The 115,343-nt window shown below is 70.2% G+C and carries 81 protein-coding genes and 1 riboswitch (1 of these 82 running past the window's edge); of the genes, 48 read left to right on the plus strand and 33 right to left on the minus strand.

The genetic code is table 11. The features are described 5' to 3' along the window. Positions 1-17 precede the first annotated feature (17 nt). The 4 genes from cysW to BP05_RS03860 are packed head-to-tail and all read right to left on the minus strand — an operon-like array spanning position 18 to position 4,248. Positions 18-878, minus strand: coding sequence for a sulfate ABC transporter permease subunit CysW (gene cysW, locus BP05_RS03845; protein ID WP_496360665.1), 861 nt, complete (start codon positions 876-878; stop codon positions 18-20). After that, on the minus strand, positions 871-1,737 hold the full coding sequence (cysT, locus tag BP05_RS03850; protein ID WP_496360667.1) for a sulfate ABC transporter permease subunit CysT: 867 nt from the start codon (positions 1,735-1,737) through the stop codon (positions 871-873). Before cysT ends, cysW begins: the two co-directional genes overlap by 8 nt. Positions 1,738-1,773: 36 nt before the next feature. Next, complete coding sequence (locus BP05_RS03855; protein ID WP_496360669.1) at positions 1,774-2,793, minus strand: sulfate ABC transporter substrate-binding protein; 1,020 nt, start codon at positions 2,791-2,793, stop codon at positions 1,774-1,776. Between the two features lie 15 nt (positions 2,794-2,808). Next, positions 2,809-4,248 carry an OprO/OprP family phosphate-selective porin gene (locus tag BP05_RS03860; RefSeq protein ID WP_496360671.1) on the minus strand — a complete coding sequence of 480 codons (1,440 nt, stop codon included), beginning with the start codon at positions 4,246-4,248 and terminating at the stop codon, positions 2,809-2,811. Positions 4,249-4,409: 161 nt separating this feature from the next. On the opposite strand from BP05_RS03860, the gene BP05_RS03865 reads away from it, so the two are divergent. Next, positions 4,410-5,264: an ABC transporter permease gene (locus BP05_RS03865; protein WP_496360673.1), complete on the plus strand. Its 855-nt coding sequence runs from the start codon at positions 4,410-4,412 to the stop codon at positions 5,262-5,264. Further along, complete coding sequence (locus BP05_RS03870; RefSeq protein ID WP_496360675.1) at positions 5,261-6,805, plus strand: dipeptide ABC transporter ATP-binding protein; 1,545 nt, start codon at positions 5,261-5,263, stop codon at positions 6,803-6,805. The genes BP05_RS03865 and BP05_RS03870 overlap by 4 nt, the downstream gene beginning before the upstream one ends. Before the next feature lie 164 nt (positions 6,806-6,969). Here the strand turns inward: BP05_RS03870 and BP05_RS03875 are convergent, their stop codons facing one another. The 3 genes from BP05_RS03875 to BP05_RS03885 form a co-directional block, all read right to left on the minus strand. Next, the gene (locus BP05_RS03875) at positions 6,970-7,218 is read right to left on the minus strand and encodes a hypothetical protein (RefSeq protein ID WP_496360677.1); all 249 of its coding nucleotides are present in this window, start codon (positions 7,216-7,218) and stop codon (positions 6,970-6,972) included. A 100-nt stretch (positions 7,219-7,318) separates the two neighbouring features. After that, the gene (locus BP05_RS03880) at positions 7,319-8,311 is read right to left on the minus strand and encodes a chorismate transformation FkbO/Hyg5 family protein (protein ID WP_496360679.1); all 993 of its coding nucleotides are present in this window, start codon (positions 8,309-8,311) and stop codon (positions 7,319-7,321) included. Further along, on the minus strand, positions 8,308-9,705 hold the full coding sequence (locus tag BP05_RS03885; RefSeq protein WP_496360681.1) for an NAD(P)/FAD-dependent oxidoreductase: 1,398 nt from the start codon (positions 9,703-9,705) through the stop codon (positions 8,308-8,310). Before BP05_RS03885 ends, BP05_RS03880 begins: the two co-directional genes overlap by 4 nt. 100 nt (positions 9,706-9,805) lie before the next feature. Here BP05_RS03885 and BP05_RS03890 point away from each other — a divergent pair, with 100 nt between their 5' ends. The 9 genes from BP05_RS03890 (at position 9,806) to BP05_RS03930 (ending at position 16,791) form a co-directional block, all read left to right on the plus strand. Continuing rightward, positions 9,806-10,090: a phosphopantetheine-binding protein gene (locus BP05_RS03890; protein WP_496360683.1), complete on the plus strand. Its 285-nt coding sequence runs from the start codon at positions 9,806-9,808 to the stop codon at positions 10,088-10,090. A gap of 35 nt (positions 10,091-10,125) precedes the next feature. Then, entirely contained in the window at positions 10,126-10,821 is a 696-nt protein-coding gene (locus tag BP05_RS03895; RefSeq protein ID WP_496360685.1) for a COG4648 family protein, read from the plus strand. A gap of 50 nt (positions 10,822-10,871) precedes the next feature. Continuing rightward, complete coding sequence (locus BP05_RS03900; RefSeq protein ID WP_496360687.1) at positions 10,872-11,153, plus strand: ApeI family dehydratase; 282 nt, start codon at positions 10,872-10,874, stop codon at positions 11,151-11,153. Beyond that, entirely contained in the window at positions 11,150-12,148 is a 999-nt protein-coding gene (locus BP05_RS03905) for a lysophospholipid acyltransferase family protein (RefSeq protein ID WP_496360689.1), read from the plus strand. The genes BP05_RS03900 and BP05_RS03905 overlap by 4 nt, the downstream gene beginning before the upstream one ends. Continuing rightward, on the plus strand, positions 12,099-12,731 hold the full coding sequence (locus BP05_RS03910) for a LolA-related protein (protein WP_496360691.1): 633 nt from the start codon (positions 12,099-12,101) through the stop codon (positions 12,729-12,731). Before BP05_RS03905 ends, BP05_RS03910 begins: the two co-directional genes overlap by 50 nt. After that, positions 12,728-15,085, plus strand: coding sequence for an MMPL family transporter (locus tag BP05_RS03915; RefSeq protein ID WP_496360693.1), 2,358 nt, complete (start codon positions 12,728-12,730; stop codon positions 15,083-15,085). Before BP05_RS03910 ends, BP05_RS03915 begins: the two co-directional genes overlap by 4 nt. After that, entirely contained in the window at positions 15,082-15,519 is a 438-nt protein-coding gene (locus tag BP05_RS03920; RefSeq protein WP_496360695.1) for a hotdog family protein, read from the plus strand. Before BP05_RS03915 ends, BP05_RS03920 begins: the two co-directional genes overlap by 4 nt. Continuing rightward, positions 15,516-16,247 carry a 3-oxoacyl-ACP reductase FabG gene (gene fabG, locus BP05_RS03925; protein ID WP_496360697.1) on the plus strand — a complete coding sequence of 244 codons (732 nt, stop codon included), beginning with the start codon at positions 15,516-15,518 and terminating at the stop codon, positions 16,245-16,247. The genes BP05_RS03920 and fabG overlap by 4 nt, the downstream gene beginning before the upstream one ends. An 88-nt stretch (positions 16,248-16,335) precedes the next feature. Further along, positions 16,336-16,791: a hypothetical protein gene (locus BP05_RS03930; protein ID WP_496360699.1), complete on the plus strand. Its 456-nt coding sequence runs from the start codon at positions 16,336-16,338 to the stop codon at positions 16,789-16,791. A gap of 13 nt (positions 16,792-16,804) precedes the next feature. Here BP05_RS03930 and BP05_RS03935 read toward each other — a convergent pair whose 3' ends face one another. From BP05_RS03935 to BP05_RS03950, 4 genes are all read right to left on the minus strand, one after another. After that, the gene (locus tag BP05_RS03935; RefSeq protein WP_496360701.1) at positions 16,805-18,475 is read right to left on the minus strand and encodes an NAD(P)/FAD-dependent oxidoreductase; all 1,671 of its coding nucleotides are present in this window, start codon (positions 18,473-18,475) and stop codon (positions 16,805-16,807) included. A 1-nt stretch (position 18,476) separates the two neighbouring features. Further along, complete coding sequence (locus BP05_RS03940) at positions 18,477-19,283, minus strand: glycosyltransferase family 2 protein (RefSeq protein ID WP_496360703.1); 807 nt, start codon at positions 19,281-19,283, stop codon at positions 18,477-18,479. Positions 19,284-19,366: 83 nt separating this feature from the next. After that, the gene (locus BP05_RS03945) at positions 19,367-20,173 is read right to left on the minus strand and encodes a beta-ketoacyl synthase chain length factor (protein WP_496360705.1); all 807 of its coding nucleotides are present in this window, start codon (positions 20,171-20,173) and stop codon (positions 19,367-19,369) included. Continuing rightward, on the minus strand, positions 20,170-21,369 hold the full coding sequence (locus BP05_RS03950) for a beta-ketoacyl-[acyl-carrier-protein] synthase family protein (protein WP_496361500.1): 1,200 nt from the start codon (positions 21,367-21,369) through the stop codon (positions 20,170-20,172). The genes BP05_RS03945 and BP05_RS03950 overlap by 4 nt, the downstream gene beginning before the upstream one ends. Positions 21,370-21,522: 153 nt before the next feature. On the opposite strand from BP05_RS03950, the gene BP05_RS03955 reads away from it, so the two are divergent. After that, complete coding sequence (locus BP05_RS03955) at positions 21,523-22,206, plus strand: YdcF family protein (protein WP_496360707.1); 684 nt, start codon at positions 21,523-21,525, stop codon at positions 22,204-22,206. A gap of 66 nt (positions 22,207-22,272) precedes the next feature. Here BP05_RS03955 and BP05_RS03960 read toward each other — a convergent pair whose 3' ends face one another. From BP05_RS03960 to BP05_RS03980, 5 genes are all read right to left on the minus strand, one after another. Next, complete coding sequence (locus BP05_RS03960) at positions 22,273-24,090, minus strand: DUF885 domain-containing protein (RefSeq protein WP_496360709.1); 1,818 nt, start codon at positions 24,088-24,090, stop codon at positions 22,273-22,275. 105 nt (positions 24,091-24,195) lie between these two features. Beyond that, on the minus strand, positions 24,196-26,799 hold the full coding sequence (locus BP05_RS03965; RefSeq protein WP_496360711.1) for a sensor domain-containing protein: 2,604 nt from the start codon (positions 26,797-26,799) through the stop codon (positions 24,196-24,198). Beyond that, positions 26,796-27,242 carry a response regulator gene (locus tag BP05_RS03970; RefSeq protein WP_496360713.1) on the minus strand — a complete coding sequence of 149 codons (447 nt, stop codon included), beginning with the start codon at positions 27,240-27,242 and terminating at the stop codon, positions 26,796-26,798. Before BP05_RS03970 ends, BP05_RS03965 begins: the two co-directional genes overlap by 4 nt. Continuing rightward, positions 27,239-29,455, minus strand: a complete 2,217-nt coding sequence (locus BP05_RS03975; protein WP_496360715.1) for a CHASE3 domain-containing sensor histidine kinase — start codon at positions 29,453-29,455, stop codon at positions 27,239-27,241. The genes BP05_RS03970 and BP05_RS03975 overlap by 4 nt, the downstream gene beginning before the upstream one ends. A gap of 126 nt (positions 29,456-29,581) precedes the next feature. Further along, on the minus strand, positions 29,582-31,816 hold the full coding sequence (locus tag BP05_RS03980) for a S9 family peptidase (protein ID WP_496360717.1): 2,235 nt from the start codon (positions 31,814-31,816) through the stop codon (positions 29,582-29,584). Between the two features lie 129 nt (positions 31,817-31,945). On the opposite strand from BP05_RS03980, the gene BP05_RS03985 reads away from it, so the two are divergent. Both BP05_RS03985 and BP05_RS03990 read left to right on the plus strand, forming a co-directional pair. Further along, positions 31,946-32,998, plus strand: a complete 1,053-nt coding sequence (locus BP05_RS03985) for a saccharopine dehydrogenase family protein (protein ID WP_496360719.1) — start codon at positions 31,946-31,948, stop codon at positions 32,996-32,998. A gap of 142 nt (positions 32,999-33,140) precedes the next feature. Further along, the gene (locus BP05_RS03990; RefSeq protein ID WP_496360721.1) at positions 33,141-33,779 is read left to right on the plus strand and encodes a TIGR00645 family protein; all 639 of its coding nucleotides are present in this window, start codon (positions 33,141-33,143) and stop codon (positions 33,777-33,779) included. A gap of 18 nt (positions 33,780-33,797) precedes the next feature. Here BP05_RS03990 and BP05_RS03995 read toward each other — a convergent pair whose 3' ends face one another. Beyond that, entirely contained in the window at positions 33,798-34,751 is a 954-nt protein-coding gene (locus tag BP05_RS03995; RefSeq protein WP_496360723.1) for a M61 family metallopeptidase, read from the minus strand. A 97-nt stretch (positions 34,752-34,848) separates the two neighbouring features. Here BP05_RS03995 and uvrD point away from each other — a divergent pair, with 97 nt between their 5' ends. Further along, the gene (uvrD, locus tag BP05_RS04000) at positions 34,849-37,035 is read left to right on the plus strand and encodes a DNA helicase II (protein WP_496360725.1); all 2,187 of its coding nucleotides are present in this window, start codon (positions 34,849-34,851) and stop codon (positions 37,033-37,035) included. A 171-nt stretch (positions 37,036-37,206) separates the two neighbouring features. Beyond that, positions 37,207-37,575: an HU family DNA-binding protein gene (locus BP05_RS04005; RefSeq protein WP_496360727.1), complete on the plus strand. Its 369-nt coding sequence runs from the start codon at positions 37,207-37,209 to the stop codon at positions 37,573-37,575. Positions 37,576-37,703: 128 nt separating this feature from the next. Here the strand turns inward: BP05_RS04005 and BP05_RS04010 are convergent, their stop codons facing one another. Continuing rightward, entirely contained in the window at positions 37,704-38,000 is a 297-nt protein-coding gene (locus BP05_RS04010; RefSeq protein ID WP_496360729.1) for a DUF2782 domain-containing protein, read from the minus strand. A gap of 124 nt (positions 38,001-38,124) precedes the next feature. On the opposite strand from BP05_RS04010, the gene polA reads away from it, so the two are divergent. Next, a complete protein-coding gene (polA, locus tag BP05_RS04015; protein ID WP_496360731.1) occupies positions 38,125-40,884 on the plus strand; it encodes a DNA polymerase I in 2,760 nt (919 codons plus the stop codon). Between the two features lie 504 nt (positions 40,885-41,388). Next, entirely contained in the window at positions 41,389-41,892 is a 504-nt protein-coding gene (locus BP05_RS04020) for a DUF421 domain-containing protein (protein WP_496360733.1), read from the plus strand. Between the two features lie 7 nt (positions 41,893-41,899). Here BP05_RS04020 and hemF read toward each other — a convergent pair whose 3' ends face one another. The 3 genes from hemF to BP05_RS04035 all read right to left on the minus strand — a co-directional run bounded on the left by hemF (position 41,900) and on the right by BP05_RS04035 (position 46,985). Then, complete coding sequence (hemF, locus tag BP05_RS04025; protein WP_496360735.1) at positions 41,900-42,835, minus strand: oxygen-dependent coproporphyrinogen oxidase; 936 nt, start codon at positions 42,833-42,835, stop codon at positions 41,900-41,902. 87 nt (positions 42,836-42,922) lie between these two features. Next, positions 42,923-45,283 carry a prolyl oligopeptidase family serine peptidase gene (locus BP05_RS04030; protein ID WP_496360737.1) on the minus strand — a complete coding sequence of 787 codons (2,361 nt, stop codon included), beginning with the start codon at positions 45,281-45,283 and terminating at the stop codon, positions 42,923-42,925. Positions 45,284-45,395: 112 nt separating this feature from the next. After that, positions 45,396-46,985, minus strand: a complete 1,590-nt coding sequence (locus tag BP05_RS04035) for an FAD-dependent oxidoreductase (protein ID WP_496360739.1) — start codon at positions 46,983-46,985, stop codon at positions 45,396-45,398. A 208-nt stretch (positions 46,986-47,193) separates the two neighbouring features. Between BP05_RS04035 and BP05_RS04040 the strand changes: the two genes are divergently transcribed. The 4 genes from BP05_RS04040 to BP05_RS04055 all read left to right on the plus strand — a co-directional run bounded on the left by BP05_RS04040 (position 47,194) and on the right by BP05_RS04055 (position 53,365). Further along, a complete protein-coding gene (locus BP05_RS04040) occupies positions 47,194-48,615 on the plus strand; it encodes a cytochrome ubiquinol oxidase subunit I (protein WP_496360741.1) in 1,422 nt (473 codons plus the stop codon). Beyond that, positions 48,612-49,625, plus strand: coding sequence for a cytochrome d ubiquinol oxidase subunit II (gene cydB, locus BP05_RS04045; protein ID WP_496360743.1), 1,014 nt, complete (start codon positions 48,612-48,614; stop codon positions 49,623-49,625). Before BP05_RS04040 ends, cydB begins: the two co-directional genes overlap by 4 nt. Before the next feature lie 112 nt (positions 49,626-49,737). Next, complete coding sequence (locus BP05_RS04050) at positions 49,738-50,007, plus strand: YcgL domain-containing protein (protein WP_496360745.1); 270 nt, start codon at positions 49,738-49,740, stop codon at positions 50,005-50,007. Positions 50,008-50,101: 94 nt separating this feature from the next. After that, a complete protein-coding gene (locus BP05_RS04055; RefSeq protein ID WP_496361502.1) occupies positions 50,102-53,365 on the plus strand; it encodes an ankyrin repeat domain-containing protein in 3,264 nt (1,087 codons plus the stop codon). 15 nt (positions 53,366-53,380) lie between these two features. Here BP05_RS04055 and BP05_RS04060 read toward each other — a convergent pair whose 3' ends face one another. Further along, positions 53,381-55,246, minus strand: coding sequence for a monovalent cation:proton antiporter-2 (CPA2) family protein (locus BP05_RS04060; RefSeq protein WP_496360747.1), 1,866 nt, complete (start codon positions 55,244-55,246; stop codon positions 53,381-53,383). Between the two features lie 247 nt (positions 55,247-55,493). Between BP05_RS04060 and BP05_RS04065 the strand changes: the two genes are divergently transcribed. The 6 genes from BP05_RS04065 (at position 55,494) to BP05_RS04090 (ending at position 62,911) form a co-directional block, all read left to right on the plus strand. Beyond that, entirely contained in the window at positions 55,494-57,104 is a 1,611-nt protein-coding gene (locus tag BP05_RS04065) for an MFS transporter (protein WP_496360749.1), read from the plus strand. Positions 57,105-57,194: 90 nt separating this feature from the next. Then, complete coding sequence (zwf, locus tag BP05_RS04070; RefSeq protein ID WP_496360751.1) at positions 57,195-58,679, plus strand: glucose-6-phosphate dehydrogenase; 1,485 nt, start codon at positions 57,195-57,197, stop codon at positions 58,677-58,679. A 35-nt stretch (positions 58,680-58,714) separates the two neighbouring features. Continuing rightward, a complete protein-coding gene (pgl, locus tag BP05_RS04075; protein WP_496360753.1) occupies positions 58,715-59,431 on the plus strand; it encodes a 6-phosphogluconolactonase in 717 nt (238 codons plus the stop codon). Further along, positions 59,431-61,266 (plus strand): phosphogluconate dehydratase, encoded by a 1,836-nt coding sequence (gene edd / locus BP05_RS04080; RefSeq protein ID WP_496360755.1) that lies wholly within the window; start codon positions 59,431-59,433, stop codon positions 61,264-61,266. The genes pgl and edd overlap by 1 nt, the downstream gene beginning before the upstream one ends. Next, complete coding sequence (glk, locus tag BP05_RS04085) at positions 61,263-62,261, plus strand: glucokinase (RefSeq protein ID WP_496360757.1); 999 nt, start codon at positions 61,263-61,265, stop codon at positions 62,259-62,261. Before edd ends, glk begins: the two co-directional genes overlap by 4 nt. Further along, the gene (locus BP05_RS04090) at positions 62,258-62,911 is read left to right on the plus strand and encodes a bifunctional 4-hydroxy-2-oxoglutarate aldolase/2-dehydro-3-deoxy-phosphogluconate aldolase (protein WP_496360759.1); all 654 of its coding nucleotides are present in this window, start codon (positions 62,258-62,260) and stop codon (positions 62,909-62,911) included. Before glk ends, BP05_RS04090 begins: the two co-directional genes overlap by 4 nt. A 421-nt stretch (positions 62,912-63,332) precedes the next feature. Here BP05_RS04090 and BP05_RS04095 read toward each other — a convergent pair whose 3' ends face one another. Continuing rightward, entirely contained in the window at positions 63,333-66,029 is a 2,697-nt protein-coding gene (locus tag BP05_RS04095) for a TonB-dependent receptor (RefSeq protein ID WP_496360761.1), read from the minus strand. A gap of 394 nt (positions 66,030-66,423) precedes the next feature. On the opposite strand from BP05_RS04095, the gene BP05_RS04100 reads away from it, so the two are divergent. Beyond that, entirely contained in the window at positions 66,424-67,848 is a 1,425-nt protein-coding gene (locus tag BP05_RS04100; protein ID WP_496360763.1) for a sugar porter family MFS transporter, read from the plus strand. A gap of 53 nt (positions 67,849-67,901) precedes the next feature. Here the strand turns inward: BP05_RS04100 and BP05_RS04105 are convergent, their stop codons facing one another. Genes BP05_RS04105 through BP05_RS04120 form a run of 4 tightly spaced genes read right to left on the minus strand, consistent with a single transcriptional unit; the run spans position 67,902 to position 75,240 of the window. After that, entirely contained in the window at positions 67,902-69,740 is a 1,839-nt protein-coding gene (locus tag BP05_RS04105; protein WP_496360765.1) for an alpha/beta hydrolase-fold protein, read from the minus strand. After that, positions 69,737-70,444: a DUF6445 family protein gene (locus BP05_RS04110; protein ID WP_496360767.1), complete on the minus strand. Its 708-nt coding sequence runs from the start codon at positions 70,442-70,444 to the stop codon at positions 69,737-69,739. The genes BP05_RS04105 and BP05_RS04110 overlap by 4 nt, the downstream gene beginning before the upstream one ends. A 4-nt stretch (positions 70,445-70,448) precedes the next feature. After that, entirely contained in the window at positions 70,449-72,473 is a 2,025-nt protein-coding gene (locus BP05_RS04115) for a glycoside hydrolase family 97 protein (protein ID WP_496360769.1), read from the minus strand. 31 nt (positions 72,474-72,504) lie between these two features. Beyond that, positions 72,505-75,240, minus strand: a complete 2,736-nt coding sequence (locus tag BP05_RS04120) for an alpha-1,6-glucosidase domain-containing protein (protein WP_496360771.1) — start codon at positions 75,238-75,240, stop codon at positions 72,505-72,507. Positions 75,241-75,364: 124 nt separating this feature from the next. Between BP05_RS04120 and BP05_RS04125 the strand changes: the two genes are divergently transcribed. Continuing rightward, positions 75,365-76,900, plus strand: coding sequence for a tryptophan halogenase family protein (locus BP05_RS04125; RefSeq protein ID WP_496360773.1), 1,536 nt, complete (start codon positions 75,365-75,367; stop codon positions 76,898-76,900). A gap of 34 nt (positions 76,901-76,934) precedes the next feature. On the opposite strand, the gene BP05_RS04130 is transcribed toward BP05_RS04125, so the two are convergent. Next, entirely contained in the window at positions 76,935-78,551 is a 1,617-nt protein-coding gene (locus tag BP05_RS04130) for an alpha-glucosidase family protein (protein ID WP_496360775.1), read from the minus strand. A 158-nt stretch (positions 78,552-78,709) separates the two neighbouring features. On the opposite strand from BP05_RS04130, the gene BP05_RS04135 reads away from it, so the two are divergent. Together BP05_RS04135 and BP05_RS04140 are read left to right on the plus strand one after the other, a co-directional pair. Further along, positions 78,710-80,230: an MFS transporter gene (locus BP05_RS04135; protein ID WP_496360777.1), complete on the plus strand. Its 1,521-nt coding sequence runs from the start codon at positions 78,710-78,712 to the stop codon at positions 80,228-80,230. Positions 80,231-80,238: 8 nt separating this feature from the next. Then, positions 80,239-81,945 carry an alpha-amylase family glycosyl hydrolase gene (locus BP05_RS04140; RefSeq protein WP_496360779.1) on the plus strand — a complete coding sequence of 569 codons (1,707 nt, stop codon included), beginning with the start codon at positions 80,239-80,241 and terminating at the stop codon, positions 81,943-81,945. 16 nt (positions 81,946-81,961) lie between these two features. Here BP05_RS04140 and BP05_RS04145 read toward each other — a convergent pair whose 3' ends face one another. Further along, the gene (locus BP05_RS04145; RefSeq protein ID WP_496360781.1) at positions 81,962-82,996 is read right to left on the minus strand and encodes a LacI family DNA-binding transcriptional regulator; all 1,035 of its coding nucleotides are present in this window, start codon (positions 82,994-82,996) and stop codon (positions 81,962-81,964) included. A 624-nt stretch (positions 82,997-83,620) separates the two neighbouring features. Here BP05_RS04145 and BP05_RS04150 point away from each other — a divergent pair. The 11 genes from BP05_RS04150 to BP05_RS04200 all read left to right on the plus strand — a co-directional run bounded on the left by BP05_RS04150 (position 83,621) and on the right by BP05_RS04200 (position 106,564). Further along, complete coding sequence (locus BP05_RS04150; RefSeq protein WP_496360783.1) at positions 83,621-84,133, plus strand: hypothetical protein; 513 nt, start codon at positions 83,621-83,623, stop codon at positions 84,131-84,133. A gap of 6 nt (positions 84,134-84,139) precedes the next feature. Further along, a complete protein-coding gene (locus BP05_RS04155; protein WP_496360785.1) occupies positions 84,140-86,179 on the plus strand; it encodes a tetratricopeptide repeat protein in 2,040 nt (679 codons plus the stop codon). After that, entirely contained in the window at positions 86,176-89,349 is a 3,174-nt protein-coding gene (locus BP05_RS04160) for a tetratricopeptide repeat protein (RefSeq protein ID WP_496360787.1), read from the plus strand. The genes BP05_RS04155 and BP05_RS04160 overlap by 4 nt, the downstream gene beginning before the upstream one ends. After that, on the plus strand, positions 89,333-89,980 hold the full coding sequence (locus tag BP05_RS04165) for a tetratricopeptide repeat protein (protein WP_496360789.1): 648 nt from the start codon (positions 89,333-89,335) through the stop codon (positions 89,978-89,980). The genes BP05_RS04160 and BP05_RS04165 overlap by 17 nt, the downstream gene beginning before the upstream one ends. Beyond that, on the plus strand, positions 89,980-90,357 hold the full coding sequence (locus BP05_RS04170) for a hypothetical protein (protein ID WP_496360791.1): 378 nt from the start codon (positions 89,980-89,982) through the stop codon (positions 90,355-90,357). The genes BP05_RS04165 and BP05_RS04170 overlap by 1 nt, the downstream gene beginning before the upstream one ends. Positions 90,358-90,432: 75 nt before the next feature. Further along, positions 90,433-91,101 carry a MotA/TolQ/ExbB proton channel family protein gene (locus tag BP05_RS04175; protein WP_496360793.1) on the plus strand — a complete coding sequence of 223 codons (669 nt, stop codon included), beginning with the start codon at positions 90,433-90,435 and terminating at the stop codon, positions 91,099-91,101. Between the two features lie 22 nt (positions 91,102-91,123). Further along, entirely contained in the window at positions 91,124-91,630 is a 507-nt protein-coding gene (locus BP05_RS04180; RefSeq protein ID WP_496360795.1) for an ExbD/TolR family protein, read from the plus strand. Beyond that, complete coding sequence (locus tag BP05_RS04185) at positions 91,627-92,133, plus strand: ExbD/TolR family protein (RefSeq protein WP_496360797.1); 507 nt, start codon at positions 91,627-91,629, stop codon at positions 92,131-92,133. The genes BP05_RS04180 and BP05_RS04185 overlap by 4 nt, the downstream gene beginning before the upstream one ends. Positions 92,134-92,143: 10 nt before the next feature. After that, positions 92,144-93,541, plus strand: a complete 1,398-nt coding sequence (locus BP05_RS04190) for an AgmX/PglI C-terminal domain-containing protein (RefSeq protein WP_496360799.1) — start codon at positions 92,144-92,146, stop codon at positions 93,539-93,541. Between the two features lie 68 nt (positions 93,542-93,609). Next, positions 93,610-93,698, plus strand: a riboswitch (cyclic di-GMP riboswitch). A 105-nt stretch (positions 93,699-93,803) separates the two neighbouring features. Beyond that, positions 93,804-101,288, plus strand: a complete 7,485-nt coding sequence (locus BP05_RS04195) for an isopeptide-forming domain-containing fimbrial protein (RefSeq protein ID WP_496360801.1) — start codon at positions 93,804-93,806, stop codon at positions 101,286-101,288. Further along, complete coding sequence (locus BP05_RS04200) at positions 101,285-106,564, plus strand: OmpA family protein (protein ID WP_496360803.1); 5,280 nt, start codon at positions 101,285-101,287, stop codon at positions 106,562-106,564. Before BP05_RS04195 ends, BP05_RS04200 begins: the two co-directional genes overlap by 4 nt. 149 nt (positions 106,565-106,713) lie before the next feature. On the opposite strand, the gene rho is transcribed toward BP05_RS04200, so the two are convergent. Both rho and trxA read right to left on the minus strand, forming a co-directional pair. Beyond that, positions 106,714-108,378, minus strand: a complete 1,665-nt coding sequence (rho, locus tag BP05_RS04205; RefSeq protein WP_496360805.1) for a transcription termination factor Rho — start codon at positions 108,376-108,378, stop codon at positions 106,714-106,716. 249 nt (positions 108,379-108,627) lie between these two features. Continuing rightward, positions 108,628-108,954 carry a thioredoxin gene (gene trxA / locus BP05_RS04210; RefSeq protein WP_496360807.1) on the minus strand — a complete coding sequence of 109 codons (327 nt, stop codon included), beginning with the start codon at positions 108,952-108,954 and terminating at the stop codon, positions 108,628-108,630. A 245-nt stretch (positions 108,955-109,199) separates the two neighbouring features. Here trxA and rhlB point away from each other — a divergent pair, with 245 nt between their 5' ends. The 5 genes from rhlB to ung all read left to right on the plus strand — a co-directional run bounded on the left by rhlB (position 109,200) and on the right by ung (position 114,275). Beyond that, positions 109,200-110,885: an ATP-dependent RNA helicase RhlB gene (rhlB, locus tag BP05_RS04215; protein WP_496360809.1), complete on the plus strand. Its 1,686-nt coding sequence runs from the start codon at positions 109,200-109,202 to the stop codon at positions 110,883-110,885. A 96-nt stretch (positions 110,886-110,981) separates the two neighbouring features. Further along, positions 110,982-111,668 carry a cell division ATP-binding protein FtsE gene (ftsE, locus tag BP05_RS04220; RefSeq protein WP_496360811.1) on the plus strand — a complete coding sequence of 229 codons (687 nt, stop codon included), beginning with the start codon at positions 110,982-110,984 and terminating at the stop codon, positions 111,666-111,668. Further along, a complete protein-coding gene (ftsX, locus tag BP05_RS04225) occupies positions 111,665-112,603 on the plus strand; it encodes a permease-like cell division protein FtsX (protein WP_496360813.1) in 939 nt (312 codons plus the stop codon). The genes ftsE and ftsX overlap by 4 nt, the downstream gene beginning before the upstream one ends. A 91-nt stretch (positions 112,604-112,694) precedes the next feature. Beyond that, on the plus strand, positions 112,695-113,537 hold the full coding sequence (locus BP05_RS04230; protein WP_496360815.1) for a response regulator: 843 nt from the start codon (positions 112,695-112,697) through the stop codon (positions 113,535-113,537). A 30-nt stretch (positions 113,538-113,567) separates the two neighbouring features. Further along, positions 113,568-114,275, plus strand: coding sequence for a uracil-DNA glycosylase (gene ung, locus BP05_RS04235; RefSeq protein WP_496360817.1), 708 nt, complete (start codon positions 113,568-113,570; stop codon positions 114,273-114,275). Positions 114,276-114,334: 59 nt separating this feature from the next. On the opposite strand, the gene BP05_RS04240 is transcribed toward ung, so the two are convergent. Both BP05_RS04240 and BP05_RS04245 read right to left on the minus strand, forming a co-directional pair. Further along, on the minus strand, positions 114,335-115,252 hold the full coding sequence (locus BP05_RS04240) for a DUF4097 family beta strand repeat-containing protein (RefSeq protein WP_496360819.1): 918 nt from the start codon (positions 115,250-115,252) through the stop codon (positions 114,335-114,337). Positions 115,253-115,316: 64 nt separating this feature from the next. After that, on the minus strand, positions 115,317-115,343 hold the final stretch of the coding sequence (locus BP05_RS04245) for a hypothetical protein (protein WP_496360821.1). It continues 459 nt past the right edge of the window; the window shows 27 of its 486 coding nt (coding positions 460-486); the start codon falls outside the window, past its right edge; its stop codon occupies positions 115,317-115,319.

Genomic DNA, 115,343 nt, shown 5'->3' on the forward strand with positions numbered 1-115,343 from the left:
ATTTCACACGCGCCCACTCAATGCCTCCGATGTGTCCTGGCCAGCGCGTCGCCATGCCGCGCCTCGAGCCAGAACTTGATGATCAAGGTCACCAGCGCCAACCCGCTCAACAGCGACGCGGCCGCGAACGCCGCGGTGCTGTCGAACTCGTTGTAGAGGATCTCGATGTGCAACGGCAGCGTGTTGGTAAGGCCGCGGATGTGGCCGGACACCACCGACACCGCGCCGAACTCGCCCATTGCGCGCGCGCCGCACAGCAGCACCCCATACAGCAGGCCCCACTTGATGTTGGGCAGGGTCACGCGCCGGAACATGGTCCAGGCGCCGGCGCCGAGCGAACGCGCGGCCAGTTCCTCGTCGCTGCCCTGCTGCTGCATCAGCGGGATCAGCTCGCGCACCACGAACGGGAACGTGATGAACAGCGTCGCCAGCACGATGCCCGGGCGCGCGAACAGGATCCTGATGTCCCATTGCTCGAGCAGGCCGGCGAACCAGCCGTGGGTGGTGCTGAACAGCAGCACCAGGCACAGGCCGGCGACCACCGGCGAGACCGCGAAGGGCAGGTCGATCAGCGCCAGCAGCAGCTGCTTGAAGCGGAACTCGAAGCGCGTCAGCGCCCAGGCCATCAGCGCGCCGAACACGGCATTGACCGGAATCACGATCGCCGCGGTGAACAGGGTCAGCCTGAGCGCGGAGCGCGCATCGGCTTCGTTCAGCGCCTGCCACCAGGCCTTGAAGCCGTCGCCGAACGCCGCGCCGAGCACCATCAGCAGCGGCAGCACCACCAGGCCGAGCATCACCAGCACGGCCAGCCCGATCAGCACCACGCGCAGCCACGCCGGCCCGTGCAGCACGTCGTCGGCGGGGCGCTCAGCCATGGCGCCGCTCCCGGCGCTCGTGCGCGAACAGCGAGGGAATCGCGTTGATCGCCAGCAGGCACACGAATGACGCCGCCAGCAGCAGCGCGGCGATCGCGATCGCGCCGTTGTAGTCGTACTCCTCCAGGCGGATGGTGATCAGCAGCGGCGCGATCTCGGTTGCGTAGGGCTTGTTGCCGGCGATGAAGATCACCGAGCCGTACTCGCCCAGCGCGCGCGCGAACGCCAGCGAGAAGCCGGTGAGCAGCGCCGGCAGCAGCTCCGGCAGGATCACCCGGCGCAGGGCGGTGAAGCGCGAGGCGCCGAGCGAGGCCGCGGCTTCCTCCTGCTCGCGGCCCAGCGCTTCCAGCACCGGCTGCACCGTGCGCACCGCGAACGGCAGGCCAATGAACACCAGCGCGATGACGATGCCGATCGGGGTGTAGGCGATCTTGATGCCCGCGGCCTCGGCGTAGCGTCCCACCCAGCCGTTGCCGGAATAGATCGCGGTCAGCGCGATCCCGGCCACCGCGGTCGGCAGCGCGAACGGCAGGTCGACCAGCGCATCGAGCACGCGCCGGCCCGGGAAGCGGTAGCGCACCAGCACCCACGCCACCAGCGCGCCGGCGACCAGTGCGACCAATGCGGCGACCAGAGCCGCGCCGAAGCTGAGCTTCAATGCCGCCTGCACGCGCTCGTCGTGGATCGCGCGCAACCAGCCCGCGCTGCCCAGGCCTGCGGCGCGCACGGCGAGCGCGAGCAAGGGCAGCAGCACCACCACGCCCAGCCAGGCCATGCCCAGGCCGAGGCTGAGGCCGAAGCCGGGCAACGGGCGGCGGCCGCGCAGTGCAGGCAAGCGGGGCAGGATGGCGGCGTTCATGGCGTGCGCGATGCGTCGTGGACGAACGCGCGGGGCTCAGCGCGGCCGGTAGATCTGGTCGAAGAAGCCGCCGTCGGCGAAGTGCTCGGCCTGCGCCTTCTTCCAGCCGCCGAAGGCCTGGTCGATGGTCACCTGGGTGACCTTGGGAAAGCGGGCGAGTTCCGCCGCCGGCACGGCCGCGGGTTCGGCCGGGCGATAGAAGTGCCGCGCGGCCAGGCGCTGGCCGGCGGACGAATACAGGAAGCGCAGGTAGGCCTCGGCCTGCCGGCGCGTGCCGTGCTTGGCCACGTTCTTGTCGACCCAGGCCACCGGCGGCTCCGCGCGGATGCTCAGCGACGGCACCACGACCTCGAACTTGTTGCGGGTGTCGGGCTGGTCCAGCGTGAGCAGCGCTTCGTTTTCCCATGCAATGAGCACGTCGCCGATGCCGCGCTCGACGAAGGTGGTGGTCGCGCCGCGCGCGCCGGTGTCGAGCACCGGCACGTTCTTGAACAATCGCGTCAGGTAGTCGATCACCTTGTCGCCGTCGCGGTATTGCTTCGAGGCCCAGGCCCACGCGGCGAGGTAGTTCCAGCGCGCGCCGCCGGAGGTCTTCGGATTCGGCGTGATCACGCCGACGCCCGCGCGGGTGAGGTCGGTCCAATCCTTGATGCCCTTGGGATTGCCCTTGCGCACCAGGAACACGATGGTCGAGGTGTACGGCGCGCTGTTGTGCGGCAGGCGCGATTGCCAGTTGGCCGGCAGCAGCTTGCCGTTGCTGGCGATCGCATCGATGTCGGCGGCGAGCGCGAGGGTGACGACGTCGGCTTCGAGCCCGTCGATCACCGCCCGCGCCTGCTTGCCGGAACCCCCGTGCGAGGCGCGCACCTTGACCGTCTCCCCGGTGTCCTGCTTCCACTGCGCCGCGAAGGCCTGGTCGACGTCGGCATAGAGCTCGCGCGTCGGGTCGTACGACACGTTGAGCAGTTCGACATCCCTGGCGTGCGCGGCGCCGCCGAGCAGCGCCAGCGCCAGCAGCGCCGTGCGGAAGGTGGGACCAAGGCGGGGAGGGGTCATGGGGGACTCATCGGGTCAGAAGGAAATCTGCGCGCGGGTGAACAGTGTCTTCTCGTCTTCGCGATCGCCCGCCGCGGCACCGCCCTCGAAGCTCGCCTGGGTGTAATTGGCGACCAGCTTCAGGTTCTGGGTGAGGTACCAGTTGAGGCCGATGCTCCACGCATCGACGCGGCTCGCCGAGGTGGCCGGGTTGGCGAACAGCGGGAAGGCGTCGTCGTCGATGTCCAGTTCGCCATAGCGCGCGACCAGTTCGAAGGCCCCCCAGCCTGGGGCACCGACCGTAAAGGGATGTGTAGGCCGCGCGACGCCGCGATACGACGCGTCTTCGCCGGTGAGCACCCAGCTGCCGACTGCCTGCCACGCCTCGTTGCGCAGGTGCTCGACGCGGCCCGCGTTGGCGCCGCTGACCAGGCGCACTTCCTGTTCGGAGGTGACGTACTCGCCGAGCAGGCCGAGCGGCCCGTTGTAGTAATACGCCTGCGGCGACCAGCGCCGGTGCAGGCCGTCGGCCGCGGCTTCCGTGCGGTAGCCGAAGAACTGCGCCTGGCCGGGCGTGCGGTAACGCGGCAGGGCGTTGTTGCCCTGGCCGAACACGTCACCGACGGTGGTGGCGATGCCCAGGCCCAGGCCGGACCACGCGTTGGCGGAGTTCTTGAAGGGCTCCCAGAACACGCGCGCGGCGGCTTCGAACTCGTTGTCGGGATTGGTGCTGGTGGCGGCGTCGCGGCCGTCGACCACGCCATTGAACGCGCCGACTGCGTAGCTGAGCGTGCCCTTGGCGAATTCGCCCTGCAGCTGCACGCCGAGGTCGCGACCGGGGGTGAGTTCGGTGGGCAGGCCGCGCTCGATCAGCGGCAGGGTGCCGGCCGGCTGCAGCTGCTCCAGGCCAAAGGGCTGCTTGTACTTGCCCACGCGCAACGTGGCGCGCGGATCGAACTTCAGGTCGAGGTAGGCGTCGTTGAGGGTGGCGGTGTCGCCGGCCAGCTGCGCCTGCACCTTGAACGCGAGCAGCGGGCCCCAGGTGCCTTCGATCGACGGCTCGACCCGGCGCAGCAGGAAGGTGTCGTTCTGCGGCAGCGTGTCGTCGCCGAGGAAGAAGCGGCCGTCGCCCTGCACCAGCGCCTTGAACTTGACCTCGATGCCGTCGCTGGCCGGTGACTTGATCGACAGGCCCTTGGCGCTGAGGCTCACGACCGGCTCCTTGGCGGCCTTCGCCGTGGATTCCTCCGCCTGCAGTTCGAGCTTGCGTTCGATCACGCGCAGGCGCTGGTCGAGGTCGGCCAGGCCGGCACTGCCGGCGTCGGCGGTCGGCGCCACGCCCAGGCGCTGCTCGAGTGCCTGCAGGCGCTGGGCGAGTTCTTCCACGGTGACCTCGCCGGCGTAGGCGGGGAGCACGGCGAGCGCGAGCGCGGCGAAGAGGGCGGTGCGGCGGGGAAAGCGGGCGAATGCGGACATGGAAGTCACCGGTTGGGAGGGAAACAGTGGCGATGCGCGTACCCGGACGGAAACGGCCATGCATCATCTGCATATGCCGTCGGCGCATCTGGCCGGCGCAGGGTGCTCCTGCCGCGCGCGCTCGGCAATGACCCGGATCAACCCACCGTAAGATGCCGCCGATGCCTGTCCGCCTCGCCTCCCTGCCATCGCTGGCGCGTACCTGCCTGCTCGCCCTGGCCGTGCTGGCGCTGCTGTGCTGGCTCGGCCCGCTGGCGAGCCGCTTCGAACCGCATGCGCCCGACTGGGACGCGCTCTCGGTGCGGCCCGGCGTGGGCGGGCACTGGTTCGGCACCGACGCGATCGGGCGCGACGTGTTCGCGCGCACGCTGGCGGGCGGGCGCCTGTCGCTGACCATCGGGCTGCTCGCGAGCGTGGTCGCCCTGGTGATCGGCCTGGGGTACGGCGCGATCGCCGGCCTCGCCGGCGGCCGGATCGAGCGCGCCATGCTGCGCGTGCTCGACGTCTTCAGCGCGCTGCCGTTCCTGCTGGTGGTGATCCTGCTGCTGACTTTGTTCGAGCGCTCGCTCGGCCTGCTGCTAGCCGCGATCGGCGGCTACGTGTGGATCGACCTCGCCCGGGTGATGCGCGCCGAGGCGGCGCGCCTGCGCGAGGCGCCGTTCGTGCTCGCGGCGCAGGCGGCCGGGGCCGACTTCGGCCAGCGCCTGCGCTGGCACGTGCTGCCGAACCTGTTGCCGCTCGCCTTCGTGTACCTGGGCCTGATCCTGCCGCAGGCGATCCTGGTCGAGAGCTTCCTCGGTTTCCTCGGCCTGTCGGTGGACGAGCCGTCGGCGAGTTGGGGCACGCTGCTGAGCGAAGGCGTGCAGGAACTCGACAGTGCGCCGTGGACGCTGCTGTTCCCGGCGGGGTTCCTGGTGGCGACGCTGGCGGCGTTCCAGTTCCTCGGCGACGGCCTGCGCGATTGGCTCGACGTGCGCGGCGCGGATCGCGGCGCGCACGAGGAAGCGGCGGCGTGAGCGTGCTCGCGCTGGACGCGCTGGAAGTCGCGGCCGGATCCCGGCGCCTGCTCGGTCCGCTGTCGCTGGAACTCGCGCGCGGCGAATGCGTCGGCCTGGTCGGCGAGAGCGGCAGCGGCAAGAGCCTCACCGCGCTGGGCCTGCTCGGGTTGCTGCCGGATGCGCTGCACGCGCAAGGACGGTTACGCCACGAAGGCCGCGCGCCGGCGCTGAATTCACGCGACCACGCCGCGCTACGGGGGCGCGTGCTCGGCTGGGTGCCGCAGGATCCGCTGGCCAGCCTGCACCCGCTGCGCAGCGTGGGCGCGCAACTGGTCGAGACCCTGCGTGCATTGCGCGGGCTCCCGCGCGCCGCCGCGCGGCGCGAAGCCGAAGCCCTGCTTGCGCGCGTGCGGTTGCCCGAACCGGCGGCCGCGCTGCAGCGCCATCCGCATCAGTTCAGCGGCGGCCAGCGCCAGCGCATCGCGATCGCGCTCGCCCTGGCCGCGCAACCGCAGGTGCTGATCGCCGACGAACCGACGTCCGCCCTGGATGCGCGCATCGCCCGCGACATCCTCGACCTGCTCGATGCGCTGCGGCGCGAGGAAGGCCTGTCGTTGCTGCTGATCAGCCACGACCTGCCGCTGGTGGGCGCGTACGCGCAGCGCCTGCTGGTGCTGCGCCGGGGCGAGGTGGTCGAGCAGGGCGCCACGCGCGCGGTGTTCGCCGCGCCGGCCCATGCCTACACGCGCGAACTGCTCGCCGCCGACCGGCTGGAACCGTTGCCGGCGCGCGGCGGCGACGCCCCGGTGCTGCTGCAGGGCGAGGCGCTGCGCGTGCGCTATCCGCGCGCGCGGCATGACGCGCTCGCTGGCGTCTCGCTCGAACTGCGACGTGGCGAAGGTCTCGCCCTGGTCGGCGAAAGCGGCAGCGGCAAGAGCACGCTCGGGCGCGCACTGCTGCGCCTGCTGCGCGGCGTGCACGGACGCATCCGCTTCGACGGCGTCGACCTGGATGCGCTCGATCGCAGGCAACTGCGTTCGTTGCGCGCGCGCATGGGCGTGGTGTTCCAAGATCCGTACGCCTCGCTCGATCCGCGCCTGCGCGTGGCCGACATCGTGGCCGAGCCCTTGCGCATCCACGGCCGCGGCGATGCGGCCGAACGGCGCGCGACGGCGGCCCGGCTGCTGCAGGCGGTCGGGCTGGAGGCGTCGATGCTCGACCGCTACCCGCACCAGTTCAGCGGCGGCCAGCGCCAGCGCATTGCGATCGCGCGCGCACTGGCCACGGACCCGGAGTTGCTGGTCTGCGACGAAGCGGTGTCGGCGCTGGACGCGCACCATCGCGCGGCGATCTTGGCCCTGCTCGCGCAGCTCAAGCGCGAGCGCGGACTGGCGCTGCTGTTCGTCACCCACGACCTCGCCGCGGCGGCGGCGGTGGCCGAGCGCATCGCGGTGCTGGAAGCGGGACGTATCGTGGAAACGGGCGCGACGCGGGAAGTGCTGCGCGATCCGCAGCATGCGCATACGCGTGCGTTGCTGGCGGCGCGGCCGGCGGCCTGAACGGCGCGGGCCGGCGCCCCTCGCTCTGCGCTGCTTCGCCACGCTGTTCCCGCTGTGCCTTCCTTCTCGCCGCTTGCGGGGAGACGTTCGAAACCTACGAGCGATAGCCCGTTGAGGTAGGGACGGATGCGGGACGCCGCGAAGCGGCGTTCAAGCGACAGCCGTCAGATCAACCCGCCACCCATGCTCAGCCGGATCGCCGCGACCACGATCACGACGCCGTTGAGGATCAGGCCCGCCTTGGCGCGGCCGCGCTTCTCGCTGCGGGTGAAGAGGATGCCGATCGCGGCGATCACCGCGCCCACCGCGGCGAAGGGAATCAGCAGCCAGTTGGTGATGCCGATCACCGGGATCAGCGCCAGCACCATCCAGCACAGGGCGACGATGCCCCACAGCAGGCTGATCAGTCCCATCGCAACGTCTCCACGCCAGGCCGCGGTGCGGCCGATGCGCACAAGATGGCGGCGCGCGCGGTCCGCTTCAAGTAAACCGGTGGGCAGGGGCAGGCGCGGCTCAGGGCGCGCCATGCACCCCGTCGATCTCCACGTGCAGTTCGCGCCGGCAGACCGCGGCGTGCACGACGATGAAGCGCACGCCCGGATCCAGCCGCGCACGCAGCCGCGCCGCCACCGCTTCGAGTTCGTCGTGGTCGCGCACGTACGCCTTCAGCCGCGTGCCGGCGCCCATCCGCGCCGGCAGCTCGGGGCGGCGCTGGCGCGCGGCCTCGATCAGGCTGTCGAGGTTGGCCAGGGTTTCGTCGACCTGGGCCGTGACGTCGCCGGCATGCTGCGATTCGTGGCCGACGATCGCGGCGGTGCCCGAAATCAGCAACGGCATCGCGGCGCCCGGCGGCAACATCGCGCGGGCGAAGCTCGGCGGCTGCGGGCCGTAGCGGCGGGGGTAGCGGTAGGCGCTGACCTGGCGCGGGTTCTCCAGCGGCAGACCGGGCATGCGCGCCGCCAGCCAGTACACCTGCAGGCGCCGCGCGCCGCTGGCGTGGCCGATCGCGGTGGCCGCCGGCAGCGCGTGCGGATCGAATTCGCCCAGGCCGCGGGCGCGACCCACGCAGAAGATGCGGTAGCGCTCGGCATCGCCGTCGCCGTGGGTGATGCCGTCGAGGTAGTTCCACACGCGCAGCAGGTGCGGATAGCCGCGGTCGCGGGTGAAGGCGCTGAGCCGGGTGTAGATGGTGGCGGCCAGGGCTTCGATGCCGCCTGCGTCCTCGTCGAGTTCGATCGCGCCGAACTGCAGCGCGCCGTCCTCGGCCCAGGCGATGCCGTCGCTGCGGCCGCGCCGCACCGGGCCGGTCGCGCGCCAGTGCTCGAACGGCGCCGCGCCGTGCGGCTGCAGCGCGACGCGCAGGTAGCGCGGATCGTCGAGCGCGGGCGCGCCAGCGCCGAAGCCGATCACGGCCAGGGTGTCGTCGGCGGCGAGCAGGGTCTCGGCGGCGGCGTCGCTGTAGTCGACGTGCAGGCGGGGCAGGGCGTGGGACTGCAACGCGCTCATGGAGTGTCCTGCTGCAGGGTGTCGCCGCTGAACGATTCACGTGCGGCGCGCCGCCGCTGCAGCCAGCCGCGCAGCGCGCTGGGCGCCTGCTGCAGCACCGTAAGGGCATAGATCACGCGGAACAGGCGCAGCCGGCGCAGCACCGCCGGATTGTCGAACACGTCGCCGGCGAGCATCGAGATCACCGCCTGCTCCACCTGCCAGGCATTGCGCGGGTTGTTGAACAGGTGCTTCATCACCGGCGTGTTGAAGCGGTAGATGAACCATTGGAACCAGCGCAGTCCGCGCTCCATGCGCCGCGCCATCGCGGCCTGCAGCGCGGCTTCGCGCGCCGGTTCGCGCAGCGCGCCGTCGACCACGTCCGCCGCCCGCTCGGCGCTGTCCATGGCCAGGAACACGCCCGAGGAAAAGATCGGATCGACGAACGCGTACGCGTCGCCGGCCATCACCCAGCCCGGGCCGGCCATGCGGCTGCAGCTGTAGGCGTAGTTGCCGGTCACGTGCACCGGGGCGACGCGCGTGGCGCCGCGCATGCGCGCGGCGATCTGCGGCTCATCGAGCAGGGTCTTCATCAGGAAGGCCTCGCTCTCCCCGCGCCGCTGCTTGAGGTAGGACGGGAAGCACACCGCGCCGATGCTCATCACCCCGCGCGGCAGCGGAATCAGCCACATCCAGCCGTGCGCGAAGCGCTGCACGGTGATGTTGCCGTCGTCGCCGCCGGGTCGGCGCTGCACGCCGCTGAAATGGCTGAAGATCGCCGCGGACTGGTGTTTCTCGTTCTTGCGCTTGAGCTTGAGCTGGTTGCCCAGCAGGGTGTCGCGGCCGCTGGCGTCGACCACGTAGCGCGGCGCGATCGCCAGCGCGGCGCCATCGGCCGCGCGGGCGAGCACGCGCGCCGGCCGGCCGTCGTCGCCGAATTCGATGCGCTCGACCTTGACGCCTTCGCGCGCGTCCACGCCGTTGTCGCGGGCATGCCGGAACAGCAACTGGTCGAAGTCCGCGCGATGCACCTGGTAGGCGTGCGGGAACACCGGATTGAGCGCGCGCTCGAAGCGGAAGGTGTTGTAGTCCGCGCCGTCGCCACTGCCCGCGGCGGGGAAGTCGGCGCCGGCCTTGAACTGGCCGATCGCGTGCACCTGCTCGAGCACGCCCAGCCGCTGCAGGATCGGCAGGTTCATCGGCAGCAGCGATTCGCCGATGTGGAAGCGCGGATGCGCGCCCTTCTCCAGCAGCAGCACGCGCCAGCCCTTGCGGGCGAGGAAAGTCGCGGCGGTCGCGCCGGCCGGGCCGCCGCCGATCACCAGCACGTCCACCGCCATCGGCACCTCCGGCGACGCGGTTACGGGCGGGGCGGAGGCTGCGGCGCTGGGGCCGGACGGGTGCGCTGGGGTCATCCGGGCATGATAGTCGGTGCCGCATCAGGCAGACGCTTGCACGATGCGGCGTGATGCAGGATCGTGGCGCCCCCGAACCTGCATTACCGCGGAATTCCCGATGTCTGAATCGAATGTCGCCACCCAGACCGCCGCCGAGGCCGAACTGGCCCAGCTGCTGGTGGAAAGCCTGAACCTGGAGGGTGTCGACCCCGCGGGCATCGATCCGGAGGCGCGCCTGTTCGGCGAGGGCCTGGGCCTGGATTCGATCGACGCGCTCGAGCTGGCGCTGGCGGTGTCGAAGAAGTACGGCTTCCAGCTGCGTTCGGACAGCGACGAGAACCGTCGCATCTTCGGTTCGCTGCGCGCGCTGTCGTCGCACATCGAGCAGCACAAGACGGCCTGACGGCCGATGTCCTCCGGTTTCGCAAGGCCCGCGGCATGAGCCGCGCGGTTGTGGCGCGGCTCGCGTGCGCGCTCGCCTATCCGCCGCTGGCGTACTGGGCCGTGCATACGGGCTCGGGTGGCGCCGCGGCGCTGGCGCTGGGCGACCTCGCCCTGGTGTTCCTGGCCGAACCGCTGCTGCGCCCGCGCGCGTGGGCGTGGGCGGTGGCCGCGCTGCTGGCCGCGGGCCTGGGGGCCCTGGCCGCCGGCAGCGAGATTCCGCAGATGCTGCTGCTGGCGCCGCCGGTGCTGTTCCTGGCCCTGCTCTCGTGGGTGTTCGGGCGCAGCCTGCGCGCGCCGCGGGTGCCGCTGATCGAGCGCATCGTCACCGCGGTGTACGCGCAGGCCAACGCGCCGCTGCCGCCCGAGCTGCCGCGCTACGCGCGCCGCCTGACCGCGGCCTGGGCGCTGCTGCTGGCGACGCTCGCGCTGGTCAACGGCGCGCTGGCGTTCGCCGAAGTGCCCGGCGGCGTGCTCGCGCGGCTCGGCCACGCGCCGGGCTGGGCGATCCCGCGCGACCAGGGCGCGCTCATCGCCAACCTGGTCAATTACGGCGTGGTCGGCGCGTTCTTCGTCGGCGAGTACCTGCTGCGCAAGCGCTGGTTTCCGCACCGGCCGTACCGGCACTTCTTCGATTTCGTGCACCGGATGGCCCGGCTCGGGCCGGACTTCTGGAAGGGCCTGCTGCGCTAGCCGCGCGACCACGCGGCCGAGCCCGGCCGCCGCGCCCGCATAATCCGACCATGGAATTCGAGATCGCTCCCGACCATCCCAGCCTGCCGGGCCATTTTCCCGGCCGCCCGCTCGTGCCCGGCGTGGTCCTGCTGGAGCGCGTGCTCGCGGCGATCCAGGCCACCCACGGCCCCTTGGGCCCGCTGCGGCTGCCGCTGGTGAAATTCGTGCAGCCGCTGCTGCCGGGCGAGCGGGCGCGCGTGCAGCTCGAGGGTCAGGCGCCGCGCTGGCGCTTCCGCGTGCTGCGCGGCGAGGCACTGCTCGCCAGCGGCGAGGTGGTCGCGGGCGAATGAACGCAGGCAACTGGAAGCGCCGCCCCGAAGGCGGCGGTTTTTTCGCCCTCTGGCTGATCCGCACCATCGCCCGCCGCGGCGGTCGCGCGGTCGCGCGCAGCCTGTTGTGGCCGATCACTGGCTATTTTCTGCTGCTGCGCGGCCCCGAGCGTCGCGCGTCGCGTGCCTACCTGCAGCGCGTGCTGCCGGTGCGGCCGACGCTGTGGCATGTCGCGCGCCACATCCACACGTTCGCCTCGACCATCCTCGACCGGGTGTTCCTGCTCAGCGGCCAGCTCGACCGCTTCGAGTTCCGGGTCGAGGGCCTGCCGGCCCTCGATGCCCAACTCGACCGCGGCCTGGGCGCGGTGGTGGTGGGCTCGCACCTGGGCAGCTTCGATGCCCTGCGCGTGCTGGCCACGCGGCGGCCGGAGGTGCGCGTGCGGGTGCTGCTCGACAAAGCCCACAACCCGGCGATGCAGACGCTGCTGGACGCGCTCAACCCGCGCCTCGCCGCGGACATCATCGACGCCGGCCAGCCCGGCACCTCGATCGTGCTGGCGATCCGCGAGGCCCTGGCCGAGGGCGCGCTGGTCGCCCTGCTCGCCGATCGCGCGCTGCCCGGCGACGTGGCGGTGGAGGTGCCGTTCTTCGGCGACCCCGCGCGCTTCCCGCTCGCGCCCTGGCAGATCGCCGGGGTGCTGCAGGTGCCGGTTTGCCTGGCGTTCGGCCTGTACCGGGGCGGCAACCGCTACGAACTGGTGTTCGAGCCGGTCAGCGACGGTCTTTCCCTGCCGCGCCATGAACGCAGGCAGGCCCTGGCCGGCCTCGTGCAGACTTATGCGGCGCGCCTGCAGCATCATGCGCGGCGCGCACCGTACAACTGGTTCAACTTCTACGATTTCTGGCAGACCGATGACGCAACCGTCGCCAAAGACGAAAGCCGCCCTGAGCCTGGCCGCAACGATGCTCGCGCTGGCGTCGGCGGCCCCGACGCTGCGCGCCGCCTCCGCTGAGCCGGCGCGCGTCGACAGCGAGTGGATCCTGACCCGGCTGGTGCAGCCGATGCCCGCGCGCACGGATTTCGTCGAGCTGCGCGGCTCGCGCCTGCTGAAGCGGCCACTGCGCCTGCAGGGCGAGTACCGCCGCCCCGACGCGGACACGCTGGTGCGCGAGGTCAGCGTGCCGTATGCGGAAACCACCACGATCCGCGCCGGTGAAGTCGAGATCGCCCGCGCCGGCAAGCCCGCGCGCAGGTTCTCGCTGGCACGCGCGCCGGAACTGGCCGGCCTGCAATCCAGCTTCGGCGCGCTGTTGACCGGCGACCGCCGCCAGCTCGAACAGCATTACCGGATCGACACGCAGGGCACGCACCAGCGCTGGACCATGACGCTGACGCCGAAGGACGCACCGATGCAGCAGAAGCTGCAGACCATCACCCTGTACGGCCGCGGCGCTGAACTGCGCTGCATCGAAACACAGCCGGTCGGCGCCGAGGCGCAACGCACCCTGCTGGCCGGCGCGGCGCGCGCGGCCGCGGGCGTCACCGGCGCGGGCGCGCTGGCGACCCTGTGCTACGGCGGCGCCAAGGCGCAATGATCTCCGCGCAGGCGACACCCCTGGCGGCGCGCTCGCGCGTCGCGCTGGCGCTGCTGTGGCTGGCGTTGCTGCTGCTCGCGGGCTGGCTGATCGGCAGCCGGGTGGAACTCACTGGCGACCTGCGCAAGTTCATGCCGGCCGCCCAGACCCCGGCGCAGAAGCTCCTGATCGACGAACTCGGCGAAGGTCCTGGCTCACGCCTGCTGCTGGTCGCGTTGTCGGGCGGCGATGCCCCGACGCTGGCGGCGCAGTCGCTGGCGCTGCGCACGGCGCTGGCGGCGCAGCCGCAGTTCAAGCTCATCGCCAACGGCAGCGAGAACGGCCTGGAGGCGGTGCCCGAGCGCCTGCGTCCGTACCGCTACCTGCTGTCGGCCACCCTGGATACGCAGGTGTTCGATCGCGCCTACTTCGCCGACGAACTGGCCCAGCGCGTGCAGGACCTGGGGTCGCCGGCCGCGGGCCTGGTCGAGCCCCTGCTCGCGCGCGACCCGACCCTGGAAACGCTCAAGCTCGCCGAAACCTGGCAGCCGGCGAACGCGCCGCAGCGCCTGCACGGCGTGTGGTTCGACCGCCGCGGACGCGAGGCGCTGCTCGCGATCGAGACCCAGGCGGCCGGCTTCGATCCCAAGGGCCAGCAGGCCGCGGTCGATGCGATCCGCGCCGCCTTCGCCCAGGTCAGCGGCAGCAGCGGCACGCGGCTCACGCTGAGCGGGCCCGGTGCGTTCTCGGTCGAGATCGGCGGGCGCACCGCGCGCGAGGCCAGCTGGATCGGCACGATCGACAGCCTGATCTTCGCGCTGCTGCTGTGGCTGGCGTACCGCAGCTGGAAGGCGCCGCTGCTGGGCGGCCTGCCGCTGGCGAGCGGTGGCCTGGCCGGGCTGGCGCTGGTGACGCTGCTGTTCGATGGCGTGCACGGCATCACCATCGCGTTCGGGTTCACCCTGATCGGCGTCGCCCAGGACTATCCGATCCATCTGTTCTCGCACCAGCGCGCCGGCGTGTCGCCGTGGGCGAGCGCGCGCGCGCTCTGGCCGACGCTGGGCACGGGCGTGGCCTCGACCTGCATCGCCTACTTCACCTTCCTGGTTTCGGGCGTCGACGGGCTGGAACAACTCGCCGTGTTCACCGTCGCCGGCCTCGCGGTCGCCGCGCTCACCACGCGCTTCCTGCTGCCGGCGCTGATCGATCCGTCGCCGCGCGACCCGGCCGATTCGGCGCGCCTGGCGCGGGTGTGGACGCACCTGGCGCGCTGGCCGCGCCTGAACGCCGGCGCTTACCTGGCCCTGTGCGTGCTCGCCTTGGCGATCGCGTGGTGGGCGCCGGGCGCGTTCTGGCAGAACGACCTGTCGCGCTTGACCCCGGTGCCCGCGGCTGCCCTCGCACGCGATGCGCAACTGCGCACGGAACTGGGCGCACCGGACGTGCGCTACGTGATCGCGGCGGAAGCGCCGGATGCGGAACGCGCGCTGCAGGCGGTGGAGAAGCTGCAGCCGGCGCTCGCGGCGCTGCGCGCGCGCGGCACCATCGACGCCTACGATTCGGCCGCGCGCTACCTGCCCAGCCGGGCCGTGCAGCGTGCGCGCCAGGCCCGGCTGCCCGAGCCGAAGGCGCTGCAACGCGACTTCGCCGCCGCGGTCGGCGCCAGCGCGTTCGACCCGGCTGCCTTCGCCGGCTTCATCGCCGATGTCGAAACCGCGCGCACCGCGCCGCCGTTATCGCCACGCGACCTCGAGGGCACCCCGCTCGCCGCCACCGTCGGCGGCCTGCTGTTGCAACGCGGCGGCCACGCCACCGCACTGGTGTCGCTGAGCGGACTCAAGGATCCCGCCGCCGTCGCCCGCGTTGCCCGCGCGCATGGTGCGCAGCTGCTCGACCTCAAGCAGGCCTCCGAATCGCTGGTGGTCGCGTACCGCCAGCGCGTGCTGTGGGCGCTCGCGCTCGCGGCGCTGCTGCTGGTGGCCACCGTATGGGTCGCGCTGCGCGCGCCGCGCCGCGTGCTACGCGTGCTCGCGCCGATGGCGCTGACCACGCTGCTGATCCTGGCCACGCTGCGCGGCTTCGGCATCGAGCTCAACCTGTTCCACCTGGTCGCGCTGATCCTCGCGGCCGGCCTCGGCCTGGATTACGCCCTCTTCTTCGACCACGCCGGCGACGACCGCGCCGAACAGCTGCGCACCCTGCACGCGATCATCGTCTGCAGCCTGACCACGCTGCTGGTGTTCTCGCTGCTGGCGCTGTCGTCGATCCCGGTGTTGCGCGCGATCGGCCTGACCGTGGCGCTGGGGGTGTTCTGCAATTTCGTGCTGGCGCTGCTGCTGACCCGGCATGCGGTGCCGGTGGGCGCGGCCGCATGATCGGGCGCGATGCGATCCAGCAGCTGATCCCGCACCAGGGCGCGATGTGCCTGTGGGACGAGGTGATCGCGTGGGACGCAGGCCACATCCGCCTGCGCGCGGCCAACCATCGCGACCCGGCGCATCCGTTGCGCAGCGACGGCCGCCTGCATGCGGTGCACCTGTGCGAGTACGGCGCGCAGGCGATGGCCGTGCACGGCGGCCTGCGCGCCGCGGCCCTGGGCGGCAGCGCGCGGCCGGGCGTGCTGGTCGCGCTGCGCGGCATCACCCTGCGGGTGGAACGCCTCGACGACCTCGCCGGCGACCTCGAAGGCGAGGCGCAGCCGCTCGCCGAGGACGCCAACAGCCAGCAATACGCATTCCGCATCACCCACGCCGGCATCGCGATCGCCGAAGGCCGGGCGGCGGTCATGCTGCAGGGAGATCCGCCATGAACGACAACCGCAGGCGCGCGCTGGTCACTGGCGGCAGTGGCGACCTCGGCGCCGCCATCTGCGCGCAACTGGGCGCGGCCGGGCTGCACGTGATCGTGCACGCCAACGCCAACCGCGCGCGCGCCGACGCGGTCGCGGCCGCGATCCGCGACGCCGGCGGCTCGGCCGAAGCGGTGGCCTTCGACGTCGCCGACGGCGAGAGCAGCGGCGCCGCGATCGCGGCCCTGCTCGAGCCCGGCCCGATCCAGGTCGTGGTCAACAACGCGGGCATCCACGACGACGCCCCGCTCGCCGGCATGAGCGAGACGCAGTGGAAGCGGGTGATCGACGTGTCGCTGCACGGCTTCTTCCACGTGACCCAGCCGCTGCTGCTGCCGATGGCGCGCACGCGCTGGGGCCGCATCGTCAGCGTGTCGAGCGTGGCCGCGGTGCTCGGCAACCGCGGCCAGGCCAACTACGCCGCGGCCAAGGCGGCACTGCACGGCGCGACCCGCTCGCTTGCACGCGAGATGGCCTCGCGCGGCATCACCGCCAACGTGGTCGCGCCGGGCGTGATCGCCGGGCGCATGGCCGCTGAAACGTTCAGCGAGGACGCGATCCGCCAGCTGGTGCCGGCGGCACGCGCGGGCCGCCCGGAGGAGGTCGCGGCGCTGGTCGGGTTCCTGTGTTCGGACGCGGCCGGCTACATCAACGGCCAGGTGATCGGGATCAACGGCGGCATGGGCTGAGCCGCGGGGCGCATGCTGGGCGGCGTCCGCGCCTAGACGAAGAATTCAGCGCCACGGGCGCACAATCACCGCACTTCGGGAGAACGCCATGAAGCGCCCACGCCTGCTCCAAGTCCACCTGACCCAGGTGCGCCTGCCCCGGTGCCTCGCCCCGGTCCTGATCGCGCTCGCCCTCACCGGTTGCGCCAGCACGCAGCACGTCATGCTGGGGCAGGCCCGTCCGGCGATCGCGCCGGACCAGGTCAAGGTCTACCAGGTCCCGCCCAAGCGCTACGAAGAGATCGCCCGGCTCGATGCGCGCAGTGCGGTCGGCTTCGGCACCCAGGGCCAGACCAACGCGGCGATCGATCGCCTCGCGCGCGAGGCGGCCAAGCTCGGCGCCAATGGCGTGATCCTGCTCGGCGTGGATACCGTGGGTTCGCCGGTGAGCATGGGCGTCGGCGGTGGGCACTACAGCCGCCACACCGGCGTTTCGGTTGGCATGGGCATTCCGACGGCGCAGCGCAGCGCCGCGGGCATCGCGATCTACGTGATCGAGGAATAAGCCGCGCGACGCCTCAGGCGCCGGCGGTCGCCGCGACCGGATCTGCGGCGTGCACCACGCCGTACCACGCCGATTGCAGCAGCGCCGGCGCGTCGGCGTGCGCATCCTCCGGCGTCAGCAGTCCGGCGAGGCCGTGATCGTCGAGCTGCGGATGCACGGCGCGCGCGTGCTGCAGGATCTCCGCCGCCAGCCAGCGCATACGCGCGACGTTGGCGCGGATGCGCGCCGCGAACGCCTCGTCGTCGAGCGTGTCGTTCAAAGCGCGGTTCATCTCGTGGAACCAGTCGATCGAGAACTGGTCGAGGAAGCGGCGGTCGCCGCGCGGGGCGCCGCTGCCGGCGTTGGCGCGGTGCCAGTCGCGCAGCAGCGGCTGCATGGCCAGGTTGAGCGCGCGCGCGGCGGCGGTCTCCTCGCGCAGGCGCCCGAGCATGGCGATGTCGGCGATGCGCCCGGCGAAGAACAGCGGCGCCAGCAGCGCCCAGTAGAAGGTGTAGTCCCAGATCACCTTGACCGGCATGACCTGGGCGTCGCCGAACAGCGGGTACTGGTCCTGGTACAGGCTCAGGGTGTTCTCGTAGAACGACAGGTACAGCTGCTGGTAGATGTCGGCGTAGGGCGCGAACGGCTTGTCGCGCAGGTCGCGCTCGACCAGTTCGCAGATGTAGGTGTTGGCGATCGCGATGAAGTCGCTGCCCGGCGAATAGAACGGGTCCAGGAACAGCCCCGATTCGCCGGTCAGCGCCCAGCGGTCGGCGGAGAACACCTGGCTGCAGCCGTAGGAGAAATCGCGCAGGAACAGGAAGTCCTGCAGCGCGTGCCCGGGCCGCTCGAGCGCCGCGGCGACGCCGGGCTGGTGCGTGCGCAGCCAGGCCATCGCCTTGGCGTGCGTGTTCATGGTCTCCAGCGGATGCATCGCCGCGTCGCAGACGATGCCTAGCGAGTGCGCGTCCGAGGCCAGCGGGATCAGCCAGAACCAGTAGCCGGGCCCGCACATGTGGTTGGTCGATCGCCAGCGCGCCGGCGGATCGCAGCGCTGCAGCCAGCTGTCGTCGTCGGACCAGTGCTGCGGCTCGATGTGGCCGTCGATGCGCCACCACACCGCGTTGGCGGCGTGGGCGTTGTCCTGGGCCAGCCCGAGCTTGCGCTTGAGCAGGCCGGCGCGGCCGGCGGCGTCGACCAGCCAGCGCGCGCCCAGCGCGTGCGCATCACCGGCGCGCTCGTAGCGCACCACGTGCGCGGCGCCGTCATGGCCGACGTCGAAGCCGCGCACGCTGGCGCCGTCGCGGAAATCCACGCCCAGCGCACGCGCGCGTTCGCCGAGGAAGTTCTCGAAGCGGCCGCGGTCGAGCTGCCAGGACGGCGTGGGCAGCAGCCGGCTGACGCCGAGTTCGCAGCAGCGGTCGAGGTCGCTGCGGCCTTCGCTGAAGAAGAAGCGGAAGCCGAACTTGCGCAGCTGCTGCGTCTCCAGGTGCTCGCGCAGGCCAAGCACGTCGGCGAAGTAATGCGCGCCGATCTCCACCGTGGATTCGCCGACCTTGAAGGCCGCCTCGCGCACCGGGTGGGTGTTGCGCTCGAGCACCACCACGCGCAGCGCCGGGGTGCGCTGTTTCAGCTGGATGGCGAGGCTGAGCCCGGCCAGGCCGCCGCCGAGGATGAGGACATCGCAGTCGGCGGCGGTGGGCATGTCAGGCCGGCAGGTCGTGCGGCGATGAAGTGGCCAGCTCGCCGTGCGGGTCGTGGATCACCGGCGGGTTGGCGCGGGTGCGCCGGTATTCGGCGAGCACGTTGCCGTAGCCCCAGACCTGCGCGACCACGTGCGAGGTGATGCGGTACAGGTCCTGCAGCGGGCGGAAATGGCTCTTGCGGAACTGCGGGGACTCCGCGGCCGCGTCCTGGTAGCGCGATTCGATCGGCACCGACACGCAGCGTACGCCCAGCGTGCGCGCCGCGGTGATCAGGATCTGCGCCTCGTACACGAAGTCCTCGCCGGGGACGTCGCCGAGCGCGGCCACGCTGGCCGGGTAGAAGCGCTGGCCGCTCTGGGTGTCGGCGATGCGGAAGCCGCAGCCCCAGCTGATGCCCCAGTCGCCGAACTCGTTGGCGATGCGCCGGTACAGCGGCTGCGACGCGCGCTTGCGCAGGCGCGCGCCGACCACGATGTGCTCCGGATAGCGGTTGGCCGCGTCGAGCAGGCGCGGGATGTCGGCGGCGTCGTGCTGGCCGTCGCCGTCCATGGTGATCACGCCGCGCGCGCCGCGGCGCAGGGCTTCGGCGAAGCCGTCGCGCAGGCCCGCGCCCTTGCCCATGCGGCGTTCGTGCCGCAGCACCACCACCGGCAGGTCGGCGATGCGCTCGGCGGTGCCGTCGTCGGAGCCATCGTCGACCACGATCACGTTCGGGCATTCGCGCAATGCGCCCTGCACCACGTCGCGGATGCGCAGCGCTTCGTTGAGCGCGGGGATGACGATGTGGACGTTGTTGCGGTCGATCACGTGCGCTCTCGATGACGGGTAAGGACGGCCGGGGTGATGGCGCGGGCCCGACGGTGGCCCATTCTGCCCCGATTGCGGCGTGGTCAGGCGATGGCCACCGTCAGCACGCGTCCGGGACCGGCATGGAGCATGGCTCCGCCGGCGTTACGGGCGAGTGCATCGAACAACGGCAGCATCGGGGCCATGGCGTTGCCGCGCGCATGCCGCGCGAGCGCGCCGTCGCCGGGCGCTGCCGTGCCGGCGTCCAACCGGACCTCGATCCGGGTTGCGCCCTCGCGCGGTTGTCGCGACAGCACCAGCGCCGCGCCGAGCAGGCCCTCGCTGTGCGACACCACACTCAACGGCCCGGTCGCGGCGCTGTCGTAGGCGACCAGCAGCACCGCCTCGTCGCCGGCGTGCAGCTGCACCAGGGCCTCGAGCAGGCCCTGCGCGAAACTGGCGTCGTAGGCGCTGATCGCCGTGGCCGGCTGCATCGCGCCGACGCCGATCGTCCAGTAGCCGGCCGCGGCGTTGTGCACGGAGTTGTGGAAGCGCGTCGGTGACACGCTGCGCGGATCGGTCGCCAGCGTCGCGCACATGTAGTCGGTGATGGCGAGGTCGCCGTGGGTGGAGGCGAACACCGAGGGCAGCGCCGCCGGTTCGCGATCCGCCGCCGCGCAGGCGGCCTGGGCGACCTCGAGCGCCACCGCGACCGTCTCCGGCGCGCGCCGGCGCTCGTTCGGCGCCAGCACCTGCGGCGACGGCCGCGCCGGCGCATCCGCGGGCAGCACGCCCTCGGCGCAGAACGCGCGCGCCGCCTCCCACGTCGGCAGCCCCGGGGCCCAGAAGCCGATGCCTTCGATCGTCGCGGCGAGGACGCCGGCGCGGGTGTCTGCGGAGGACGTATTCATGCCTTGCCGAACACCAGCGAGCAGTTGTTGCCGCCGAACCCGAACGAGTTGTTCATGGCGTAGGCGATGTCCTGCCGCGCGTTGGCGAAGCGGATCTGCGGCCCGCACATCGGATCGGGGGTGCTGCTGTTGAGGATGCCCGGCAGCTCGCCATGCTCCAGCGCGAGCAGGGCGATGACCGATTCGACGATGCCGGCCGCGCCGAGCGTGTGCCCGGTCCAGCCCTTGGTCGAGCTGGCGTGCAGCGAGTCGGGAAACAGCGCCGACACCGCCAGCGCTTCGACCGAATCGTTGGCGGGCGTGGCGGTGCCGTGCAGGTTCAGGTAGCCGACCGCGTCCGGGTCGAGTTCGGCGCGCGCCAGCGCATCGCGCATCGCCAGCTGCGCGCCCAGGCCCTGCGGGTGCGGCGCGGACATGTGGTGGGCGTCGCTGGATTCGCCGTAGCCGCGCAGTTGCAGGCCGCCCTCGCCGGGCGCGGCGCGCTCGACCAGCGCATAGCCGCCGGCTTCGCCCAGCGACAGGCCGACCCGCGTCGCATCGAAAGGCCGGCACGGCTCGGGCGCGACCAGCTGCAGCGAGTTGAAGCCGAACAGCACGCTGCCGCACAAGGTGTCCACGCCGCCGACCAGGGCGGCGTCGCACACGCCGGCTGCGATCAGCCGCGCCGCCTGCGCGAACACCTTGGCGCTCGACGAACACGCGGTAGCCACGGTGACACACGGACCGCGCAGGCCGGTGGCGGCCTGGACGAAGCCACCCAGCGAATGCGGCGTGTGCACCATCGGCCGCTGCAGGTCTTCAGGAAAAGCGTTGCTGGCCGGGTCCAGGCGCGCGTAGGCCTCCTCGGTCGCGGCGATGCTGGAGGTCGAGGTGCCCACGACCACGGCGACGCGGTCGGCGCCGTGGCGCGCGGTGGCGGCGGCGATGGCCTCGCGCAGGCCATCCTGCTGCAGGGCGAGCCAGGCGAGGCGGTTGTTGCGGCACTCCCATTCAGCCAGTGCGTCGGGCAGCGCGAGTTGCTCGAGGCCGTCGACGCGGCCGATCCAGCAGTCGAGCGGCGCCTGGTCGGGAGCGAGCACCGGCAGGTCGTTGCGGCGCAGCCCGCCTTGGCGTTCGCGCAGGGCCTGGCGCTGGGCCTCGCGGCCGCGCCCGAGGGCGGTGGTGGCGGTGTACGCGCGGATCGCCAGCGGCGCCATCGGCGGCGGGCGGACATGCGACGACATCGGCGACACGCGGAACTCCTGCAGGACTGGCGCGGGAGTATAGCCAGCGCGCCGCCGCGGCCGCCGGAAAACCGCCGCCGCGATTTATCCTGTGTGGGGGGCGCATGGCCCCGGAATCCGCGCCTCATGACCAGCCGCATCGCCCATCGTTTCTCGCTCGCCGTCGACCGCGACGTACTGCATGCCGGCGCGGTCGCGTTCTCGGCCTGCGTGCTCAGCGCGGGGCTGGTGTACGTCGGGTATCTCGTCCATGTCTGGCGCGTGGCGCGCACCGCGCCGTGCGAGCCCGAGCGCGGCGACTGTGTGCTGTTGTTCGGCAAGAACGCGCCGCGCGGCCATATCGATCGCGACTTCGCCGCGCGCCTGGATCGCACGGTGTCGCTGTGGCGGCAGGCGCCGCGTCGCGGCCTGCTGCTGCTCGGCGGCGGCGCCCATGGTGAACGCAGCGAGGCCGAAGTCGCGCGCGACGCGCTGTATGCCCGCGGCCTCGGGCGCGACGTGCCGCTGCGGATGGAGTCGCAATCGCGCGACACCCTGCAGAACCTGCGCAACGCCCGCGCCCTGCTCGGCGGCGCCATCGGCGCGCGGGTGACGCTGCTCAGCAACCGTTACCACCTCGCGCGCTGCGCCCTGTTCGCGCGCCAACTGGGCTTCGACTGGGAGCTGTGCGCGGCCGAAGCACGGCTGCGGCTGGGACCGGGCACGCTGTGGCGCTTGGCCGGTGAAGCGGCGTACGTGTGCTGGATCGACCTGGGCGCGCGCTGGGCGCGCCTGATCGGCCATCGGCGGATGCTGGAGCGGATCACCTAGGCGCCGAAAAAGAAAACGGGATGGCGACGCGTGGCCGCCATCCCGCACAGGGTTCGAGCGCGCCGCTTACCTGGCCTTCTGCGCCGGCACGAATTCCTCGCGCACCGCCTTGGCCAGCAGTGCCGGCGGCAGCAGGCCCTGGTCGAGCAGGAAGTCGTTGAAGGCCTTGCGCTCGAACTTGTGGCCCAGCGCCACTTCGGTCTCCGCGCGCAGCTGCATGATCCGCGAGTAGCCGTAGAAATAGCTGCCGGCCTGGCCCGGCGACTGCACCGAGTAGCGGTCCACTTCCTGCCGCGCCATCGCCTTGGAATAGCCGACCTGTTCGGTCAGCACGCGGAACACGGTGTCGCGGTCGGTGAGGCCGAGGTTGATCATCGGGTCGAGCATCGCGCGCGCCGCGCGCAGCAAGCGGAACTGCAGCGCGATCAGCTGGCCCTCGAGCGGCTCGTACGGAACCATCTCGGCCTCGGCGTACAGCGCCCAACCCTCGACGTTGACCGAGTTGAACGCGTACAGCGTGCGCGCCAGCGACACGCCGCGCTCGACCATCGCGGTGAACTGCAGCTCGTGGCCCGGGCGGCCTTCGTGCGCGGTCAGGGTCCACGCGCCGGCCGGGTAGTTGAAGTCGTCGTACTGGCCATCGGCGCCGGCGTTCGGGTTGCCCAGCGGCAGCACGAAGGTGCCTTGCTGGCCGGTGTTGCCGACCAGCGGCGCCGGCAGGAAATGCGGCGCCGGCTGCGCGGCATTCTCGGCGGCCGATCCCAGCCGCATCTGCATGGGCCGCTGGGGCAGCGAGACGACCTTGTTGGCGGCGATCAGGCGGTCCAGTTCGGGCATCACCACGTTGCGGTAGTGCGGTTCGACCTCGCTGTCCTTGAACTGCGGGTACTTCAGCTCCTTGATCACGCCGATGTAGTCGGTCGACTTCAGGCCCTTGGCCTTGGCCACCAGTGGCGCCAGCTGCTGCATGGCGTTGCGGGTTTCCATGAACTCCAGCTGCGCGCGTTCGATCAGCACGCGCGGGTCGATGTCGATGCCGTAGCCCTTCAGCTGCAAGGCGTACAGCTCGGCGGGCAGCTTGTAGTCGGTGCGCGCGGTCGGCAGCACGCTCGCCTTCGACCACGCGGCGTAGTCGGTGAGCTGCTGGTCGAGCGCATCGAGTGCGGCGGCCGCTTCGCCGTCGAGCTTGTACTTGGCGAACAGGTCGCGGATGCCCTGCTGATAGGTCTTCACGTTGTCGAGCGACTGCTGCACCTCGATCTGCGTCGGCTGCAGCAGGCCCTTGGCGTTGCGTTCCTCGTAACGCTGGCGCGCCAGCGTGGTCAGCGCGGTGGAGCCCGGCGCGAGGCCCGCGTAGCGCTGCAGGCGCAGCACCGCCTTGGCGCGGCGGTCGGCCGGGGTCTGGTCGGACAGCAGCGACTGGATGCCCTGGAACACGATCTGGCCCGCATCGAGCCACGGCCGCACCAGGCGCTCGTTGACCTCGCTGCCCTTGATCTGGTCGTCGGCGGCCTGCAGCAGGATCGAGATGTCCTGCTTCACGTTCGGATCGGTTTCCTTCGCCGAGCGCGCGACCAGTTCGGCCCTGGCCTTCGCGGTCGCGTCGCGGAAGCGCTTGGCGTAACCCGGGCCGTAATCGAAGACCTGGTCGTCGAAGCCCGGCACGCCGAAGAACGACACCTGCTCCGGCTGGAACGGTGCCTGCGCCAGGATCAGGATCTGGGTGTATTCGTTGCTCTTCGCCACCCACGACGGGGCCGGCTTGGCCGAGGGCTGGGCGGTCGCGGGCTTGGCCGCCGGCGCCTTCTGCGCAAGCGCGGCGGACGGCGCCAGCACCAGGGACACGGCGAGAAACAGTGGCGCAAGGACGAGGGGCTTGGTCATGGGGCGGTCCGCGGAAAAGGGGTGGCGCAGCATCGCCTGCCGATGGAAGGAGAGCCATGCCCCGAAGGTCATGACCGCCCCGGGCGCGGCACGCCCACGGCGCGCTCAGTCCAGGATGGCCTGGTTGCGTTCCAGGAAACGACTGGCGAACTCCTCGGCCGACAGCGGGCGGCCGAGGAGATAGCCCTGCAGCATGTCGCAGCGCAGCAGGCGCAGCAGCTTGGCCTGCTCCTGCTCCTCGACGCCCTCGGCGACGACCTTGAGCGTGAGCGAATGCGCGAGGCCGATGACGTTGGTCACCAGCGCCAGGGTCTCCGGGCTCTCGGTGATCAGCGCGATGAAGGAGCGGTCGATCTTGATCTCGTCCGAAGGCAGGCGCGCGAGGTAGTTGAGCGACGAATAGCCGGTGCCGAAGTCGTCGATCGAGACATGGCAGCCCAGGTCGCGCAGCGCATCGAGCACATGCATGCTGTGCTCGATGTCGTCCACCAGCACGCTCTCGGTGATCTCGATGTCCAGCGGCTGCTCGCCCGCGTGCGGCAGCAGCAGCTCGCGGCAGCCGTCCAGGAAGGCGCTGTGGTGCAGCTCCTGCGCCGAGACATTGACCGCGATGCGGAAGCCGGGATGAAGCTCGCGCCACAGCAATGCGGTGCGCAGCGCCTCGCGCATCGCCCAGCGCCCGGTCTGCACGATCAGCGTGCTTTCCTCCAGCACGGCGATGAACTCCGCCGGCGCGAGCAGGCCACGCTCGGGATGGCGCCAGCGCAGCAGCGCTTCGGCGCCGATCAGCGACTGCGTGGCGGCGTTGAACTTGGGCTGGTAGAACAGCACGAACTGGTCCTGCTCGATCGCCGCGCGCAGCTCGTGTTCCAGTTCCAGCCGGCGCGTGGCGCGCCCGCGCAGCTCGTCGCCGAAGGCATAGATGCGCAGCTTGCGCCGTTCGCCCTCCAGCAGCGCCGCCGCGGCGTGGTGCTCGAGCGCCTCCGGATCCGCGCCCGCCGGCGCGATCACGAATCCCGCGCGCAGGTCGATGCGCACCTCGCGCCCATCGAAGGCGAAGGGGTGGCGGTGCATCGCCTGCAGCAGCGCGTCCAGGCGCGCGGCCTCGTGGTCGGAACTGCCGGTCGCGCTGCAGGCGATGGCGAAGGTGTCCGCCTCCAGGTGGGCCACGAGGGCGTCGTGGCCCATGTGCGCGCGCAGGCGCTGGCCGAGCTCGTGCAGCAGCATGTCGCCGAAGGCGCGCCCGTGCGATTCGTTGATCGCCGCGAAGCGGTCGATGTCGGTCAGGGCGACCATCATCGGGCCGTGCTTCAGCCGCGCGCGCAGGCGCTTCTGGAACGACGCGCGATTGGGCAGGCCGCTGACCGGGTTGTGGTAGGCCAGGTACTCGAGCTGCTCGCCCTTGGAAATGAATTCCACCGCGAAGTCGATCTCGTCCGCGAGCCGCTCGAACAGCGCGATCTCTTCCTGGCCGAACAACTGCGGCTCGCCGGCGTACAGCCCGACCGCGGCCCACGGCGGCGAGCCGATCGGCAGCACCGCCTGCGCCTGGATCCCGCCCGCGCGCCAGTCGTCGCGGGCCCACTCGGGCACGCTGGCATCGGTGCCCAGGTTGGAAATGATGGTGGCGGTGTTGTGCTGCAGCGCGCGCAGCGCGGGCGCCCAGTTCACGGCATCGGCGCTGGCGCGGGCCCGGCGGCTCACCGCCACCACGGCGTCGAGCGCGCGCGCGTCGCCGTAGGAACTGACCACGCTGGCCTCCGCATCGCCGAGCTGGCGGATGCACGCGGCGAGGAAGCCACCTTGTTCCACCGCGACCCGGCACGCGGCCTCGAGCACGCCCTGGCGCGTGCCCGCGCGCAGCACCGCGTTGCCGAGCGCGCTCAGCACCGCGTGCAGGCGCGCCAGGTGCTGGATGCGGCTCTCCTGGGCCAGGTGCGCGGTGACGTCGTGGTTGAGGCCGCGGAAGCCGACCGTGCGGCCGTCCGCGTCGCGCAGCGGCGCGCCGGTGCTCTCCAGCACGCGCACGCTGCCGTCGCGGTGCAGGAAGCGCAGGCGCAGGTTCTGCCACGGGGTCGCGGCGTCGACGTCGCGCATGATCGCCTCGGCGATGGCCTGCTCGTCGGGGTGCAGCAGGGTCGACCACAGGCGCCCGCCGATCTCGGCGGCGTCGCGGCCGAGGATCCGCGCGACCGCGGGATTGCTGTAGCCCAGGCGGCCGTCGCGATCGGTCTCCCAGATCCAGTCCTGGCTGCTCTCGACGATGCTGCGGAAGCGTTCCTCGCTCTCGCGCAGCGCGCGTTCCATGCGCTCGCGCTCGTTGCGTTCCTGGGCGGTGCGCAGCGCGCGTTCGACCGCCGGCGGCAGCCGCCGCAGGTTGTCCTTGAGCACGTAGTCGGCCGCGCCGCGCTGCATCGCCTCGATCGCCACGTCCTCGCCGATCGTGTTGGAGACGAACACGAAGGGCACCTCGGGCGCCACTTCGCCCACCAGCGTCAGCGCGTCGTGGCCGTTGAAACCGGGCATGGTGAAATCGCTGAGGATGACGTGCGGGGCGAACTCCGCGAGGGTGGCGCGCAGCTTGAAGGCGCTGTCCACCCGCCGGTACTCAACGTCCGTGCCCAGCCGCCGCAGCACGTGCGCGATGAGTTCGGCATCGGCGGCCGAATCCTCGACGAGCAGTACCTTGAGCGGGCTGGGCAGGTTCATGGAGTGGTGGGGGTCTGGTTCGCGATCATCCAGTACATGCCGATCTGGGCGATGCGTTCGGAGAATGCGTCGAAGTCGACCGGCTTGACGACGTAGCTGTTCACCCCAAGGCCGTAGCTCGCCAGCAGGTCTCCCTCTTCCCGCGACGAGGTCATCATGACCACGGGTATGGAGCGCGTGAAGGCATCGGCCTTCATCGCTTCGAGCAACTGCAGGCCGTCCATCCGCGGCATCTTCAGGTCGAGCAGGACGAGCTTGGGATGGCCTTCGGGCCGATCGGCGTAGCCGTTGCGGCAGTGGATCCAGTCCAGCGCCTCGACGCCGTCGCGCACCCATTCCACGCTGTTGGCGATGCCGCGCTTCTTCAGCGTGCGCAGCGTCATCTCGGCATCGGCCGTGGAATCCTCCACCAGCAGGATGTCGACCTGTTGATATCCGTTCATGCGCCGGCCTCCTCGGGCAACGTGACGGGAAGTTCGAAGACGAATTCGGCGCCCTCGCCCGGCGCCGAATGCGCGCTGACCTGGCCGCGGTGGCGGGCGACGATGCGGTGGACGATGGCCAGGCCGACCCCGGTGCCCTCGAATTCGTCCTGCGCATGCAGGCGCTGGAACACGCCGAACAGCTTGTCGGCGTAGCGCGGGTCGAAACCGACGCCGTTGTCGCGCACGCGATAGCGCACCTTGTCGTCGTCGCGCTCGCCTTCGACCTGGATCCGCGCCTGCGCGCCGCGCGGCGCGCTGTACTTCACCGCGTTGGACAACAGGTTGGTCCACACCTGGCGCAGCAGCACCGGGTCGCCGTGCGCCTGCGGCAAGCGGGCGACGTCGACCTGCACCGCGGGGTTCTGGCCGATGCCGGCATCGCGCATCGCGTCGGCGACCACGGCATTCATGTCGATCGGCAGCGGCGTCAGGGCCTGGCGGCTGAGCCGGGAGAACGCCAGCAGGTCATCGATCAGCGTGCCCATGCGCCGTGCGCTGGCGGAGATTTCGTCGATGTAGCGCAGCAGCGACGGATCCAGCTGGTCGCCGGCGTCCTCGCGCAGGATCTGCGCGTAGCCGCTCATGTGCCGCAACGGCGCGCGCAGGTCGTGCGACACGCTGTAGCTGAAACCTTCCAGCTCGCGGTTGGTGTCCGCCAGCTGGCGGGCCTGCTCGGTCAGTTCGGCATTGAGCTTGCGGATCGCATCCTGCGCCGCCTTGCGTTCGGTGATGTCCTGGATGAAGGCATTGAAGCTGGCGCGCGTCGCGGTGCGCATCGGCCAGATCGTCAGCTCGATCGGGAACTCGCGCCCGTCGCGGTCCAGGGCGCTGATCTCGATGCGCCGGTTCAACACCGGTCCATGCCCGCCGGCCAGGTAGCGCGCCAGGCCGGCCTGGTGTGCCTCGCGGTAGCGCGCGGGGATCACCAGTTCGGACAGCAGTTGCCCCAGCACCTCCTCGCGGCTCCAGCCGAAAGTGCGTTCCGCCTGCGCATTCCAGTCCTCGATGCGGCCGCTGGGGTCGATGGCGATGAAGGCATCGGAGGCGGTCTCGATGATCGTGCGCACGCGCTGCTCGCTGAGCAGCAGCCGCTCGTGCGCCTGCTCGGCGGCGGTGACGTCCTGGGCGATGCCGACGAAGCCCAGCAGGGTGCCATCCGCCGCGCGCACCGCGGACACCGCCAGCTGTACGCGGAAGGTGCTGCCGTCGCGACGGACGTAAGTCCAGCGGCCGACGTCGGTGACGCCGCGGCGGGCCTTGGCCACGAAGGCTTCGAAGCCCGGCTCGACCGGCGTGCCCAGTTCGGCCGACAGCGCCTCGGCGCGGGCGCGCACTTCCGATTCCAGGTGGAACACACCCGGGTCGCTGCGTCCCACCAGTTCGCCCGGCCCGTAGCCCAGGGCCTCGCGCGCGGCCTGGTTGAACAGCGTGATCGTGCCGTCGGGGTCCGCCGCGATCACCATCAGGCCGGCGCTGTCCAGCACCGCGCGTTGCAGTGCATTCGAGCGCGCGAGTGCATCGCGCAGGACTTCGCCCTGGCGCATCTGCCGCCACAAGGCGTGGCCGCAGGCCAGCAGCAGCACCAGCGCCAGCAGCGAGCCCCACGCGATCATGTCGTTGAAACGGCGCGCGCTGGAGCCGGCGGCGGCGGTATATCCGGCCAGGCGCTGCTGCTCCGACGCGCGCAAGTCGGCCAGCTTGCGGCGTACCGGTTCGAAGCCGCGCTCGGCGAACGGATCGAAGATCGCGCGCGCCGCCGCCGCGCCCTGCGTCCTGGCGATGGCCGAGGTCGACAGCATGCGTTCGTGGCGGCGCCGCAGCGCTTCCCCGGCGGCCGCGACGCGACGCGATTGCGCGGGATCCGGCTGCACGAGGGTGCGCAGCTCGGCCAGCACCCGGCGCACTTCTCGGTATTCGGCCTCGCGGGCGCGTTCCAGCTCGGCGGTGCCCGCGATCAGGAAGCCGCGCTGGTCTGCTTCCATGCGCGCCGCCAGGGTCTCCAGCTGCTGCACGCCGCTGAGGACCTGGCTGGTATGGCTGAGGAATTCGCGCAGGGCATCGGCGCGCCGCGCCGTGCGGTAGGCCTGCACGAGCAGCAGCGAAACGGCCGCGAGCGTCAGGACGAACCCGGCGCTCCAGATCCATTGCCGCCACCGGCTGTGGCTTGTCACGACTCCCTGCATCGTGCCCCTTCCTGGGTTACACGGCATTCCGGACAGGACCTGCGGACACCCGCAGACTAAGCCCGTCCGGCGCCGGTACGCCAGTGCGGCCGGATGGTCCGGCGCAGGCGGACCTTACGTGGACGGCTTCAGGCAGCGCGTGAAGAAGGCCTCGCTCAGGCGCAGGCGGTGCAGCAGGTCCGCGCCCTTGAGCCCGTGCTTGGCGCCCGGGTAGGTCATCAGTTCGAACGGCTGGCCACGCTTCTGCAGTGCGCTCATCAGCGCGGTGGAATTGGAGAACAGCACGTTGTCGTCGGCCATGCCGTGCACCAGCAGCAGCTTCGACTTCAAGCCGTCGATGTGCTCGAGCACGCGCGCCGCGCGATAGCCGTCGACGTTCGCGGCCGGCAGGTTCATGTAACGCTCGGTGTAGTGCGTGTCGTACAGGCCCCAGTCGGTGACCGGCGCGCCGGCGATGCCGCAGGCGTACTGGTTCGAGGCCTGCGCCAGCAGCATCAGCGTCATGTAGCCGCCGTTGGACCAGCCGTGCACGCCGATGCGCGCCGGATCGACCCAGGGCTGCGCCTTCAGCCACCGCATCCCCGCGAGCTGGTCGGCGACCTCGACCGTACCCTGTTTGCCGTACAGCGCGCCGCCGAAGGCCGCGCCACGCCGCGGCGTGCCGCGGTTGTCGAGCGAGAACACCACGAAGCCCTGCTGCGCGAGGTACTGGTTGAACCAGTGGTCGCCCCGGCCCGGCCAGCTGCGCGTCACCGTCTGCGTGGCGGGGCCGCCGTAGACGTAGACGACGACCGGATACTGCTTCGAAGGATCGAAGCCTTCCGGGGTGATCAGGCTGTAGTGCAGCGGGGTGCTGCCGTCCGCCGCGACGAGCGTGCCGAACCGCAGCGGCCGTTGCGCCGCGCGGTAGGGCGCAAACGGATGTCCCGGATCGTCCAGGTCGTTGCGCAGCAGGGTGGCGACCAGCGTGCCGTCGTTGCGGAACAGCTGCAGCTGCGGCGGCACCGTCGGCGTCGACCAGTTGTCGACGTAGACGCTGGCATTGCGGGCGAAGGTCGCCTTGTGCGTGCCGTCGGGCTGCGACAGGCGCTGGACATGGCCGGTCGACGCGGCGCCGCCGGCGAGCGGGACGCGATAGACCTGCACGTCCAGCGGCGAATCCTTGCCGGCGGCGAAGTACACGAAGCCGGCCGCCTCGTCGACCGCGAGCACGCCGTCCACCGGCCAGTCGCCGGCGGTCAGCGCGCTGGCGTGGCCCTTGGCGTCGACCACGTACAGGTGCTGGAAGCCGCTGCGTTCCGAACTCCACACGAAGCGTCCGTCCTTGAGGAAGCGCAGGTCGTTGTGCAGCGGTACCCAGGTCTGGCTGGTTTCGCTGACGAGGGTGCGCTGCTTGCCGGAGTCGAGGTCGGCCTCGATCAGTTCGAGCCTCTTCTGGTCGCGCGACTGGCGCTGGAAGGCGAGGTGCCGCGGATCGCGCCAGTCGACCCGGGCCAGGTAGATGTCGGCGTTGTCGCCCAGGTCGATCCAGCGCGGCTGCGCGCCCGGCTGCGGCGCGATCGTGCCCAGGCGCACCAGCACGTTGCGGTCGCCAGCGGCGGGATAGCGCTGCTCGACCACGTCGGTGCGGTCTGGGTACACCTCGTAGCGCTTCTGCACCGGCACCGGCGATTCGTCGATGCGCGCGAAGGCGATCGCCGAGTCGTCCGGTGCCCACCAGTAGCCGGTGTGGCGGTCCATTTCCTCGTCGGCGACGAACTCGGGCACGCCGTTGCCGATCGTGGCGCTGCCATCGGTAGTGAGCTGGACCTGGCGGCCGCTGGCGAGGTCGATCACCCACAGGTTGCGCTCGCGGATGAAGCTGACGAAGCCGCCCTTGGGCGAGATCTTCGGATCCATGGCGAAGCCTTCGCCGTGGGTGAGTTGGCGCACCGCATCCTTGCCGGAGCGCGCGAGGTCGTACAGGTAGAGTTCGCCGCCGAGCGGGAACAGCAGCGACTTGGCGTCGGGCGCCCACTGGTACTCGATGATGCCGCTGAGCGCGGCGGTGCGCGCGCGCTCGCGGCGCGCCTTCTCGGCATCGCTGAGCACTTCCGCGCCGGGCAGGACGACGTTGCTGTCGACCAGCAGCTGGGTCTTGCCGCTGGCGACGTCGTACGCCCACAGGTCCAGGCGGTTCTTGTTGTCGGCCTTGCCGCGCAGGAACGTCACCCGGCTGCCGTCGGGCGCGACCTGCGGCTTCTCCAGGCTCGGTCCCGACAGCGGCGCATCGCCGGCGATCGCCTCGAGCGTGAGCTTGCGTGGCGCGAGGTCGGGCGGGCTGGGCGAGGTTTGGGCGTGGGCGCTCATGGCGAGTGTGATGGCGGCGAGGAAAGCGGACCAGCGCATGCGATGCGGTTCCGGTGGATGGGTAGGATGGCGATTCTAGGGGCGGCGGCGTGCCGTCGCCGCCATCGTGTTGCCGCAGGAGACGTGCCCATGCAATGGATGATCTACGGCGCCAATGGCTACACCGGCCGCCTGATCGCCGCCGAAGCGGTCAAGCGCGGGCTGCAGCCGGTGCTGGCCGGGCGCAGCGAGGCCCCCGTGCGCGCGCTGGCCGAGGAACTCGGCCTGCGCTGGCGCGCATTCACGCTCGACCTGCCGGGCGCCGTCAGCGAAGGCCTGCGCGGCATCGGCCTGGTGCTGCACTGCGCGGGGCCCTTCTCCGCGACCAGTGCGCCGATGCTGGAAGGCTGCCTGGCCACGCGCACGCATTACCTCGACATCACCGGCGAGATCGACGTGTTCGCGCATTGCCATGCGCAGCACGCGCGCGCGCAGGAGGCCGGGATCGTGGTCACGCCCGGCGTCGGCTTCGACGTGGTGCCCAGCGACTGCCTCGCCGCGCAGTTGCACCGCGACTGCCCGTGGGCGACGTCGCTGGTGCTCGGCTTCGATGCCGGTGGCGGCTTCAGCCCCGGCACCGCCAAGACCAGCGTGGAAGGCCTCGGGGCAGGCGGGCGCGTGCGCGAAGGCGGCGCACTCAAGCGCGTGCCCCTGGCGTGGAAGACGCGGACGTTCACCCGCGATGGCAACGACCGCCTGGCGATGACCATCCCCTGGGGTGACGTGTACACCGCGCACGTCAGCACCGGCATTCCCGACATCGAGGTCTACACCACTGCGTCGCCGAAGACGATCGCGCGCCTGCGCCGGCTGCGCCTCCTCGGGCCGCTGCTGCGCACCCAGACCGTGCAGCGCTGGCTCAAGCGCCGGATCGAACGCAGCGTGCACGGCCCGGACGAAAAGACCCGCGCGGACACCCAGGCCTACTTCTGGGGCGAGGCGCGCGGTCACGGTCGTGCGCAGGTGCGGCGCATGGTCACGCCGAACGGTTATGCGCTGACAGTGACCGCATCGCTGGGCATCGTGCAGTGCTTCCTCGACAACCCGGCGCCCGCGGGCGGCTACTACACGCCGTCGCAGCTGATGGGTGCGGATTACGTACTGGAATTGCCGGGTGTTGCGATCGACGAGCCGCGCCGCTGACCCACCGCGGTGATGGGCAACGCGTCGCAACGCGCAGGCAAACCTGCTTGCGGGCTTTGCCCATCCTGTCGCCAGCACCGCGACTTGGCAGCGCCATGCACGGCCGCTACCCTGCGGCCTCCCCGATTCCCGCCACCCGCCGATGTCCGACGTCCGTTCCGATGCCCGCCTCAATCCGCTGCCCGCGCTGATCTTCTCCTCGCGCTGGCTGCAGCTGCCGCTGTACCTGGGCCTGATCGTCGCGCAGGGCGTGTACGTGTTCCTGTTCGGCAAGGAGCTGTGGCACCTCATCCACGAGACGCCCAAGCTCAGCGAACAGGACATCATGTTGATCGTGCTCGGCCTGATCGACGTGGTGATGATTTCCAACCTGCTGATGATGGTGATCGTCGGCGGTTACGAGACCTTCGTGTCGCGGCTGCGCCTGGAAGGCCATCCCGACCAGCCCGAGTGGCTCAGCCACGTCAACGCCAGCGTGCTCAAGGTGAAGCTGGCGATGGCGATCATCGGCATCTCCTCGATCCACCTGCTCAAGAGCTTCATCGAAGTAGGCATGGTCGGTGGCCTGCCGCTGTGCAGTTCGCCCGACGGCATCGCCGCCGCGCAGGCGATGGCGGCCGCGGCGAAGAACCTCAAGGCCTGCACCACCATCACCGCCGACGGCGTGATGTGGCAGGTGATCATCCACGGGCTGTTCATCCTCTCGGCGATCGGCATTGCCTACACCGACAAGCTCATGACCGGCACCACCAGCCGGCGCGAGCACGCCCACGCGCACTGAACCGGGGCGGCACGCGCGTCAGCGCCGGCCCATCACCGCATTGCGCAGCCGCACCGCAGCGGCGCGTTCGGAAAAGCGCAAGCCGTCGGCGCTCGCGCTGAGTCCGAGTTGCGCGTATGCCGGCGCCAGATCGGGGAATGCGCGCGCGGCCGCATAGCGCTGGAAGCGTTGCGTGAACGCGTCGCCGCCGGCGATGCGGTCCAACTGCGCGACGAATCCGGCCGGCGCGACCTCGCCGGTACCGCGCAGGCAGCAGTCGGCATAGCGCGCGAGTACGGCGTCGAGGCTGCTGCCGCGTGCGCGCAGCGCCAGGTCCATTTCCAGCCAGTAGGCCGCGCCGGCCCAGTACACGCGCATGGTGCCGTGGCGCGTGCCGGCGAGCTCGTCCAGGCGCATGCCGCTGGCTTCGCGGCGGCCGCGTCCGAACCCGGCATCCAGGCGTCGCCAGGCCTCGGCCGGCGTGAGCAGGCCGCTGCGCGCGCGCAGTACGTTCTGGTAGTAGCTCGCCAGTCCCTCCGCCAGCCAACGGCCGTCGTCGCCCAGGTAGGGATGGAACAGGTGCGAGAGTTCGTGCACCGCGGTCCAGTCCGCGCGCAGTTCGTCCAGGCTTGCGCCCCTGCGCACGTACAGCAGCACGGCTACGGAATCGCGGCGCGAAGTCTGGCCCCAGGGCACCGGACTGTCGCCATGCCCATCGACCTCGCTGATGCGCACGGTCGCGTCGGACAGGGGCAAGTGCCCGTAGGCGGTGAGCGTGGCCTGCGCGGACTCCGCCAGCCAGCCGCGCAGCATCCGCGCGCGGTCCGCGGGGATGTCCGCTGCGACCTGCACGTGCAGGACCCGGTTGCCGTCGCGCAACGCGTCGCCGTCGACGCGTAGCGACCTGGGCGCCGCGCCGGCGGCCGCGGCGGCCCCGGTCCAGACGAGCAGCAGCAGCGCCCAGCGGCATGCGGTCGGCGACGATCCGGACATGGGCGAAACCCGCTCGGGAGTTGCCGCCACTGTGCCGCCGCGCGCGTGAAGCCGGCCTTTCTCAGTCTGCGACATCGGTGCCCGCTAGAATGCCGGCATGGATGTTTCGCATTTGCTCGACGCGCTGAACCCCGCCCAGCGCGAGGCCGTCAGCGCACCGCCGGGCCACTTTCTCGTTCTCGCCGGTGCCGGCTCCGGCAAGACCCGCGTGCTCACCCACCGCATCGCCTGGCTCAACGAGGTGTTCGGCGTGCCGCCGCACGGCATCCTCGCGGTGACCTTCACCAACAAGGCCGCCGGCGAGATGCGCGCGCGCGCCGAGCACCTGCTGCGCCACGGCGCGCGCGGCATGTGGATCGGCACCTTCCACGGCATCGCCCACCGCCTGCTGCGCCTGCACTGGCAGGAAGCCAAGCTGCCGGAGGGATTCCAGGTCCTGGACAGCGACGACCAGCTGCGCCTGGTCAAGCGCGTGGTGCAGCAGCTGGAACTCGACGATACGCGCTTCCCGCCGCGGCAGATCGTGTGGTGGATCAACGCGCAGAAGGACGAGGGCCGCCGCCCGCAGCACATCCAGCCCGAGCCCAACGACGACTGGCTGGACGTGATGCACCGCTGCTACGCGCTATACCAGGAGCGCTGCGACCGCGCCGGCCTGGTCGACTTCGCCGAACTGCTGCTGCGCGCGCACGAACTGCTACGCGACAACCCGGCGCTGCTGGCGCATTACCGCCATCGCTTCCGCGAGATCCTGGTCGACGAGTTCCAGGACACCAACGCGATCCAGTACGCGTTCATCCGCGTGCTCGCGGGCGACAGCGGGCACGTGTTCGTGGTCGGCGACGACGACCAGTCGATCTACGGCTGGCGCGGCGCCAAGGTCGAGAACATGCAGCGGTTCCTGCGCGATTTCCATGACGCGCAGACGATCCGCCTCGAGCAGAATTACCGCTCCACCAGCACGATCCTGGACGCCGCCAACGCGGTGATCGCGCACAACCCGGACCGCCTGGGCAAGAAGCTGTGGACCGACACCGGCCATGGCGAAGCGATCGACCTGTACGCGGCCTACAACGAGATGGACGAGGCCCGCTTCGTCGTCGAGCGCATCCGCCAGTGGGTGCGCGATGGCGGCGATTACGGCGACGTCGCCATCCTGTACCGCAGCAACGCGCAGTCGCGCGCCTACGAAGAAGTGCTGCAGGAAGAACCGCGGATCCCGTTCCGCGTCTACGGCGGCATGCGCTTCTTCGAACGCGCCGAGATCAAGGACGCCCTGGCCTACATGCGCCTGGTCGCCTCGCGCGTGGACGACGCCGCGTTCGAACGCAGCGTCAACACGCCCGCCCGCGGCATCGGCGATCGCACCCTGGAAGAAGTGCGCAAGCGCGCGCGCGCCGACGGGGTCGCGCTGTGGGACGCCGCCCGCGCCATCACCGGCGACAGCACCCTGGCGGCGCGCTCGCGCAACGCGCTGGCCGGCTTCCTGTTGCTGGTCGATGACCTGGCCAACGAGGTCGAGGCCAAGCCGTTGCCGGACAAGATCGACCACGTGCTGGGCCGCTCGGGCCTGCGCGAGCACTACGCCAACGAGTCGCGCGGGCAGCTGGATTCGCGCACCGACAACCTCGACGAACTGGTCTCGGTGGCTTCGCGCTTCACCGGCGGCGAGGACGAGGAAGAGGCCGCCGCGATGCCGGAGCTGGTCGCGTTCCTCAGCTACGCCGCGCTGGAAGCGGGCGAGGGCCAGGCGCAGGCGGGCGAGAACAGCGTGCAGCTGATGACCCTGCACAGCGCCAAGGGCCTGGAGTTTCCGCTGGTCTTCCTGGGTGGCCTGGAGGAAGGCCTGTTTCCCAGCCTGAAGTCCGCGGAAGAGTCCGGCCGCGTCGAGGAGGAACGCCGCCTCGCCTACGTCGGCATCACCCGCGCGCGGCAGAAGCTGGTGCTCAGCTACGCGGAAACCCGGCGCATCCACGGCATGGACATGTACGGCACGCCGTCGCGGTTCCTGCGCGAAATCCCTGCTGCACTGCTGCATGAGGTGCGGCCGAAGGTGCAGGTGTCGCGGCCGGTGTACGCCGCGCAGCCGCGTCGCGACCTGGGCCATGCGGCGATCGACGTGCCGGCGTTCCGCCTGGGGCAGGACGTGATGCATCCCAGTTACGGGCGCGGCGTGGTCACCGACTTCGTCGGCAGCGGCGCCTACGCCAACGTGCAGGTGAACTTCGAGAACGCCGGCAGCAAGTGGCTGAAGCTCGCTTCGTCGAACCTGCAGCCCGCCTGACCCGCGCTTTCCCGGCGGTGGCGCGCCGCCTTCCGTCGCCGCGCCGGGGAAAAAGCGAAAAAAGTGCGAAAAGACGCTTGGCGGCGCGGCTTTTGTGCCCTACATTCCGCTTGCCGAGGGGTTTTTCCAGGCATACCTCAAACCAACTCTCCATCCGGGGGATATAGAACAATGGCGAAGAAGAAAGCTGCTCCGAAGAAGGCCGCCGCCAAGCCGGCCGCCGTCAAGCCGATCAAGGAAGTGCTGGGCAAGTCCGGCCTGGTCGCTCACCTGTCGGAATCGACCGGCGTCGCCGCGAAGGACGTGCGTGCGGTCATTGGCGCGCTGGAAAACGCAGTGCACGCTTCGGTCAGCAAGAAGGGCGCGGGTGCCTTCACCCTGCCGGGCCTGCTGAAGATCAACGTGGTGAACGTGCCGGCCAAGCCGAAGCGCAAGGGCATCAACCCGTTCACCAAGGAAGAGCAGTGGTTCGCCGCCAAGCCGGCCACCGTCAAGATCAAGGTCCGCGCGCTGAAGAAGCTCAAGGACGCTGCGGCCTGATCCCCGGATCACGCTGATGCAATCGACAAGGCCCGCTTCGGCGGGCCTTGTTTTTTAGGGGTTTCGCAAGCTGCGGTGGCCGCATGCGGCGCAGTGGGCCCGGCGCGCCGGAACAACCGGCTAGGGGATCAGTTCCACTCGAACAGTTTCCACATCACCGGCGAGACCGGACCTTCGCCCTTGCTGCTGTCGAGGCGGCCGTCGCCGTTGCGATCGATCAGGTAGTAGGTCTTGCCGCGCCTGGGCGTCACCTTGACCACCTGCAGTTGGCCCTGCACGCGGTATTCCTCGATCTGGTCGCCGTCGACCGTGCGCGTGGTCACTTCGGCGCCCTGCAGGTTGGCGGTGGGATCGGTGTCCATGGTCGCGCAGCCGGCGAGCAGCGCGCCTGCAAGCGCGGCCATCAGGTAGGGGGTGGGGCGCATGGCGGGCTCCTCATGGGGACTGCGCGCAGCATACGCGCGCGGCGATGAAGCCGCCGCCGCGGCCGGCACGGTCGCCGCGGTTCGCTCGGCCGGCCGCGTACGGCGCCCCGGGTAGAATGCCGCGATGAAGCGACTCGTCCTGATCGATGGCTCCAGCTACCTCTATCGCGCCTTCCACGCGCTACCGCCGCTGAGCAACGACGCCGGTGAACCGACCGGCGCCCTGTTCGGCGTGGTCAACATGCTGCGCGCGCACCTCAAGGAGCAGCCCGACTACATCGCGTTCGTGGTCGATGCCCCGGGGCCGACGTTCCGCGATGAGCTCTATCCCGAGTACAAGGCCAACCGCAAGGCGATGCCGGACGAACTGCGCGCGCAGGTCGAGCCGATGTGCGAGATCGTGCAGGCGCTGGGCTTCCGCATCCTGCGCATCGGCGGCGTGGAAGCCGACGACGTGATCGGCACGCTCGCCATGCAGGGTGCGGACGACGGCATCGAAGTGACGATCTCGACCGGCGACAAGGACTTCGCCCAGCTGGTGCGCCCCGGCATCGCCCTGGTCAACACCATGAGCGGCAGCCGCTACGACGGCGAATCGGCGGTGGTCGAGAAGTTCGGCGTGCGTCCCGACCAGATCGTCGATTTCCTCGCGCTGATGGGCGACAGCATCGACAACATACCCGGCGTGGACAAATGCGGGCCCAAGACCGCGGCGAAATGGCTGGGCGAGTACGGCACGCTCGACGCCGTGATCGCGCATGCGGACGCCATCAAGGGCAAGATCGGCGAGAACCTGCGCGCCGCGCTGCCGCGGCTGCCACTCAACCGCACCCTGACCACGATCAAGACCGACGTCGCCCTGGACTACCGGCCGCAGGACCTGGTGCTGCAACCGCGCGACACCGAAGCGCTGCGCCGCCTGTATGCGCGCTACGGCTTCAAGCAGGCATTGCGCGAGCTCGAAGGGCCCGGCAGCGTGGCCGAGGACGCCGGCAAGATCAGCGTGCGCGGCACCGCGGCCGGTTATGCGCGCGGCAACACCGCTGTCGAGCCGATCGACCCCGCGCTGTCGGCGCCGGGTCAATACGAATGCATCGTCGACCCGGCGCAGCTGCAGGCCTGGATCGCCAAGCTGCAGGCGGCCGAGGCCTTCGCCTTCGACGTCGAGACCGATTCGCTCGATCCGATGCGCGCGCAACTGGTCGGCATCAGCTTCGCGGTCGAGCCCGGCCACGGCGTCTACCTGCCGCTGGGCCATACCTACCCGGGCGCGCCGGCGCAGCTCGGACGCGAGGGCGTGCTGGCCGCGCTGAAGCCGCTGTTCGCCGATCCGGCAAAAAGAAAGATCGCCCAGCATGGCAAGTACGACCTGCACGTGCTGCGCCGCCATGGCATTGAGGTTCGCGGCTACGCCGACGACACCATGCTGGAGAGCTTCGTCTACAACGCGACGGCCACGCGCCACGACATGGACTCGCTGGCCAAGCGTTACCTGGGTTACGACACCATCAAGTACGAGCAGGTGGCGGGCAAGGGCGCGAAGGCCATTTCCTTCAGCCAGGTGGCGATCGAGGATGCGACCTGCTACGCCGCGGAAGACGCGGACGTGACGCTGCGCCTGCACCGCGCGCTGGCGCCCAGGCTCGCCGCGGAGCCCGCCCTGGAGCGCGTCTACCGCGAGATCGAGATGCCGCTGGTGCCGGTACTGGAGCGCGTGGAAGCCAACGGCGTGCTGATCGACGCGGACGAACTGCGCCGGCAGTCCAACGACCTGGGCAAGCGCATGCTGGTCGCGCAACAGAAGGCGACCGAGCTGGCCGGGCGCAGCTTCAGCCTGGACTCGCCCAAGCAACTGGGCCAGCTGCTATTCGACGAGCTCAAGCTGCCGGCAATGGTGAAGACGCCGAGCGGACAACCATCGACGAATGAAGAGGCGCTCGAAGCGATCGCCGATCTGCACGAGTTGCCGCGGGTGATCCTCGATTACCGCGGCCTGGCCAAGCTGCGCAGCACCTACACCGACAAGTTGCCGGAGATGGTCAACCCGGAGACGGGCCGCGTCCACACCAGCTACCACCAGGCCGGTGCGGCGACGGGACGACTCGCTTCCAACGATCCGAACCTGCAGAACATCCCGATCCGTACCGACGACGGCCGCCGCATCCGCGATGCCTTCATCGCGCCGCCGGGGCGCAAGATCGTCTCGTTCGACTACTCGCAGATCGAACTGCGGATCATGGCGCACCTGTCCGAAGACGCGGGCCTGCTGCGCGCGTTCGAGTCCGGTGCCGACATCCACCGCGCCACCGCCGCGGAAGTCTTCGGCAAGGCGCTCGACGAGGTCAGCGGGAACGAACGCCGCGCCGCGAAGGCGATCAACTTCGGCCTGATGTACGGCATGAGCGCCTTCGGTCTCGCGCGCAACCTGGGCATCGCACGCGGCGAGGCGCAGGACTACATCGCCCTGTACTTCTCCCGCTACCCGGGCGTGCGCGATTTCATGGAGCGCACGCGCCAGCAGGCGCGCGATCGCGGCTACGTCGAAACGGTGTTCGGCCGACGCCTGTACCTGGAGAACATCAACGCCCGCAACCAGGGCCTGCGCTCGGGTGCGGAACGCGCGGCGATCAACGCGCCGATGCAGGGCACCGCGGCCGACATCATCAAGCGGGCGATGGTCGACGTGGATGCCTGGCTGTCGGCCTACCGCGATCGCGCGCTGATGGTGCTACAGGTGCACGACGAACTCGTGTTCGAGGTCGATGCAGGCTTCGTCGACGCCCTGTGCGCGCAGGTGCCGCAGCGGATGGCGGCCGCGGCGGAACTGCGGGTGCCGCTGGTGGTCGATAGTGGGGTCGGCGACAACTGGGGCCAGGCGCACTAGTGGCGCCCCAACGCAGGCCGGAAGGCGGGGCGGCCGCGATAAGAAGACACCTGACCGGGTGATCGAGTGGCTTAACGCCGGACGCGGTGCCGGTTTCGCTGCCGTAACGCGCCGACGCCCGCCAGTTCAGCGATGTTTGCAGAAGTTGTCGCAATGAATCCATCCTGAACCCAACAAATCGTTAACCTTCCTCTTCACGAACTATCCATGTGAAGGGTGGTCTTATTGCTCGCGACAGGTGCAACGCCTGTCGCTGATCTCTCCCTCCCCTGGAGTGATCCCGGGAGCGACGGCCCCTCCCCAGGCCCCGCTCCTCCAGCCCCGCCGGCCCCCCCTGCCTGCGGGGCTTTTTATTGCCTGCGTTTTGCCCGGCGCATCCGAGCCCGCCCGATGGACCGGCGCCGTGCTCCAGCCCGCCCCCAACGCAGCCAGGATCGAGCGCTTGGGGCCTTGCGCGGCGCTCACGCGCGGGGAACACAATGGCGCACCAACGCCGGGGGGCGCATGTCCGAACTGTTCTCGATGTCGATGCCGTGGTGGCAGTTCGTGCTGCGCGCGGTGCTGGTCTATGTGGTGGTGATGGTGCTCGTGCGGCTGTCGGGCAAGCGTGCGGTGGGGCAGTTCACGCCGTTCGACCTGGTGCTGCTGATCCTCATCGGCAACGCCGTCCAGAACGGCATGAACGGCGGCGACAACTCGCTGACCGCGGCCGTGATCCTTTCCGTCAGCCTGATTGCGTTCAACTACGGCGTCGCTTTCCTCTCGGCGCGGGTCCCGGCGGTGCGCAGGCTCGTCGAGGGTGAGTCCGTGGTGCTGGTGCGCGACGGGCATGTGTTCCGGAGCGTGCTCAAGCGCGAACTGGTCAGTCGGGCGGATTTCGACAAGGCGATGCGCGAAGCGGGTGTGTCCGAGGTGGACGACATCCAGTTGGCCGAACTCGAAACCGACGGCCATATCACCATCGTTCCGCGCGCCGAGCGTCAACCGCGCGAACCGGGCGCGCACTGAGTTCCGCTCAGCCCAGCTCCGTGAGCCAATCGCGCGGGCGCAGGTAGTCCACGAGTCGCGCCTCCGCGCTGCCCGGCTCCGGCGCGTAGCCGTATTCCCAGCGCACCAGCGGCGGCAGGCTCATCAGGATGGATTCGGTGCGGCCGCCGCTCTGCAGGCCGAACAGCGTCCCGCGGTCGAACACCAGGTTGAATTCGACGTAGCGCCCGCGGCGGTACAGCTGGAACTGGCGCTCGCGCTCGCCGTGCGGCGTGTCGCGGCGGCGTTCGACGATGGGCATGTACGCATCGAGGAAGCCGTCGCCCACGGCGCGCATGTAGGCGAAGTCGCGGTCGAAATCGTCGTGCAGGTCGTCGAAGAACAGTCCGCCCACGCCGCGCGTCTCGCCGCGATGCTTGAGCAGGAAGTACTCGTCGCACCATTTCTTGTGCGCGGCGTATCGCGCGGCGCCGCCGAAGGGCTCGCACAGGGCACGCGCCGTGCGATGCCAGTGCCGCACGTCGTCGTCAAAGGGATAGAACGGGGTCAGGTCGAAGCCGCCGCCGAACCACCAGGCCACGGTCTCGCCGTCGCGCATCGCGCGGAAGTGGCGCACGTTGGCGTGCGTGGTGGGGAGGTAGGGGTTGCGCGGGTGGAACACCAGCGACACGCCGACCGCGCGCCACGAGGCGCCCGCGAGCTCCGGCCGCGCCGCGCTCGCGGACGGGGGCAGCTTGGTGCCCGAGACGTCGGAAAAGCCGATCCCCGCCTGCTCGAACACCGCGCCGTCGCGCAGGATGCGCGTGCGTCCGCCGCCCCCTTCCGCACGCGTCCAGACGTCCTCGGCAAAGCGCGCACCGCCGTCGGCGGTTTCGATCGCCTGGCAGATGCGGTCCTGCAGGCCGGTGAGGTAACCGCGGACGGTGGCGAAGTCCGTATCGGACGGGGGCGGGGCGTTGCTCATGCGGCGATTCTACCGGGCACCCTGAGTGCGCCAAAAAAACATGGGCGCCGACAGCGGCGCCCATGCGGATGGCCTGGCGGTCCGGGCCTACTGCTTCAGCGTGCGCTCGTACAGTTCGAAGATCCGCCGGTACTCGTCGTACCACGAGTCCGGGTGGGTGAAGCCGTGCCGCTCCAGCGGATACGGCGCGATCTCCCACTTGTCCTTTCGCAGTTCGATCAGGCGCTGGGTCAGCATCACCGAGTCCTTGAAGAACACGTTGTCGTCGATCATGCCGTGGGCGATCAGCAGGTTGTCCTGCAGCTTGTCGGCGTACTCGATCGGCGAGGACACCTTGTACGCCTCCGGATCCAGTTCAGGCGTGTTGAGGATGTTGCTGGTGTACTCGTGGTTGTACTGCGACCAGTCGGACACCGGGCGCAGCGCCGCGCCGGCCTTGAACGTCCCCGGCGAGCGGAACAGCGCCATGAACGTCATGAAGCCGCCGTAGGAGCCGCCATAGATGCCGGCGTGGTCGCGATCGCCCTGCTTGTTCGCCGCGAGCCAGTCCAGGCCATCGAGGTAGTCCTCGAGCTCGGGATGGCCCATGTTGCGGTAGATCGCGGTGCGCCAGTCGCGGCCGTAACCCTCGGAGCCGCGGTAGTCGAGGTCGAGCACGATGTAACCGTTCTGCACCAGCAGGTTGTGGAACATCTGCTCGCGGAAGTAATTCGGGTAGCGCGCGAACACGTTCTGCAGGTAGCCGGCGCCATGCACGAACATCACGATCGGGTACTTCTTGCCCGCTTCGAGCGTCTTCGGTGCGTAGAACTTGCCCCACACCGTGCCGGCGCCGTGCCTGCTCGGTACCTGCACGTATTCGGGCTGGATCCATTCGCGTGACTTGAAAGCGTCCTTGCGCGTGTCGGTGAGCTGGCGTGCGTTGCCGCCGTCGACGCCGAGCACCGACAACTGCGCCGGCAGGTAGCTGCGCGAATGGCGCACGAGCAACTGGCGGCCATCGGGCGACAGGGCGAAATCCTCGACGCCGTCGAGGCTGGTGAGCTCGCGCACGCTGCCGCCGCGGTCGACCGCGCAGACCTCGTAGTCCCCCGGCCACTTGCGGTTGCACAGGAAATAGAAGGTCTTGCCGTCGGGCGACAGCTGCGGCGCGGACGCCTCCCACTTGCCGGAGGTCAGCGCGCGCGGCGTGCCGCCGTCGCTGAGGTACAGGTGCGAGTAGCCGCTCTGTTCCGACAGCAGCCACAGCTGGCCGTCGGGGGTCCAGCCGAAATCGTTGAAGCCCCAGTTGATCCAGGCCGGATCGGTGAGGCGATGGCGCGGCAGCAGCTTCGCGTTGGCGAGGTCGACCGTGGCGATCCAGCGGTCCTTGTTGTCGATCGCGCGGACCATCACCGCGACGCTGCGGCCGTCGTGGCTCCAGCGGATCGACGGCGGGCCGCTGTTGTCGCCGCTGGTCAGCACCTGCACGTCGCGGTTGGCCTTGAGCGGGTCCTTCTTCGCGGCCTTGCGCAGCGCGGCGAGCGGATCTTCCTTGATCCCGGGCAGGGCATCGAACTTCAGCTCGCTGACCTTGGCCGCGGCGACGTCGACCAGCCACAGCCGTTGCGGCACCGGCGCGTTGCGGCCGACGCGCGTGCGCGTTTCCTCGAATTCCTCGTAACCCGATTCGGTCACGTACTTGGGCATCTTCCCGGCCTGGCCGGCGTCGGCGTCCTTCGCGGTGGTCACCACCAGCAGCCAGCGCGCGTCGGGCGAGAGCAGGCTGTCGACGATGGTCACGTCGCTGCCGAGGTACGCCGGCCGCGGCGCGCGCGAGGGATCCGCGCTGCGCCACTGCTCCTCCTGCACGCGGGCGGCGTCGCGGCGGGCCTTGTCGTCCTGGAGCGTGCGGATCATGCGCAACTGGCGCTCGCGCAGGTCGTCGGCCTTGGGCGGCGCGCCCGGATCCTTTTCCGCCTTGACCAGCGCGGCCTGGCTGACGCCCACGCCGGCGCGCCACTGGTACCAGTCGTTGCCGACGCGAAAGACCAGGTTGCCGTCGCGGCTCCATTGCGGCAGCGCCTCGGCGGCGTCGGTGCGCGTCACCTGGGTGAGCGCGCCGCTGCGCAGGTCGCGCACGAAGATGTCGCCGCTGCGCACGAAGGCCATGCGCGCGTGCGCCATGTCGAACGCCGGATTGGCGGCATCCAGCTCGGCGCGCGCGGCGCCATCGACCTTCGTTGCGGCCCCGCCCTCGATGGACTGGCGATACGTATCGCGCACGGTCGCGCCGTCACGCTTGAGCAGGTACTGCACCTGCTTGCCGTCCCACGACCACCACGCTTGTTCGACCGGCGGGCCGATCCAATCGGGGTCGGCCATGGCTTGGTCGAGGGTCAGCGGGGTCTGGGCGAAGGCGGAAGTGGCGAGCAGCAGGGCGGCGGGAAGCGGCAGCAGTCGGCGCATGGCAAGGGCAGTTGGAAAGACCGGCGGCAGGGTAGCAGCCGTGTCCGCCGGGGACCGGGCCAAAGGTCATGAACCGCCACGGGCCGCGCCAATGCGCAGGAATGGCAAGGCGCTAGCGGGTCGCGCGCGGCGCCTCGCGCCGCGACGCGCCACCGAAACGCTGTGGCAGCGTGGTGATGATCGGCGCCAGGCCGCGGTCGGCCGGGCCGTTCAGGCGCGCGCCGTCGCGTGGGTCGAAGCGCGAGCCGTGGCAGGGGCAGTCCCAGCTGCATTCGGCCGCATTCCAGTGGACCACGCAGCCCAGGTGCGGACACACCGCCGAATGCAGGTGCAGTTCGCCCTCGTCGTCGCGCCACGCGGCGACCTTGTGCAGGCCGTTGCGCAGGATCGCCGCTTCGCCGGCGCCGATCAGGCTGCTGTCGTCGACGTCGCCACCGCTGACCAGCTCGCCGTAGTACGGCACGAAGTTGAGGTTCTCGCGCAGGTAGTCGTCGGCGGCGCGCAGCGTGCGGCGATCGGGGGCGTAGACCTCGCGCCACGGCGACGTACGGCCCTCGACCAGGTCGGCGATCAGCAGGCCGGCGATGGTGCCGTGGGTGAGGCCGTTGCCGGAATCGCCCGTGGCCACGAACACGTTGCGCGGCCGCCCGGGATTGCGGCCGATGAAGGCCAGCGCGTCGACCGGTTCGATGATCTGCCCGGACCAGCGATAGGCCACCGGCCCGGCCATCGGGAAGTACTGGCGCGTCCAGCGTTCGAGTTCGGCGAAATGGCGTTCCGGATGGTCGTCCTGGCCGACCTTGCGGTCCTCGCCGCCCACCAGCAGCCAGTCCACGCCATCGGTGCGCGCGGTGCGGATGTAGTGGTACGGGTCCAGCGTGTCCCACAGCAACGCGTCGGGCACGGCGCCGCTGCCGATGCGCAGGGCGATTACGTAACTGCGGTAGGCGGCCTGCTTGGTGTGCAGCACCAGGCGGTCGTTGAACGGCACGTGGGTGGCGACCACCACCGCCTCGCAGTCGATGCGCAGGCCGTCGCGCGTCATCACATGCGCCTCCTGGCCGCCCTCGACGTGGACGGCGCTGGCCCGGTACAGGCGCCCGCCGGCGGCTTCGATGGCGCGCGCCAGGCCGGCCACGTAATGCAGCACATGGAACTGCGCCTGCTTGCGGAAGCGCAGCGCGTCGCCGAACTCCGCCAGCGCGCCCGGTGCGCCCGGCACGCGCTCGCAATCCAGGCCGGCGCGGATCGCCGCGTGGTATTCGCGGTCGAGGATGCCGGCACGCGCGTCGCCGACGCCCTGTACCAGGTAGCCGTCCACGCGGGCGAAACCGCAGTCGATGCGCTCGACGGTGCAGATCGCCTCGATCATGTCGATCGCGGCGCCGTGGCTCTGCGCCACCAGCCGCGCGCGCGCCGGACCGTGCAGCTGTTCGAGCTCGAAGTAGCGGTCGTCCAGTGCATTGCACAGGTGCCCGGTGGTGCGCGCGGTCTGGCCGCCGCGCAGGCCGCGCTCGTCGATCACCACCACGTCCTTGCCGATCGCGGCGAGGCGGTAGGCGGTGGTGAGCCCGGCGATGCCGGCGCCGATCACGCACACCTGCGCGCGTTGCGAGGCGGTGAGGGGCGCCAGTTCCGGCGCCGTCGCCGTGTCCATCCACAGCGAGATGCTGCCGCCATCGAAGCCAATGTCGAGCGACATGCCGCACTCCTTCGCCCACGGTGCGCAGACCGATGTGGAAAGCGTGCGCGCGCATGGGTGAATCCGGCGTCCATGCGCCGTGGCCCGCCGGGAAGGGCCGGCCGGGGCTGCTCCGGTTTCCCGCGAGCGCATCTGCGCCTGTTCGCGACCGCGATCGCGGCGCAGAATATGCAGCCGCGGCGCACCCCACGTGCCGCGGAGGCGTCGCGTGGATGCATTGCTGCTCTCGCGGATCCAGTTCGGATTCGTCATCTCCTGCCACATCCTGTTCCCGGCCTTCACCATCGGCCTCGCCAGCTGGCTGGCGTTCCTCGAATTCCGCTGGCTGCGCACGCGCGATCCGGTCTGGCGCGACCTCTACTTCTTCTGGCTCAAGGTCTTCGCCGTGTCCTTCGGCATGGGCGTGGTGTCCGGCATCGTCATGAGCTTCCAGTTCGGCACCAACTGGGCGGTGCTGAGCGAGAAGGCGGGCAACATCCTCGGGCCGCTGCTGTCGTACGAGGTGCTGACCGCGTTCTTCCTCGAGGCCACCTTCCTCGGCGTGATGCTGTTCGGCGCCAGGCGCGTTTCCGACAAGCTGCATTTCTTCGCCACCTGCATGGTCGCGCTGGGCACCTTGATCTCGACGTTCTGGATCATCTCGGCGAACAGCTGGATGCAGACGCCGCAGGGCTACACGCTCACCGCCGACGGCGTGTTCGAGCCGGCGAGCTGGTGGGCGATCGTGTTCAATCCGTCGTTCCCGTTCCGCCTCGCGCACATGGTGCTGGCGGCGTTCATCACCACCTGCTTCGTGATCGGCGGCGTCAGCGCCGGCTACCTGCGCCGCGGCGTGCATCTCGATGCCGCCCGCAGGATGCTCAAGCTCGCGGTGGTGTTCGCGGCGATCGCGGTGCCGGTGCAGATCTCCGTCGGCGACCAGCACGGCCTCAACGTCGGCGAGCACCAGCCGATCAAGCTGGCGGCGATGGAAGGGCACTGGGAGCAGGGCGCCAAGGGCGCGGGCGTGCCGCTGGTCCTGTTCGCGCTGCCCAACCAGCAGGCCGAGCGCAACGACTACGAGCTCGCGGTGCCCCGGCTCGGCAGCCTGATCCTCACCCATTCGCTCGATGGCGAGATCCAGCCGCTCAAGGCGGTGCCGGCCGACGAACGTCCGCCGGTGGCGCCGGTGTTCTTCGCCTTCCGCGCGATGGTCGGGCTCGGCACGCTGATGCTGGTGGTGGTGCTGGCTTCGCTGTGGCAATGGCGACGCCGGCGCCTGTACGACACGGCCTGGCTGTTGAACGGCTGGCGCGCGATGACGCTGAGCGGTTTCGTCGCGCTGCTCGCCGGCTGGTACGTGGTGGAAATCGGCCGCCAGCCCTACGTGGTGTACGGGCTGCTACGCACGGCGCAGGCGGTTACGCCCACGCTCGCGCCCGGCAGCGTGCTGGCGTCGCTGCTGGTGTTCGCCGCGGTGTATGTCACCGTGTTCGGCGCCGGCATCTGGTACCTGCTCAAGCTGATCCGCAAGGGCCCGCAGCCGCACGAACCGATGCCCGCGAGCGACGGCGGCGAGCGCACCCCGGCGCGGCCGCTGTCGGTGGGCAACGTCACTCCCACCGACGCCACGCCGGAGCGCGCGCCATGAACTGGGTGACCGTATTGCCGGTGATCTGGTTCGGCGTGATCGGCTTTGGCGTGCTGATGTACGTGCTGCTCGACGGCTTCGTCCTCGGCCTGGGCATCCTCGCGCCGTTCGCGGAGGACGAGCACCAGCTCGACCACATGATGAACACCGCCGCGCCGATCTGGGACGGCAACGAGACCTGGCTGGTGCTCGGCGGCGCCGGCCTGCTCGCGGCGTTCCCCAAGGCGTACGCGGTGGTGCTGTCCGCGCTGTACCTGCCGGTGCTGCTGATGCTGATCGCGCTGGTGTTCCGCGGCGTCGCCTTCGAGTTCCGCTTCAAGGCGACGCGCGGGAAGCCCGCGTGGGGCGCGGCGTTCGCGCTGGGCTCGATGTTCGCCGCGTTCGCGCAGGGCGTGATCCTCGGGGCGCTGGTCGAGGGCATGCCGCTGCAGGGCGGCAAGTACGTCGGTGGTGCGTTCGGCTGGTTCAGCCCGTTCTCCATGCTGACCGGCGTCGCGGTCGTGTTCGGCTATGCGCTGCTCGGCAGCACCTGGCTGATCCTCAAGACCGAGGGCCGCATGCAGGCGATCGCGCGCACGCTGACGCGGCCGCTGGTGCTGGTGGTGGTCGCGTTCATGGGCCTGGTGAGCGCGTGGCTGCCGTTCCTGGACTCGCGGATCATGGCGCGCTGGTTCGAAGGCGGGAATTTCTGGTGGCTGGCGCCGGTGCCGCTGCTTGCGCTGCTCAATGCGTTCGCGCTTTGGCAGGCGGTGATGCGGCAGGGACGCGACGCGGCGCCGTTCGTGCTGACGCTGTGCTTCTTCGCGCTCGGCTTCGCCGGCCTGGTGCTGGGGATCTGGCCCAACATCGTGCCGCCGAACATGACGATCTGGGACGCGGCGTCGCCGCCGTCGTCGCAGGGGTTCGTCGCGGTGGGCCTGGTCGTGCTGCTGCCGGCGATCCTGGGTTACACGTGGTGGTCGTACAGCGTGTTCAAGGGCAAGGTCGCGGCGGACGCCGGTTACCACTGAGCGCGGGGCCGGCTGCGAACGCCCTGAAAAAATGCCTGAACGCGCGTTGCCCGCACGGTTGGGGCGGTTATGCTGTGTCCGTTGTCACGCGGCGAGTCCGTCCCCCGATCGCATGCAAGCCTACGTCTACAAGAGCCTCCGCAAAGCCGACACCTACGTGTACCTGCGCGCCCGCGACGATTTCGCGCGCCTGCCCGAACCACTGCGCTCGCAGCTGGGCAACCTGCAGTTCGTGCTGGAACTGGCGCTGACGCCGGAGCGCAAGCTCGCCCGCGAAGACGTGGCCGTAGTGCGCGAGAACCTCGCCGCGCGCGGCTTCCACCTGCAATTCCCGCCGACGGTCGAGGACCCGATGACCGAGGACTGGGGTACCGATGCCTGAGGCCACGACGGCGACGCCCGACGCACCCGCTGCGGCCGATGCGCCTGCTGCGCCGGTCGCACCGCCCCGCGCGCCGGGGCGGGGCTTGACCTGGATGGCGCTGGCGGCGGGTGTCGTGCTCGCGGCCGTGTCCGGTCTGGGCGGCGTGGCGGCGATCGCCGCCGTGCTGGCGCAACCGGCCTTCGCCCTGGCCATCGCGCAGTGGCGCGGCCGCGGGCTCGTGGAACCGCGCGCGCTGCTGCAGGAAGGCGGCCGGCTGGCCCTGCTGTGGGGCGCGGCGGCCGTGGTCGCCCTGGTCGTGCTCGCCTGGCCGCTCGCGGCGCTGGTCGCGGGCGGCTCGCTGACCGCGGCGCTCGGCCTGAGCCTGGTGGCCGGCCTGCTCCTGCTGGGGCTGTGGCGCCTGTGGCCGCTGTGGCATGGGATGGAAACCGAAGGCGGCGAACCAGCGCGGCACTGGCAGGAACTGGGCGAACTCGATGCCGGTGCCTGGCGCGGGCTTGGCGTGGCGGCGATCGTCGCGATCCTGCTGGGAACAGTCGTCCTGCTCGCCTGGCCCGCGCTGCTCGCGGCGCCGGCCCGCTGGTCGCTGGCGGCCGGCCTGGCGCTGGCGTCGCCGTTGCTGCACTGGCTGCTGCAACGCACCGCGCCCGCCGACGCCCTGCCCGACGCCGCCGACGTCATCGATGCCGAGACCGAGAGCGCCGGCGAAGTGCCGCTCGGCGAGCTGCCGCTGGAAACCGAACTGTATTCGGCCGCGCGCGCCGGCCGCGTCGAACAGGCGCTGCAGCTGATCGACGCGGGCGCCGACGTGCACGCGCCGCCGCCGCAGGAGGAGCGCGACCAGCGCAGCCTCGCCGTGCTCGCCGCCGTGCTGCCCGACCTGCGCCTGCTGCGCGCGCTGATCGCCCACGGCGTCGACCTCAATGCCGCGCATGCGGGCATGACGCCGCTGCTCGCCGCCACCCGCGACAGCTGGCACGGCCGTCCCGATGCGGTGATGACCCTGCTCGCCAACGGCGCCGACCCGCGTGCGGTCGACCATGACGGCAACACCGCACTGCACCACGCCGCGCGCAGTTCCGATCCGGGCGTGGCCGCGCTGCTGCGCGATGCCGCCGCGGAAATCGACGTGCTCAACGTCGACGGACTTTCGCCGCTGGGCGTCGCCTGCGCCGCGGGCAACTGGCGGCTGGCGAAGTTCCTGCTCGAGCGCGGCGCCAAGCCCGAACCCAAGGGCGGCCAGCCGGCGCTGCTCGCCGCCGCCGGCACCGAGGAAGACGATGCCGCCGGCGTGCAGCTGCTGCTGAAGCAGAAGGCCAAGGTCGATGCGCGCGACGCGCACGGCCGCAGCGCCCTGCACGAGGCCGCCTACGCCGGCCACGGCGAGATCGTCGAAGCCCTGCTGGCGGCCGGCGCCGATGCCGCCGCGGCCGATCGCCTCGCCCGCACGCCGGTGCTGGAAGCCGCGCGCGGCGGCCGCCTCGCGGTGCTCGAGCGCCTCCTCGCGCAACTGCCCAAGGGCGGCGTCACCGAAGCCGCCGCGGTGGATGCGCACGGACGCGGCGCGCTGATGCTCGCGGCGATGTCGGAGAACGCCACGCCCGCGCTGATCGAACGCCTGCTGTCGCTGGGCCTGGATCCCGACGCGCGCGACTTCGACGACAAGCGCGCCATCGACCGCGCCGCCGAAGCGGGCCGCTGGGCGCTGGTGGCCGCGCTCGACCGCGCTTATCCGCTGCCCTCGGCGGTGAGCGATGCCGCCGAGTCGGCCGATGCGCCGCTGCCCGATCGCGCGCCGGCCGCGCTGCTGCGCGAAGGCCTGCACGAGCGTCGCGGCGGCGAACTCAGCGGCCTGGCGCAGTTGCTCAGCCCGGCCGAACTGGGCGCGCTGCTGCACGACGAGCCGCCCGCGCCGAGCGCGGAGCAGGTCGAACGCCTGCTGCTGTGGGGCGCCGATGCGCAGGTGCGCGATGCGCACGGCGACACCCCGCTGTTCGCATTGCTCACCCGCGGCCCGTCCGCGTTGCCGGCATTGCAGGCGCTGCTGCGCCGCGGCGTGTCGCCCGCCGGCAGCGGCGGCCTCGCCCGTTTCCTCGCGGCGTGCTCGGCCAGCGAACAGGCCGCGCGCGGACTCGAATACTTCGCCCTCGACCTGCTCGAGCGTGGCGCCGATCCGTTCGCGCCGTCGCCCGCGGGCGATCCGCCACTGGCGCTGGCGGTGCGCCTGGGCTGGTCGCGCCTGGTCGATCGCCTGCTCGCGATCGGCGTCAGCCTGGACGGCCGCGACAGCCACGGCATGAGCGCGCTGCACCTGGCCGCCGCCCTCGGCCGCGAGGCGATGCTGAAGCGTCTGGTGGCGCAGGGCGCCGCTCCCGACCTGCTCGCGGCCGACGGCCAGACTCCATTGGGCGTGGCGCTGTCCTCGGGCCGCCGCGATCTCGCCGACTGGCTGGACTGGCGCGGCTGGCCGCTGCCGAAGCGCCCGTTGCGCGCGCCGGACGTGCCGGCCGCGGCGATCGTCGGCGATGCCGACGCGGTGCGGCGCCTGCTCGACCTCGGCCTGCCGGTCGATGCGGCCGACAGCCAGGGTTGCAGCGCATTGCTGCGTGCCGCCGGCGGTGGCCATCGCGCGGTGGTCGACCTGCTGCTGGCGCGCGGCGCCGATCCGCAACTGGCGGCCAATTCCGGTGCCACCCCGTTGTCGGCGGCGGTGAGCATGCGCCACGTCGAAGTGGTCGACCGCCTGATCGCGGCCGGCGTGTCGCTCGAACAGCGCCTGCCGGGCGAACTGACCGTGCTGATGGTCGCCTGCGCGCTCGGCCTGCCCGACATGGCCGCGCGCCTGCTCTCGGCCGGCGCGAACGTGCATGCCACCGACGCGCAGGGCCGCACCGCGCTGCATTGCGCGGCGATGTTCGGCTTCACCGCGCGCGAGCGTGCGCGCCTGGTCGCGCTGCTCGACACCCTGCTGCTGGCCGGCGCCGAAGCCGACCTGCCGGCCGCCGGCGCCACGCCGCTGTTGCTGCTGCTCGGTGCGCGTGCGGAGCCGGGCTCGGCCGCGGACGAGGACGTGCTGATGGCCGGCATCGACCAGCTGCTCGACCACGACGCGCGCCTGGACGCGCAGGATCCACGCGGCTTCGGCCCGCTGCACCTGGCCGCGCTGCACGGGCTGATGCGCATGGTGCTGAAGCTGCTGCGCGCCGGCGCCGATCCCTCGCAGCGCGACTCGCTCAACCGCACGCCGCGCGAGATCGCGGTGATGCGCGGCTTCGTCGACATCGCCGCGGAACTGGCACCGGTACCGGTGGCGCCGGGCCAGGATGTGTCGATGGCGCGCTTCCTGCGCGATCGCTGAATCCCGAAGCGCCGGCTAGCTGCCGGCGCTTGCGCCCTCACGGCCGCTGCGGCTGGCGACGATGTCGCCGAGCACGCCTTCGCCCGCGTCGGCGTTGAGCAGGTCTTCCAGTTCGCGTCGCGCTTCCTGCACGGTCTGCTTGAGCGCGTCCTCGTCGTCGCGCACCTGGTACTGCGCGTGCAGCAGGCGCTCGTCGTGTTCGTGGAAGCGCTGCGCATGCAGGCGCGCGGTTTCCGCCGGCACGCCCAGCTCCACCAGCACCTGCTCGCCCAGCTTGAGGCTGGAATAGAAGGTCTCGCGCATCACCTTGGCGCCCAGGTCCATCAGGTCCCAGGCGTGGCGGCGGTCGCGGGCGCGCGCGTACACGGTGGCCTCGGGATACAGGCGGCGGATCACTTCAACCGTGCGCATGTTGGCCTCCTGGTTGTCGATCGCCACCACGAACACCCTCACCCCGGCCGCGCCGGCCGACCGCAGCAGGTCGGGCTTGGCCGGATCGCCGTAGTAGATGACGTTGCCGAAGCGCCGCGAGAAGTCGACCTGCTCGATGTCGTTCTCGATGACGATGAACGGCGTGCGGTGCGCGGCGAGCAGGCGCGCGACGATCTGGCCGAAGCGGCCGAAGCCGGCGATCAGCACCTGCGGGTGGCCATCGGGGATCGCGTCGAAGGCGCGCTTGGGTTTCGCCACCGGATGTGCCGCCAGCAGCCGTGAGACCGCGATCACCAGCACCGGCGTCAGCGCCATCGAAACGCCGACGGCGGCGACCAGGCGGTCGCGCAGCGCGTTGTCGAATACCCCGGCCTTCACCGCTTCGCCGAACACCACGAAGGCGAACTCGCCGCCGAGCGCGAGCACGGCGGCCAGCTGCAGCGCCTCGCGCCGGTTGAGGCCGCCCGGACGCCAGCCGACGGCGAGCAGCAGCACGAACTTGATGGTCATGAAGCCCAGCACGATCGCCGCGATCAGCAGCGGCTCGGCGAGCACGCGCTGCACGTCGATGCTCATGCCCACGGCCATGAAGAACAGGCCGAGCAGCAGGCCCTTGAACGGATCCACCTGCGACTCGAGTTCGTGCCGGTATTCGGAGTCGGCCAGCAGCACGCCGGCCAGGAACGCGCCGAGGCCGGCGGACAGGCCGGCCAGTTCCATCACCCAGGCCGCGCCCAGCACCGTGAGCAGCGCGGCGCCGGTGAACACTTCCGGCATCCGTGTGCGCGCGACCACGCGGAACAGGTGCCGCAGCACGATGCGGCCGCCGAGCACCACCACCGCGATCGCCACTACGGCCTTGAGCACGGCCAACCCGATCGATTCGCCGCCCTGCGCGTGCGCGTGGCCCAGCAGCGGGATCGCCGCGAGCAGCGGGATCGCCGCGAGGTCCTGGAACAGCAGGATCGCGAAGGCGAGGCGGCCGTGTTCGCTGGCGAGCGCCTTGCGCTCCGACAGCAGCTGCAGGCCGACCGCGGTCGACGAGAGCGCCAGGCCCAGCCCGGCCACCAGCGCGGCCTTCCAGTCGAAGGCGCTGAGCAGCGTCGCATCGCCGAGCAGGCTCGCGCCGAGCATCGCGGCGAAGGCCAGCGCCAATCCGCTCAGCAGCACCTGCAGGCCGCCGGCGCCGAACACCGGCTTGCGCATGACGCGCAGGCGCGATGGCGACAGTTCCAGGCCGATCACGAACAGCATCATGACCACGCCGATCTCCGAGGCGGTCAGCACGCGGTCGGCGTTGCGGATCACGCCGATGCCGTGCGGGCCCAGCGCGACGCCGGCCGCGAGGTAACCCAGCACCGCGCCCAGGCCGAAGCGCCGGAACACCGGCACCGCGATCACCGCGGCCAGCAGGAAGACCAACGCGAGTTCGAGCCCACCGCTGTGCATGCTGCACCTCCGTTGCGGGGATTATGCGGCCCCGGCTGGCCATGCTTCCGCTCCGCGCGGAGGCAGCGCGGCCATGGGGACGCGCAGGGCAGTGCCGCGGGCCTTGCTGGTTCCGACCGGTGCCGCCGCGTTCGCGTGGCGGGCGATTGCGGCGAACACGCACTGGCCGGGTGCGGCAACCTCGGCCAGAATCCGGCCCTGCCTGCGTGGTTTGCGTCGGCCTGACATCTTCCCTTCCGAGCCGCCCATGCAGCCCAACGGTCTTTCCTTCCACCATCCCATCGCGTTCTGGTTCGGTTGCCTGCTGATCGTGGGGGGCGTGTTCTCGCATGCGCCCATGTTCCTGATGGGGCAATACACGCACTGGCAGATGGTCGGCATGCCCATGGACCGCTGGATGCTCGCGGGCATGGCCGCGATTCCGGTGGGCCTGGCATTCGCCGCCTACGGGCTGATGCCCCGGCTGGCGCAGATGCAGCAGGCGCTGCACGGCGACGCCCGCCACCTGCACTTCCACGTTGCCGATGGCGTGCCGCTCAACATCGAACATTGGAAACTCGTCGGCGTGCTGGTGGTTGCCTTGGCCGTGGACGTGATGAAGCCTGCGACGCTCGGCTTCGTGATGCCGGGCATGAGCAGCGAGTACCAGATCCCCAAGCCGACGGCGAGCCTGCTCGCGCTGGTTGCATTGACCGGCACGACCGTTGGATCAGTGGTGTGGGGGCGGGTCGCGGATTCCTTCGGGCGGCGTGCCGCGATCCTGCTGGGCGCGCTGATGTTCATGGGCACGGCCATCTGCGGTGCCATGCCTGCGTTCGGCTGGAACCTGGCGATGTGTTTCCTGATGGGCGCATCGGCCGGCGGCCTGCTACCAATCACCTTCACCCTGATGGCTGAAACCGTGCCGGCCGCGCACCGCGGCTGGCTGCTGGTTGCGCTGGGCGGCATCGGCACTTCCGCCGGCTACCTGCTCGCCGCGGGGGCCGCGGCCATGCTCGAGCCGATGTTCAGCTGGCGCGTGCTGTGGCTGCTCGGTCTCCCGACCGGCGCCATCATCCTGGTGCTGTACCGCTTCATTCCCGAATCGCCACGCTTCCTGTCCAACGCGGGCCTGGGCGACCAGGCCCGCGCGGTGCTGCGCAAGTTCTCCGGGGCTTCCGCCGACGCGGTCGAGCTGGACGACGCGCAGCACCCGGGCGCACCGAAGATCGACGACCAGCATCCCGTCGCGGGTGCGCGCCAGCTGTTGCGCGGACGCCACGCATCGATCACGTGGGGATTGCTGGTGTGCGGGCTCGCCTGGGGCCTGGCGAATTTCGGCTTCCTGCTGTGGCTGCCCGTCAACCTGACCCAACTCGGCGTCGACCCCAAGGCGGCCAGCACCCTGCTGGCGAAGTCGGCGCTCTATGCGCTGCCGGGCATCGCGCTGGTGATCTGGCTCTACCATAGCTGGAGCAGCTTCAAGTCGCTGGTGGTGTTCATCGGCTTCACCACGCTCTCGCTGCTCGCCTTCTTCGCGATGGGCGCCCTGCAGTTGCGATCCGAAGCGCTGACCGTGGTGGCGACGGCGGCGCTGCTGATCAGCATCAGCGGGGTGATCGCGATGCTGATCCCGTACGCGGCAGAGATCTATCCGGTGCATCTGCGTGGCACGGGATCGGGCGTCATCGCAGCCAGTTCCAAGTTCGGCGGCATCCTCGGCGCGGGACTGGGCGTGCTCGGCTTCTTCGGCCACTTCGCCTGGTCCGCGCTGCTGATCGCGGTGCCGATGGCGCTGTCTGGGGTGATGCTCCTGCGCAGTGGCATCGAAACGCGCGGCCACGGACTGGAGGACATCCAGGAAGCGCTGTCCCGGTAGGCGGCAACGCGGGTGAATGGCCCGAATCCCGCGGCGCGCTGTAATCGTTTGCAGCATCTGCGTGGACAACCGCAGTATTAGGCTGTCCGGATGCCCCCTACCGCCCCTGCGATGCGCACGCCTGCCTCCCTGCTGGTGATCTTCGGCGCCACCGGCGACCTGGCGCAGCGGATGCTGTTTCCGTCGCTGTACGGCCTGCAGGCCGATGGCCTGATGCCGGCGGCGATGCGCATCCTCGGCACCGGCCGCACCGAGATCGACGCGGCCGGTTTCCGGGCCCAGGTCGGCGAGGCGATCCGCCGGAACGTGATGGCCGGCGAATGCAACGAGGCCACGCTGCAGGCGCTGCTCGAACGCATCGACTACCAGGCCGCCGATACCGGCGAGGCGGCCTCGCTGGAACAACTCGGCGCGCGCATCCGCGCGATGCGCGGCGAAGCCGCGGGCGACGTCGTCTACCACCTGAGCACCGCGCCGCGCTTCTACGCGCCGATCTGCGAGGCGCTGGGACGCATGGGCCTGGCCGGCGACGGCACCCGGGTGATGCTGGAAAAGCCGATCGGCCACGACCTCGCCAGCGCGACCGCGATCAACGACGGTGTCACCCGCTTCTTCGACGAGGACCGGGTGTTCCGCGTCGACCACTACCTGGGCAAGGAAGGCGTGCAGAACCTGCTCGCGCTGCGCTTCGGCAACGCGCTGTTCGAGCCGCTGTGGGACGCGCGCCACATCCAGCACGTGCAGATCACCGTCGCCGAGACCGTCGGTGTCGAAGGGCGCGGGGATTACTACGACCATTCCGGCGCCATGCGCGACATGGTGCAGAACCACATGCTGCAGCTGCTGTGCCTGACCGCGATGGAGCCGCCCGCGCACTTCGAACCGTCGGCGGTGCGCAACGAGAAGATCAAGGTGCTGCAGTCGCTGCGCCCGATCGGCCGCAACGACGTGCTGACCGAGACGGTGGCCGGGCAGTACACCGCCGGCGCGGTCGCCGGCCAGGTGGCGCCGGGCTACCTCGATGAGCTGGGGCGGCCCAGCCGCACCGAGACCTTCGTGGCCCTGCGCGCCCACGTCGACAACTGGCGCTGGTCGGGCGTGCCGTTCTACCTGCGCACCGGCAAGCGCATGCCGGCGCGCAGCACCGAGATCCACCTGCAGTTCCGCGCCGTGCCGCATTCGATCTTCACCGGCGCGCACCTCGAGCCCAACGCGCTCACCATCCGGCTGCAGCCGGACGAGCGCATCGAGCTCAAGCTGATGAGCAAGACGCCGGGCCTGGACCGCGGCGGCGTGCGTTTGTCGCGGGTCGGGCTCGACCTGGACATGCACGAGGAATTCGCCGCGATCCGCCGCCGCCCCGCGTACGAGCGGCTGTACCTGGACGCGATCGAAGGCAACGGCACGCTGTTCGTGCGCCGCGACGAGACCGAAGCGGCGTGGCAATGGATCGACGCGATCTACGACGGCTGGCGCCACGCCGACGTGACGCCGCGCCCGTACCCTGCGGGCACGTGGGGTCCGGCCGCCGCGGTGGCGATGGCGGAACGGCACGGCCACAGCTGGCGCGACTGAAACGCATGGCGGCCACCACCTGCGGGAGTGCGGAGATGGGCTGGATCGAACATCGCTACCCGGATGCCGACGCGCTCGCCGCGGCGCTCGCCGCGCGCCTGGAGGACATCCTGCGCGAAGCGATCGCCTCGCGCGGGCACGCGCTGCTCGCGCTGGCCGGCGGACGCACGCCGTTCCCGGCCTACCGCGCCCTGGCCGCGCGTCCGCTGGAGTGGCGCAAGGTCGTGCTGATGCCCACCGACGAGCGCTGCGTGCCGCACGAGCATCCCGCCTGCAACCTGCGCGAGATGCGCGCGGCCTTTGCGCCGGCGGACGGCGTGCGTTTCGCCTCGCTCACCGTCGACGACGGCGATCCGGGGCGTTCGGCCGTACACGCGGTCACGCTGCTGTCGCAGCACGCCGGCGCGTTCGACGCGGTGGTGCTGGGGATGGGCAACGATGCGCATACGGCTTCGCTGTTCCCCGGGGCCAGCAACCTCGCCGCCGCGGTCGATCCGCTGACGACGGTCGACGCGTGCCGCATCGACCCCGTGCCGTTGCCGCCGGAAGCGCCGTTTCCACGCATCACCCTGACGGTGCCGCGGCTGCTGCGCACCCGCAGCATCCACCTGGCGCTCACCGGCACCGGCAAGCTCGCCGTGCTGCGCCAGGCGCAGGCCGCGCGGGATCCGCTACGCCATCCGGTCGCCGCGATCCTGCAGGAGGCGCCCACCGTGCATGCGCCCGCCGTGCACATCCACTGGAGCGAATGATGTCGCTGCATCCCGTTACCGAACGCGTCACCCGCCGCATCGCCGAGCGCAGCCACGCCACCCGCGCCGACTACCTCGCGCGCATGCAGGCCGCGCGCGAATCCGCGCCCGCGCGCACGCGCCTGAGCTGCGGCAACCTGGCCCACGGTTTCGCCGCCGCCGGCGAGGACAAGCCGCGCCTGCGCGGCGCGCGCGGCGGCAACCTCGGCATCGTCACCGCCTACAACGACATGCTCTCGGCGCACCAGCCGTACGAGCCGTATCCGGCGCTGATCCGCATGGCCGCGCGCAACGCCGGCGGCAGCGCGCAGGTCGCCGGCGGCGTGCCGGCGATGTGCGACGGCGTCACCCAGGGCCGCACCGGGATGGAGCTGTCGCTGTTCTCGCGCGACACCATCGCGCTGGCCACCGCCGTGTCGCTCTCGCACGACATGTTCGATGCGGTGCTGTGCCTGGGCATCTGCGACAAGATCGTGCCGGGCCTGCTGATCGGCGCGCTGAGTTTCGGCCACCTGCCGGTGGTGTTCGTGCCCGGCGGGCCGATGCCCTCGGGCCTGCCGAACAAGGAGAAGGCCGCGGTGCGCCAGCGCTACGCCGAAGGCAAGGCCACGCGCGAGGAACTGCTGGAGGCCGAAGCGGCCTCGTACCACTCGCCGGGCACGTGCACCTTCTACGGCACCGCCAATTCCAACCAGATGCTGATGGAGGTGATGGGCCTGCACCTGCCCGGCAGCGCCTTCGTCAACCCGCACACCGCGCTGCGCGATGCGCTGACGGTGGCGGCGACCGAGCAGGCGCTGCGCATCACCGCGCTCGCCGATTCGCCGCAGGACTACCGGCCGCTGGCGGAAACCATCGACGAGAAGGCGATCGTCAATGCGATGGCCGGGCTCGCCGCGACCGGCGGCTCCACCAACCACGCGCTGCACCTGGTGGCGATCGCGCGCGCGGCCGGGTTGATCATCGACTGGGACGACCTCGACGAACTGTCGCGGGTGACCCCGCTGCTGGCGCGCGTGTACCCCAACGGCAGCGCCGACGTGAACCACTTCCACGCCGCCGGCGGCATCGGCTTCGTCATCCGCGAACTGCTCGATGCCGGCCTGATGCACGCCGACATCCGCTGCGTGCACGGCGGCGACCTGCGCCAGCAGCAGATGGAGCCCTGGCTCGACGGCACCACGTTGCGCTGGCGCGATCCGCCGGCGCTGTCGCGCGATCCGACCATCGTGCGCCCCGCCGCCGAACCGTTCGACAGCGAAGGCGGCCTGCGCCGCCTGCAGGGCAACCTCGGCCGCGCCGTCGCCAAGGTCTCGGCGGTGGCGCCGGAGTACCGCGCGATCACCGCGCCGGCGCGCGTGTTCGACACCCAGGACGGCTTGCTCGATGCGTTCAAGGCGGGCGGATTGCAGGGCGATTTCGTCGCCGTGGTGCGCGGGCAGGGCCCGCGCGCCAACGGCATGCCGGAGCTGCACAAGCTGACCCCGACCCTGGCGGTGCTGCAGGACCGTGGCCAGCGCATCGCGCTGCTCACCGACGGACGCATGTCCGGCGCTTCGGGCAAGGTGCTCGCGGCGATCCACGTCTCGCCGGAGGCCGCCGATGCCGGCGCGATCGCGCGGATCCGCGACGGCGACACCATCCGCATCGACGCCGACACCGGCACCATGGACGCGCTGGTCGATGCCGGCGAATGGAACGCGCGCGCACCCGCGTCCGCACCGCTGCAGGCCAACCGCACGGGACTGGGACGCGAACTGTTCGCGCTGATGCGCACGCAGGTCGGCACGGCCGAGCAGGGCGCGTGCAGCCTGTTCGTCACGGAGGACCCATGAACCACGCCCCGCGCACGCTCGCGCTGATCGCCGATGTCGGCGGCACCAATGCGCGCTTCGCCCTGACCGATCCGGCCACCGCAGCGCCGGAGATCATCGAACCGCGCGCGCTGGCCACGGCGGACTTCGCCAGCCTGCAGCACGCGGCCGAGCATTACCTCACCGAAGTCGGCGCCAACCCCGACTGCGCGGCGATCGCGGTCGCCAGTCCGGTGCACGGCGAGGAGATCCGCCTGACCAACCGCGCGTGGTCGTTCACCCGCGGCGAACTCAAGCAGGCGCTGGGCCTGCGCCGGCTGTCGGTGATCAACGATTTCGGCGCGGTGTCGTGGGCGGTGCCCGCGCTGCAACCGCACGAATACGTGACCCTGCACGGCCGCGATGACGCGCCGCTGCGGGGCCCGGTCAGCGTCATTGGCCCCGGCACCGGCCTGGGCGTGGCCCTGCTGGTCGGCGACGCGCAACGCGGCTGGAACGTGGTCGAAACCGAAGGCGGCCACGTCAGCTTCGCGCCGCTGGGCGACGAGGAGCTGCTGATCGCGCGCTGGCTGACGGCGCGCTTCGGCCGCGTCTCCACCGAACGCGTGCTGTGCGGCGCCGGCCTGTCGCACATCGATGCGATCCTGCGCAGCAACGGCACCGCGCCGCACGATGTCGCGTTGCGCGATCCCGCCGAGATCGTGGCGGCGGCGCTGGAAGGCCACGACGTCGCCGCGCGTCGCGCGCTCGCGCGGTTCTGCGCGGTGCTCGGCAGCGTCGTCGGCGACGCCGGGCTGATCCACGGCGCGCGCACGGTGATGATCGCCGGCGGCATGGTGCCGCGCTTCATTCCGTTCCTGCGCAGCAGCGCGTTCCGCGAGCGCTTCCTCGCCAAGGGCCGCTTCGTCGCCTACCTGGAATCGATGACGATCCGCGTCATCACCCATCCCCATCCCGGCCTGCTCGGTGCGGCGGTCGCCGCGCGCGCGGCCCTGTCCGCGGAGCCGACGCCATGAGCAATCCGATGGAACTGCACGCGCACCGCATCGACCAGGTGCTGGCGCGCGCGCCGGTGGTGCCGGTGCTGAGCATCGCCCGGGTCGAGGACGCGGTGCCGCTGGCGCGCGCGCTGGTCGACGGAGGCCTGCCGGTGCTGGAAGTGACCCTGCGCACCGAAGCCGCGATCGGTGCGATCCGCGCGATCCGCGAGCACGTGCCGGAAGCGGCCGTGGGCGCGGGCACCGTGCTCAACGCGCGCGACCTGTCCGCCGTGGAGGCGGCCGGCGCGGGCTTCGCGATCTCGCCCGGTGCGACCGATGCGCTGTACGCCGCCGCGAGCGACGCGCGCATCCCGCTGCTGCCCGGCATCGCCACCGCGAGCGAGCTGATGCACGGCCTGGAGCTGGGCTACCAGCGCTTCAAGTTCTTCCCCGCCGAATCCAGCGGCGGCATCGGCGCGCTGAAGGCATTCGCCGGGCCATTCGCGCAGGCGAAGTTCTGCCCGACCGGCGGCATCGATCCCGCCCGGGCTCCCGCCTACCTGGCGCTGCCGAACGTGATCACCGTCGGCGGTTCGTGGATGGTGCCGGCCGACGCGCTGGCGAAGGGAGACTGGGCGCGCATCGCCGGCCTCGCGCGCGAAGCGGCGGCGCTGCGTACGCGCTGATCCGGATTGCGCGCTTGGAGGCGGATGCGGTAGCAGCGCGTTGCGGCGCGTTCATTGATATCGCGCGTGAGTCTACGCGCGGCGCGGTTCGCTGCGCTGCGCTTATCCGGGCTACGTCGCTGATTCGGATTCCGCGCTTCGAGCTTGATGTCCTGGCAGCCGGCGAATGCAGCGCGCTGCGGCGCGTTCATTGATTTCGCACGTGAGTCTTCCCGCGGCGCGGTGCGCTGCGCTTATCCGGGCTACGTCACTGATCCGGATTCCGCGCTTCGAGCTTGATGTCCTGGCAGCTGGCGAATGCAGCGCGCTGCGGCGCGTTCATCGATATCGCGCCTGAGGCCGATCGCGGCGCGGCGCCACAAAGAAAAAGCCCTTGCCGGGGAGAGACCGGCAAGGGCTGGTGTCCAGCGGAGGCCCGTGCTTAGAACTTGTAATTGACGCCGAACAGGTACGTGCGGCCGTACTCGAAGAACTCACGCGGACGACCGTCGGTGAATTCCGAGCGGAACGGCTCGTTCTCGATGTTGTTCACCTGCAACAGCAGCGACAGGTTCTCGAGCGGGCCGGACTGGAAGGCATAACCCAGCTGCACGTCCGTCACCTTTTCGCCCTGGAACGCCTTCAGCGCCCGGTCGCCGCCGAAGCCCTCGACCTCGCCACGGAAGTCGGAACGGCTGCGCTGGCTGACGCGCGCGGAGAAGCCCCAGCGCTCGAAGTACACCGTCGCGTTGGAGACGTACTTGGACAGGCCCGGCAACGTTTCCGAGGAATTGCCCGGGGTCGGTTCGACCGAGCTGTCGACTTCCGAGTAGTTGGCCTGGACGCCGAAGCCCTCCAGCGGCGCCCACAGCATTTCGAGGGGCACCGAGACCGCGACTTCGAAGCCCTTGAGGGAGCCGCCCTCGCCGTTGACCGGCTGGGTGAAGGTACCGATCGACGATGCCGGGACCGGGCCGGTAATCGGCACTGCGGGGAGCGTGCTGAAGTCGAACTCGGTGGCCTCGTTGCGGACGTAGGTCTTCAGGTCCTTGTAGAAGTAACCGGCGCTGACGTAGCCCTTGCGTGCGAAGTACTTCTCGTAGCTCAGGTCATACGCGTTGGCTTCCCAGGGCCGCAGTTCCGGGTTGCCACCGTCGCCTTCGAAAATCGGGCAGGGACGGACCTGGCCCGTGGGACAGACCGTCGGGGTGAGATTGACCTTGTAATTGGCGTTGCCGCGCATCTGGTCCATGCGCGGGCGCGCGAGCTGCTTGCCGGCGCCGAAGCGCAGGAACTGCTCGTGGGCGAATTCCGCCTTGAGGTTCAGGCTCGGCAGGAAGTCGGTGTAGCTGGTGCTGCGGCGTGCCGGCTGGTCGAGGGTGACGCCCTGGAAGGTCGACACGCCGGTGGATTCCTGGTCCACGTTGATCGCCTGCACGCCGACGTTGCCGCGGATCGGCACCGAACCCAGGTCGAAGTCGAGGTTGCCCTGCACGTAGAACGTGCCGACGCGTTCCTTCACTTCCCAGTTCTTGTTGTTGATGTCGCCGTTGTTGACGTTGGCGCGCTGGAAGTAGATCGAATTGAACGCGGCCAGCGCGTCGTAGCCGTACAGGCCCGGCAGGCCGGCGAAGTTGAAGGACGAAGTCGTCGCCAGATCGGTCGGCATCGGCAATTCCAGGCCGCGGGCGCAGTTCGCCGCCAGGCAGAGGAAATGCTCGTCCGAGGCGCGGCTCTTGGTGCGGTCGGTGAGGTTGGCGCCGAACTCGAGGCTGCTCAGCGCGCCGCTGTCGAACGTGCGTTCCAGGTCGAGGCGGATCGAGGTCAGCTGATCCTTGACCTCGAAGTCCTTGATGTAGCCATCCTGGCCCCAGCCGCCGGCGTCGGTCAGGCGCAGGATGCTCGGGTCGGTGTAGTCGTAGCCGAAATCGAAGTCGAAGAAACCTTCCGGATTCAGGTGGATGCTGACGGTGTCGCCGGGCACGGTGGACGCGAGGCCGGCGTAGGTTTCCAGCACGCGCTCTTCGCGCTTGGCACTGGAGTTGCTGATGTCGGCGGTCAGGGTCCAGTTGTCGTTGAGCTTGAGCTTGTGGTTCCAGCCGATCGAGAACAGGTCGTCCTTGGCCGCGTTGAAGTCGTTGCGAATGACGGGCCGGAAGTTGTTGAACGTCGCGTCCGTCGTCGTGCCGTTGGCGTCCGTGGTCTTGCTGACCGGCTGGCCAGCGGGGCCCCAGATCAGGCCGAACTCCATGCCGCGCTTGACCTCTTCCTTGTCGAACTTGGAATAGAACACGTCCAGGCGCGACGAGTACATGTCGTTCGGGCGGAACTCCAGCGCGCCCATGAAGCCGTCGCGCGTGTTGTCCATGTCACTCTGGTACAGCTTGCCGCCGCCGAGGGTGCCGTTGTCGTAGCCCCAGGCTTCGAACTGGGTGCCCTGCACCGGATTGTTGAGGCGCGCATAGCCCAGCGCCAGGCCGATGGTGTGGTCGGCGAACTGGTCGATGTAGGAAAGCGAGAAGCGGTTGCCGTGCTCGTCGTTGCCGTTGAGCCGGTTCATGTCGCCGCGCACGTTGACCGCGATGGTGCGGTCGGCGAACGACAGCGGGCTGACGCTCTGCAGGTCGACGGTACCGGACAGGCCCTGGCCGACCAGCGAGGCGTCCTGGGTCTTGTAGACCACGACCTGGTTCATGAGCTCCGACGGGTACTGGTCGAACTCGACGCCGCGGTTGTTGCCCAGGCTGACCTGCTCGCGGCCGTTGAGCGTGGTGGTGGAGAAGTCGCCGGAGAAGCCGCGGATGTTGATTTCCTGCGGACGGCCGCCGAAACGCTGCGCGGTCAGGCCCGGCAGGCGCGCGATGGAGTCGGCGATCGAGGTGTCGGGCAGCTTGCCGACGTCTTCGGCGGAAATCGCCTCGACGATCGATGAGTTGGCCTGCTTGGTTTCGATCGCATTCTCGATGCCGCGGCGGATGCCGGTGACGACCACGGTGTCGAGCGTCTTCGCCTGGTCCTGTTGCTGCGCGCTGGGCTGCTGCGCCTGCTCCTCGGCCGTCTGCGCCTGCGCGCCGGCGGCGAGCATCATCGTGGCCGACGCCAGCGCGACGCTCAGCAGATTTCTCTTGAACTGCACCATCACTCCCCCTCCGGAATGCGATTTCTAGTGTTCGCTGGTGGTGCACGCGTTGCCGTGTGCGGTCCCCCGCGGATCTGTATGTACGCACGGCTGCAATCAGCACGACGCAGGCCGATGGTAGTCCCGGGTATCCCTGCACAAATTCCCCTGCATACGTATTCATGGAAAAGTCCCGGCAAAACGGGCATTTACGTCACTGATGACGGTTCCGGGCGCGTGCGCGCATGCCGCGTGCGGCCGCGGTCCGGAAGGCGCGCGGCGCGCCGGCGTCCTGCATACGTATTCAATCGGACGCGGCGGCGAAGCCCCGCGCAGAATCGGCCGGACCCGGCCCGCCAGGACCGACGCCCTGCAGCGTCCGCCTGCAGCGCCGGCACGACCCTCGGGAGGGGCAATGAGCAGCATCGATACGGCGGCAGGTGGGGCAGCGCAGCACGCAACCATGCGGGTCCTGCTGATTTCGGCGGCCGCGGCACTGGGCGGTTTCCTGTTTGGATTCGACACCGCGGTGATCAACGGCGCGGTGGATGCGGTGCGCGCCGGCTTCGGGCTGAGCGCCGCGGCGACGGGCGTGGCGGTGTCGTGCGCCTTGTTGGGATCGGCCCTGGGCGCCTGGTATGCGGGACCGCTCGCGGACCGCTACGGCCGCGTGCAGACGATGCGCGTCGCCGCGGCGCTGCTCGCGGTCAGCGCGCTCGGCGCGGGCATGGCCTTCGGGGTGTGGGACCTGATCCTGTGGCGCGTGGTCGGCGGCATCGGCGTGGGCGTGGCGTCGGTGATCGCGCCGACCTACATCGCCGAGGTGTCGCCGGCGCACGTGCGCGGCCGCCTGGGATCGTTGCAGCAACTGGCGATCGTACTGGGCATCTTCGCGGCGCTGCTCTGCGATGCCTGGCTCGCCGGAGCGGCGGGCGGTGCATCGCAACCGTTGTGGCTGGGCCTGGCGGCGTGGCGCTGGATGTTCCTGGTCGCGGTGCTGCCGGCGCTGGTGTACGGCGCGCTGGTGTTCGGCGTGCCCGAGTCGCCGCGGCATCTGGTCGCGAAGGGCCGGCTGGCCGAGGCGCGCGCGGTGATGCTCGACGTGCTTGGCCTGCGCGATCCGGCCGCGCTCGACGCCAAGCTGCACGACATCGAACGCAGCCTGCGCATGGAGTACCGGCCGAGGCTGCGCGACCTGCGCGGGCCGCGCGCCGGCCTGCTGCCGGTGGTGTGGATCGGCATCCTGCTGTCGGTGTTCCAGCAGTTCGTCGGCATCAACGTGATCTTCTATTACTCGTCGACGCTGTGGCATTCGGTCGGCTTCAGCGAGGCCGATTCGTTCTCGATCACCGTCGCCACCTCGATCGTCAACGTGCTGGTGACGCTGGTCGCGATCGCGCTGGTGGACAAGCTCGGGCGCAAGCCGCTGCTGGTCGTCGGCTCGGCCGGCATGGCGGTGACGCTGGGGCTGATGGCCTGGTGCTTCGCGCACGCGGCCGGCACCGGCGCGCAACTGACGCTGCCGCAGCCGTGGGGCATGACCGCGCTGGTCGCGGCCAATGCGTACGTGGTGTTCTTCGGCCTGAGCTGGGGCCCGATGGTGTGGGTGCTGCTGGGCGAGATGTTCCCCAACCGCATCCGCGCGATCGCGCTGGCGGTCGCCGCGTCGGCGCAGTGGCTGGCCAACTTCCTGATCACCGCGACCTTTCCGTCGCTGGCCGAGATCGGGCTGGCGTTCGCCTACGGCCTGTACGCCGCGTTCGCGGTGCTGTCGCTGGTGTTCGTGCTGCGCGCGGTGCGCGAGACCAAGGGCATGGAACTGGAAGAAATGCGCGACTGAGCGCGATCCGCCGCGCCGCGCCCGCCCGCGGGCAGGCGCGGCATCCGGTCGCGTCATCTGCCCAGCAGGAACTCCAGCGGCACGTCGACGCGGGCGCGCCAGGCGCGCTCGCTGTGCTCGGCGCCTTCGATCCGGCGCGTGATCCAGTCGCGGCCTTCGCGGTAGCCATGGGCCCGCATCAGCGCATCCATGCGTTGCTGGTAGGGCGCGTACTGCGCATCGAGCGTGGCGGTGCCGAAGTCGTAGTAGATCCGGTGCGTGCGGGGATCGGGCAGGTGCGCGCCGAGCCAGTCGACCGCCACGCCCTCGCCGACCGGCCAGTGCGTGGACAGCGCACCAACGCCGCCGAACACCTGCGGGTACTGCGCCGCCGCGTACAGCGAGACCAGCCCGCCCATGCTCGAACCCACCACCACCGTGTCGCGGCGCCCCGGCCGCGTGCGGTAGGTCGCATCGATGAAAGGCTTGAGCTCCTCGACCAGGAAGCGCAGGTACGCGTCCGAGGTGATGTCGCTGCGCGCCAGCGGCGGAAAGCCGTCGACACCGACCGGCAGCGATTCGCCCTGCACCGGCGCGAGTGGCATGTACTCCTGCAGGCGCCGCGGCGTGTTCCACACGCCCACGACGATCGCCTCGCGCACGCGGCGTGCGGCAATCAGCCGCGTCATCGTTTCGTCGATGCCCCAGTCGACGCCGGTGTAGGACAGCTGCGGATCGAACAGGTTCTGGCCGTCGTGCATGTACACGACCGGGTAGCGCCGGTGCGGATGCGCGGCGTAACCCGGCGGCAACCACACATCGACGTTGCGCGCGGGCACATGGGCGGACTCGACGTCCTGCCAGCTGTCGACACGCCCGGTCGCGGCGATGGCCGGCGCATGGCGCGCATAGGCCCAGGTCAGGAAGTCGGGCAGCATGCGCGCCCAGCTGGCCTGGTCATGCTGGCCGCCGACCAGCGTCAGCAGCACCGCATCCTTGCGATCCGGGTGCACGCCGTAGTCGGGATTCACCGCGTAGCCGAGTTGCTGCAGGCCCTTCGCACGCACCGCATCGCCCTGGGTCCAGCCCAGCAGCAGGTCGCGGGTGTCGTCGAGCGCATCGTTGAGGCCGTCGCCGTCGCGATCGTCGGTTTCCTCCGCGGTGCCGACTGCGAAGAAGAAGCGCGCGCCGTTGCGCGGCTGCGCGCCATCGACCATGCGCTGGGCGAGGCGCGTGGCCTGCACCTGCCGCGCATCGCCGCGTTCGGCCGACAGCCAGAACGAGGGCGAGAACGCACCCACGCGAGCGAACACCTCGGGATACTGCCAGCCCAGGTTGAAGGCATTGGCGGCGCCGAGCGACCAGCCCAGGATGGCGCGCGCGTCGGGCGTGGTCCGGGTGCGATAGCGGCGGTCGATCTCGGGCACCAACGTGTGCGCGACCCATTCGGAGTAGGCGTGGGCGCGGCTGCCCACCGGCCCGTAGCGCGTGCCCGCGACCAGGCTGCGGCCACCGGCGCGATCGGAAAAGCCGTACGCGCCCATGCGGTCGGGCGGCATGTCGATGGCGACGACGATGACCGGGCGGATCGCGTCCTGCGCGTACAGCCGCGCCAGCGTGGCCGGCAGCCCCAGCGCCTCCATGTCCTGGCCGTCGTTGATGTACAGCGCCGGATAGCGCCGCACCGCCGCGGCGTCGTAGCCTGGCGGCAACCACACGCGGATGCGCAGCGGCGCGGGCGCCACGCCGGGTGCGGCCAAGGTGAAGCTGTCGGTGCCGATCGCAGGCGCCGCGGCGGCCGGAGCGACCGGGCGGGCGTCCCGCATCGCGCAGGCCGCGAGCAGCGCGGTGGCGAGCACGGGCAGGGCGCGGCGCAACGCGCGCAGGAACGGCGGAATCAGCGGTGTCGTCATGCGGGTGCGCGTTGGTACTGGAAGAAGCCGTTGAGGGTCAGGCGGCCGCGGCGCGGATCGCGCGCGAGCCGCTCCGGCGCGGTGATGTCGCCGCTGTGGAAGACGGTGCCGGAGTAGAACACCAGCCGGTTCCAGCGCGCCGGCACCGACAGCAGCTTGGCGAAGTAGCCGTTGGCCGCGGTCATGTAGCCCGGGGCGATGCCGTGCCGCGCGCTGAATTCGGCGTCGTCGAGCGCACTGGCGTCCTGCATCAGCCGCGCGATGTCCGGCAGCGGCCGCAGCGGCCGGTAGAAGCCGGTGCCGCCGAAGGCCTCATCGCGGAACAGGTACAGCACGCACGCCGCGATGCCCTGGCCCGGCTCCATGCCGAGGCGGTCGACATGGCACACGCGCTGCGCCGGGGTAAGTTCCGCCGGCGCGCGCGTGGTCAGCGCCAGGCGGCTGTAGCCGCGCAGTGTGCGTTGCGCGGCAAACGCGGCGCCCAGGTGCGCATGGAAGAACCCGTCGAGCTGCGCGGTGACCGCCTCCGGCAGCCGCAGTTCCGGGCCCGGATAGGCGTTGTAGGGCGCCTCCACGAACTCCGCATCGTGCGCGCCCGCATACTCGACCCAGCGCTCCGGCTCGCGCAGCGCGTCGTCGATCACATGGCACAGTGCCCGCCCGCCGATGGCGAGCGTCTGCACGCGCGGGTTCGGATTGAACATCGACTCAATGCTTCGCAACGAAGCGGATCGCCGCGCCGCCGCCGGCGCCGAGCTTGAGCGTCAGCGTGTCGCCGCTGCGCACCGGCCGCTCCTCGCGCACGAAGGCGAACGGATTGGTCTTCCAGTCGGCGCCCTCGCCGTCGCGGTAGATCTGCGCGGTGTAGCGCCGCTTCGCATCGAGGAAGCCCAGCGGGATCGCCAGCGTGCGCGCGTGCTCGTCGGTGACGCTGCCCAGGTACCAGTCCTCGCTGTTGCGGTCCTTGCGCACGATGGTGGCGTAGTCGCCGACCTCGCCGTTGACCACATGCGACTCCTGCCAGTCGGTGGGCACGTCGCGGATGAACGCAAACGCGTCCATGTGCTGTTCGTAGTGCTCGGGCAGGTCGGCGGCCATGTGGATCGGGCTGTACAGCACCACGTAGTCGGCGAGCTGGCGCGCGAGGGTGTTCTGGATCACCTGGCCGCCGCGGCCCCGCAGGCTGACCACGCCCGGGGTGAAATCCATCGGCCCGGCGAGCATGCGGGTGAAGATCAGGTTGGGCTCGTGCTCGGGCGGATTGGGCGGATTGCCCCAGGCGTTGAACTCCTGTCCGCGCGCGCCTTCGCGCGCGACCCAGTTCGGATAGGTGCGGCGCAGGCCGGTGTCCTTGATCGGTTCGTGCGCGTCGATGGCGACGTGGTGGCGGGCGGCGGCTTCGAGCACGCGCAGGTGGTGCCCGCTCATGAACTGGCCCTCGTGCCATTCGCGCACGACCGGGCCGCCGGCGACGTCCTGGCGTTCGATCTGGCCGGCGTCGCACACGTAGCCGGTCTTGACCGCATCGATGCCCAGGCGCTGGAACAGCGCGAAGGCCTCGTCCATCTGCCGCTCGTAGTGGCTGACCGCGCATGCGGTCTCGTGGTGGCCGATCAGGTGCACGCCCCTGGCCTTCGCGTACGCGGCGAGCGCGTCGAGATCGTAGTCGGGCGTCGGCTTGCGGAAGTCGAAGTTCCAGCCGTTGGCGAACCAGTCGCCATCCCAGCCCAGGTTCCAGCCTTCCACCAGCACGCCGCGGAAGCCGTACTTGGCGGCGAAGTCGATGTAACGCTTGGTGTTCTCCGTGGTCGCGCCGTGCTTCGGCCCCGTGCCCCAGGTCTGCTCGTCCAGGTGCAGCGACCACCACACGCCCACGTACTTGGACGGCTTGAACCAGCTGACGTCGCCGAGCTTGTTGGGCTCGTTGAGGTTGAGGATCAGGTTGGATTCGACCAGGCCGCCGGCGCGATCGGCGATCTGGATCGTGCGCCACGGCGTGGCGAACGGCGTGTGGCGCACGACCTTCGCCGGGCTGCCCGGCGTGAGCATCGCGCGCAGGCGACCGTCGCCGCCCTTGGCCAGGTTCATGCCGGCGTAGTCGACCAGCGCGGCTTCGTGGATCGACAGGTGCGTGCCGTCGGCGGTGCGCAGGGTGATCGGCGTCTGCGCCACGCCGACTTCCGCCAGCGGCGTGCGCTGGTACAGGTATTCCTCGCGGTTCCATTCGTACGCCGGGATCCACCACGCCGTCGCCGGCCGGGCGAGCGCGAACTCGGTCAGCTCCTCCTGGATCTGCACCTCGTCCAGCGCCGGCTGCTTGGGCAGTTCGTAGCGGAAGCCGACGCCATCGTCGAACACGCGGAACACCAGCTCGAGGCGGCGGTGGTCGCGGTCGCCCTCGACGAAGCGCGCGCGCAGTTCGTTGTAGTGGTCGCGCACGTAGCGGCGCTCGCCCCACGGCTGTTCCCAGGTCGTGTCGGCGCTGCGGCTCGACTGTCCCTCGAGCTTCAGCCCGCGCAGGATCTCGCGGCCGTTGCGCAGGATGAAGCCGAGCCGCGAGTCCGCGATCAGCGGCTCGCCCCTGCGCGCCACGCGGTAGGCGAGGCGGCCCTCGCCGTTGAGGTCGAGCTCGACCTTGAGCGTGCCGTCGGGCGAGGCCACCGTCGCGACGGTGTCGGCCCACGCCGGTGCGGCGAGCGCGAGGAGCAGGAAAGCAGCCAACCGATAACGCATCTGGACGATCCTCAGCAGTTGATTCGAACGATCACTCGACCACGAACACCACGACGGTCCGTGCCGGCACGACGAAGCGGCCGCGGCGCGGTTCGTAGCGCGCTTGTTTCGCGCGCGCGTCCGCGGCGTGCGCGTGCGCCAGCACCGGATGCAGCACGTAGCGCTTGCCCGCTTCCTGCGGCAGCAGCAGCGTCTGCGCCTGCGGCGACACGTTGAGCAGGTACAGCACTTCGCGGAAGCCGGCGCCGTCGTAGCCGGCGCCATCGAGGTGGCCGGCGATGACCAGCGGATTCTGCGCCGGCCCGGTGTTGCGGAACCGCAGGCGCTGCTGCACCTCCTGCGCGGTCCGCAGGCGGAACAGCGTGGAGCTGGCGCGGATGCGCAGCAGGTCGCGGAAGGCGTCGCGCATCCAGGCAATGTCCGCCGGCGCCGGCCGGATCGCATCGGCGTCGGCCAGCACCGGCCGCAGCAGCGCCCAGTCCTTGCCGTTGTCGCCCGCGGGCGGCAGCCCGCTGCCGAAATGGTTGTCGGTGTAGCTCCAGTCCAGGCGGTTGAACCAGTCGCCGGAGTCGAAGCTGTTGCGGTCGAGCGACTTGGAGCGCAGCACGTCCATGCCGGCGTGGAAGTAGGCCACGCCCTGGCTGAAAGCGACGAACGCCGCGCCGAGCAGCTGCACGCGCGCGCGATCGGCGCGCGGGGTGTCGCGCGGCAGCTTCAGCGCGTTGACGTCGAACAGGGTCGGGTTGTCGTGGTTCTCGACGTAGTTGACGACTTCCGCCGGCTGCGCCGCATAGCCCGCGGGCTGGCCCTGGTAGTCGATCTCGCGCAAGGCCTTCTCGCTGCCGTCGAAGGCCTGCATGCGGTAGTCGCGCAGCGTGCCGGCCAGGCCGACCCGGGCCAGGTCGGCGGCGCGCAGCAGGTCCTCGCGCGTGTGCCTGTCGGCGCTGAGCGCGTTGGGCGCGTAGCCGAGGCCGTTGAGGTAGCCCTGCGCGCGGATGAGTTCGACGCCGCTGTCGCAGCAGCCGCCGCCGCGCAGCGCATCGCGCGCGCGGTCGCTGAAGCTGCCGATGCCCGAGTCCTGCAGCGACAGCTGCGAGGCCTGCACGAAGCGCCTGCCGTCGGCAATCTCGCCGAAGTTCCAGCCTTCGCCGATCAGGTTGATGGGACGGCCCGCGGCGGCGTCGGCCTGGCGCTGCACCTGTTCCATCGCCGCGCGCGGCTGGTGGCCCATCAGGTCGAAGCGGAACGAGTCGATGCGGTAGTGCCGCGCCCACAGCGCGACCGAATCGGCCATCAGCCGGCCCATCATCGCGTGTTCGGTCGCGGTGTTGGCGCAGCAGGTCGAGCGCTCGACCGCGCCGTTCGCGTCCAGGCGCTGGTAGTAGCCGGGCACGATGCGGTCGAGCACGGAGCGCTCGTGCTGCCCGGCCACACTGGTGTGGTTGTAGACCACGTCCATGCCCACGCGCAGGCCGGCCGCGTGCAGCGCCTGCACCATCGCGCGGAACTCGCGGATGCGCACCGCGGCGTCGGCCGGATCGGTGGCGTAGCTGCCCTCGGGCACGCTGTAGTGGTACGGGTCGTAGCCCCAGTTGTAGCAGTCGCGCGCGGCCTCGCGCATCACCGCGGCCTGTTGCGCGTCGCTGTCGGGCGCGGCGGCGGGGACGGCCGGCGTGGTGCATCCGGTTTCGGGAATCGTCGCGAGGTCGAACACGGGCAGCAGGTGGACGTCGCTGAGTCCGGCCTCGCGCAGCGCGCGCAGGTGGCGCATGCCGTTCGAGCCGGTGTCGGTGAAGGCCAGGTACTTGCCGCGGTGCTCTGCCGGCACGCTCGCATCCGTGATGGAGAAGTCGCGCACGTGCAGCTCGTAGATCGCCAGGTCGGTCTGCGCGGCGAGCGGTGCCGGGCGCGGGGCGGCGTCCCAGCCGGTGGGCTTCAGCTCCGCGGCGTCGAGGTCGGCGATGTAGCTGCGCCTGGAGTCGGTCGTCAGTCCCACCGAGTAGGGATCGGTGACGCGATTGCGCACGACGCCACTGCCGGGCACGAACACGTCGACCAGGTAGGTGTAGTAGCTGCCGGCGAGGTCGTGCGGCAGGCGCGCCGACCAGATGCCGGTCGCGGGGTCGCGCTGCAGCGGCGCGATCGCCGAGGCGGGCCCATCGCCGCGCGGATACAGGCACACGGCGACCGCCTGCGCGGTCGGCGCCCACACGCCGAACGCGGTGGCCGCGCTGCCCGGGGTTGCGCCCAAGGCTCCCGCGCCGGCCGCCGCCGCATACAGGGCGTCGAGCGCGCCGGGCGCCTGCACGTAGGTGGCGTCGAGCACGCGTCCGGCATCGTCCTCGCGCACCAGCAGCACCTGCTGCGCGAGCAGCGCGGGCACCTTCGCCAGGTCGCCGCGCATCACCGCCAGCTCGATGCCGGCGCCGGCGAAATCGAAGCGCTGCGAGGCCGCTGCCGGCAGCGTGTCGGGCACGTCCACGGCCAGACTGCCGTCGGCGCCGGCGACGCGCGCTCCCGGCACCGCCACCAGGCGGGCGCGTGCGGAGTGGTACAGCCGGTAGCGGCCCGCTGCGGTCGCGCCCGGCCACTTCAGGAAGCCCGCGTCCAGCCAGTACGCGCGGGCGTCGGTCTGCGCGCGCGCGGCCGGCGCCAGCACCGTGGCGAACGCGGTGCCGTCGCAGTCCGCCCGCGACGGCGCGGCCGCCTGGGCCGGCGTGCCGGGCGCGGCGCCGATGAGCAGCAAAAACAGCGCGAATCCGCGCATGAATACGATTCCAGTGGCGCATGAACGCGGCGACGTCGGCAGTCGCCGCGAACCCCGCGCCGCAGAATGACCGTCCGCGGCCACGGCCGCATACTCGAAGTCGCTACGGGGGCGGGGTTCACGCATGGTCAATGGCAGCAACGAAGGTCGGGTGACGGAGATCGTCATCGTCGGTGGCGGCACCGCCGGCTGGATGACGGCGGCGGCGCTGTCGAAGATCCTCTCGCGCGACTACACGATCCGGCTGATCGAGTCCGAGGAGATCGGCATCGTCGGCGTGGGCGAAGCCACGATCCCGATGATCAAGCTGTTCAACAATGCGCTGGACCTGGACGAGAACGACTTCGTCCGCAGGACCAAGGGCTCGTTCAAGCTCGGCATCGAGTTCCGCGACTGGGGCCGGCTCGGCGACAGCTACATCCACGGCTTCGGCAAGATCGGCCAGGACCTGGGCACGGTCTCGTTCTACCAGTACTGGCTGAAGATGCACCAGGCCGGCAAGGCCGCGCCGCTCGACGAGTACTCGATCACCACCTGGGCGTGCCGCCACGACAAGTTCATGCGCGCGGTCAGCGACCGCCCCAACTCGCCGCTGGCCGACATCGCCTACGCCTACCACTTCGACGCCGCGCTGTACGCGCGCTTCCTGCGCGGGTACGCGCAGGCGCGCGGGGTCGAGCGCATCGAGGGCAAGGTCGTCGACGTGCAGCTGCGCGGCGAGGACGGTTTCGTCGAATCGGTGCAGCTGGAAAGCGGGCAGCGGCTCGGCGGCCAGCTGTTCGTCGACTGCTCGGGATTCCGCGGCCTGCTGATCGAGCAGGCGCTCAAGACCGGCTACATCGACTGGACCCACTGGCTGCCGTGCGACCGCGCGATGGCCGTGCCCTGCGAATCCGCCGGCCCGATCACCCCGTACACCCGCTGCACCGCGCGCGAGTCCGGCTGGCAGTGGCGGATCCCGCTGCAGCACCGCACCGGCAACGGCTACGTCTACAGCAGCCGTTTCATCAGCGACGACGAGGCCGCGGCGAAGCTGCTGTCGCGCCTGGATGGCGAGGCGCTCGCCGATCCCAAGCCGCTGCGCTTCGTCGGCGGCAAGCGCCGCAAGTGCTGGAACCGGAATGTCGTGGCCATCGGCCTGGCCAGCGGCTTCATGGAGCCGCTGGAATCCACCAGCATCCACCTGATCCAGTCCTCGATCGCGCGGCTCACGGCGTTCTTCCCGCATGCCGGCTTCGACCAGGCCGACATCGACGAGTACAACGCGCATGCCGACTTCGAGGTCGACCGCATCCGCGACTTCCTGATCCTGCATTACAACGCCACCCAGCGCGACGACACGCCGTTCTGGGATTACTGCCGGACGATGGAGATTCCCGACTCGCTCAGGCAGCGCCTGGCGCTGTTCCGCAGCAACGGCCGCGTGTTCCGCGAGGGCAACGAGATGTTCGCCGAACCGAGCTGGGTGCAGGTGATGTACGGGCAGGGCATCACTCCGCGCAGCTACCACGCGCTGGTCGACGTCTATCCGGAAGCGAAGATCGCCGAGTACCTGGAGAACGTGCGCGGCGTGATCGGCAAGTGCGTGCAGGCGATGCCCACGCACGACGCCTTCATCGCCCGCCACTGCGCGATCGCCGCGGAAGCGGCCGCGGCCTGATCGGATCCGGGGCGTCGCGCCCGCGCGCGCCGCCTCAACCCACGGTGGCGTAGAAGGCGCCATGCGCCGGCAGCTGCAGCGTGCCGCCTTCGAGGTGGCCGTTGACGACGCCGGGCGCGGCTACCGCCTGCGCCCGCATGCCCGCGGGCAACGGCCACGCCACCGCGTTCGCGGAGAGATTGAACACCACCAGCAGCGCCTGGCCCGCGCCTTCGCGCACGAACGCGAGCACGGGCTCGGGCGTGTCGAGGAAGCGGATCGCGCCCTCGCGCAGCGCCGGCTGCGCCTGGCGCCAGCGCAGGAAGGCGCGCGTGGCGGCGAGCACCGAACGCGCGTCGGCTTCCTGCACCGCGACGCTGCGATCGCGGTGCTCGGGCGGGATCGGCAGCCACGGCTTGCCGTCGCTGAAGCCGGCCTGCGGCGTCACGTTCCACGGCATCGGCGTGCGGCAGCCGTCGCGGCCCTTGAACTTCGGCCAGAACGTCTTGCCGTACGGGTCCTGCAGCGCCTCGTACGGCACGTCGGCTTCGGGCAGCCCCAGTTCCTCGCCCTGGTACAGGCATACCGATCCGCGCAGCGAGCACACCAGCGCCACCAGTTGCGCGGCGAATGCATCGCTGGCGTCGGCGCCGCCCCAGCGCGTCACCGCGCGGCGCACGTCGTGGTTGGAAATCGCCCAGCACGGCCAGCCCTCGGTCATGCTGGCTTCCAGCCGCTCCACGGTGCCGCGGATGTAGGCGACGCTGAAGTCGTCCGTCAGCAGCTCGAAGCTGTAGCCCATGTGCAGGCGCTGGTCGTTGACGTACTCCGCGGTCGTCGCGAGCGAGTCCTCCGAGGAGATCTCGCCCAGCGTGGTCGCCTCGGGGAAGCGGTCCAGCAGCGCCCGCAGTTCCTCCAGGAACGCCAGGTTCTCCGGCTGCGTGTTGTTGTGGTGGTGGTACTGGAACGCGTAGGGATTGTCGGGACTGAAGCCGCGGCCGGTGCGCAGCTCGGCCGGCTTGGGCGGGTTGTCGCGCAGTTGCGCGTCGTGGAAGCAGAAGTTGATCGCGTCCAGGCGCAGCCCGTCGACGCCCTTGTCCAGCCAGAAGCGCACGTTGTCGAGCGTCGCCGCGCGCACTTGCGGATTGTGGAAGTTGAGGTCCGGCTGCGCGGACAGGAAGTTGTGCAGGTAGTACTGGCCGCGCCGCGGCTCCCACTTCCACGCCACGCCGCCGAAGATCGACAGCCAGTTGTTCGGCGGCGTGCCGTCGGGACGCGCGTCCGCCCACACGTACCAGTCGGCGCGCGGATTGTCGCGGCTCTCGCGGCTCTGCTTGAACCATTCATGCTCGATCGAGGTATGGCTGAGCACCTGGTCGATCATCACCCGCAGGCCCAGCGCATGCGCCTTGGCCAGCAGGCGCTCGAAGTCGGCGAGCGTGCCGAACAGCGGGTCGACGTCGCGGTAGTCGGCGATGTCGTAGCCGAAGTCGGCCATCGGCGACTTGAAGAACGGCGAGATCCAGATCGCATCCACGCCGAGGCTGGCGACGTAGTCGAGCTTGTCGACGATGCCGGGCAGGTCGCCGACGCCATCACCGTTGGTGTCCAGGAAGCTGCGCGGGTAGATCTGGTAGATCACCGCGCCACGCCACCAGCGGTTCGTTGCCATCGGCTCCCGGCCCCAATTGCCTCAGAGCCGCGACTATTCCATGGCCCACGCCCGGACGAGCGGGCGTTTTGCCATGGCCATGCTTGAATACGATTACATTTCATTGTGCAGTGCGGGCGCTGACTACCATGCGTGCCGCAATCGATAGAGGCAGCCAGATGAAGCAAAGCGACATGCAGGGCCATGCATTCCAGAAGCCGCAGTTGTCGTTCTGGCAGATCTGGAACATGTGCTTCGGCTTCCTCGGCATCCAGTTCGGCTTCGCCCTGCAGAACGCCAACGTCAGCCGCATCTTCCAGACCCTCGGCGCCAGCATGGACGACATTCCCATGCTGTGGATCGCGGCGCCGCTCACCGGGCTGCTCGTGCAGCCCATCGTCGGCCATTTCTCCGACCGCACCTGGACGGGCCTGGGCCGGCGGCGGCCGTACTTCCTGGCCGGCGCGCTGCTGACGTCGCTGGCGCTGTTCTTCATGCCCAACTCGCCGTCGCTGTGGATCGCCGCCGGGCTGCTGTGGATGCTCGATGCATCGATCAATATTTCCATGGAGCCGTTCCGCGCGTTCGTCGGCGACCAGCTGCCGGTGAAGCAGCGCGCCACCGGCTACGCGATGCAGAGCTTCTTCATCGGCGTCGGCGCGGTGGTCGCGAGCCTGCTGCCGTGGCTGCTGGCCAAGGTAGGCGTCGCCAATACCGCCGGCGCCGGGCAGGTGCCCGACACGGTGCGCTACGCGTTCTACGCCGGCGGCGCCGTGCTGCTGGCGGCGATCGGCTGGACCGTGCTGCGCACGCGCGAGTACCCGCCGGAAACCCTGCAGGCCTGGGACGAGGCGCCCGTGCTGCAGCCGCGCCGACGCGACGCGTCGCGCATCCGCATGCTGGCGCTGGCCAGCATCGCCATCGGCGGCGCGGGCATCGCCGCCGTGCTCGCGTACGGCCTGGACAAGGCCCTGCTCATCTTCGCCGGCCTGTTCGTCGGGTTCGGGCTCGCGTTCCTCGTGCGCAGCTTCCTGCAGGGCCAGAACGCGTTCACCCAGATCATCGACGACATGCACGACATGCCGCCGACCATGGTGCGGCTCGCCGTCGTGCAGTTCTTCTCCTGGTTCGCGCTGTTCGCGATGTGGATCTACACCACCGGCGCGGTGACCGGCGTGCATTACGGCAGCACCGACACCACCTCGGCGGCGTACAACGAAGGTGCGAACTGGGTCGGCGTGCTGTTCGCCGCGTACAACGGGTTCGCCGCGCTGGCCGCGGTGCTGATCCCGTGGATGGTCAAGCGCTGGGGCCTGCGCGTTTCGCACCTGGTCAACGCGACCCTGGGCGGGCTCGGCCTGCTTTCGTTCGTCGTCATCCGCGATCCGCAGTGGCTGTTGCTGTCGATGGTCGGCGTGGGCTTCGCCTGGGCCTCGATCCTGTCGCTGCCGTACGCGCTCCTCTCGGACAGCGTGCCGGCGCGGAAGATGGGCGTGTACATGGGCATCTTCAACTTCTTCATCGTCATCCCGCAGCTGGTCGCGGCGAGCTTGCTGGGCGTGCTGCTCAAGCTGTTCTTCGGCAGCCAGCCGATCTACGCGCTGGTGATCGGCGGGATCAGCCTGCTGGTGGCCGGCCTGTGCGTGCTGCGCGTGCGCGAACCGGCACGCCAGGTCGCCGTCGCCCCGGCCACGCCATGAGCGCCCGCATGAACCGCCGCACGATTGTCCTGGCCTGCGCCCTGCTCGTTGCCGGCTGCACGCGCGACGCGCCGCCGCCGGATGGCACCGCGCTGCGCGCCGCCGCGGCCGGCGACTTCGTCGGCACCACCGAGCCCTTCGCCAGCGACGCGGTGTACTTCGTGCTGACCGACCGGTTCGTCAATGGCGACCCGGGCAACGACCAGCGCGACCAGGCGGCGGGTCCCAATCACAGCTTCGATCGTCCGGTGCCGGGCGCGCCGGCCGGGCGCAGCGACAACGTCGGCTACCTCGGCGGCGACTTCAAGGGCTTGCTCGACAACGCGCGCTACATCCGCGACATGGGCTTCGGCGCGGTGTGGGTGACCCCGATCGTCGACAACCCGGATGAGGCCTTCACCGGCGGCGATCCGGTGAAGTGGGGCGCGATGTTCACCGACCAGGGCAAGACCGGTTACCACGGCTACTGGGGCGTGAACTTCTACAGGCTCGACGAACACCTGCCCAGCGCCGGCCTCGACTTCGCCGGGCTGACCAGGGGCCTGAGGCGCAACGGCCTCAAGACCGTGCTGGACATCGTCTGCAACCACGGCTCGCCGGCCTACACGATGCCGCAGGACCAGCCCAAGTACGGCGAGATCTACGATCGCGACGGCAAGCTGGTCGCCGACCACCAGAACCTGCGGCCGGAGCAGCTCGATCCGCGCAATCCCCTGCACGCGTTCTACAACCGCAAGCCCGGCCTGGCCCAGCTCTCCGACATCAACGAGAACGACCCGCGCGTGCTGGAGTATTTCGTCGGCGCGTATTCGCAGTGGATCGACCAGGGCGCGGACGCGTTCCGCATCGACACCATCCCGTGGATGCCGCATGCGTACTGGCACGCGTTCACCTCGCGCATCCGCCAGAAGCATCCGGGCTTCTTCATGTTCGGCGAGGCGTTCGACTACGACGCCGCCACCATCGCCGCGCACACGCTGCCGCGCAACGCGGGCGTGAGCGTGCTCGACTTCCCGCTGAAGGAGCGCGTGGCGCAGGTGTTCGGGCGCCAGGGCGGCGGTTTCGAGCGCATCGCCGAGCGGCTGTACCTGGAGGACGGCCCGTACCAGAACCCGTACGAGCTGATGACCTTCTACGACAACCACGACATGGCGCGGCTCGACGCCAGCGACGCCGGCTTCATCGACGCCAACAACTTCCTGTTCACCGCGCGCGGCATCCCGGTCATCTACTACGGCTCGGAAACCGGCTTCGAACGCGGCACCGCCGAGCACGCCGGCAACCGCAACTACTTCGGCCAGGAACGCATCGCCGCCGCGCCCGCCAGCCCGATCTACCAGGCGCTGCGGCGGATCGGCAACCTGCGCGCCAACACGCCCGCGCTGCAGCGTGGCCTGCAGGTGAACGTGCTGATGCAGGGCGACCGCGCCGCGTTCTACCGCGTGCTGCAGCAGGGCGACATCCACCAGATCGCGCTGGTGCTGCTCAACAAGGGCGATGCGCCGGCGGGGTTCGAGGTCAAGGAGCTGCTCCAGCCCGGACGCTGGCACGCGGCGATCGCCGGCACCGACGTCGACGTCGCCAACGGGCGCGGCTTGGCCGCGACGGTGCCGGCGCATGGCGTCGAGGTCTACCTGCTCGATGCCGCCGTCACCCAGCCGCAGTTGCAGGCGGCACTGGCGCGCGCGCGCACCGGCGCACACCCGCGCGGCTGAACGTCGCGGGAGTGGCCTAGCCGACGCTGCTCGAGCGCCGCACCACCAGGGTCGGCGGCAGCATCACGCTGTCGACCGGCTCGCCGCGCACCTGTTTCAGCAGCGTCTCCACCAGCAGTTCGCCGGCGCGCGTGGTGTCCTGGATCACCGAGGTGAGCGGCGGGCTGGCAAAGCGCGCCATCGGGATGTCGTCGAAGCCGACCACCGCCACGTCCCACGGCACGTGGCGGCCGTGCTCGGTCAGCGCGCGCATCGCGCCGATCGCGATCAGGTCGCTGGCCGCGAACACCGCGTCGAAGGGCCGCCCGCGTTCCATCAGCGTGATCGCCGCGGCGTGGCCGGCCTCCTCGGAACTCTCCGCGTCCACCTGCAGGTCGGCGTGCATGGAGGCGCCGGCCTTCTGCAGCGCGGCGTCGCAGCCGCGGTAGCGGTCGAAGAATTCCGGCGAGCGGTTGGACGCATTGCCGAGGAACGCCACGCGCTTGCGGCCGATGCCGACCAGGTGTTCGCCGACCAGCTGGCCGCCGCGGAAGTTGTCGCAGCCGATCGAGATGCCCGGCTGGTCCGGCAGCACCGGCCCCCAGCGCACGCAATGCGTGCCCTGCTCGACCAGTTGCTCGAGCTTGCTGTGGTAGGTCATGTAGTCGCCGTAGCCGAGCAGGATCAGGCCGTCGGCTTTCATGCTGTCCTCGTAATCGGCGTGCCAGTCGTCGGACAGCTGCTGGAACGACACCAGCAGGTCGTGGCGGTGGCGCGCGCAGGCGCGGGTGATCGAACCGAGCATCGACAGGAAGAACGGGTTGATGTGCGATTCGTCCGGGGTCGGGTCCTCGAACAGCAGCAGCGCCAGGGTGCCCGAACGCTGCGTGCGCAGGCTCGAGGCGCGGTGGTCGACCTTGTAGTTGAGCTCGCGCACCGCTTCCATCACGCGCTGGCGCGTTTCCGGGTTCACCAGCGGACTGCCGCGCAGCACGCGCGAAACGGTCGCCTGCGAAACGCCGGCGCGATGGGCGATATCGACGGACGTGGCGCGGGTTTTCTTGCTGCGCATGCGGAGCGGACGGCGGCGGGAACGGTCGAGTGTAGTCCGAAAGCCGCGGGGCCTACCAAGCGCGCGCGGCCGCGCGGACACCGCTTGCTGGCCACGCGCGGCGCGCTGCGACCCCATCGCGGGCGGGGCCGATGCCACGCGTGTGCGTCCTGCGCATCGGGCCGAATGCCTCGGATCGAGGCGTTCGCCCGAGGCGAGCGCGGGCCCACCCGCAGCCGGCGCATCTGCGCCGCAACGTTGCACGCAGCGACCACGACGGCATGGCGCCAGCCACGCGTGCCGCTCCACGTCAGTTCCGCAGTCGCGCGCATGGCGATCGGAGCAGGCCGTCACACTTGGCTTGAGAGCGCGCGTCGGTTTCCGACAAACATCCGCGATTTCTGACCTTCAGCGTCAACGATCTGCAATGCACTTCTCATTGCTGAATGCGCGCCCGCTGCTCTAATCGCCTCCGCTTTAACCGGTCGATAACGAAAGCAGGCGCAACGCAATCACCAACGATTGCCGCGCCACGTCGCCGGACTGGGGAACAAAAAATCCACGTGGCGAAACCACTGCAACCGGAGCGTTTCCGGCTGCATGGGGAAGTGCGTCCGCGTGGCCGGGAACTTCCGAGGGGGTTGCATGAAGAAGATGTTCTTGCGCGCAACGGCGCTGCTGCTGGCGGTGGCCTGCACCCATGCATGGGCGCAGGACGGCTATCGCGAACAGATGAAGGGCCTCGACGAGCAGGTGCAGGAGGTCAAGTCCGACGTCCTGTCGATCTCCGCCGAGCTCAGCCAGCTCGAAGAGAAGCTGCTGTACCCGTCCGACACCCATTTCGCGGTCTTCGTGCAGCTCGCCAGGGGCGACACGCTGCGCCTGGACTCGGTGGACGTGAAGGTCGATGGCCAGCCGGCCGCGCATTACATCTACAGCTTCAAGGAGCTCGAAGCGCTGCAGAAGGGGGGCGTCCAGCGGCTGTACAGCGGCAACATCGCCAGCGGCGAGCACCAGCTCGAAGTGACGGTCAGCGGCAAGCGCGCCAATGGTGAGGACTACAGCCGCAGCCAGACGGTCGCCTTCACCAAGGAGATCAAGCCCAAGCTGGTCGGCGTGACCGTGTCCAGCGACTCCATCAGCGGCACGGGCTGGTAAGAGCCGATGCGTCGCGCGTCCACCATCGCCCTGGGAGTCGCACTGGCCGCGCTGTCGGGCCTGCATCCCTGCGCGGCCGCCGAGACCGATTCGCCGGCCGACACGCATTGCGCGTCCTCGTGGGTGTCGGCGGTGGCACGCGCGGTGTTGCCGTGGCTGCATTCCTGCGAAGCAGGCGGCAAGGACGCGACCCGCGCGGGTTTGGCCGACGGTGCGCGCGATCCCTACTTCGGCGAATCGCTCTACTACGCCCACCAGGGGCACTGGTTCGAGGCGTTGCAGCGTCTGGACGCCGAACTGGCCCAGCACTACCGCGTCGACGACCAGGCACAGGACTCGCTGTATCCGCTGATCGGCGATGCCGAGTTCTCGGTCGGCGACTATGAACTCAACTACCGCATGCACCACCGCGCCGGCCGCGCGATCACCGCGGTGCTGGAAGCCGACGTAGCCGATGCGGTGCGCAACGAAGCGGCGTATCGGCTTGCGCGCATCCACTTCCAGAAGGGCCAGCCGCAGGATGCGATGCATGCGCTCGAGCGCATTCATGGCGACGTGCCCGAGCAGATCCGCGACGAGATCGAATTCCTGCGCGCCAACACGTTCCTCGCCATGGGCCAGCCGGCCGAGGCGGCGGCCGTGCTGAAGAAGCTGCTGGGCGCGGAAGGACTGCAAGGATTCGCCGGCTACAACTACGGCATCGCCCTGCTGCAGGACGGCAAGACCGAAGCAGGCCAGCAGCAACTGGCCAAGGCCGGCGAGCCCGGGCGCAAGGATTCCAAGGCCGTCGTCGCCATCCGCGACAAGGCCAACATGGTGCTCGGGCGGCTGATGCTCGAGGCCAAGGATTACGCCAGCGCGCAGCGCTACTTCGACCGCGTCAGCCTGGAAGGGCCGTATTCCAACCAGGCGCTGCTCAGTGCCGGCTGGGCCGATGCGATGGCCGGCAACTACCAGCGCGCGCTGGTGCCGTGGAAGCTCCTGGCCGCGCGCGAATCCACCGACAGCGCCGTGCAGGAAGCCAAGCTCGCCCTGCCGCACGCCTACGCCAAGCTCAACCTGCACGGCCGCGCCGCCGTGCTCTACGACGAGGCCCTGAAGTCCTTCGGCGAAGAGCTGGAGATGCTGGAGTTCTCGACGCAGAGCGTGCGCGACGGCCATTTCCTCGAGGCGCTCGCGCGCGAGGAGATCCGCCAGGACGCATTGTGGGTGGTGAAGCTGCGGGGCCTCGAGGAAGCGCCGGAAACCTTCTATCTCACCAAGCTGATGGCGTCGCACGACTTCCAGACGGCGCTGCAGAACTACCTCGACCTCGAGGACCTGCGCCGCAAGCTGGAATCCTGGCAGACGGGCTTCGACGCCTATGACGACGTCATCCGCCACCGCCACGACTACTACGAACCGCTGCTGCCGGGCGTCGACGCGCAGTTCCGCGAACTGGACGCGCAGTACCGGCTGCGCAGCGAGCAGCGCGACATCCTCGCGCGCCGCCTCCACGACCAGCTGACCAGGCCGCGCGCCGAACTGCTCGCCAAGGCGGACGAGCGCATTGCCCTGGATCGCATCAACGCGACCGAAGCGGCCATCAGGCGCCTGCCGGAAGCGCAGCGCGCGCAGCCCATGGCGCGCATCGAACGCCTGCGCGGCGCGCTGACCTGGACGCTGCGCACGCAGTACCCCGATCGCCTGGGTGACGCGCACGCGCACCTGGAGGCGCTGGACGTGGACATCGCCACGCTGCAGGAGCGCTACCAGGCGTTCGTGCGCGCGCGCCAGGCGAGCGTGCACAGCTACATGGGTTACGACGACGGCATCCGCGACCTGCGCAACCGCGTGCGCGACGCGCTCGCGCGCGTGGGCCAGTTGCAGAAGCAGCAGGGCGCGCTGATCGAAGCGGTGGCCATCGAGGAACTCACCGCCCGCGCCGAACGCCTGAAGGCGTACCAGACCCAGGCGCGCTACGCCGTCGCCGACAGCTACGACCGCGCGAGCCAGGCACAGGGCGCGACGGCAGCGCCGGGCCAGCCGGCCGGGGAGGGCAAATGAAGCTTCGTCTTCGCACCGGCGTGATCGCCGTACAGGTCGCGCTGCTGGCCGCATGCGCGCACTCCCAGCGCGCCGGCACGCTGGCCACGCTGCATCGGGTGCAGCCCGATACCACCGACGTCCGCGTCGACGACGGCCTGCAGAAAGCGGTGCAGGGTTACCGCCACTTCCTGCAGGAAACGCCGGCCAGCGACCTCACGCCGGAAGCGATGCGCCGCCTCGCCGACCTGCAGCTGGAGAAGGAATACGGCGTCCGCGGCACCACGGAAATCGTGGTCGACCGCGCCGACGAGCGCGTCGCCGCGCGCACCCCGTCCGCGCCCGCCGCGGCGAGTTCGGCAGCGTCCGCAGCGACCGCGCCCACTGCCGCTGGCGCCAGGCCGATGCAGCCGGCGGCGCCGGAAGTCGGCAGGGTTTCCGCCACCCGTTCCGCGGGCAGGCCCGCCGCGAGCGGCGCGCCGGCCGACATCGAGCGCCAGGTCGAACAGCGCGCCACCCAAGGCCAGGACATCGCCACCGCCAGCACGTCCGGCGTGGCCGCGGCCGAGTCCGGCCCGCTCGAGTCGATCAAGCTCTACGACAAGCTGCTCACCGAGTTCCCGAACTACGCCTACCGCGACCAGGTGCTGTACCAGAAGGCGCGCGCCTACGACGAGCTGGGCCGTCCCGACGACGCCATGGCGGTGATGGAGCAGCTGGTCAAGGAAGCCCCGGATTCCAAGCTGGCCGACGAAGTGCAGTTCCGTCGCGGCGAGAGCTTCTTCGTGCACCGCAAGTACCGCGAAGCGGAGGGCGCGTACCAGAGCGTCGTGGCCAAGGGCGCGGCGTCGGAGTTCTACGAGCCGGCGCTGTTCAAGCTGGGCTGGTCGTTCTACAAGCAGGGCGCGTTCGAAGAGGCCCTGCACCGCTACTTCGCCCTGATCGACCACAAGGTGGCCAAGGGCTACGTCCTGGGCGCGAAGCACACCGCGACCGAGGACCGCCGCGTCGAGGACACCTTCAACGTCATCGCGCTGTCGTTCTCCAACCTCGGCGGCCCCGAGGCCATCGGCGAATACTTCGCCGAGTTCGGCCACCGTCCCTACGAGGACCACGCCTACCGCTACCTGGGCGAGTTCTACCTGTCCAAGCAGCGGTACCAGGACGCGGCCACGGTCTACCAGGACTTCGTCAAGCTCTATCCGTTCCACGCCACCTCGCCGGACTTCAGCCTGCGCACCATCGGCATCTACGAGGCCGGCGGCTTCCCGCAGCTGGTGGTGGACGCCAAGCGTGACTTCGCCGCGCGTTACGGGCTGAAGTCCGAGTACTGGCAGCACCAGGCCATCGGCGAGCGGCCGGAAGTGGTCGCCGCGCTCAAGTCCAACCTGATGGACCTGGCGAACTACTACCACGCGCGCTACCAGGACCCGAGCCTGGCCAAGGAGAAACCGCAGAGCTTCGCCGAGGCCACGCGCTGGTACGGCGACTTCCTCGATTCCTTCCACGACGACCCGACCGCGCCGGCGGCGAACTACCAGTTCGCGGACCTGCTGCGCGAGAACGGCGACTTCGGCCGCGCCGCCGCACAGTACGAACGCACCGCGTACGACTACCCGACGCACGCGAAGGCCGCGGCCGCCGGTTACGCCGCGATCTTCGCGCACCGCGAGAACCTCAAGGTGGTCGACGCGTCCGCGCAGGACGCCGCGCGCCGCGCCACCGTCGCCAGCTCCCTGCGCTTCGCCGACACCTTCCCCCAGCACGAGCAGGCACCGGTGGTGCTGGTCGCCGCCGCGCAGGACCTGTACGACCTGAAGGACCACGCCGCCGCGCGCGAGGCCGGCCGCAAGCTGCTGGCGAAGTTCCCGTCCGCCTCGCGCGAGCTGCAGCGTTCGGCCTGGACCGTGGTCGCGCATGCGTCGTTCGAACTGGCCGATTACCCCACCGCGGAACAGGCCTATGCGCAGGTCCTGTCGACGTTGCCGGCGGAGGATGCCGCCCGCGCCGACCTGGTCGAGAACCTTGCGGCATCGATCTACAAGCAGGGCGAGGCGGCCAACACCGCCGGCGACTTCCGCGCCGCCGCCAACCACTTCCTGCGCATCAAGCAGGCGGCGCCGACCTCGAAGATCCGCGCCGGCGCGCAGTACGACGCGGGCGCCGCGCTCATGCGCCTGCAGGACTGGAAGGCCGCCGCACAGGTGCTGGACGAGTTCCGCCGCGACAACCCCAGCCACGAACTGGTGAAGGACGCGACCAAGCAGATCGCCAGCGCCTTCCAGCAGGCCGGCGACCTGCGTGGCGCGGCCGGCGAATACGAACGCGTCGCCAACGAAGCCACCGACCCGAAGCTGCGCGCCGAGGCCCTGCTGCTGGCGGGCAAGCTGCACGAGGATGCGAAGGACCTCGACCGTGCGCTCGCCGTGTACACCCGCTACGTCGGCGAGTTTCCCAAGCCGGTGGCCGATGCGGTGGAAACCCGCCAGCGCATGGCCGACATCCACCGGACGCGCGGCGACGACGCGCGCTATCGCGCCGAATTGCACAACGTCGTGCAGCTCGACGCCAGCGCCGGAAGCGAGCGCACCAGCCGCACGCGCACGCTGGCCGGGCGCGCCGCGCTGGTGCTGACCGAACCGCTGTACGCCCGCTTCGCCGCGATCGAACTGAAGCTGCCGTTCGAGAAGAGCATGGCGGCCAAGCAGAAGGCGATGGCCGACGCCATCAAGGGCTTCAACACCCTGGTGCCGTACGAAGTGGGCGACGTCACCGCCGCCGCCACGTTCTACATGGGCGAGGTGTACGCCAACTTCAGCCAGTCGCTCAACGCGTCCGAGCGCCCGGGCAACCTCAAGGGCGACGAACTGCAGGACTACAACGACCAGCTCGACGAAATGGCGTTCCCGTTCGAGGAAAAGGCCATCGGCCTGCACCAGAACAACCTCGAGCTGCTGGAAGCGGGCGTGCAGAGCCCGTGGATCGAGAAGAGCCTGGCGCGCCTGGCGCAGCTGGTGCCGGCGCGCTACGCACGGCCCGAGGCGAGCACGGGCTTCCTCGGCCAGGCCGAACGCTTCGAGTACGTGCAGCCGGCGACGAAGCTGCCCGCCGCGCCCGCGCCCGCGCCAGCCGCCGACGCCGCACCCGCGGCCCCCGCGAACACCGGAGACGCCGATGTCAGCACGCAATAACCCGCACTACCGGCGCGCCAGCCGCCACGCCCTGCGCCTGGGCGCGCTGGCGCTGGTCTACGTGGCCGCGACGGCGATGGCGGCGCGCAAGGAGTCGCCCGGCGTGAACGTGAGCGACACCGGCTTCACCATCGTCGAACCGGCCAAGGTCGACGGGACGACGCGCGCCGACTACGCGCGCGCCGCCGGCCTGCTCGCGCAGGAGCGCTATGCCGAGGGCATCGCGCTGCTGCAGGACATCACCACCCGCCAGCCCAGGCTCACCGCGGCGTACATCGACCTCGGCATCGCCCAGGGCAAGCTCAACGAACTGGACAAGGCCGAAGCGAGCCTGAAGCGCGCGCTCGAGCTGCAGCCGAAACATCCGATCGCATGGAACGAGCTGGGCCTGGTGCAACGCCGCCAGGGCAAGCTGGCCGATGCGCGTGCGTCGTACGAGAAGTCGCTGGCCGCCGCGCCGGGCTTCCACTTCGCCCGGCTCAACCTCGCGGTGCTGTGCGACCTCTACCTCGAAGACGCCGCCTGCGCGCTCGACAACTACGTCCTTTACCAGCAGGCCGTGCCCGACGACAAACAGGTCGCGGGCTGGATCGCCAGCGCGCGCGCGCGCGCCGGCAAGGGAGGCAAGTGATGCGTTACCTGATCGTGGGTCTATGCCTGGGTCTGGCGCTCGCACCGATGACGGCTTCCGCCGCCGAGCCTGCGCCGCATGCGGTCGCGGGCGAGCCATCGGACAAGGCCGCTGCGCGCAAGGCGGGTGCAGCCAGGACCGATGCAGGCAAGGCGAAACCTGCGCCCGCCGGCGACATGGTGATGTCCGGCCTGTCGATCCTCGGCAACGACGAGACGCCCAAGGAACTGGTCATCGTTCCCTGGAAGAGCTCGCAGCTCGCCGATGCGCCGGGCATCTCGCGCCTGCTCGATGACAGCACCCAGCCCGTCGACAAGGACGTGTTCCTGCGCGAGCTCTCCTACTACGAACTGATCGCCGACCCGGACGGCGAGTGAGTCGACGTTGCACCGGTTTTCCGCCGGCCTTTCTCCAGCCAACTTTCCAGCGAACTTTCCAGCGAGGGCTCTGACATGTTTCAAGCAATAGCGCATTTCTTCAAGGCGGGCGGTCCGATGATGCTGCCGATCCTGCTGATCGGCCTGGTCGGCGTGGCGATCGCCATCGAGCGTTTCGTCACCCTGCTCAAGGCGCAGCGGCACACCCGCGCGATGTGGGCGCGCGTGGAGCCGTCGCTCAACGATGGCGACTTCGACAAGGCCCGCAAGATCGTCGGCGACGACAACAACCCGCTCGGCCGCCTGCTGGGCGCGGGCCTGGCGATGCAGGGCGCGGTGCGCCGCCGCGACGACGTCGAGAAGGCGATGCAGGAAGGCATCATGGAAATCGTGCCGCGCCTGGAAAAGCGCACGCACTACCTGGGCACCTTCGCCAACCTGGCGACCCTGGTCGGCCTGCTCGGCACCGTCTCGGGCCTGATCGGCGCGTTCAGTGCGGTGGCCACCGCCAATCCGGCGGAAAAGGCCAACCTGCTGTCGGCGAGCATCTCCGAAGCGATGAACTGCACCGCGTTCGGCCTGGGCACCGCCGTGCCGCTGCTGTTCATGCACGCCTTCCTGACCTCGCGCACGCAGAACCTGGTCGAGAGCCTGGAAATGGCCGCGATCAAGTACCTCAACGTCCTGACGCTGCGCACCAGCCGCGCCGCCCAGGGTTCGGTCCAGAACATCCGGGCCGCCTGAGTCGGGCCACAGGAGAAACGCCATGGGCCTGATGCCACGTCGCAAGCCGCCGGCCAAGCCGGCCGAGCTGATGCTCGTGCCGATGATCGACATCTTCAGCGTGATGATCACGTTCCTGCTGATGACGGCCGTGTTCTCGCGCATCTCGATCATCCAGCTCGACCTGCCGAGCGCGGCCGCCGGCGAGCCGACCGAGCCGACCTTCCGCCTCGAAGTGATGGTGCGCAAGGACGGCCTGGAGCTGACCAACGGCCAGGAGACCATCGCCGTGCTGCCGCAGGAGCACGGTGCCTATCCGCTCAAGCAGCTCACGCTCATGGCCGCCAACCTCAAGGGCCAGCACGTCGACGTCGACACCGCTTCGGTGCTGATGGCGCCGGACGTGCAGTACGACTACCTGGTGCAGGTGATGGACGCGATCCGCAGCACCGACAAGGCCACCGCCGAAGCCCACGGCTTCACCGCCACCCCCGATGAGCGCGGCCGCATCTCGATGTTCCCGAAGATCGCCGTGGGAGACGCACCATGAGGATGTCCCTGAATCCGTTCCGCGCCATCCGCAAGCGGCGCGAGGAGCCGGAACTCAACCTGATCCCGATGATCGACATCATGTCGGTGATGGTGGCGTTCCTGCTGATCTACTCGACCGAAGTCGAAGTGGTGCAGAACGCGAAGGACGTGCAGATCCCGCTGTCGACCGCCGAAGCCAAGCCCGCCGAGACGGTGGTGGTGACGATCACCAAGGACATGCTGCTGGTGCAGGGCGACGTGATCGCCACCATGGACCAGATCCGCGACCCCAAGGCCGCGTTGATCGAGCCCCTGCGCGAATACCTGTCGCGCCCGCTGACCGCCAAGGCCGGCGCCGCGCAGCAGGCCGCGCTTGCCCATCGCGAGATCACCGTGCTCGCCGACCGCGGCCTGCCGTACGAGGTGATCCGCAAGGTGATGACGACCTGCACCGCGGCCGCGTACGACAAGCTGTCGCTGGCGGTGCTCGAGACCGGCGGCAGCGCGCCGGGCGGCGGTTGAGGGCGGACCCATGACCGATACCAACGCCATGGAACCGGAAGCCCTGCAGGACGCCGCCGCCGCGGCGGCTCCGCTCGACGAACGCATCGCGCAGGCGCGGGCGCGCCTGCACGAACTCGCGCAGGACCTCTCGGCCGTCGACGCCGAGCTCGACAACCTCATCGGCGACCGCGTTCGCCAGCACCTGCTCGAGCGCGCGTGCACCGCGCTGGACGAGCTGGATGAAGCCTACGGCGCCGAGCTGTTCTGGGACGGCCTGGCCGGGAAGAACGAGCGGGCCGAACACATCGCCCGCGCGCGCGGCCGGGCGGCGTCCCTGCGCGCGCGCATCGACGCGGTCGAGTCGCGCCGCAGCCTGCTGGTGCAGGGCATCAGCGAACACAACGAACAGCTCCTGCTGCTGGAAGACGAAGCCTTCGAGCACCAGGAGGAAGTCGAGCGCCAGCACAACGAATGGGTGGTCGAGCGCGAGCTGCAGACCAGCCGCGCCCGTCCGCACCTCATGCTGTGGATGCGCGGCGAGGAAGACCGGCGCTCGCGCAAGGGTCTGGCCATCGCCTTGTGCGTGTGGCTGGTGATCGCGATCGTCCTGCCCTTCATCAGCATTCCGGAGCAGCTGGCGCAGCCGGAGAAGCTGCCCGAGCGCGTGGTCACCGTGATCCCGGAAGCGAAGAAGCTGGAGAAGGCCCCGCCGCCGCCGCCGGAACTCACCCGGCCGGAAAAGCGCACCGAGCGCAAGCCGACGCCAACCCGCACCGACACCGCGAAGGCCGAACCGCGGCCGGTGCCGACGCCGCAGGCGCCGAAGCCGCAGGGCATCCTCGCGTTCAAGGACGCGCTCACCGCCGTCGACGACCTGCCGGCCGTCGCCGAACTCGGCCATGCCGCCAAGCTCAGCAACGACACCGGCGAGGCACGTCCGGAGCGCGCGATGCTGACCGGCAGCACGCCGGGCCGCAGCAGCGGCATCAACCTCGCGGCGCAGAGCCGCGGCTTCGGCAGCGGCAGCGGCGAGCGCGGCGCGATCAAGGGCACGGCGCTGACCCGGGCCGCAAGCGGCATCAACGCGGTAGCCGCCAACGCCAATTCGGCCGCCGGCGGCAGCGCCAAGCGCGGCGGCCGCTCGGACGAGGAAATCCAGGTCGTCTTCGATCGCCACAAGTCCGCGCTGTACCGGTTGTACCAGCGCGAGCTGCGCAACGACGCGACCTTGCAGGGCAAGGTGGTGCTGCGCCTGACCATCGAACCCGATGGCAGCGTGTCCATGGCGCAGCTGAAGTCGTCGGAAATGGAAGCGCCGGCGCTGATCGCGGACATCCTCGCAAGGGTGAAGGGCTTCAACTTCGGCGCGAAGGACGTGCCGGCGGTGACGATCGTGTACCCGATGAACTTCCTGCCGGCTGGCTGAAGCCATCGCGATGCAGCGCGTGCCCCGGGGCGACGCCCGGGGGCGCGCGTCCAACGCAACACGCAACAAAACGACAAAGGCAAAACCACCGAAAGGTGGCGACGCAAAGTCACCGGCCTGTCGGGCGCACTGCGCCCGTGGTAGCGGGACCGCCGAAGCCCCACGCAGGGAGCGAGCAAGCTCGCCCACCCGGCGTGAGGACCTTCCTCGGTCTCCTTTCATGGCCATCGGTGGCTTGCATGGCATGAATGGAGTGAGAGGCATGGGTCCGGGATTCGCACGAAGCACACGAGGCACGGCAGCAGGCAGGCGCTGGATCGTCCGGCTGTGCGCGCTGTTGATGCTGCTCGGCATGTCGTTCGGCGCGTACGCGCAGTCGGTCAAATGCTCCGACTTCGGCGGCATCCTGGATGGCAGCCTGCCTGGCGCGGTCAACCCGAGCCAGCTCGAGGTCGACACGCTCGTGTGCATCGTCCGCAACTACCCGCGTTCGGCCTATCCGCCGGATGGCTTCGGCGCCAACCTCCAGTACAAGCCCGGCCAGGAAAAGCTGGTCATCTTCGACAACGTCTACTGGAGCGGCAACATCGCCTGCAACGACGTGCAGGACAACAAGATCTGGTTCGTCAACTCCGACGTGCCGAAGTTCCGCGAGGACTGCCAGAACGTCCTGATCCCGGTCGAATCCATCAACAAGCGCGGCCCGGACTTCGCCGCCGTCGGCGTGCCCTTCAACTACCGGTTGCTGATACCGGTGCTGATCGATCCGCAGACTGGCGCCGTCGTGCTCACCGGCGAGTCGAAGGACGACCTGCACGGCATCACCCTGTACGACAACATCGGCATCGATCCGGTCACCGTGACCGTCAACGGTCCGGACGACAACGATCCGAGCACCCCGCCGGCCACGTACCCGGTGACGATCCCGGGCACCGGCGTCGACCTCAGCCTGGTCGGCACCCCGAGCGTGCGCTGGTGCACGGACCTGACGTGTACCTCGCTGGGCGCGCAAATCAACCCGAACATCGTCGTCAACGCCAACGGGCTGGTCGAGTTCCATTTCCCGCCGGGCTTCATCCTGCCCAAGGGCGGACGCCTCGCGATCGACATGACCGTGGTCCTCGACGACAACCCGGCGGTCAACACGCTGGGCAAGTCCTTCGTCAACACCGCGATCTGGCAGTTCGGGCGCCTGATCGACGGCACGTTCTACAACCCGCTACCGGGCGAGAACGGCGTCTCCAATCCGGCGGTGATCGCCGGGCCCAACCTGGTCGTCAACAAGAGCGGCAGCGCGGCCCTGGGCAGCGCGACGCTCAACCTCGGCGAATGGGGCGACTTCACCATCGACGCGGTGAACACCGGCCAGTTCGACGCCTGGAACGTCACCCTGCTCGACCGCCTGCCCGACGGCCCCAACGGCGGCATGTGCGACCTGACGCCGCAGGTCACTTCGGTGCGCCTGGGCAGCACGACCCTGGCCCAAGGCACGCAATACACCCTCGCGTACACCGCGGCGCCAACGTGCGAGATGAGCCTCACGCTGCTCGACGCGGCCGGACCGATCGCGCCGGGCCAGCACCTCGTCGTCGACTACCGCACCAAGCTCGACGCCAACAGCCAGAACGGCGCGACGCTCACCAACATCGCCGGCGCCACGCGCTGGTACAACGACGACAGCGGCAATCCCGCGCGCGTCGAGATCACGCGCACGCTCACCAACGGCACGGTTGGCGTCGACGACCACGAAGACGCGCATTCGCTCGCGGTGCTGCTGTCGGGCTACTTCTACGAGAAGACCGTCCGCAACCTCACCAGCGGCGCGGACCCCGCGCGCACCGCGGTGCCGGGCGACGTGCTGCATTACACGCTGCGCCTGCAGGCGACGGATTCGGGCTTCGCCGACGCGATCTTCCGCGACCAGCTGCCGGCGGATTTCGTGCCCGGCTCGCTGGCGTTCACCTCGCTGCCGGCCGGCGCGGTCAACAACAGCAATCCGGCCACCGGCCTGATCGACATCCGCAACATCGATGTCGCCGCGGGCAGCGAGGTGCGGGTCGAATTCAACGTCACCCTGCTGCCGACGCTGGCGCACGGCCACCTCGTGGTCAACCAGGCGCAGCTGCTCAGCAGCAGCGGCAGCTTCCTCGCGGACAGCGACGATCCGACCGTCAACGGCCAGGCCGACCCCGATCCCGCCGTGGACGACGAGGATCCCACCGTCGTGCGCATCTCCGCGCCGCCGGTGCCGCCCACCAAGGCGCTGCTGGCGCCGGCCAATGGCGAAGCCACGATCGGCCAGGAGCTGGTCTACCGCATCGCCGTGCCCGGGCAGCCGCGCAACGCGCCGATGTACGACGTGCAGGTGGTCGACGGGCTCGACGCCAACCTCGAATACGTCGCCGCGACGGTGACTGTCGGTGGCGTGGTCAATGGCGCGGGCGTGGCCGATACCAGCACCGCCGCGCAGGTGTCGATCGCGATCGACCGGATCCCCGCGGGCACGCAGGCGTTCGTCGACGTGCGCGTGCGCGTGCGCAACGTGCTGGGCGCGCAGCAGGGCGTCGATGTCGACAACACGGCTGCGGTCACCTGGGCGGAAACCGACGGCGGCGCGCGCGAGCCGGCGCAGGTGACCAATCCTGTTGCCTTCAACATCGTCGAGCCGACGCTGACGATCGCCAAGAGCGCCGACCGCGCGACTGCGGCCGCCAACGACGTCATCCGCTATACCGTGACGCTCACGGCCGCCAGCGGAACCGATGCCTCCGGCGCGTTCGACGCGTCGCTGACCGATACGCTCAGCGCGGGCCTGGTGTACGCCGGCAACGCGGTGGTCACCGGCACCGGCAACACGCTGGGCGCGCCGGTGATCACCGGCGATGGCAGCGCGGGCGCGCCGCAGGCGCTGGTCTGGAGCCTCGCCGCCGGCAACGCCGACATCGACCTCGCCGAAGGCGAGTCGGTGCAGGTGTCGTACGACGTGCGCGTGCTCGGTTCCGTGCTCGCCGACCAGCAGCTGACCAACACCGTGGTCGCGCGCTGGACCGGCCTGGACGGCGCGGTTGCCGCCGAGCGCACCGGCGTCGATGGCATCGGCCTGCTCAACGACTACGTCACCGCGCCGGTCTCCACCACCGTGATCACGCCAGGCGCGCGCCCGGCGAAACAGCTGCTGTCCCCGACGACGGGGGGCGCGACGATCGGCCAGGAGGTCACGTACGCGATCACGGTGCCGAGCGCGCCCAGCAGCAGCACCCTGTACGACGTCGCGGTGACCGACGCGCTCGACGCCAACCTCGAGTTCGTGGCCGCGACCGTCACCGGCGCCGCCGGTGCGACCACCACCGGCAGCACGCCGACGCAGATGAACGTCGCCATCCCGCAGATCCCCGCGGGCCAGCAGGCGACGATCGAACTGCGCGTACGCGTGCGCAACCTGGCGGGCGCGCAGCAGGGCATGCAGGTCAGCAACACCGCTTCCTACACCTACGCGACGAGCCCGGGCGGCAGCGCGGTCGCGCCGCTGGTCAGTACGCCGGCCACGTTCACGATCATCGAACCGACCCTCACCGTCGCCAAGACCGGCGACCGCATCAGCGCGAAGGGCGGCGACATCGTGCGCTACACCGTGACCCTGACCGCGGCCACGGACGCGAACGCCTCGGATGCATTCGACGTGCGCCTGGTCGATACGCTCGCCGCCGGCCTGGAATACGCCGGCAACCCGACCGTGACCGGAGCCGGTAACACGGTCGGCGCGCCGCAGGTCACGGGTGCGGGCAGCACTGCCAATCCGTACGTGCTCACCTGGAGCGCGGCCGCGGGCAGCCCGGACATCAGCGTGGCGAAGGGCGCGTCGGTCCAGCTCAGCTACGACGTGCGCGTGCAGCCCAACGTCCCGGCGCTGACCACGCTGAGCAACAGCGTGGTGGTGGAGTGGACGGGACTGGCCGGCAGCAGCGCCTACGAGCGCCACGGCGCCGGCTGCCCGACGATCGCCGCGCCCAACGACTACTGCGCCGGCCCCGCGGTCCATTCGCTGCTCACCGATCCGCCGCGCCTCAATTTCACCAAGACCGTGGTCACGCCGACGCCCGCGCGCCCGGGTGACGTGGTGCAGTACCGCCTGCAGCTGACCAACCTCAGCGACGTCAGCGCCGCCGGCCTCTCGCTGGTCGACGAAATCGACGCGCTCAACGACCCGGCGAAGTTCGTGCCGGGCACGCTCGCGCTGGTCGGCGCGCTGCCGGCCGGTGCGACCGACAACACCAATGCCAGCGGCGGCGCGAAGGGCACCGGCCGCATCGACATCGGCAATCTCACCCTGGGCGCCGCGGGCAGCGGCTCGGACACCGTGGCCATCGAGTACCGCGTGCAGCTGGCGCCGGTAATCGCCAACGGCAGCGTCGTCCTCAACCAGGCGCGTGCGCAGTTCGGCACCGCGTTGCTCGCGCTCAGCGACGATCCGGGCGTCAATGGCGCGGCCAATCCGGATGTCGCGGGCGACGAGGATCCGACCCGCCTGCCGATCGACTCGGCGCCGCAGCTGGTCGTGCAGAAGACCTCGGCCTACCTCGGCGCGAACCCGAACCTGCTGATGGCCGGCGACACGCTGCGCTACACGATCACCGTGCGCAACATCGGCACCGACCATGCGCACGGCGTGACCCTGCGCGACCTGGTGCCGGCCAATACCACCTACGTCGCCGGCAGTACCGCGCTCAATGGCGTGGCGGTGGCCGATGGCGCCAACGGCTCGCCGCTGATCAACGGCATCGCGGTAACCTCGCCCGCCGAAACCACGGCCGGCGTGGTCCGCGCCGACAACCCGGCCGATGCCGCGGCCAACGTCGCCACGCTCACGTTCAACGTGGTGGTCGATGCCGACGCGGCGGACGGCACCGTCATCGCCAACCAGGCCTTCGTCACCGGCACCGACGTCGGCAACGAAGTCCCCTCCGACGATCCGCGCACGCCGATCGTCAATGACCCGACCCGCGACGTGGTCGGCAACGTGGCGCTGCTGTACGCCGACAAGGCCGCGGCGCTGCGCGTCGACGCCGGCGCGCCGGGCGTGGTCGATCCGCTCGACACGCTGCGCTACACCATCCGCATCTACAACAACGGCAAGGCGCCGGCCACGCAGGTGGTGCTGCGCGACGACGTGCCGCAATACACCACGTGGGTGGCCGATTCGCTCACCGTCAACGGCCAGCCCGTGGGCCGGCCGGACGGCGGCGTGTCGCCGCTGGCGGCGGGCATCGCCATCGGCACGCTCAACCCGGGCCAGGTGGCGACCGTGCAGTTCGAGCTGCGCGTCAACGCCGGCACCGCCGGTGGCACGCTGATCGTCAACCAGGCGCGCGTGCTCAGCAGCGGGCAGCCGCCGCTGCTGACCGACGGCGACGGCGATCCCGCGACCGGTCCCGAGCCGACCGTCGTGGTCGTCGGTGGCATGCAGATGCTCACCATCAACAAGCAGGTGGCCGTGGTCGGCGGAGGCGCGGCATTGCCGGGCGCCGAACTCGAATACCTGGTCATCGTGCGCAACATCGCGACCGTGCCCGCCACGCTGGTGCGCATCGTCGACGACCTCAACGCGACGGCGGCGGGCCAGCTCAGCTACGTCAACGGCTCGGCCACGTTGAACGGAAGCAGCGCCGGCGTCAGCGTCAGCGGCCAGGCGATCACCGCCGACTACGCCGGCAGCCATGGCGATCTCGCCCCGGGTGAATCGGCGACGCTGCGCTTCCGCGCCACCCTTGCAGCCGGTCTCGCCGCCGGTACGCGGGTGACCAACACCGGTGTCGTCAACTGGAACGACCCGGCGCAGACCGCGAGCGCGAGCGTCGCCTTCGACGTCGGCGGCCGGATCGGCGTCGGCGTGCTCAGCGGCCGCGCCTGGCACGACGCCAACTTCAACCGGACCACGGATGCGGGCGAGCGCGTGCTCGCCGGCTGGAGCGTGGGCCTGTATCGCAACAGCCAGCTCGAGCGCAGCACCATCACCGACGCCAACGGCAACTGGCAGATCGCGAACGTGGCGCCCAACGCCGGCTCGCCCGACGCACTGGAGGTCCGCTTCACCGCGCCCGGCGCCACCGCGACCACGGCCAAGCTCGGCTACGCGCACTCGGTCTTCAGCAACGACCTGCAGCGCATCCACGCGATCGCCGTGCCGGCCGGCAGCAACCTGCCCAACCTCAACCTGCCGATCGAACCCAACGGCGTGATCTACGAGTCGATGAACCGTGGCGCGATCACCGGTGCGCGCCTGCGCCTGCTCGATGCGGCCGGCGTGTCCGCGCTGCCGGCCGCGTGCTTCGCCGATCCCGCGCAGCAGGGCCAGGTCACGCGCCAGGGCGGCTTCTACCGCTTCGACCTGAACTTCGCCGATCCGATGTGCGCATCGGGCAGCAGCTACGTGATCGAAGTGGCGCCGCCGTCGCCGGATTACATCGCCGGCGCCTCGGCGCTGATCCCGCCGACGTCGGACGCGACGACCGCCGCGTTCGTGGTCCCGACCTGCCCGGCCAGCATGAGCGACGCCGTCCCCGGCACCACCGGGCGCTGCGAAGCGCAGGCCTCCGAACTGGCGCCGCCGGTCTCGGTGCCGGCGCGCTCGGCCGGCACCACCTACTACCTGCACCTGCGACTGGACGACTCGGCCGTGCCGGGCAGCAGCCAGATCTTCAACAACCACATCCCGCTCGACCTCGACCTCGGCGAGGCGCTGTCGATCAGCAAGACCACGCCGATGAAGAACGTCGTGAAGGGCCAGCTGGTGCCGTACACGATCACCCTGCGCAACCTCTCGGGCCTGCAGCTGCGCGACGTGCGCGCGGTCGATTACTTCCCGGCCGGCTTAAAGTACGTGCCGGGGTCGGCGCGCATCGACAACGTGGCGAGCGAGCCGACGCAGAACGGACGCCAGCTGACCTGGAGCGGCGTCGCGTTCGGCACCGCCGACGAGCATGCGATCACCCTGCTGCTGTCCGTGGGTGCCGGCGTGGGCGAAGGCGAGTTCACCAACCGCGCCCGCGTGTGGAACGGCCTCACCGACCGGCCGTTGTCCGGTGAAGCCAGCGCCACCGTGCGCGTGGTGCCGGATCCGACCTTCGACTGCACCGACGTGATCGGCAAGGTGTTCGACGACGCCAACCGCAACGGCACCCAGGACGACGGCGAAGGCGGCATCGGCGGCGTGCGCGTGGTGACCGCGCACGGCCTCGCCGCGACCACCGACAAGCACGGCCGCTACCACATCACCTGCGCGGTGGTGCCGAACGAAGACCGTGGCAGCAACTTCGTCCTCAAGCTCGATGACCGCACGCTGCCCAGCGGTTATCGCCTCTCCACCCGCCAGACCGTGATCGCCCGTGCCACCCGCGGCAAGGCGCTGGGCATCGACTTCGGTGCCTCGGTGTTCCGCGTGGTGAGCCTGGATCTCACCGACGAGGTGTTCGAACACGACCGCGCGCAGCTGCGCCGCCACTGGCAGCCGCGCCTGCAGACGCTGATCGACGAACTGTCGACGGAGCGGTCGGTGCTGCGCCTGTCGTACCTGGCCGACCTCGAGGATCCGGCACTGGTGGAAGCGCGCCTGGCCGAGATCAAGCAGCAGGTGATCGCAGCGTGGCCCGAGGCCGAAGCCGGCTACCCGCTCACCGTCGAGCAACAGACCTTCTGGCGCCGCGGCGCACCGGTGCAACGGCCGGCCGGCAACCAGGAGGCGCGCAAGTGAACACCAGCCCGAAGATGAACATGCTGACGAAAAACCTGCGTACGCCGCTGCTGGCGTTGTGCCTGATCACCGCCACGGCGGCGGCGCAGACGGCCGCGACCCCGGCCTCGATCGAGCCCGCTGCGATACCGGCGAGCGACGACGCAGTGGGCAGCGAAGCGTCCGCGGAGCAGGCGCAGGTTGCGGACGCATCCGCTGGCGAAGCAGCATCGGGTGAAGACGCGACGGATGAAACGTCCGCCGACGATGCCACGGTCGACGACGCCACCGGCGCAGACCAGGCGCCGAAGGACGCGCCGATCCGCGAATCCCTCGAGCGCCACCTGCCCGGCGACCAGGCGTTCAGTCCGCTCGCGCGCGATCCCAAGGTCGCGACCGAGCTGCGCGGCGACCGCGTGGAGAAGCAGCAGGTCGACGGCGAAGTGATGGAGACGGTGAAGCTCACCGGGATCATCAAGCCGCTGCACTTCGACTCGGGCGCGATCCGGATCCGCGACGAAGACATCGCCAAGATCCGCCGCGCCCTCGAATCGGTGCAGGGCAAGGCCAACGTGCGCCTGCACCTGGCCGGCCACGCCGACAACCAGCGCCTGTCGCCGGAACTGGCCGCGCGCTACGGCGACAACCAGGGCCTGTCGCGTGAGCGCGCGGGCGAAGTCGCCGAGCTGCTGCAACGCGCACTGACCCTGCCGCCGGAAGCCATCGCGTTCGAAGGCTACGGCGACAGCAAGCCGGTCGCGAGCAACGGCTCGGACGCGGGCCGCGCCCGCAACCGCCGCGTCGAGGTCGAAGTCTGGTACGACCAGCCCAAGGCCGCGACCACGGAAAAGGACGTGGTCGTCACCGAGGAATTCCGCCAGATCAAGGTCTGCCGCGTGCAGGAGCTGTGCCTGATGCGCTTCCAGGAAGGCAACGCGCGCCGCACGCGGGTGAACAACCTGGTCACCGCGCTGCACTACGGCGAGGAAGGGGTCGAGGTCACGCCGGAATTCATCGAGCAGGTGCGCAAGGCATTCGCCAACCTGCAGGGCAAGCAGAACGTGACCGCCAGGTTCATCGGCTACAGCGACGACATCGCGCTGTCCGATCGCAACGCGCGCATCTACGGCGATGCGGTCGCGCTGTCGAAGGCGCGCGCGCACCGCACCGCGCTGGCCGTGCAGGAAGCCCTGGGCCTGCCCGCGGCATCGGTGCAGAGCGATGGCCGCGGCGCCACCACGTTCATCGGCGCCAACGACACGCCGCAGGGCCGTGCGCTCAACCGCCGGGTCGAAGTGCAGTTCTGGTACGACGATCCGCTGCAGGAGCTGCCGGAAGGACCACAGATGTGCCCGGCGGAAGCCGATCACGAGATCGTCACCCGCATCCACCAGCCCAGCGGCGGCGAACTGCCGGTGCTGGCGCTGGACGGCAGCGAGATCGTCATCCCGACCGGCCTCACCGACCGCCTGCGCAGCGCGATGGACGAGATACGCGATCGCGACAACGTGCGCCTGCGCTTCATCGGTTACACCGGCAACGAGCGGCTCGATCGCCGCACCGCGTCCGTGTACGAGGACGACATCGGCCTGTCCACGGCGCGCGCGCGCCGCGCGATGGACACCGTCCGCAGCCTGATGCAGCTCGCGCCGGAACAGGTCGAGCACGAGGGCCACGGCTTCGTGCAGGCGGCCGACGTCTCCAGCGAAGGCTTCGTGCAGGGCCCCGAGTCCTACATCGAGGTCCAGGTCGTGTACGACGAGAAGGTGCTGCGCGACGACTACGAAGGCGTCGACATCACCCGCCTCAACCGCGAGCTGGCGCCGGCCAACGCCTATGGCCTCAATCCGATGCACATCTCGGTGAATGGCAAGCCGCTCGACGATCCGGGCCGCAGCTCGGCCGACGTGCAGCGCTGCACCGACGTGGCGCTGGACGATGCCGGGATTCGTTTCCAGTTCGACGACCTCCACGCCTCGCCGCGCCTGGCGGTGTCGGCCTCGCCGCAGGTCGCGGCGGTCGACGAGCCCGTGCGTTTCCGCATGTATTCGAACTACAACGGCTTCATCCGCCGCGCCGAAGTCCGCGTCCTCGACAAGGCGCAATCCGTGCAGGCCACGCCGCTCGCGGTGGTGGCGCTGGATGCCGACGGCAACGGCGAGTGGCAGCCGGCGATCGTGGACATCCCGGCCGCCGGACGCGAGTTGCAGTACGTGCTGCGCGCCTACGACGAGCAGGGCCGCTTCGACGAGACCAGCCCGCGCCCGCTGTGGCTGGTGAACGCGAACGCCGACGGCCGCGTCGCCGACGTCCCCGCCGTCGCCTCGGGCGAAGGCGCGCCGCCGCTGGCCGGCTACGGCGAAAGCCACCTCGCGCGGCGCAACATCCGCATCGGCGCCAATACCGTCGCGGTGCGCGGCAGCGGCATCCCGCAGGGCCACACCGTGTGGGTCGCGGGACGCGCGGTGCCGGTCGACTCGAAGGGCGATTTCATCGCCGAGGAAATCCTGCCCGACGGCCTGCAGACCGTCGAAGTCGCGGTGCTGGATCCGGAGGGCAACGGCCAGGTGTACCTGCGCGACCTGGAGATGCGCGAGCGCGACCGCTTCCTCGTCGGCGTCGCCGACGTGACCCTGGCCAGCAACAGCACCAAGGGCCCGGCCGACCTGCTCGAGGGCGAGAACACCGCGTTCGAGCGCAACTCCCCGTTCTACGGACGCCTGGCGTTCTTCGGCACGCAGAAGTACGGCAACGGCTGGCGCCTGACCGCCAGCGCCGACACGCGCGAAGGCCCGGTCAAGGACCTGTTCGGCAACCTGCTCGACAAGGCCCCCGACGCGCTGTTCCGCCGCCTCGATCCGGACTACCACTACCCGACCTTCGGCGACGACGGCGTCGTCGAGGAGATGGCGCCGACCATGGGCAAGTTCTACCTGCGCGCGGAGCACGGCGACGACTTCGCGATGTGGGGCAACTTCCAGGCCGACTACGCCGGCAACGAAATGGCCCAGGTCGATCGCGGCCTGTACGGCGCCAATGCGGAATGGAAGGCGGATGCGACCACCGCGTTCGGCGAACGCCGTGCCGTGGTCGGCGGGTTCGCCGCGGAGCCGGGCACGATCGGCGGACGCGACGAGTTCCGCGGCACCGGCGGCTCGCTGTTCTACCTGCGCAACCAGGACATCCTCGGCGGTTCCGAGCGCCTGCGCATCGAGATGCGCGACAAGGATTCGCAGCTGGTCACCGGCACGGTCGAGCTGCGCCCGGGCCTGGACTACGACATCGACTACCTGCAGGGTCGCATCCTGCTGTCGCAGCCGCTGTCGTCCAGCGGCGGTGACAACATGCTGGTGCGCAACGGTGGCCTCTCCGGCGACGAGGCGTGGCTGGTGGCGCGCTACGAATACGCGCCCGGTTTCGACGAGATCGACACGCTGACCACCGGTGGCCGCGCGCACCTGTGGATCAACGACCACGTCGGCCTCGGCCTCACCGGCAGCCGCAGCAGCGGCGACGCCGACGACAACAGCGTGCTTGGCGCCGACCTCACCCTGCGCAGGACCACCGACACGTGGCTGAAGCTGCAGGGCGGCCGCACCCGGGGCCTCGCGTCGAACTCGCTGTTCTCGTACGACGGCGGCTTCGGCTTCGCGGGCAATGATCCGGTGGCGTTCGACGACGCGGCAGCCAGCAGCTACCGCGCCGACGTCAGCCTCGGCATCGGCGACGTGTTCAAGAACGGCAAGGGTCGCATCACGCTCTACGCGCAGTCGCAGGACGCCGGCTATTCGGCGCCGGGCTTGGCGACGACCTCGGACCGCAGCTACTACGGCGGCACCCTGGACCTGCCGATCGGCGAGAAGCTCAGCGTGGTCGGCAAGGCCGACCATCGCGAACAGGATGCCGGCCTCGCGCTCGAGGCCGCCGAAGTCAACGTCCGCTACCAGCTCAACGACCGCTGGAAGCTGGCGGCCGGCGTGCGCAACGACAAGCGCGAGGACCTGCGCGCGACCGTGCCGCTCACCCAGGAGCAGGGCCAGCGAACCGATGCCGTGCTGCACGTGGGTTACGACTCCGCCGGCAAGTGGAACGCGTGGGGCTTCGCCCAGCAGACCCTGTCGAAGGATGGCGACCGCCAGGACAACGGCCGCTTGGGCGCCGGTGGCGCGATGCGCATCGGCGAGAAGCTGCGCGTGGAAGCCGAGGCTTCGGCGGGTGACCTCGGCCCGGGCGGACGCCTGGGCACCAGCTACATGGTCTCCGACAAGACCACCATGTACCTCAACTACGCGCTGGAGAACGAACGCGGCGACATCCTCAACGGCACCAACATCAGCGGCCAGCGCGGCAGCCTCGTCGGCGGCATGAAGCGACGCCTCGCCGACGGCAGCAGCCTCTACGCCGAAGAGCGGTACCAGGACGCCAACGAAGCCCGCGGCCTCACCCACGCCGCCGGCATGTCGCTGAACCTGGGCGAACGCTGGACGCTGGGCGCGAACGCCGAACTGGGCACGCTGCAGGACAGCGAGACCGCGGCCGAGACCGAGCGTCGCGCCGGCGGCGTGCGCGTGGCCTACACCCTGGGTGCGACGCAGGTGTCCAGCGGCCTGGAATACCGCGCCGACGACAGCGAGCGCGCCGACGCCACGCACGTGGAGCGCACGACCTGGCTGTTCCGCAACAACTTCAAGCTGCAGATGTCCGACGACTGGCGTTTGGTCGGCAAGTTCGACCATTCCAAGAGCGAAAGCTCGCAGGGCCAGTTCTACGACGGCAAGTTCACCGAAGGCGTGATCGGTTTCGGCTACCGCCCGGTGGCGAGCAACCGCCTCAACGCGCTGGCCAAGTACACGTACTTCTACAACGTGCCCACCACCGACCAGGTGACCCTGACCGGCACCGCCGCGCAGTTCATCCAGAAGAGCCACATCGCTTCGCTGGACGCCACCTACGCGGTGACCCCGCGCTGGTCGGTGGGCGGCAAGTACGCCTACCGCCTGGGTTCGGTGAGCCTGGACCGCGAGAACCCGGAGTTCTTCGACAACCGCGCGCAACTGCTCATCCTGCGCACCGACCTGCGCCTGTTCGGCAACTACGAAGCCCTGCTGGAAGCGCGCAGGCTGCAGCTGCCGGACGTGGACGAGTCGCGCAGCGGCATGCTGCTGGGCGTGTACCGCTACTTCGGCGAACACGTGAAGGCCGGCGTCGGCTACAACTTCACCGACTTCTCGGACAACCTCACCGACCTGAGCTATCGCCGCCAGGGCGTGTTCGTGAACGTCGTCGGCGCGCTGTAACGCCGGACATCCCGTTCTCCCCGCTGGCGGGGAGAGGCGGGCGCGAAGCGCCGAGCGGAGGAGGGTGGAAACCGGAGGTCCGGCGAGATCGGAAAACGACAACGCCGGCATTCGCCGGCGTTGTCCCTGCTGCGACGAAGTGCGTTCCGTCAGCGCTTCATCGAGCTGAAGAACTCGTCGTTGGACTTGGTGTTCTTCATCTTGTCGAGCAGGAATTCCATCGCGCCGATCTCGTCCATGCCGTGCAGCAGCTTGCGCAGGATCCAGATCTTCTGCAGCAGCTCCGGCTCGATCAGCAGGTCTTCGCGGCGGGTGCCCGAGCGGTTGATGTTGATCGCCGGGTACACGCGCTTTTCGGCGATGCGGCGGTCCAGGTGCACTTCGGAGTTGCCGGTGCCCTTGAACTCTTCGTAGATCACCTCGTCCATCTTCGAGCCGGTGTCGATCAGCGCGGTGGCGATGATGGTCAGCGAGCCGCCTTCCTCGACGTTACGCGCGGCGCCGAAGAATCGCTTCGGGCGGTGCAGGGCGTTGGCGTCGACGCCGCCGGTCAGGACCTTGCCCGACGAAGGCACCACGTTGTTGTAGGCGCGGGCCAGGCGGGTGATCGAGTCGAGCAGGATGACGACGTCCTTCTTGTGCTCGACCAGGCGCTTGGCGCGCTCGATCACCATCTCGGCGACCTGCACGTGGCGCGCGGCGGGCTCGTCGAACGTGGAGGACACGACTTCGCCGCGCACGGTGCGCTGCATTTCGGTCACTTCCTCGGGACGCTCGTCCACCAGCAGCACGATCAGGTGCACGTCCGGGTGGTTGCTGGTGATCGCGGTCGCGACCTGCTGCATGAGCATGGTCTTGCCGGCCTTCGGCGGCGAGACGATCAGCGCGCGCTGGCCCTTGCCCTGCGGCGCCATCAGGTCGAGGATGCGGCCGGTGATGTCCTCGGTCGAACCGTCGCCGCGCTCGAGCCGGAACTTGCGGCGCGGGAACAGCGGGGTGAGGTTCTCGAACAGGACCTTGTTCTTCGACGCTTCCAGCGGTTCGCCGTTGATCGTGTCGACCACGGCCAGGGCGAAGTAGCGTTCGCCGTCCTTCGGCCAGCGGATGCGGCCGGACAGGTGGTCGCCGGTGCGCAGGTTGAAGCGGCGGATCTGGCTGGGCGAGATGTAGGTGTCGTCCGGGCCGGCCAGGTAGCTGGCCTCGTGCGAGCGCAGGAAGCCGAAGCCGTCGGGCAGGATCTCCAGCACGCCGTCGGCGGCGACGCCTTCGCCGTGCCGGGTCAGGACCTTGAGCACCGCGAAGATGACGTCCTGCTTGCGGGCGCGGGCGACGCCTTCCTGGATCTGCAGCTGCTCGGCGATGTCGAGCAGCTTGTTGGCCGGCATGCGCTTGAGGTCGCCCAGCGAATAGCTCGGGAAGCCTTCGGGCACCTGCGGGTGCGGGCGCGGGACGAAGGGTTCGGCATTGCCGCCCTCGTCCTGCATGCCGCCGCCCTCGCGGTAGCGTTCGCGCTGGCGGTCGCGGCGGTTGCGGAAGCGGTCGCGGCGGTTGCCGCGGCCCTCGGAGCCACCCTGGCCTTCGCGCTGGTCGCGCGGCTGGTCGTTGCCGCCGTCGCCGCCGTTATTGCCGCGGGGGGCGTGATCGGCGGCGGGTGCGGCGGGGGCCGAGGCTTCGGCGGGCGGCGGGGGGGCGGCCGGCGGCGCGGGTGCCGGGGACGCCTGTTCTGCGGCGGGCGGCGCGTCGGCCTTTACGACGCGTGCCTTGCGCACGCGCTTCTCGGCGGTTTCGCCGGAATCGGGGGTGTTATCGGACAAGCAGGGAATCCTCGCTAAGCGGCGAGCGCTCGCGGGCTGCGAGCGTTACGTCAGGGACGTGGGTCATGGAGAAGAGGGGCGCGGCGCCGGAGGATCGATTGCGGGTCCGGCAAGCCTGCGAGGCGAAACTAGCACCGCGGCCGCGTGCCGGCAAGCGCGGCGAGGTGGCGGTTCATCTTGCGGCGCCGCGGCCGTCGGCGCCGGGGGGCGGGTTCGCGGGCGCGGCCGCGAACCTGTGGAGCGGTCGCCTTACAGCGCCTTGTCGATCATCTGGCTCAGCTGGGCCTTGCCCACCGCGCCGATCTGCTGGGAGTGGATCTGGCCGTTCTTGAACAGCAGCAGCATCGGGATCGAGCGCACGTGGTACTTCATGGCGCTGCTGCGGTTGTGGTCCACGTTGACCTTCACGATCTTGGCCTTGCCGGCGTAGGTGTCGGCCAGTTCGTCCAGGGCCGGCGCGATCATCTTGCAGGGGCCGCACCATTCGGCCCAGAAGTCGACGAGGACCGGCTCCGACGAGCCCAGCACGACGGCGTCGAAATCGGCATCGCCGACATGCATCACTTTGTCGCTCACGCAAATCTCCTGGATGACCCCCTGGAAAGGGGGGTTGCGCCCCGGCAAACGGCGGGGCGGGAAAATTCTGATCAAAACCGTGGGTTAAACTGGGGCGTTTCGCGCCGGCTTCAAGTCCTGGCGCCAACCGGACCGGCCTGGCTGAACAGGGCCCGGAACCCGTCGCCCGCCATGTCCGGCCCCGGCAGTCTGCGATGCAGGCCGCCCCCATGCAAGCGCGTAACGCGCGCACCGATGAAACACAGATGAGCGATAAGCCACTAACCGATATCACGTTCGATTCGTTCGACCTGCACCCCACTTTGCTCGCCGGTCTCGAAACCGCGGGCTTCACCCGCTGCACGCCGATCCAGGCACTCACCCTGCCGCTGGCGCTGGCCGGCCGCGATGTCGCCGGCCAGGCCCAGACCGGCACCGGCAAGACCCTCGCCTTCCTCGTCGCGGTGATGAACCGCCTCCTGACGCGCCCGGCGCTGGCCGAACGCAAGCCGGAAGACCCGCGCGCGCTGATCCTCGCGCCGACCCGCGAACTCGCCATCCAGATCCACAAGGACGCGGTGAAGTTCGGCAGCGACCTCGGCCTCAAGTTCGCCCTGGTCTACGGCGGCGTCGACTACGACAAGCAACGCGAGATCCTGCAGAAGGGCGCGGACGTCATCATCGCCACGCCCGGCCGCCTGATCGACTACGTCAAGCAGCACAAGGTCGTGTCGCTGCACGCCTGCGAGATGTGCGTGCTCGACGAAGCCGACCGCATGTTCGACCTCGGCTTCATCAAGGACATCCGCTTCCTGCTGCGGCGCATGCCCGAGCGCACCACGCGGCAGACGCTGCTGTTCTCGGCGACGCTCAGCCACCGCGTGCTCGAACTAGCCTACGAGCACATGAACGAGCCGGAAAAGCTCGTGGTCGAAGCCGAGACGGTGACCGCCGCGCGCGTGCGCCAGAAGCTGTACTACCCGGCGGACGAGGAGAAGTTGCCGCTGCTGCTCGGCCTGCTCTCGCGCAGCGAGGGCGCGCGCACGATGGTGTTCGTCAACACCAAGGCCTTCGTCGAGCGCGTCGCGCGCGCGCTGGAACGTGCCGGCTACCGCGTCGGCGTGCTGTCGGGCGACGTGCCGCAGAAGAAGCGCGAATCGCTGCTGAAGAAGTTCCAGGCCGGCCAGCTCGAGATCCTGGTCGCCACCGACGTGGCCGCGCGCGGCTTGCACATTGACGGCGTCTCGCACGTCTACAACTACGACCTGCCGTTCGACGCGGAGGACTACGTCCACCGCATCGGCCGCACCGCGCGCCTGGGCGCCGAAGGCGATGCGATCAGCTTCGCCTGCGAGCGCTACGGCATCTCGCTGCCGGACATCGAGGCCTATATCGAGCAGAAGATCCCGGGCGAGCACGTGACGCCGGAGATGTTGGTCGCGCTGCCGCGCACGCCGCGCGAAGTCCCCGCCGGCGCGGAGGGGGATGACGACGGCGAAAGCATCGGCGCCATCTTCAAGGAAGCGCGCGAGCAGCGCGCCGCCGACGAGGAGCGTCGCGGCGGCGGTCGCAGCCGCGGCGGACGTGATGCTCGCGCCGGTGGCGGAAGTCGCCGCGAGGGCGGCGGCCGTGACGGCGGACCGCGGCGCGAGCGCCCCGCTGGCGAAGCGCGTCCACCGCGTCCGCCGCGCGCGGAACAGCCGGCCGTGGCGAAAGCCGCCGTCGCCGTGGCGGAGATCGAAAGCGAACGCGCACCGCGCAAGCGCCGTCGTCGTCGTGGCGGTCGTCGCATCGACGGGGCCGAGGGCGCTGTGCAGGCAGGCAATGGCGGAGCGGTGAACGTGCCGGCCAAGCCGACCACGCCAGCCGCAGCGGCCAAGCCCGGCCTGTTCGCACGCATCGGTCACGGCATCCGCAAGCTGATCACGCGCGCGCCGAGCTCGCAGCACTGACCGTGCCCCGTGGCGGCGGCTGGCCGCCGCCACGACTAGCCAGCGCGGGTCGCGCCACCGATACTTGCGGCCAGCCTGGCAGCACCCCCGGACCGAATGGCCGTTCTGCGCTTCGACAACGTCAGCAAACGCTACGACAGCGGTCACCACGCGTTGACCGATGTCAGCTTCGAAGTCGCCCCGGGCGAGATGCTGTTCGTCACCGGTCATTCCGGTGCCGGCAAGAGCACCCTGCTCAAGCTCATCCATCTCAGCGAACGCGCCAGTCGCGGCGCGGTGCTGTTCGGCGAGAAGAACCTCGCCAAGGTCCGCGGCGGACGCGTCGCCCTGCATCGGCGTGATGTCGGCGTGGTCTACCAGGACCACCGCCTGCTCGCCGACCGCAGCGTCGCCGACAACGTCGGCCTGCCGCTGGTGCTGCGCGGCATGCGCCGTGGCGACATCGCAAAGCGCGTGCGCAGCGTGCTGGAGAAGGTCGGCCTCGCGGCGCGTGCGAACGCATTCCCCGCGCAGCTCTCGGCCGGCGAGCAGCAGCGCGTCGGCATCGCCCGCGCCATCGTCGGCGAGCCCAGGTTGCTGGTGGCCGACGAGCCCACCGGCAACCTCGATCCCACGCTGTCGGCGGAAATCCTCGCGTTGTTCGCCTCGCTGCCCGAGCGCGGCACCAGCGTGCTCGTCGCCAGCCACGACCTCAACCTGCTCAAGCGCATGAAGAAGCGCGTGCTGGTGCTCAACGAGGGACGCCTGGTCGACGACATATCGCCGCAGGAGCTGGCCGAATGAACGTCGAAGCCGCACCGATCAAGCCACAGTCGCGCCTGGGCATGTGGTTCGACCACCACGCCTACAGCCTCGTGGCCAGCTTTGGCCGCATGCTGCGCAAGCCGTGGGCAACCGCGCTCACGGTCGGGGTAATGGCGGTCGCGCTGGCGTTGCCGCTGGGACTGTGGGCGACGCTGCAGAACGTCGAGCGCTTCGTCGCCAACGTGCAGCAATCGCGGCAGGTAAGCGTGTTCCTCAAGACCGACGTGTCCGCCGCGCGGGCACGGGCGCTGGCCGCCGGGCTGGAGGCACGGCCGGACGTCGCCAGCGTGCAACTGCGCACGCCGGAACAGGGCCTGGAAGAGCTGCGCCAGCGCGGACTGGGCGATGCGCTCGCCGCCCTGGACGCCAATCCGCTGCCGAACCTGCTGATCGTCACGCCGCAGCGCGACGAAGCGGCGCTCGTGCAATCGTTGCAGGCGCTCGCCGAAGCCGATGTCGTTCAGCACGATGCGGGCTGGCGCGAGCGGCTCGCACAGTGGCTGCGCTTCGCCGAGCGCCTGGCCTGGGTGCTCGCAGGCCTGCTGGGGTTGGGCGCGCTGCTCGTGGTGGGCAATACGGTGCGGCTCGACATCCAGTCGCGACGCGACGAAATCGGCGTGCTGCAATTGCTGGGTGCGAGCGACGGCTTCATCCGCCGCCCGTTCCTCTACCTCGGCATGTGCTACGGCGTGCTGGCCGGTGGCGCGGCGCTGGGCGTGCTGACCCTCATCGAGGTGGTGCTGCGCGAACCCCTGGGCGAGCTTGCGCGCAGCTATGGCAGCAGCTTCGCCCTGCACGGTTTCGATCCGCTGCAGGCCGCGGTCATCGTGCTCGGCGCGGGTGCGCTGGGATGGCTCGGCGCCGGTTTCGTGACCGGTCATTACCTGCGCCAGACCCGTCCGACGGAAACCTGAGCCAAAAGACGACGGGCGTCGCAACACCGCCGGGTAAACGCCGGGTCCAGCGCGTACACTCGCGGCTCGCCCGCTGCTCCCTGAAGTTCCCATGTCATCGCAGGACCTGCGCCACCTCGACAATGCCGCCCCGCGCGTGATGGTTGTGGATGGCAGCAAGCTGGTGCGCAAGATGATCGGCGACGTGCTGGTGCGCGAAGTCGCCGACGCCGAGCTGGTGGCCTGCGGCAGCATCGAAGATGCGCGCAATGCCCTGGCGCAGGGTGCGGTCAACCTGGTCACCACGTCGCTGGTGTTGCCCGATGGCGACGGCATCGCGCTCGCACGCACGGTGCGCGAGGCCTCGGGGCAGGCCTACGTGCCGATCATCGTCGTCTCCGGCAACGCCCAGGATGCGCTCGAAGCGCGCCGTTTCACCGAGGACGTGACCGACTATTTCGACAAGGGCCTGGGCTACAGCGCGCTGGCCGCGTTCATCCGCGGCTACGTGCAGCCCGAGCCGATTCCCGGCGCACGCGTGCTGTACGTCGAGGACAGCAAGGTCGTCGCGCTCGCGACCAAGCGCATGCTCGAACGCAACGGCCTGAGCGTGGTGCATTTCGTCGGCGTCGAGGAGGCGCTCGAGTACCTCGAGCAGTATCGCGGCGGCGACGATCCAGGCGCCGACCTGGTGCTGACCGACGTGTACCTCAAGGGTGAACTCGAAGGCAGCGACCTGCTCAAGCGCATCCGCCATGATTTCGGCTACGGCAAGCGCCGCCTGCCGGTGCTGGTCATGACCGGCGACGCCAATCCGGACAACCAGAGCGAGCTTCTGCGGATGGGCGCGAACGACCTGGTACTCAAGCCGATCGAGGAACGCCTGCTGGTGACCAAGACGCTGTTCCAGCTGCGCGTGGCACGGATGCCGGAACAGCGCACGCTGGACGCCTAGCCCTCCGCGACCCGTGGCTATGCTGTACGCATGAACGAAGCGGCCGACCGGATCAAGCTCGAACCCTCCTGGAAGTCGCGCGTCGGCGACTACCTGCAGCGCGACGACATGCGCGAACTCTCGGCGTTCCTGCGCGAGCGCACGGCGCAGGGCGCCCGCATCTATCCACCCGGGCCGCAGATCTTCGCGGCGCTGGGCGCAACCGCGTTCGAAGACGTCAAGGTCGTGATCCTGGGACAGGATCCGTACCACGGCGCCGGCCAGGCGCATGGGCTGTGCTTTTCCGTGCAGCCCGGCATCGCCGTGCCCCCGTCGCTGGAGAACATCTACAAGGAGATCCAGCGCGACCTCGGCATCCCGCGCCCCGGCCACGGTTGCCTCATGCATTGGGCCGAGCAGGGCGTGTTGCTGCTCAATGCCGTGCTCACGGTGGAGGAAGGCCATGCCGGCGCCCACCAGGGCAAGGGCTGGGAAGGCTTCACCGACCACATCGTCGACCGGCTCAACCGCGAGCGCGAGCACCTGGTGTTCATGCTGTGGGGCAGCTACGCGCAGGCCAAGGGCAAGGTGATCGACCCGCGCCGGCACCTGGTGCTGAAGGCGCCGCACCCGTCGCCGCTGTCGGCGCATCGCGGCTTCATCGGCTGCGGGCATTTTTCCGCCGCCAACCGCTACCTGGTGCAACACGGCATGCAGCCCATCGACTGGTCCCTGCCGACGCGCGCGGAGCCCGGCTAGACCGGTAAGCGAAAAGTGCCGGACGCGCCGGCACTTTTCCTCGTCTCTGCGAGGTAGCCTCAGTCGAACTGCAGCCGCGCATCGCCCGAGAACGATTCCAGCGAGATTTCACCATTGCCGCTGCCGTAGCGGTGCTCGAAGTTCGAGCCGGGACCGTGCTTGGGCCGGCTCACCTGCACGTCGGGAGCGTACAGCTCGCCACTGAAGCTTTCGCCGCGCACCTGCGCGGACAGGTTCGCCGGCATGCGCAGCGAGAGATTGCCGCTCACGCTCTCCAGGCCAATGCGGCCGGCCGGGGCCAGCGCGGTGTTGATGCGCATGTCGCCCGATACGGTATTGCCGCTGAGCTTCTGCACGTTGCTCTGGTGCACGGACAGGTCGACGTCGCCCGAAACCGTTTCCACGTGCACTTCGCCGCCGAGGCGGCCGCGCAGGTCGATGTCGCCGCTCACGCTCTCGGTGCTGACCTTGGCGCTGTTGAGGATCAGCTTCAGGTCGCCGCTCACGCTGTCGATGACCGCCTCGCGCGGCGCACCGACGACGCTGACGTCGCCGCTGACGCTGTCAATCGACAATTCGCCCGAGGCGAGGCCGCTGACGTCCACGTCCGCGGAGACCGCGTCGATCTCGAGGTCCGCCTGCAGCGGCACCATCAGCCGCAGCTGCGAGGGCTCGCTCTTGTCGCTGCCGGAGAAGAAGCCCAGGCCACCGGTCTTGGGGTACTTCACCTTCACCGACAGGTGCTGGGCATCGCCGCTGATTTCCAGCTTCTCCACGCCCTGGCCGAGGCTGCCTTCGATCTTCACCTCACGGCGGTCCCAGGCCCGCACCTCGATGCGGCCCTTGAGGTTCTCGACGACCAGGTGGCCGCGCGCATCCAGCGGGCGGGTTTCGTTGATCGGTGTCGCGGCCAGCGCGGTGCCGGAGAGCGAAGCCGCGACGAGCGCGCCGGCGGCCAGGAGGGGGAATCGGGACATGGTGGTTCTCCGGGACTGCGTGAGCATGGAATCGGGTAATCGGGTCGAGGGATCGAAGGGCGGATCAGGTGTAGGCCACGCGTTGCGCGAG

Source organism: Lysobacter oryzae DSM 21044 (assembly GCF_059568595.1).

What these genes read in the sequence shown, in the direction of transcription:
- BP05_RS04020 (WP_496360733.1), top strand. Translation starts at nt 41,389, where the DNA reads ATGTCCGAACTGTTCTCGATGTCGATGCCGTGGTGGCAGTTCGTGCTG.
- BP05_RS03865 (WP_496360673.1), top strand. Translation starts at nt 4,410, where the DNA reads ATGCCTGTCCGCCTCGCCTCCCTGCCATCGCTGGCGCGTACCTGCCTG.
- BP05_RS04230 (WP_496360815.1), top strand. Translation starts at nt 112,695, where the DNA reads ATGTCATCGCAGGACCTGCGCCACCTCGACAATGCCGCCCCGCGCGTG.
- BP05_RS04010 (WP_496360729.1), bottom strand. Translation starts at nt 38,000, where the DNA reads ATGCGCCCCACCCCCTACCTGATGGCCGCGCTTGCAGGCGCGCTGCTC.
- BP05_RS04190 (WP_496360799.1), top strand. Translation starts at nt 92,144, where the DNA reads ATGACCGATACCAACGCCATGGAACCGGAAGCCCTGCAGGACGCCGCC.
- ftsX (WP_496360813.1), top strand. Translation starts at nt 111,665, where the DNA reads ATGAACGTCGAAGCCGCACCGATCAAGCCACAGTCGCGCCTGGGCATG.
- BP05_RS03885 (WP_496360681.1), bottom strand. Translation starts at nt 9,705, where the DNA reads ATGACCCCAGCGCACCCGTCCGGCCCCAGCGCCGCAGCCTCCGCCCCG.
- BP05_RS03980 (WP_496360717.1), bottom strand. Translation starts at nt 31,816, where the DNA reads ATGAGCGCCCACGCCCAAACCTCGCCCAGCCCGCCCGACCTCGCGCCA.
- BP05_RS03955 (WP_496360707.1), top strand. Translation starts at nt 21,523, where the DNA reads ATGACCAGCCGCATCGCCCATCGTTTCTCGCTCGCCGTCGACCGCGAC.
- cysW (WP_496360665.1), bottom strand. Translation starts at nt 878, where the DNA reads ATGGCTGAGCGCCCCGCCGACGACGTGCTGCACGGGCCGGCGTGGCTG.
- glk (WP_496360757.1), top strand. Translation starts at nt 61,263, where the DNA reads ATGAACCACGCCCCGCGCACGCTCGCGCTGATCGCCGATGTCGGCGGC.
- BP05_RS04175 (WP_496360793.1), top strand. Translation starts at nt 90,433, where the DNA reads ATGTTTCAAGCAATAGCGCATTTCTTCAAGGCGGGCGGTCCGATGATG.
- hemF (WP_496360735.1), bottom strand. Translation starts at nt 42,835, where the DNA reads ATGAGCAACGCCCCGCCCCCGTCCGATACGGACTTCGCCACCGTCCGC.
- BP05_RS03960 (WP_496360709.1), bottom strand. Translation starts at nt 24,090, where the DNA reads ATGACCAAGCCCCTCGTCCTTGCGCCACTGTTTCTCGCCGTGTCCCTG.
- cysT (WP_496360667.1), bottom strand. Translation starts at nt 1,737, where the DNA reads ATGAACGCCGCCATCCTGCCCCGCTTGCCTGCACTGCGCGGCCGCCGC.
- BP05_RS04120 (WP_496360771.1), bottom strand. Translation starts at nt 75,240, where the DNA reads ATGCGCGGATTCGCGCTGTTTTTGCTGCTCATCGGCGCCGCGCCCGGC.
- ung (WP_496360817.1), top strand. Translation starts at nt 113,568, where the DNA reads ATGAACGAAGCGGCCGACCGGATCAAGCTCGAACCCTCCTGGAAGTCG.
- BP05_RS04105 (WP_496360765.1), bottom strand. Translation starts at nt 69,740, where the DNA reads ATGACGACACCGCTGATTCCGCCGTTCCTGCGCGCGTTGCGCCGCGCC.
- BP05_RS04065 (WP_496360749.1), top strand. Translation starts at nt 55,494, where the DNA reads ATGCAGCCCAACGGTCTTTCCTTCCACCATCCCATCGCGTTCTGGTTC.
- BP05_RS03905 (WP_496360689.1), top strand. Translation starts at nt 11,150, where the DNA reads ATGAACGCAGGCAACTGGAAGCGCCGCCCCGAAGGCGGCGGTTTTTTC.
- BP05_RS03875 (WP_496360677.1), bottom strand. Translation starts at nt 7,218, where the DNA reads ATGGGACTGATCAGCCTGCTGTGGGGCATCGTCGCCCTGTGCTGGATG.
- polA (WP_496360731.1), top strand. Translation starts at nt 38,125, where the DNA reads ATGAAGCGACTCGTCCTGATCGATGGCTCCAGCTACCTCTATCGCGCC.
- BP05_RS03860 (WP_496360671.1), bottom strand. Translation starts at nt 4,248, where the DNA reads ATGTCCGCATTCGCCCGCTTTCCCCGCCGCACCGCCCTCTTCGCCGCG.
- zwf (WP_496360751.1), top strand. Translation starts at nt 57,195, where the DNA reads ATGCCCCCTACCGCCCCTGCGATGCGCACGCCTGCCTCCCTGCTGGTG.
- BP05_RS04240 (WP_496360819.1), bottom strand. Translation starts at nt 115,252, where the DNA reads ATGTCCCGATTCCCCCTCCTGGCCGCCGGCGCGCTCGTCGCGGCTTCG.
- BP05_RS03855 (WP_496360669.1), bottom strand. Translation starts at nt 2,793, where the DNA reads ATGACCCCTCCCCGCCTTGGTCCCACCTTCCGCACGGCGCTGCTGGCG.
- BP05_RS03965 (WP_496360711.1), bottom strand. Translation starts at nt 26,799, where the DNA reads ATGAACCTGCCCAGCCCGCTCAAGGTACTGCTCGTCGAGGATTCGGCC.
- BP05_RS03915 (WP_496360693.1), top strand. Translation starts at nt 12,728, where the DNA reads ATGATCTCCGCGCAGGCGACACCCCTGGCGGCGCGCTCGCGCGTCGCG.
- BP05_RS04035 (WP_496360739.1), bottom strand. Translation starts at nt 46,985, where the DNA reads ATGTCGCTCGACATTGGCTTCGATGGCGGCAGCATCTCGCTGTGGATG.
- BP05_RS03890 (WP_496360683.1), top strand. Translation starts at nt 9,806, where the DNA reads ATGTCTGAATCGAATGTCGCCACCCAGACCGCCGCCGAGGCCGAACTG.
- BP05_RS03950 (WP_496361500.1), bottom strand. Translation starts at nt 21,369, where the DNA reads ATGGCGCCGCTGGCGATCCGCGCGTACACCGCCACCACCGCCCTCGGG.
- BP05_RS03945 (WP_496360705.1), bottom strand. Translation starts at nt 20,173, where the DNA reads ATGAATACGTCCTCCGCAGACACCCGCGCCGGCGTCCTCGCCGCGACG.
- BP05_RS04005 (WP_496360727.1), top strand. Translation starts at nt 37,207, where the DNA reads ATGGCGAAGAAGAAAGCTGCTCCGAAGAAGGCCGCCGCCAAGCCGGCC.
- BP05_RS03930 (WP_496360699.1), top strand. Translation starts at nt 16,336, where the DNA reads ATGAAGCGCCCACGCCTGCTCCAAGTCCACCTGACCCAGGTGCGCCTG.
- BP05_RS04125 (WP_496360773.1), top strand. Translation starts at nt 75,365, where the DNA reads ATGGTCAATGGCAGCAACGAAGGTCGGGTGACGGAGATCGTCATCGTC.
- BP05_RS03995 (WP_496360723.1), bottom strand. Translation starts at nt 34,751, where the DNA reads ATGTCCGGATCGTCGCCGACCGCATGCCGCTGGGCGCTGCTGCTGCTC.
- uvrD (WP_496360725.1), top strand. Translation starts at nt 34,849, where the DNA reads ATGGATGTTTCGCATTTGCTCGACGCGCTGAACCCCGCCCAGCGCGAG.
- BP05_RS04155 (WP_496360785.1), top strand. Translation starts at nt 84,140, where the DNA reads ATGCGTCGCGCGTCCACCATCGCCCTGGGAGTCGCACTGGCCGCGCTG.
- BP05_RS04195 (WP_496360801.1), top strand. Translation starts at nt 93,804, where the DNA reads ATGGGTCCGGGATTCGCACGAAGCACACGAGGCACGGCAGCAGGCAGG.
- BP05_RS04110 (WP_496360767.1), bottom strand. Translation starts at nt 70,444, where the DNA reads ATGTTCAATCCGAACCCGCGCGTGCAGACGCTCGCCATCGGCGGGCGG.
- fabG (WP_496360697.1), top strand. Translation starts at nt 15,516, where the DNA reads ATGAACGACAACCGCAGGCGCGCGCTGGTCACTGGCGGCAGTGGCGAC.
- BP05_RS04095 (WP_496360761.1), bottom strand. Translation starts at nt 66,029, where the DNA reads ATGGTGCAGTTCAAGAGAAATCTGCTGAGCGTCGCGCTGGCGTCGGCC.
- edd (WP_496360755.1), top strand. Translation starts at nt 59,431, where the DNA reads ATGTCGCTGCATCCCGTTACCGAACGCGTCACCCGCCGCATCGCCGAG.
- rhlB (WP_496360809.1), top strand. Translation starts at nt 109,200, where the DNA reads ATGAGCGATAAGCCACTAACCGATATCACGTTCGATTCGTTCGACCTG.
- BP05_RS04090 (WP_496360759.1), top strand. Translation starts at nt 62,258, where the DNA reads ATGAGCAATCCGATGGAACTGCACGCGCACCGCATCGACCAGGTGCTG.
- BP05_RS03895 (WP_496360685.1), top strand. Translation starts at nt 10,126, where the DNA reads ATGAGCCGCGCGGTTGTGGCGCGGCTCGCGTGCGCGCTCGCCTATCCG.
- BP05_RS03920 (WP_496360695.1), top strand. Translation starts at nt 15,082, where the DNA reads ATGATCGGGCGCGATGCGATCCAGCAGCTGATCCCGCACCAGGGCGCG.
- BP05_RS04150 (WP_496360783.1), top strand. Translation starts at nt 83,621, where the DNA reads ATGAAGAAGATGTTCTTGCGCGCAACGGCGCTGCTGCTGGCGGTGGCC.
- BP05_RS03880 (WP_496360679.1), bottom strand. Translation starts at nt 8,311, where the DNA reads ATGAGCGCGTTGCAGTCCCACGCCCTGCCCCGCCTGCACGTCGACTAC.
- BP05_RS03910 (WP_496360691.1), top strand. Translation starts at nt 12,099, where the DNA reads ATGCTCGCGCTGGCGTCGGCGGCCCCGACGCTGCGCGCCGCCTCCGCT.
- BP05_RS04030 (WP_496360737.1), bottom strand. Translation starts at nt 45,283, where the DNA reads ATGCGCCGACTGCTGCCGCTTCCCGCCGCCCTGCTGCTCGCCACTTCC.
- ftsE (WP_496360811.1), top strand. Translation starts at nt 110,982, where the DNA reads ATGGCCGTTCTGCGCTTCGACAACGTCAGCAAACGCTACGACAGCGGT.
- BP05_RS04145 (WP_496360781.1), bottom strand. Translation starts at nt 82,996, where the DNA reads ATGCGCAGCAAGAAAACCCGCGCCACGTCCGTCGATATCGCCCATCGC.
- BP05_RS04180 (WP_496360795.1), top strand. Translation starts at nt 91,124, where the DNA reads ATGGGCCTGATGCCACGTCGCAAGCCGCCGGCCAAGCCGGCCGAGCTG.
- BP05_RS04185 (WP_496360797.1), top strand. Translation starts at nt 91,627, where the DNA reads ATGAGGATGTCCCTGAATCCGTTCCGCGCCATCCGCAAGCGGCGCGAG.
- BP05_RS04165 (WP_496360789.1), top strand. Translation starts at nt 89,333, where the DNA reads ATGTCAGCACGCAATAACCCGCACTACCGGCGCGCCAGCCGCCACGCC.
- BP05_RS04055 (WP_496361502.1), top strand. Translation starts at nt 50,102, where the DNA reads ATGGCGCTGGCGGCGGGTGTCGTGCTCGCGGCCGTGTCCGGTCTGGGC.
- BP05_RS04060 (WP_496360747.1), bottom strand. Translation starts at nt 55,246, where the DNA reads ATGCACAGCGGTGGGCTCGAACTCGCGTTGGTCTTCCTGCTGGCCGCG.
- BP05_RS03970 (WP_496360713.1), bottom strand. Translation starts at nt 27,242, where the DNA reads ATGAACGGATATCAACAGGTCGACATCCTGCTGGTGGAGGATTCCACG.
- BP05_RS04115 (WP_496360769.1), bottom strand. Translation starts at nt 72,473, where the DNA reads ATGCGTTATCGGTTGGCTGCTTTCCTGCTCCTCGCGCTCGCCGCACCG.
- BP05_RS03900 (WP_496360687.1), top strand. Translation starts at nt 10,872, where the DNA reads ATGGAATTCGAGATCGCTCCCGACCATCCCAGCCTGCCGGGCCATTTT.
- BP05_RS04140 (WP_496360779.1), top strand. Translation starts at nt 80,239, where the DNA reads ATGAACCGCCGCACGATTGTCCTGGCCTGCGCCCTGCTCGTTGCCGGC.
- pgl (WP_496360753.1), top strand. Translation starts at nt 58,715, where the DNA reads ATGGGCTGGATCGAACATCGCTACCCGGATGCCGACGCGCTCGCCGCG.
- BP05_RS04170 (WP_496360791.1), top strand. Translation starts at nt 89,980, where the DNA reads ATGCGTTACCTGATCGTGGGTCTATGCCTGGGTCTGGCGCTCGCACCG.
- cydB (WP_496360743.1), top strand. Translation starts at nt 48,612, where the DNA reads ATGAACTGGGTGACCGTATTGCCGGTGATCTGGTTCGGCGTGATCGGC.
- BP05_RS04050 (WP_496360745.1), top strand. Translation starts at nt 49,738, where the DNA reads ATGCAAGCCTACGTCTACAAGAGCCTCCGCAAAGCCGACACCTACGTG.
- BP05_RS03990 (WP_496360721.1), top strand. Translation starts at nt 33,141, where the DNA reads ATGTCCGACGTCCGTTCCGATGCCCGCCTCAATCCGCTGCCCGCGCTG.
- BP05_RS03985 (WP_496360719.1), top strand. Translation starts at nt 31,946, where the DNA reads ATGCAATGGATGATCTACGGCGCCAATGGCTACACCGGCCGCCTGATC.
- BP05_RS04100 (WP_496360763.1), top strand. Translation starts at nt 66,424, where the DNA reads ATGAGCAGCATCGATACGGCGGCAGGTGGGGCAGCGCAGCACGCAACC.
- BP05_RS04130 (WP_496360775.1), bottom strand. Translation starts at nt 78,551, where the DNA reads ATGGCAACGAACCGCTGGTGGCGTGGCGCGGTGATCTACCAGATCTAC.
- BP05_RS04160 (WP_496360787.1), top strand. Translation starts at nt 86,176, where the DNA reads ATGAAGCTTCGTCTTCGCACCGGCGTGATCGCCGTACAGGTCGCGCTG.
- BP05_RS03935 (WP_496360701.1), bottom strand. Translation starts at nt 18,475, where the DNA reads ATGCCCACCGCCGCCGACTGCGATGTCCTCATCCTCGGCGGCGGCCTG.
- BP05_RS04135 (WP_496360777.1), top strand. Translation starts at nt 78,710, where the DNA reads ATGAAGCAAAGCGACATGCAGGGCCATGCATTCCAGAAGCCGCAGTTG.